At 67.9% G+C, this 112,873-nt stretch carries 107 protein-coding genes and 1 pseudogene (1 of these 108 cut by a window edge); 51 read left to right on the top strand and 57 right to left on the bottom strand.

The genetic code is table 11. The features are described 5' to 3' along the window. From ACV22V_RS12130 to ACV22V_RS12115, 4 genes are all read right to left on the bottom strand, one after another. A protein-coding gene (locus tag ACV22V_RS12130; protein ID WP_059528324.1) for a sugar-binding transcriptional regulator crosses the window boundary here: on the bottom strand, positions 1–91 show its beginning. It extends 866 nt beyond the left edge of the window; only the first 91 of its 957 coding nucleotides appear in the window; its start codon is at positions 89–91; the stop codon falls past the left edge of the window. Positions 92–198: 107 nt separating this feature from the next. After that, positions 199–1,680 (bottom strand): xylulokinase, encoded by a 1,482-nt coding sequence (gene xylB / locus ACV22V_RS12125; protein WP_448013999.1) that lies wholly within the window; start codon positions 1,678–1,680, stop codon positions 199–201. A 126-nt stretch (positions 1,681–1,806) separates the two neighbouring features. Continuing rightward, entirely contained in the window at positions 1,807–3,201 is a 1,395-nt protein-coding gene (gene dalD / locus ACV22V_RS12120; protein WP_059701801.1) for a D-arabinitol 4-dehydrogenase, read from the bottom strand. A 170-nt stretch (positions 3,202–3,371) separates the two neighbouring features. Next, positions 3,372–4,283 (bottom strand): LysR family transcriptional regulator, encoded by a 912-nt coding sequence (locus tag ACV22V_RS12115; RefSeq protein WP_448013997.1) that lies wholly within the window; start codon positions 4,281–4,283, stop codon positions 3,372–3,374. Between the two features lie 99 nt (positions 4,284–4,382). Between ACV22V_RS12115 and mdlC the strand changes: the two genes are divergently transcribed. The 4 genes from mdlC to ACV22V_RS12095 all read left to right on the top strand — a co-directional run bounded on the left by mdlC (position 4,383) and on the right by ACV22V_RS12095 (position 10,097). Then, positions 4,383–5,999, top strand: coding sequence for a benzoylformate decarboxylase (gene mdlC, locus ACV22V_RS12110; protein ID WP_448013996.1), 1,617 nt, complete (start codon positions 4,383–4,385; stop codon positions 5,997–5,999). A gap of 29 nt (positions 6,000–6,028) precedes the next feature. After that, positions 6,029–7,480 (top strand): aldehyde dehydrogenase family protein, encoded by a 1,452-nt coding sequence (locus ACV22V_RS12105; protein ID WP_059690590.1) that lies wholly within the window; start codon positions 6,029–6,031, stop codon positions 7,478–7,480. A 13-nt stretch (positions 7,481–7,493) separates the two neighbouring features. Continuing rightward, positions 7,494–8,438, top strand: a complete 945-nt coding sequence (locus ACV22V_RS12100) for a ketopantoate reductase family protein (protein WP_448013994.1) — start codon at positions 7,494–7,496, stop codon at positions 8,436–8,438. A gap of 261 nt (positions 8,439–8,699) precedes the next feature. Then, positions 8,700–10,097: an MFS transporter gene (locus ACV22V_RS12095; RefSeq protein WP_448013992.1), complete on the top strand. Its 1,398-nt coding sequence runs from the start codon at positions 8,700–8,702 to the stop codon at positions 10,095–10,097. A 27-nt stretch (positions 10,098–10,124) separates the two neighbouring features. Here the strand turns inward: ACV22V_RS12095 and kynA are convergent, their stop codons facing one another. From kynA to kynB, 3 genes are all read right to left on the bottom strand, one after another. Further along, entirely contained in the window at positions 10,125–11,051 is a 927-nt protein-coding gene (kynA, locus tag ACV22V_RS12090) for a tryptophan 2,3-dioxygenase (RefSeq protein ID WP_448014093.1), read from the bottom strand. Positions 11,052–11,145: 94 nt separating this feature from the next. Then, complete coding sequence (gene kynU / locus ACV22V_RS12085) at positions 11,146–12,399, bottom strand: kynureninase (RefSeq protein ID WP_059527860.1); 1,254 nt, start codon at positions 12,397–12,399, stop codon at positions 11,146–11,148. 40 nt (positions 12,400–12,439) lie between these two features. Continuing rightward, positions 12,440–13,081, bottom strand: coding sequence for an arylformamidase (gene kynB, locus ACV22V_RS12080; RefSeq protein ID WP_059820320.1), 642 nt, complete (start codon positions 13,079–13,081; stop codon positions 12,440–12,442). A 130-nt stretch (positions 13,082–13,211) separates the two neighbouring features. On the opposite strand from kynB, the gene ACV22V_RS12075 reads away from it, so the two are divergent. Then, complete coding sequence (locus tag ACV22V_RS12075) at positions 13,212–13,712, top strand: Lrp/AsnC family transcriptional regulator (RefSeq protein WP_044844460.1); 501 nt, start codon at positions 13,212–13,214, stop codon at positions 13,710–13,712. Here the strand turns inward: ACV22V_RS12075 and ACV22V_RS12070 are convergent. The 3 genes from ACV22V_RS12070 to ACV22V_RS12060 all read right to left on the bottom strand — a co-directional run bounded on the left by ACV22V_RS12070 (position 13,699) and on the right by ACV22V_RS12060 (position 16,551). Continuing rightward, positions 13,699–14,208 (bottom strand): flavin reductase family protein, encoded by a 510-nt coding sequence (locus ACV22V_RS12070; protein WP_059465659.1) that lies wholly within the window; start codon positions 14,206–14,208, stop codon positions 13,699–13,701. The genes ACV22V_RS12075 and ACV22V_RS12070 overlap by 14 nt on opposite strands. Positions 14,209–14,482: 274 nt before the next feature. Further along, positions 14,483–15,148, bottom strand: coding sequence for a hypothetical protein (locus ACV22V_RS12065; protein ID WP_059690586.1), 666 nt, complete (start codon positions 15,146–15,148; stop codon positions 14,483–14,485). After that, the gene (locus ACV22V_RS12060) at positions 15,145–16,551 is read right to left on the bottom strand and encodes a selenium-binding protein SBP56-related protein (protein WP_448013989.1); all 1,407 of its coding nucleotides are present in this window, start codon (positions 16,549–16,551) and stop codon (positions 15,145–15,147) included. Before ACV22V_RS12060 ends, ACV22V_RS12065 begins: the two co-directional genes overlap by 4 nt. A gap of 559 nt (positions 16,552–17,110) precedes the next feature. Here ACV22V_RS12060 and msrA point away from each other — a divergent pair. Further along, positions 17,111–17,671 (top strand): peptide-methionine (S)-S-oxide reductase MsrA, encoded by a 561-nt coding sequence (msrA, locus tag ACV22V_RS12055; RefSeq protein WP_448013987.1) that lies wholly within the window; start codon positions 17,111–17,113, stop codon positions 17,669–17,671. 67 nt (positions 17,672–17,738) lie between these two features. Here the strand turns inward: msrA and ACV22V_RS12050 are convergent, their stop codons facing one another. The 3 genes from ACV22V_RS12050 to pdxH form a co-directional block, all read right to left on the bottom strand. Next, positions 17,739–19,055, bottom strand: a complete 1,317-nt coding sequence (locus tag ACV22V_RS12050; RefSeq protein ID WP_448013985.1) for a DUF72 domain-containing protein — start codon at positions 19,053–19,055, stop codon at positions 17,739–17,741. Positions 19,056–19,078: 23 nt separating this feature from the next. Further along, the gene (locus ACV22V_RS12045) at positions 19,079–20,299 is read right to left on the bottom strand and encodes an SAM-dependent methyltransferase (protein WP_059527843.1); all 1,221 of its coding nucleotides are present in this window, start codon (positions 20,297–20,299) and stop codon (positions 19,079–19,081) included. A 130-nt stretch (positions 20,300–20,429) separates the two neighbouring features. Continuing rightward, positions 20,430–21,074 carry a pyridoxamine 5'-phosphate oxidase gene (pdxH, locus tag ACV22V_RS12040; protein WP_059527840.1) on the bottom strand — a complete coding sequence of 215 codons (645 nt, stop codon included), beginning with the start codon at positions 21,072–21,074 and terminating at the stop codon, positions 20,430–20,432. A gap of 128 nt (positions 21,075–21,202) precedes the next feature. Here pdxH and tcdA point away from each other — a divergent pair, with 128 nt between their 5' ends. Then, entirely contained in the window at positions 21,203–22,060 is an 858-nt protein-coding gene (tcdA, locus tag ACV22V_RS12035; protein WP_059527837.1) for a tRNA cyclic N6-threonylcarbamoyladenosine(37) synthase TcdA, read from the top strand. A 103-nt stretch (positions 22,061–22,163) separates the two neighbouring features. Here the strand turns inward: tcdA and trxA are convergent, their stop codons facing one another. After that, positions 22,164–23,012, bottom strand: coding sequence for a thioredoxin (trxA, locus tag ACV22V_RS12030; RefSeq protein ID WP_448013983.1), 849 nt, complete (start codon positions 23,010–23,012; stop codon positions 22,164–22,166). 52 nt (positions 23,013–23,064) lie between these two features. After that, entirely contained in the window at positions 23,065–23,946 is an 882-nt protein-coding gene (locus tag ACV22V_RS12025; RefSeq protein ID WP_448013982.1) for a pirin family protein, read from the bottom strand. Between ACV22V_RS12025 and ACV22V_RS12020 the strand changes: the two genes are divergently transcribed. Continuing rightward, on the top strand, positions 23,945–24,181 hold the full coding sequence (locus tag ACV22V_RS12020) for a hypothetical protein (protein ID WP_448013980.1): 237 nt from the start codon (positions 23,945–23,947) through the stop codon (positions 24,179–24,181). The genes ACV22V_RS12025 and ACV22V_RS12020 overlap by 2 nt on opposite strands. 13 nt (positions 24,182–24,194) lie before the next feature. Then, positions 24,195–25,073: an EamA family transporter gene (locus ACV22V_RS12015; RefSeq protein WP_179949149.1), complete on the top strand. Its 879-nt coding sequence runs from the start codon at positions 24,195–24,197 to the stop codon at positions 25,071–25,073. Positions 25,074–25,118: 45 nt separating this feature from the next. Here the strand turns inward: ACV22V_RS12015 and ACV22V_RS12010 are convergent, their stop codons facing one another. Next, positions 25,119–26,645, bottom strand: coding sequence for an N-acetylmuramoyl-L-alanine amidase (locus ACV22V_RS12010; RefSeq protein WP_448013978.1), 1,527 nt, complete (start codon positions 26,643–26,645; stop codon positions 25,119–25,121). Then, on the bottom strand, positions 26,627–27,178 hold the full coding sequence (gene tsaE, locus ACV22V_RS12005; protein ID WP_059820312.1) for a tRNA (adenosine(37)-N6)-threonylcarbamoyltransferase complex ATPase subunit type 1 TsaE: 552 nt from the start codon (positions 27,176–27,178) through the stop codon (positions 26,627–26,629). The genes ACV22V_RS12010 and tsaE overlap by 19 nt, the downstream gene beginning before the upstream one ends. Positions 27,179–27,195: 17 nt before the next feature. On the opposite strand from tsaE, the gene queG reads away from it, so the two are divergent. From queG to xerD, 3 genes are all read left to right on the top strand, one after another. Continuing rightward, positions 27,196–28,431 (top strand): tRNA epoxyqueuosine(34) reductase QueG, encoded by a 1,236-nt coding sequence (queG, locus tag ACV22V_RS12000; RefSeq protein WP_448013976.1) that lies wholly within the window; start codon positions 27,196–27,198, stop codon positions 28,429–28,431. Positions 28,432–28,494: 63 nt separating this feature from the next. Beyond that, positions 28,495–28,962, top strand: coding sequence for a methylated-DNA--[protein]-cysteine S-methyltransferase (locus tag ACV22V_RS11995; protein WP_059701962.1), 468 nt, complete (start codon positions 28,495–28,497; stop codon positions 28,960–28,962). Further along, positions 28,962–29,930: a site-specific tyrosine recombinase XerD gene (gene xerD, locus ACV22V_RS11990; RefSeq protein ID WP_059701822.1), complete on the top strand. Its 969-nt coding sequence runs from the start codon at positions 28,962–28,964 to the stop codon at positions 29,928–29,930. The genes ACV22V_RS11995 and xerD overlap by 1 nt, the downstream gene beginning before the upstream one ends. Positions 29,931–29,976: 46 nt before the next feature. Here xerD and ACV22V_RS11985 read toward each other — a convergent pair whose 3' ends face one another. Further along, positions 29,977–31,539 carry a class I adenylate-forming enzyme family protein gene (locus ACV22V_RS11985; RefSeq protein ID WP_448013974.1) on the bottom strand — a complete coding sequence of 521 codons (1,563 nt, stop codon included), beginning with the start codon at positions 31,537–31,539 and terminating at the stop codon, positions 29,977–29,979. 279 nt (positions 31,540–31,818) lie between these two features. Between ACV22V_RS11985 and ACV22V_RS11980 the strand changes: the two genes are divergently transcribed. Together ACV22V_RS11980 and plsY are read left to right on the top strand one after the other, a co-directional pair. Beyond that, positions 31,819–32,310, top strand: a complete 492-nt coding sequence (locus ACV22V_RS11980; RefSeq protein ID WP_448013973.1) for an aminoacyl-tRNA deacylase — start codon at positions 31,819–31,821, stop codon at positions 32,308–32,310. 167 nt (positions 32,311–32,477) lie between these two features. Next, the gene (gene plsY, locus ACV22V_RS11975) at positions 32,478–33,116 is read left to right on the top strand and encodes a glycerol-3-phosphate 1-O-acyltransferase PlsY (RefSeq protein WP_448013972.1); all 639 of its coding nucleotides are present in this window, start codon (positions 32,478–32,480) and stop codon (positions 33,114–33,116) included. An 82-nt stretch (positions 33,117–33,198) separates the two neighbouring features. Here plsY and ACV22V_RS11970 read toward each other — a convergent pair whose 3' ends face one another. Further along, positions 33,199–33,684: a YajQ family cyclic di-GMP-binding protein gene (locus ACV22V_RS11970; RefSeq protein WP_006762345.1), complete on the bottom strand. Its 486-nt coding sequence runs from the start codon at positions 33,682–33,684 to the stop codon at positions 33,199–33,201. 136 nt (positions 33,685–33,820) lie between these two features. Between ACV22V_RS11970 and murB the strand changes: the two genes are divergently transcribed. Next, positions 33,821–34,870 (top strand): UDP-N-acetylmuramate dehydrogenase, encoded by a 1,050-nt coding sequence (gene murB / locus ACV22V_RS11965; RefSeq protein WP_448013971.1) that lies wholly within the window; start codon positions 33,821–33,823, stop codon positions 34,868–34,870. A gap of 119 nt (positions 34,871–34,989) precedes the next feature. On the opposite strand, the gene argF is transcribed toward murB, so the two are convergent. Then, a complete protein-coding gene (gene argF / locus ACV22V_RS11960; protein ID WP_059511839.1) occupies positions 34,990–35,919 on the bottom strand; it encodes an ornithine carbamoyltransferase in 930 nt (309 codons plus the stop codon). 414 nt (positions 35,920–36,333) lie between these two features. Here argF and ACV22V_RS11955 point away from each other — a divergent pair, with 414 nt between their 5' ends. After that, entirely contained in the window at positions 36,334–36,654 is a 321-nt protein-coding gene (locus ACV22V_RS11955) for a DUF3579 domain-containing protein (RefSeq protein ID WP_006762342.1), read from the top strand. 147 nt (positions 36,655–36,801) lie between these two features. Here ACV22V_RS11955 and rpsT read toward each other — a convergent pair whose 3' ends face one another. Continuing rightward, positions 36,802–37,074 carry a 30S ribosomal protein S20 gene (gene rpsT / locus ACV22V_RS11950; protein ID WP_006482211.1) on the bottom strand — a complete coding sequence of 91 codons (273 nt, stop codon included), beginning with the start codon at positions 37,072–37,074 and terminating at the stop codon, positions 36,802–36,804. 304 nt (positions 37,075–37,378) lie between these two features. On the opposite strand from rpsT, the gene murJ reads away from it, so the two are divergent. Then, on the top strand, positions 37,379–38,929 hold the full coding sequence (gene murJ, locus ACV22V_RS11945) for a murein biosynthesis integral membrane protein MurJ (RefSeq protein ID WP_059527801.1): 1,551 nt from the start codon (positions 37,379–37,381) through the stop codon (positions 38,927–38,929). 8 nt (positions 38,930–38,937) lie between these two features. Further along, positions 38,938–39,780: a SirB1 family protein gene (locus tag ACV22V_RS11940; RefSeq protein ID WP_059528320.1), complete on the top strand. Its 843-nt coding sequence runs from the start codon at positions 38,938–38,940 to the stop codon at positions 39,778–39,780. Between the two features lie 78 nt (positions 39,781–39,858). Here the strand turns inward: ACV22V_RS11940 and ACV22V_RS11935 are convergent, their stop codons facing one another. From ACV22V_RS11935 to lpxK, 5 genes are all read right to left on the bottom strand, one after another. Continuing rightward, complete coding sequence (locus tag ACV22V_RS11935) at positions 39,859–40,617, bottom strand: SDR family NAD(P)-dependent oxidoreductase (protein ID WP_448013968.1); 759 nt, start codon at positions 40,615–40,617, stop codon at positions 39,859–39,861. Positions 40,618–40,829: 212 nt separating this feature from the next. Beyond that, positions 40,830–41,492: an adenylate kinase gene (gene adk, locus ACV22V_RS11930; protein WP_059690572.1), complete on the bottom strand. Its 663-nt coding sequence runs from the start codon at positions 41,490–41,492 to the stop codon at positions 40,830–40,832. A 208-nt stretch (positions 41,493–41,700) separates the two neighbouring features. Beyond that, on the bottom strand, positions 41,701–42,492 hold the full coding sequence (gene kdsB, locus ACV22V_RS11925; protein WP_059527793.1) for a 3-deoxy-manno-octulosonate cytidylyltransferase: 792 nt from the start codon (positions 42,490–42,492) through the stop codon (positions 41,701–41,703). A gap of 118 nt (positions 42,493–42,610) precedes the next feature. Beyond that, entirely contained in the window at positions 42,611–42,814 is a 204-nt protein-coding gene (locus ACV22V_RS11920) for a Trm112 family protein (protein WP_006750935.1), read from the bottom strand. Next, positions 42,795–43,823: a tetraacyldisaccharide 4'-kinase gene (lpxK, locus tag ACV22V_RS11915; protein ID WP_059527790.1), complete on the bottom strand. Its 1,029-nt coding sequence runs from the start codon at positions 43,821–43,823 to the stop codon at positions 42,795–42,797. The genes ACV22V_RS11920 and lpxK overlap by 20 nt, the downstream gene beginning before the upstream one ends. Positions 43,824–44,273: 450 nt before the next feature. Between lpxK and xseA the strand changes: the two genes are divergently transcribed. After that, entirely contained in the window at positions 44,274–45,656 is a 1,383-nt protein-coding gene (gene xseA / locus ACV22V_RS11910; RefSeq protein ID WP_448013966.1) for an exodeoxyribonuclease VII large subunit, read from the top strand. A gap of 240 nt (positions 45,657–45,896) precedes the next feature. After that, a complete protein-coding gene (gene sodB / locus ACV22V_RS11905) occupies positions 45,897–46,475 on the top strand; it encodes a superoxide dismutase [Fe] (RefSeq protein ID WP_044848579.1) in 579 nt (192 codons plus the stop codon). 112 nt (positions 46,476–46,587) lie between these two features. Here sodB and chrA read toward each other — a convergent pair whose 3' ends face one another. Continuing rightward, a complete protein-coding gene (gene chrA, locus ACV22V_RS11900) occupies positions 46,588–47,799 on the bottom strand; it encodes a chromate efflux transporter (protein WP_448013964.1) in 1,212 nt (403 codons plus the stop codon). Between the two features lie 100 nt (positions 47,800–47,899). Next, positions 47,900–48,607 carry a Crp/Fnr family transcriptional regulator gene (locus ACV22V_RS11895; RefSeq protein WP_059527781.1) on the bottom strand — a complete coding sequence of 236 codons (708 nt, stop codon included), beginning with the start codon at positions 48,605–48,607 and terminating at the stop codon, positions 47,900–47,902. 81 nt (positions 48,608–48,688) lie between these two features. Here ACV22V_RS11895 and ACV22V_RS11890 point away from each other — a divergent pair, with 81 nt between their 5' ends. Together ACV22V_RS11890 and ACV22V_RS11885 are read left to right on the top strand one after the other, a co-directional pair. Further along, positions 48,689–49,213, top strand: a complete 525-nt coding sequence (locus tag ACV22V_RS11890) for an Mpo1 family 2-hydroxy fatty acid dioxygenase (protein ID WP_448013963.1) — start codon at positions 48,689–48,691, stop codon at positions 49,211–49,213. Between the two features lie 183 nt (positions 49,214–49,396). After that, the gene (locus tag ACV22V_RS11885) at positions 49,397–50,011 is read left to right on the top strand and encodes a class I SAM-dependent methyltransferase (RefSeq protein WP_059690566.1); all 615 of its coding nucleotides are present in this window, start codon (positions 49,397–49,399) and stop codon (positions 50,009–50,011) included. A 15-nt stretch (positions 50,012–50,026) separates the two neighbouring features. Here the strand turns inward: ACV22V_RS11885 and ACV22V_RS11880 are convergent, their stop codons facing one another. Both ACV22V_RS11880 and mdtD read right to left on the bottom strand, forming a co-directional pair. Beyond that, the gene (locus tag ACV22V_RS11880) at positions 50,027–51,301 is read right to left on the bottom strand and encodes an EAL domain-containing protein (protein ID WP_059527773.1); all 1,275 of its coding nucleotides are present in this window, start codon (positions 51,299–51,301) and stop codon (positions 50,027–50,029) included. A gap of 184 nt (positions 51,302–51,485) precedes the next feature. Then, positions 51,486–52,925 (bottom strand): multidrug transporter subunit MdtD, encoded by a 1,440-nt coding sequence (gene mdtD / locus ACV22V_RS11875; RefSeq protein ID WP_059527770.1) that lies wholly within the window; start codon positions 52,923–52,925, stop codon positions 51,486–51,488. A 201-nt stretch (positions 52,926–53,126) separates the two neighbouring features. Here mdtD and ACV22V_RS11870 point away from each other — a divergent pair, with 201 nt between their 5' ends. Next, positions 53,127–53,453 carry a DUF2917 domain-containing protein gene (locus ACV22V_RS11870; RefSeq protein ID WP_448013960.1) on the top strand — a complete coding sequence of 109 codons (327 nt, stop codon included), beginning with the start codon at positions 53,127–53,129 and terminating at the stop codon, positions 53,451–53,453. Here ACV22V_RS11870 and ACV22V_RS11865 read toward each other — a convergent pair. Next, a complete protein-coding gene (locus ACV22V_RS11865) occupies positions 53,426–54,658 on the bottom strand; it encodes a citrate/2-methylcitrate synthase (protein WP_448013958.1) in 1,233 nt (410 codons plus the stop codon). The genes ACV22V_RS11870 and ACV22V_RS11865 overlap by 28 nt on opposite strands. A gap of 139 nt (positions 54,659–54,797) precedes the next feature. Between ACV22V_RS11865 and ACV22V_RS11860 the strand changes: the two genes are divergently transcribed. After that, a complete protein-coding gene (locus tag ACV22V_RS11860; protein WP_448013956.1) occupies positions 54,798–56,189 on the top strand; it encodes a CoA transferase in 1,392 nt (463 codons plus the stop codon). A gap of 21 nt (positions 56,190–56,210) precedes the next feature. Here the strand turns inward: ACV22V_RS11860 and ACV22V_RS11855 are convergent, their stop codons facing one another. Then, positions 56,211–56,957: a GntR family transcriptional regulator gene (locus ACV22V_RS11855; protein WP_059528318.1), complete on the bottom strand. Its 747-nt coding sequence runs from the start codon at positions 56,955–56,957 to the stop codon at positions 56,211–56,213. Positions 56,958–57,125: 168 nt separating this feature from the next. Between ACV22V_RS11855 and ACV22V_RS11850 the strand changes: the two genes are divergently transcribed. Further along, positions 57,126–57,971 (top strand): aldo/keto reductase, encoded by an 846-nt coding sequence (locus ACV22V_RS11850; protein WP_448013954.1) that lies wholly within the window; start codon positions 57,126–57,128, stop codon positions 57,969–57,971. A 26-nt stretch (positions 57,972–57,997) separates the two neighbouring features. Here the strand turns inward: ACV22V_RS11850 and ACV22V_RS11845 are convergent, their stop codons facing one another. The 6 genes from ACV22V_RS11845 to ACV22V_RS11820 all read right to left on the bottom strand — a co-directional run bounded on the left by ACV22V_RS11845 (position 57,998) and on the right by ACV22V_RS11820 (position 65,117). Next, positions 57,998–59,554 carry a hypothetical protein gene (locus ACV22V_RS11845; protein ID WP_448013953.1) on the bottom strand — a complete coding sequence of 519 codons (1,557 nt, stop codon included), beginning with the start codon at positions 59,552–59,554 and terminating at the stop codon, positions 57,998–58,000. 290 nt (positions 59,555–59,844) lie between these two features. After that, positions 59,845–60,855, bottom strand: a complete 1,011-nt coding sequence (locus ACV22V_RS11840) for a HoxN/HupN/NixA family nickel/cobalt transporter (RefSeq protein ID WP_448013951.1) — start codon at positions 60,853–60,855, stop codon at positions 59,845–59,847. A 185-nt stretch (positions 60,856–61,040) separates the two neighbouring features. Further along, on the bottom strand, positions 61,041–63,152 hold the full coding sequence (fusA, locus tag ACV22V_RS11835) for an elongation factor G (protein WP_448013949.1): 2,112 nt from the start codon (positions 63,150–63,152) through the stop codon (positions 61,041–61,043). Positions 63,153–63,377: 225 nt separating this feature from the next. Further along, on the bottom strand, positions 63,378–63,878 hold the full coding sequence (locus ACV22V_RS11830) for a DUF192 domain-containing protein (protein ID WP_059465624.1): 501 nt from the start codon (positions 63,876–63,878) through the stop codon (positions 63,378–63,380). Between the two features lie 160 nt (positions 63,879–64,038). Beyond that, complete coding sequence (locus ACV22V_RS11825; RefSeq protein ID WP_072444916.1) at positions 64,039–64,257, bottom strand: hypothetical protein; 219 nt, start codon at positions 64,255–64,257, stop codon at positions 64,039–64,041. Between the two features lie 281 nt (positions 64,258–64,538). After that, positions 64,539–65,117 (bottom strand): pseudouridine synthase, encoded by a 579-nt coding sequence (locus ACV22V_RS11820; protein ID WP_059527744.1) that lies wholly within the window; start codon positions 65,115–65,117, stop codon positions 64,539–64,541. A gap of 273 nt (positions 65,118–65,390) precedes the next feature. Between ACV22V_RS11820 and icd the strand changes: the two genes are divergently transcribed. After that, on the top strand, positions 65,391–66,647 hold the full coding sequence (gene icd, locus ACV22V_RS11815) for an NADP-dependent isocitrate dehydrogenase (RefSeq protein WP_044845581.1): 1,257 nt from the start codon (positions 65,391–65,393) through the stop codon (positions 66,645–66,647). A 280-nt stretch (positions 66,648–66,927) separates the two neighbouring features. After that, a complete protein-coding gene (locus ACV22V_RS11810) occupies positions 66,928–69,156 on the top strand; it encodes an NADP-dependent isocitrate dehydrogenase (protein WP_448013947.1) in 2,229 nt (742 codons plus the stop codon). Between the two features lie 134 nt (positions 69,157–69,290). Here the strand turns inward: ACV22V_RS11810 and ACV22V_RS11805 are convergent, their stop codons facing one another. Continuing rightward, a complete protein-coding gene (locus tag ACV22V_RS11805; protein ID WP_223964990.1) occupies positions 69,291–69,515 on the bottom strand; it encodes a hypothetical protein in 225 nt (74 codons plus the stop codon). Positions 69,516–70,207: 692 nt separating this feature from the next. Here ACV22V_RS11805 and ACV22V_RS11800 point away from each other — a divergent pair. Beyond that, positions 70,208–71,815, top strand: a complete 1,608-nt coding sequence (locus ACV22V_RS11800; RefSeq protein ID WP_448013945.1) for a multicopper oxidase family protein — start codon at positions 70,208–70,210, stop codon at positions 71,813–71,815. A gap of 179 nt (positions 71,816–71,994) precedes the next feature. Here the strand turns inward: ACV22V_RS11800 and ACV22V_RS11795 are convergent, their stop codons facing one another. Further along, a complete protein-coding gene (locus tag ACV22V_RS11795) occupies positions 71,995–72,198 on the bottom strand; it encodes a cold-shock protein (RefSeq protein ID WP_004196460.1) in 204 nt (67 codons plus the stop codon). A 548-nt stretch (positions 72,199–72,746) separates the two neighbouring features. Here ACV22V_RS11795 and clpS point away from each other — a divergent pair. The 4 genes from clpS (at position 72,747) to ACV22V_RS11775 (ending at position 77,753) form a co-directional block, all read left to right on the top strand. Then, positions 72,747–73,061 (top strand): ATP-dependent Clp protease adapter ClpS, encoded by a 315-nt coding sequence (clpS, locus tag ACV22V_RS11790; RefSeq protein ID WP_006398529.1) that lies wholly within the window; start codon positions 72,747–72,749, stop codon positions 73,059–73,061. Continuing rightward, positions 73,058–75,358, top strand: a complete 2,301-nt coding sequence (gene clpA, locus ACV22V_RS11785) for an ATP-dependent Clp protease ATP-binding subunit ClpA (protein ID WP_448013944.1) — start codon at positions 73,058–73,060, stop codon at positions 75,356–75,358. The genes clpS and clpA overlap by 4 nt, the downstream gene beginning before the upstream one ends. Positions 75,359–75,461: 103 nt before the next feature. Beyond that, the gene (locus tag ACV22V_RS11780; RefSeq protein WP_448013943.1) at positions 75,462–76,841 is read left to right on the top strand and encodes an amino acid permease; all 1,380 of its coding nucleotides are present in this window, start codon (positions 75,462–75,464) and stop codon (positions 76,839–76,841) included. Positions 76,842–76,982: 141 nt separating this feature from the next. Continuing rightward, entirely contained in the window at positions 76,983–77,753 is a 771-nt protein-coding gene (locus ACV22V_RS11775) for a COG4705 family protein (protein ID WP_059701856.1), read from the top strand. A gap of 54 nt (positions 77,754–77,807) precedes the next feature. Here the strand turns inward: ACV22V_RS11775 and dut are convergent, their stop codons facing one another. The 5 genes from dut to ACV22V_RS11750 all read right to left on the bottom strand — a co-directional run bounded on the left by dut (position 77,808) and on the right by ACV22V_RS11750 (position 84,024). Next, positions 77,808–78,254: a dUTP diphosphatase gene (gene dut, locus ACV22V_RS11770; RefSeq protein WP_059468295.1), complete on the bottom strand. Its 447-nt coding sequence runs from the start codon at positions 78,252–78,254 to the stop codon at positions 77,808–77,810. A gap of 55 nt (positions 78,255–78,309) precedes the next feature. Further along, positions 78,310–79,521 (bottom strand): bifunctional phosphopantothenoylcysteine decarboxylase/phosphopantothenate--cysteine ligase CoaBC, encoded by a 1,212-nt coding sequence (gene coaBC, locus ACV22V_RS11765; protein WP_059527730.1) that lies wholly within the window; start codon positions 79,519–79,521, stop codon positions 78,310–78,312. 67 nt (positions 79,522–79,588) lie between these two features. Then, positions 79,589–80,089, bottom strand: a complete 501-nt coding sequence (gene lspA, locus ACV22V_RS11760; RefSeq protein ID WP_059527727.1) for a signal peptidase II — start codon at positions 80,087–80,089, stop codon at positions 79,589–79,591. A gap of 2 nt (positions 80,090–80,091) precedes the next feature. Next, a complete protein-coding gene (ileS, locus tag ACV22V_RS11755; protein WP_448013940.1) occupies positions 80,092–82,929 on the bottom strand; it encodes an isoleucine--tRNA ligase in 2,838 nt (945 codons plus the stop codon). A gap of 102 nt (positions 82,930–83,031) precedes the next feature. Then, on the bottom strand, positions 83,032–84,024 hold the full coding sequence (locus ACV22V_RS11750; protein WP_059527721.1) for a bifunctional riboflavin kinase/FAD synthetase: 993 nt from the start codon (positions 84,022–84,024) through the stop codon (positions 83,032–83,034). Between the two features lie 123 nt (positions 84,025–84,147). On the opposite strand from ACV22V_RS11750, the gene purN reads away from it, so the two are divergent. From purN to nadC, 6 genes are all read left to right on the top strand, one after another. Continuing rightward, positions 84,148–84,810: a phosphoribosylglycinamide formyltransferase gene (gene purN, locus ACV22V_RS11745; protein ID WP_059527718.1), complete on the top strand. Its 663-nt coding sequence runs from the start codon at positions 84,148–84,150 to the stop codon at positions 84,808–84,810. After that, positions 84,807–86,069 carry an RsmB/NOP family class I SAM-dependent RNA methyltransferase gene (locus ACV22V_RS11740; RefSeq protein WP_223964995.1) on the top strand — a complete coding sequence of 421 codons (1,263 nt, stop codon included), beginning with the start codon at positions 84,807–84,809 and terminating at the stop codon, positions 86,067–86,069. Before purN ends, ACV22V_RS11740 begins: the two co-directional genes overlap by 4 nt. Positions 86,070–86,084: 15 nt before the next feature. Further along, entirely contained in the window at positions 86,085–87,464 is a 1,380-nt protein-coding gene (locus tag ACV22V_RS11735) for a mechanosensitive ion channel family protein (RefSeq protein ID WP_448013939.1), read from the top strand. 219 nt (positions 87,465–87,683) lie between these two features. After that, the gene (locus ACV22V_RS11730; protein WP_059527709.1) at positions 87,684–88,880 is read left to right on the top strand and encodes a DesA family fatty acid desaturase; all 1,197 of its coding nucleotides are present in this window, start codon (positions 87,684–87,686) and stop codon (positions 88,878–88,880) included. A 257-nt stretch (positions 88,881–89,137) separates the two neighbouring features. Further along, positions 89,138–90,274: a quinolinate synthase NadA gene (gene nadA, locus ACV22V_RS11725; protein ID WP_059692268.1), complete on the top strand. Its 1,137-nt coding sequence runs from the start codon at positions 89,138–89,140 to the stop codon at positions 90,272–90,274. Continuing rightward, the gene (nadC, locus tag ACV22V_RS11720; protein WP_059701864.1) at positions 90,271–91,152 is read left to right on the top strand and encodes a carboxylating nicotinate-nucleotide diphosphorylase; all 882 of its coding nucleotides are present in this window, start codon (positions 90,271–90,273) and stop codon (positions 91,150–91,152) included. The genes nadA and nadC overlap by 4 nt, the downstream gene beginning before the upstream one ends. An 89-nt stretch (positions 91,153–91,241) precedes the next feature. Here nadC and nadB read toward each other — a convergent pair whose 3' ends face one another. From nadB to radC, 4 genes are all read right to left on the bottom strand, one after another. Beyond that, positions 91,242–92,828: an L-aspartate oxidase gene (gene nadB, locus ACV22V_RS11715; protein ID WP_059527704.1), complete on the bottom strand. Its 1,587-nt coding sequence runs from the start codon at positions 92,826–92,828 to the stop codon at positions 91,242–91,244. Positions 92,829–92,988: 160 nt separating this feature from the next. After that, complete coding sequence (gene rpmG, locus ACV22V_RS11710) at positions 92,989–93,156, bottom strand: 50S ribosomal protein L33 (RefSeq protein WP_006478046.1); 168 nt, start codon at positions 93,154–93,156, stop codon at positions 92,989–92,991. Positions 93,157–93,173: 17 nt separating this feature from the next. Further along, entirely contained in the window at positions 93,174–93,407 is a 234-nt protein-coding gene (rpmB, locus tag ACV22V_RS11705) for a 50S ribosomal protein L28 (RefSeq protein ID WP_004186391.1), read from the bottom strand. A 238-nt stretch (positions 93,408–93,645) separates the two neighbouring features. Continuing rightward, complete coding sequence (radC, locus tag ACV22V_RS11700) at positions 93,646–94,425, bottom strand: RadC family protein (protein ID WP_059692221.1); 780 nt, start codon at positions 94,423–94,425, stop codon at positions 93,646–93,648. A gap of 135 nt (positions 94,426–94,560) precedes the next feature. Between radC and ACV22V_RS11695 the strand changes: the two genes are divergently transcribed. The 8 genes and pseudogenes from ACV22V_RS11695 to ACV22V_RS11660 all read left to right on the top strand — a co-directional run bounded on the left by ACV22V_RS11695 (position 94,561) and on the right by ACV22V_RS11660 (position 101,909). Continuing rightward, on the top strand, positions 94,561–95,016 hold the full coding sequence (locus ACV22V_RS11695) for an FKBP-type peptidyl-prolyl cis-trans isomerase (RefSeq protein ID WP_059468284.1): 456 nt from the start codon (positions 94,561–94,563) through the stop codon (positions 95,014–95,016). 2 nt (positions 95,017–95,018) lie between these two features. Then, entirely contained in the window at positions 95,019–95,999 is a 981-nt protein-coding gene (gene ispH, locus ACV22V_RS11690) for a 4-hydroxy-3-methylbut-2-enyl diphosphate reductase (RefSeq protein WP_006488968.1), read from the top strand. A gap of 271 nt (positions 96,000–96,270) precedes the next feature. Beyond that, positions 96,271–97,106 (top strand): annotated as a pseudogene (locus tag ACV22V_RS11685) (branched-chain amino acid ABC transporter). Between the two features lie 211 nt (positions 97,107–97,317). Then, positions 97,318–98,268: a branched-chain amino acid ABC transporter permease gene (locus ACV22V_RS11680; protein ID WP_059468282.1), complete on the top strand. Its 951-nt coding sequence runs from the start codon at positions 97,318–97,320 to the stop codon at positions 98,266–98,268. A 19-nt stretch (positions 98,269–98,287) separates the two neighbouring features. Next, on the top strand, positions 98,288–99,457 hold the full coding sequence (locus tag ACV22V_RS11675) for an ABC transporter permease subunit (protein WP_059538404.1): 1,170 nt from the start codon (positions 98,288–98,290) through the stop codon (positions 99,455–99,457). A 24-nt stretch (positions 99,458–99,481) separates the two neighbouring features. Beyond that, on the top strand, positions 99,482–100,258 hold the full coding sequence (locus ACV22V_RS11670) for an ABC transporter ATP-binding protein (RefSeq protein ID WP_011352945.1): 777 nt from the start codon (positions 99,482–99,484) through the stop codon (positions 100,256–100,258). Beyond that, entirely contained in the window at positions 100,258–100,974 is a 717-nt protein-coding gene (locus ACV22V_RS11665; protein WP_027785191.1) for an ABC transporter ATP-binding protein, read from the top strand. Before ACV22V_RS11670 ends, ACV22V_RS11665 begins: the two co-directional genes overlap by 1 nt. A 263-nt stretch (positions 100,975–101,237) precedes the next feature. Further along, positions 101,238–101,909: a DUF2278 family protein gene (locus ACV22V_RS11660; protein WP_059527695.1), complete on the top strand. Its 672-nt coding sequence runs from the start codon at positions 101,238–101,240 to the stop codon at positions 101,907–101,909. A gap of 16 nt (positions 101,910–101,925) precedes the next feature. Here ACV22V_RS11660 and ACV22V_RS11655 read toward each other — a convergent pair whose 3' ends face one another. The 3 genes from ACV22V_RS11655 to ACV22V_RS11645 form a co-directional block, all read right to left on the bottom strand. Beyond that, entirely contained in the window at positions 101,926–102,381 is a 456-nt protein-coding gene (locus ACV22V_RS11655; RefSeq protein ID WP_021160763.1) for a GNAT family acetyltransferase, read from the bottom strand. A gap of 13 nt (positions 102,382–102,394) precedes the next feature. After that, positions 102,395–103,579 (bottom strand): acetylornithine transaminase, encoded by a 1,185-nt coding sequence (locus tag ACV22V_RS11650; RefSeq protein ID WP_448013935.1) that lies wholly within the window; start codon positions 103,577–103,579, stop codon positions 102,395–102,397. A gap of 294 nt (positions 103,580–103,873) precedes the next feature. Further along, positions 103,874–104,905, bottom strand: coding sequence for a CDP-6-deoxy-delta-3,4-glucoseen reductase (locus ACV22V_RS11645; protein ID WP_059527685.1), 1,032 nt, complete (start codon positions 104,903–104,905; stop codon positions 103,874–103,876). A 105-nt stretch (positions 104,906–105,010) separates the two neighbouring features. On the opposite strand from ACV22V_RS11645, the gene ACV22V_RS11640 reads away from it, so the two are divergent. Further along, positions 105,011–106,048 carry an NAD-dependent epimerase/dehydratase family protein gene (locus ACV22V_RS11640; RefSeq protein ID WP_059692223.1) on the top strand — a complete coding sequence of 346 codons (1,038 nt, stop codon included), beginning with the start codon at positions 105,011–105,013 and terminating at the stop codon, positions 106,046–106,048. Here the strand turns inward: ACV22V_RS11640 and ACV22V_RS11635 are convergent. Together ACV22V_RS11635 and ACV22V_RS11630 are read right to left on the bottom strand one after the other, a co-directional pair. Then, positions 106,031–106,219, bottom strand: a complete 189-nt coding sequence (locus tag ACV22V_RS11635; protein ID WP_059527680.1) for a hypothetical protein — start codon at positions 106,217–106,219, stop codon at positions 106,031–106,033. The genes ACV22V_RS11640 and ACV22V_RS11635 overlap by 18 nt on opposite strands. A 105-nt stretch (positions 106,220–106,324) precedes the next feature. After that, the gene (locus tag ACV22V_RS11630; protein WP_059701872.1) at positions 106,325–107,041 is read right to left on the bottom strand and encodes a pseudouridine synthase; all 717 of its coding nucleotides are present in this window, start codon (positions 107,039–107,041) and stop codon (positions 106,325–106,327) included. Positions 107,042–107,259: 218 nt separating this feature from the next. On the opposite strand from ACV22V_RS11630, the gene ACV22V_RS11625 reads away from it, so the two are divergent. From ACV22V_RS11625 to ACV22V_RS11615, 3 genes are all read left to right on the top strand, one after another. Beyond that, entirely contained in the window at positions 107,260–107,760 is a 501-nt protein-coding gene (locus tag ACV22V_RS11625) for a DinB family protein (RefSeq protein ID WP_059692225.1), read from the top strand. 199 nt (positions 107,761–107,959) lie between these two features. Next, positions 107,960–108,733: an SDR family oxidoreductase gene (locus ACV22V_RS11620; RefSeq protein WP_059450952.1), complete on the top strand. Its 774-nt coding sequence runs from the start codon at positions 107,960–107,962 to the stop codon at positions 108,731–108,733. Positions 108,734–108,912: 179 nt separating this feature from the next. Further along, positions 108,913–109,842: a LysR family transcriptional regulator gene (locus tag ACV22V_RS11615; RefSeq protein ID WP_448013933.1), complete on the top strand. Its 930-nt coding sequence runs from the start codon at positions 108,913–108,915 to the stop codon at positions 109,840–109,842. A 16-nt stretch (positions 109,843–109,858) separates the two neighbouring features. On the opposite strand, the gene ACV22V_RS11610 is transcribed toward ACV22V_RS11615, so the two are convergent. Then, positions 109,859–110,755: a LysR family transcriptional regulator gene (locus tag ACV22V_RS11610; protein WP_448013932.1), complete on the bottom strand. Its 897-nt coding sequence runs from the start codon at positions 110,753–110,755 to the stop codon at positions 109,859–109,861. Positions 110,756–110,859: 104 nt separating this feature from the next. Between ACV22V_RS11610 and ACV22V_RS11605 the strand changes: the two genes are divergently transcribed. Next, positions 110,860–111,750, top strand: coding sequence for an alpha/beta fold hydrolase (locus ACV22V_RS11605; protein WP_448013930.1), 891 nt, complete (start codon positions 110,860–110,862; stop codon positions 111,748–111,750). 40 nt (positions 111,751–111,790) lie between these two features. Here the strand turns inward: ACV22V_RS11605 and ACV22V_RS11600 are convergent, their stop codons facing one another. Together ACV22V_RS11600 and ACV22V_RS11595 are read right to left on the bottom strand one after the other, a co-directional pair. Further along, on the bottom strand, positions 111,791–111,961 hold the full coding sequence (locus ACV22V_RS11600) for a hypothetical protein (protein ID WP_448013928.1): 171 nt from the start codon (positions 111,959–111,961) through the stop codon (positions 111,791–111,793). A gap of 333 nt (positions 111,962–112,294) precedes the next feature. Next, positions 112,295–112,873, bottom strand: a 579-nt coding sequence (locus ACV22V_RS11595; protein ID WP_448013927.1) for a hypothetical protein, incomplete at its 5' end; no start/stop codon positions are given.

Raw genomic sequence — 112,873 nt, 5'->3', positions numbered from 1 at the left:
TCTCGGCGATTTCGTTCTGCGTGTCGCCCGCGACGTAGTAGAGCCACGCGGCGCGCGTGGCGAGATCGAGTTTTTCTGAGGACTTGGACACGATAGCGGTTCGGTTCGGTTCGGATCGGGGTCGGCCGTCGGGCGGCGCAACGGCATCCACTGTAACGCATGCCGGATGCGCGGCCGCCGGCCGCTGCGCGTCGCCGCTTACGCGAGCCGCGCGCGCGACGGTTCGTAAAGCGGGCGCACGTGGCGATACAGCGCGCGGAATGCGTCGAGGCGCTCGCGCAGCAGCGCATGACGGTCGGCGTCCGGCGCGTATTCGGCGCGCACCGGCGGCTTGGTCAGCACGGCATGCGGATCGCCGCCGACGGCGAGCCAGCCCAGGCGCGCGGCGCCGAGCGCCGCACCGGTTTCGCCGCCGCCGTGCTGGCACGTGCGCACGTTCAGCGCATCGGCGATCAGCTGCGCCCAGAACGCGCTGCGCGCGCCGCCGCCGATCAGCGACAGGCGGTCGGTTTCGACGCCGGCCGCATGCAGCGCGTCGAGGCCGTCCGCGAGGCCGAGCGTCACGCCTTCGAGCACCGCGTAGCCGAGGTGCGCGCGTTCGGTCGCGTGCGTCATCCCGAAGAACACGCCCTGCGCGTAAGGATCGTTGTGCGGCGTGCGTTCGCCGGACAGGTAGGGCAGGAACAGCGGCGCCGTCGCGAGCGCGTCCGCGTCGAGCGCCTCGATTTCGGCGAGCAGCGCCGGCTCGTCCGTGCCCGTCAACTTGCAGACCCAGCGCAGGCAGCTCGCGGCCGACAGCACGACGCTCATCAGTTGCCAGCGATCGGGAATCGCATGGCAGAACGCATGCACGGCCGATGCGGAGTTCGGCATGAAGCGGTCGCCGACCACGCTCAGCACGCCCGACGTGCCGAGCGACACGAAGCCGTCGCCCGCGTGGATCGCGCCGATGCCGAGCGCGCTGGTCGCGTTGTCGCCGCCGCCGCCCGCCACCACGACGGCCTCCGACAGCCCGAGCTCGCGCGCGAGATCCGCGCGCAGCGTGCCGGACGGCGCGTTGCCTTCGACGATGCGCGGCATCTGCGCCCGCGTCATGTCGCACGCGGCGAGCAGCGCGTCGGACCAGTCGCGGCGCGCGACGTCGAGCCACAGCGTGCCGGCCGCGTCGGACGGGTCGGACACCTTCGCGCCGGTAAGACGGAAACGCAGGTAGTCCTTCGGCATCAGCACGCACGCGGTTGCCGCGAACACGTCGGGCTCGTGCTTCGCGACCCACAGCAGTTTCGGCGCGGTGAAGCCGGGCATCGCCAGGTTGCCGGCGAGCGCGTGCAGATCGGGGGCGCGTTCGGTGAGCAGCGCGCATTCGTCGGCGCTGCGCATGTCGTTCCACAGGATCGCGGGGCGCAGCACGCGGTCGTCGCGGCCGAGCAGCACCGCGCCGTGCATCTGGCCCGACAGGCCGATCCCGCGCACCTGCGCGAATGCGTGCGGATGCCGCTCGCGCAGCGCCGCGAGCGCGGCGAGCGTGCCGCGCCACCAGTCGTCCGGATGCTGTTCCGCCCAGCGCGGGTGCGGCCGCGACACGCTGAACGGCGTGCCCGCGGTGCCGACCACCGTGCCGTCCGGGGCAAGCAGCAGCACCTTCACTTCCGAGGTGCCGAGGTCGATGCCGAGATACATGAGCGATCCGTTCCGTCAGTGAGGAGCCGCTACTTTAGCCGCACGCGCGCGCACCTGCCAACGCAGGTTCGCCCGGATGCGCGGCCGCTCGCGGCGGCCGGTTGCGGGGCTGCCGGCCGTCGCGCGTCAGCGCTGCGCGAGCCATGCGTCGACGCGTGCGAGCCCGGCGCGCAGCGCGTCGAACAGCGCCGCGTTGCCGGCGAGCGAGCCCCACAGCGCGCGGCTCGCGCACAGCGCGACGACCGGGTCGTCGGCTTCGACGATCGCGCGCGCGGCGCCGTCGTCCATCACGCCGTCCTGGTACGCATACGGCAGCAAGCCGCGCGCCCAGCGTTCGAGAAAGCGCAGGAACAGCGCCGGCAACACGGCGGTGGCGACCGGCGCCGCGCCGCGTGTGAGCGATTCGGCGAGCGTCGGCGCGATGAAGCCGGGAATCTTCGAGAAGCCGTCGGCCGCGACGCGCTGGTTCGTGTCGAGCACGTACGGGTTGCCGAAGCGTTCGAGCACGACGTCGCGGTAGCGCTCGAGATCGAGCGGGCTCGGGCTGAGACACGGGATCACGTCCTGCGTCACGTAGTCGTGCGCGAACCGGCGGATCGCCGCGTCGTGCGTGCCCTCGTGGATGTACGTGTAGCCCGCGAGCGTGCCGGCCCACGCGATGCAGCTGTGCGTTGCATTGAGGATGCGGATCTTCGCTTCCTCGTACGGGTGCACGTCGTCGACCAGCTCCGCGCCGGCCAGTTCCCAGCGCGGCCGGCCGGCCGCGAAGCGGTCCTCGATCACCCACTGGATGAACGATTCGCCCATCACCGGGCATGCGTCGTCGACGCCGGTGGCCGCGCGCACGCGTTCGCGCACGTCGGCGGTCGGGCGCGGCGTGATGCGGTCGACCATCGCGCTCGGCGTCGCGACGTTCGCATCGAACCACGCGAGCAGGCCGTCCTCGCCTCGCCGTTCGAGAAATTCGCGCATGCCCGCGCGAAAGCGCGCGCCGTTGTTGCGCAGGTTGTCGCAGCTCTGCAGCGTGAGCGGGCCCGCGCCGCGCTTCACGCGCTCGGCGAGCAGCGCCGCGAGCGCGCCGTACAGCGTCGTGCGCGCGCCCTGCAGGTCGGCCGCGAGATCGGCGTTCGCGAGGTCGAGCCGGTTGTGTTCGTCGAGGTAGTAGCCGCCTTCGGTCACGGTGAACGACACGATCCGGCAGGCCGGGTCGGCGCCGGCGTCGATCAGCGCGGCGAGGTCGATCGACCACGGCAGCACGCGCGAGATCGCGCGGACCGTCTCGTATGCGCGCTCGCCCTGCGGCGTGACGGTTTCGAGCGTGTACGCGCCGTGCTGCGCGGCGAGCGCGTCCATCGTCGCGCGCATGTCGTCGCGGATGTTGCCGACGGTCAGCGACCAGCGTTCGTCGGCCGGCACGGCCGCGTTCACGCGATGCAGATACCACGCCTGGTGCGCGCGGTGGAACGAGCCCGCGCCGATGTGCAGCAGCACGGGCGCGCGGGCGGAGGACGATTCGCTCATCCGGTGTCTCCTGTTCGTGGCAGTCTTTCCTGTCGAATACGATCATTTGCTCTTTGTGTGAGCGAATGATCGTATTCGGGCGAACGAAAGTCAAGGCGGGGACACGGCATTTCGATGGTGCGCTGCGGCGGCGCGCGCGGCGCGAGTGCGGGGCGCGAAGGGGGGCGGTGTCAGCGACCTTCGCGCGTGAGCGCGACGAGTTCGTCGAGCAGCTTGCCGGCCGGCCCCGGCAGGATCCCGTGGCGGCGCCGGAACGCGGTGAGCGTGCGCACCGCGACGACCTCGCGCACCGGCAGCGTGTCGATCGTGCCGGCGCGCTGTTCGGCGCCGTACATCGGTTCGGCCATCCAGCTCAGGAAGCCGGCATGCGCGACGAGGCTCTTCAGCGTCGTGACCGAGCGCGTCTCGACCGCGATGTCGGGAAGGGCAAGCCCGTGCGCGTCGAAGGTCGCGCGCATGTGGTTGAACGGCGCGGTGCCGCGCGGCGGAATCGCCCAGCGCGCGAGCAGCGTGTCGGCGAGCGTCGGTGCGCGGCCGAGCGCGCGCAGCGGATGGTGCGGCGCCGCAACGATATGGCTGCGATCTTCCCAGCGGCACTCCGGAATCGCGACGATCTCGTCGGTGTCGGGCCCGTGCGCGGACAGCGCGAGATCGATCTCGTGCTTGTTCAGCCCTTCCGCGAGCCGGTCCCACACGCCTTCGAGAATCTCGACACGCAGGTTCGGCCAGCGGTCGAGCACGCGGCCGACCGCGACCGGCAGCACGAGGCTCGCGATGCTGCCCACCGTGCCGACCTTGATCGTGCCCTTCGCGAAGCCGCGCATCGCGTCCAGTTCCTCGCGCGCGTGCTCGGCCTCGTGCTGCAGCAGCGTCGCGTGCGGCAGCAGCGTCTCGCCGAATGCCGTCAACTGCACGCCTTTCGAATGACGCTCGAACAGCGGCGCGCCGACCTGGTCCTCGAGCCGCTTCAGGATCCGGCTCAGCGCCGGCTGGGTCACGTGCAGCGCGTCGGCCGCGCGGCCGAGGCTGCCGCACGCGACGATGGTCGTGAATGCCCGCAATTGCCGGAGATCGAAAGTCATGCCGAACCGTAATGGCTTTTCGCAAAAAATACAGTATCCGTGAATGACTCGCGCTTCGATACTGTGGAAACCGCCAAGCCACCAAGGAGACGCCCGAGCATGTCCTGCACCCCGTCCCATTCCGCCGCACCGGCCGCCCCGATCACCGTTCGCGATGCCGTCATCGACCTGTTTCGCCAGTTCGGCATCGATCGCGTGTTCGGCAATCCCGGCTCGACCGAGCTGCCGATGTTCCGCGATTTCCCCGCCGATTTCCGCTACGTGCTCGGCCTGCAGGAGGCCGTCGTGGTCGGCATGGCGGACGGTCATGCGCAGGCCACCGGCAACGCGGCGGTCGTCAACCTGCATTCGGCGGCCGGCGTCGGCAACGCGATGGGCAACCTGTTCACCGCGTTCAGGAACCGCACGCCGCTGATCGTCACCGCGGGCCAGCAGGCGCGCGCGATCCTGCCGTTCGATCCGTTTCTCGGCGCGACGCAGGCCGCCGAGCTGCCGAAGCCGTACGTGAAATGGAGCATCGAACCGGCGCGCGCGCAGGACGTGCCGGCCGCGATCGCGCGGGCGTACCGGATCGCGATGCAGGAGCCGCGCGGGCCGGTGTTCGTGTCGATCCCGGTCGACGACTGGGACCAGCCGGCCGAGCTGCTGCCGCGCCGCGACGTGAGCAGCGTCGTGCGGCCCGATCCCGATGCGCTCGCGCGGCTCGGCGACGCGCTCGATGCGGCGCGGCGTCCCGCGCTGGTGGTCGGCGCGGCCGTCGATCGGGCCGGTGCGTGGGACGACGTCGTGCGGCTCGCCGAGCGGCACCGGGCCAGCGTGTACGTCGCGCCGATGTCGGGGCGCTGCAGCTTTCCCGAGGATCATCCGCTGTTCGCCGGCTTCCTGCCCGCGATCCGCGAGAAGATCGTCGCGCGGCTCGACGGGCACGACCTCGTGTTCGCGTTCGGCGCGCCCGCGTTCACCTATCACATCGAGGGCAGCGGCCCGCACGTGCCGCCGGGCGCCACGCTCGTGCAGCTCGTCGACGATCCCGGCACCGCCGCATGGACGCCGTCGGGCGACGCGGTCGTCGGCAACCTGCGGCTCGCGGCACGCGACCTGCTGGCGCGGCCGGCGCCGCCCGAGCGGCCGATGCCCGCGCCGCGGCCGCCGCGCCCGCGCGCCGAAGCGCCGGCCGCCGGCGAGCGGATGTCGGTGGCATTCGCGCTGCAGACGCTCGCCGACGTGCGCGACGCGCACGACATCGTCGTCGAGGAAGCGCCGAGCGCGCGGCCGGTGATGCAGGCGCACCTGCCGTTCACGCGCAGCGGCACGTTCTACACGATGGACAGCGGCGGGCTCGGCTACGGGATGCCGGCCGCGGTCGGTGTTGCGCTCGCGCGGCCGGGGCGGCGCGTGATCGGGCTGATCGGCGACGGGTCGAGCCTCTATTCGATCCAGGCATTGTGGAGCGCCGCGCAGCTGAAGTTGCCGATCACGTTCGTGATCCTGAACAATCGGCGCTACGCGGCGCTGCAGGATTTCGCGCCCGTGTTCGGCTTCGGCCCCGACGATCCGGTGCAGGGCACCGATCTGCCCGACCTGGATTTCGTCGCGCTCGCGCAGGGGATGGGGTGCCGCGGCATCCGCGTCGCCGATGCCGTGCGCCTGCACGACACGCTGACCGATGCGCTGCGGGCCGATACGCCCGTCGTCATCGACGTCGAGGTTGCCTGACGCGCGTTGCGCGTCGTTCCGGAGAATCCATGCAAACCGTATCGATGCTGATCGGCGGCGAACGCCGCCATTCGTCCAGCGGCGCGACCTTCGTGCGCCGCAACCCGCTCGACGGCGAAGTCGCGTCGGCCGCGCCCGCGGGCACGGTCGACGACGCGCGCGCGGCGGCCGACGCGGCCGCTCGCGCGTTTCCCGAATGGGCCGCGCTCGGCCCCGGCGCGCGCCGCGCGCTCCTGCTGAAGGCTGCCGCCGCGCTCGAAGCGAAGCACGAGCAGTTCGTCGCCGCGATGGCGGCCGAAACCGGCGCGTCGGCGCTGTGGGCAGGCTTCAACGTGCACCTTGCCGCCAGCGGGCTCGTCGAGGCCGCGTCGCTGACCACGCAGGTCGGCGGCGAGCTGATCCCGTCCGACGTGCCCGGTTCGCTCGCGATGGGCGTACGGCAGCCGGCCGGCGTGGTGCTCGGCATCGCGCCGTGGAACGCGCCGGTGATCCTCGCGACGCGTGCGCTCGCGCTGCCGCTCGCTTGCGGCAACACGGTCGTGCTGAAGGGCTCCGAGCTGTGCCCCGTCACGCACGGGCTGATCGTCGAGGCCCTGCAGGAGGCCGGGCTGCCGCCGGGCGTCGTCAACTTCGTGACGAACGCGCCCGAGGATGCGGGCGCCGTCGTCGACGCGTTGATCGCCCATCCGGCCGTGCGCCGCGTGAATTTCACCGGCTCGACGCGCGTCGGGCGCATCGTCGCCGAAGCGTGCGCGCGTCATCTGAAGCCGTCGGTGCTCGAACTCGGCGGCAAGGCGCCGTTCGTCGTGCTCGACGATGCGGATCTCGATGCGGCGGTCGCGGCGGCCGCATTCGGCGCATTCGCGAATTCCGGGCAGATCTGCATGTCGACCGAGCGGATCGTCGTCGATGCGTCGATCGCCGATGCATTCGTCGCGAAGCTTGCCGCCAAGGCCGCGTCGCTGCCGCTCGGCGATCCGCGCCAAGGGCCGGTCGTGCTCGGTTCGCTGATCGACATGAAGGCCGTCGAGCGCTGCAACGCGCTGATCGACGATGCGCTCGCGCACGGCGCGACGCTGTTGTGCGGCGGCAAGTCGGACAGCACGCTGTTCCCGGCGACGCTGCTCGATCACGTGACGCCCGCGATGCGGATCTACGCGGAGGAATCGTTCGGGCCGGTGAAGGGCATCGTGCGGGTCGATGGCGAGGCGGCCGCGATCCGCTGCGCGAACGACAACGCGTTCGGGCTGGCGTCGGCCGTGTTCAGCCGCGACGTCGCCCGCGCGATGCGGGTCGCGGCGAGCATCGAATCGGGCATCTGCCACGTGAACGGCCCGACCGTGCACGACGAGGCGCAAATGCCGTTCGGCGGCGTGAAGGACAGCGGCTTCGGCCACTTCGGCGGCAAGGCCGGCATCGCCGCGTTCACGGACCTGCGCTGGATCACGGTGCAGACCGCGCCGCGCCAGTATCCGTTCTGAGAGGCCGCCGACGATGAAGATTGCGATTCTCGGCGCCGGTGCGATGGGCTCGCTGTTCGGCGCGCTGCTGGCCGAGCACGGCGAGGCGGTCACGCTGATCGACGTGAACGATGCGCATCTCGATGCGATCCGCCGCGACGGGCTGCGCATCGACGACGATCGCGGCGAACGCCGCATCCGCGCGCTGCAGGCCGTCCGGCCGGAAACGGCGAATGCGCAAGCAAGCGCGTCGCCCGACGCCCCGTTCGATCTGCTGATCGTTTTCACGAAATCGCTGCACACGCGTGCGGCGCTCGACGGCGTGCGCGCATTGCTGACGTCGCGTACGTACGTGCTGACGCTGCAGAACGGCCTCGGCAACGTCGAGACGCTGAACGCGTTCGTGCCGCTCGAACGGATTCTGGTCGGCGTCACGACGTGGCCGGCCGACTTCGCCGGCGCCGGGCACGTGCGCTCGCACGGTGCCGGCGCGATCCGCATGATGACGGCCGATGGCGTGGCGCGCCCGTTCGCGGCGGCCGTGGCCGACGCGCTGTCGCGTGCCGGGCTCGCGTGTTCGCTCGATGCCGACGTGTGGGCCGCGATCTGGGAAAAGGTCGCGTTCAACGCGGCGCTCAACACGCTGTGCGCGGCGACGGGCTGCACGGTCGACCAGCTCGGCCGTGAACCCGACGGCCCACGGCTCGCGCTGGCGATCGCGGCGGAGACGGCCGCCGTCGCGCGCGCGAAAGGCATCGCGGTGGACGGCGAGCGCATCGCGCGCAACGTCGAGCATGCGATTTACGCGCATCGCGGCCATCGGCCGTCGATGCTGCAGGACGTGCTCGCGGGTCGTCGTACCGAGATCGACGCGATCAACGGCAAGGTCGTCGCGGCCGCGCGCGAGACGGGTATCGCGGTGCCGCATACCGATACGCTGCTCGCGCTCGTCAGGCTGATCGACGCGCGGCGCGACTGAGCAACACGCCGGCGGCGGGCTCGCGCCGCATGACGATACGGGCGTGCCGCATGCAGGCGATGTCGCCGGATCGGATTGGATTGGACGAGACGGGGGCCGGCGCCGATGCACGGATGCCGACCGCCCGTGCAACACGAGATCCGGGCACGCGCAAGCGCCAGCCCGGGCAACTGGAGACGCCATGAAAGTCATCGAATGCCGTTGTCTTGCCGCGCGCCGTGCGCGCACGTTGCCGCCGACGCGTGGCGCACGGGAGGTCGCATGAGCACGCGCGACGGATTGCAGCCGCCCCCGGTCGACATCGGCGCGACGCTCGACGACGGACCGTTCACGACGATGCAGCGCTGCGTGGTGCTGCTCGCCGCACTCGCGATCGTGCTCGACGGCTTCGACGGGCAGTTGATCGGTTTCGCGATTCCCGTGCTGATCCGCGAATGGGGGATCACGCGCGGCGCGTTCGCGCCGGCGGTGGCCGCCGGGCTGATCGGGATGGGCATCGGCAGCGCGTGCGCGGGCATCGTCGCGGACCGTTTCGGGCGCCGCCAGGCCGTGATCGGCAGCGTGTTCCTGTTCGGCATCGCGACCTGCGTGATCGGCTTCGCGCCGGATGTCGCGACGATCGCGATGCTGCGCTTCTGCGCGGGGCTCGGGATCGGTGGCGCGCTGCCGACGGCCACGACGATGACGGCCGAATACACGCCCGCGCGGCGCCGCACGATGATGGTGACGGCGACGATCGTCTGCGTGCCGCTCGGCGGCATGCTGGCCGGGCTGTTCGCGCACGAAGTGCTGCCGCGCTACGGCTGGCGCGGGCTGTTCTTCGCCGGCGGCGCGCTGCCGCTCGTGCTCGGCTTCGTGCTCGTGCGCGCGTTGCCCGAATCGCCGCGTTTCCTGGCGCGTCGCCCCGCGCGCTGGCCGGAACTCGGCGCGCTGCTCGCGCGCATGCAGCGGCCGGTCGCGCCCGGCACCGCGTTCACCGATCTGCGCGATGCACGCGCGCCCGGTGCACGCGGCGGGTTCGGCGCGCTGTTCGCCGGCGGCCAGGCGCGCGACACGATCGCGCTGTGGTGCGCGTTCTTCATGTGCCTGCTCGCCGTGTATGCGGCGTTCAGCTGGCTGCCGACGATGCTCGCCGCGAGCGGGCTGAGCGTGTCGGTCGCGGGCGCCGGGCTCACCGCGTACAACCTCGGCGGCGTGATCGGCGCGCTGCTGTGCGCGTGGGCGATCGCGCATGCGGGTTCGCGCTGGCCGCTCGCGCTGTGCAGCATCGGCGGCGCGGCGAGCGCGGTGTGGCTGATGGGTGTCGATGCCGGGCGCCACACGGGCTGGCTGATCGTCGGGCTCGGCGTGCACGGGCTGTTCGTCAACGCGGTGCAGTCGACGATGTATGCGCTGTGCGCGTACATCTATCCGACGGCGGTGCGCGCGACCGGCACCGCGAGCGCGCTCGCGTTCGGCCGGCTCGGCGCGATCCTCAGCGCGTTCGCGGGCGCGATGGTGATCACCGCGGGCGGCGCGACGGCGTACCTGACGATGCTGGCCGCGGCGATGAGTGTGGTGTGCGTCGCGCTGCTCGCGATGCGGCGGCACATTCCGCGACTCACGCGCGAACGCGCGTTGCCGCGCGACGGGGAGGAACTGGCCCGCACGTCGTCGTGACGCGCGGGCGCATGATGCACGAGCGCGTTACAGCGTGGTGCGCACGTGCCAGAGCTCGGGGAACAGCACGACGTCGAGCATCTTGCGCAGATACGGCGCGCCGCTCGTGCCGCCGGTGCCCTGCTTGAAGCCGATGATGCGCTCGACGGTCGTCACGTGACGGAAGCGCCACTGGCGGAACGCGTCCTCGAGATCGACGAGCTCCTCGGCCATTTCGTAGAGCTCCCAGTGCTGCTGCGGGTGGCGGTAGACCTCGAGCCACGCGGCTTCGACGGTTTCGTCGTGCCGCATCGGCTGCGTCCAGTCGCGCTCGAGCCGCTCGGGTGCGATCGGGAAACCGCGCCGCGCGAGCAGGCGCACGACCTCGTCATAGAACGACGGCGCCTCGAGCGTCGCGCGCACCTGTTCGAGGATGTCGGGCCGGTGCGCGTGCGGCTGCAGCATCTGCACGTTCTTGTTGCCGAGCAGGAATTCCAGCTGCCGGTACTGATACGACTGGAAGCCCGACGACTGGCCGAGGTACGGCCGCATCGCCGAATACTCGGACGGCGTCATCGTCGACAGCACGTTCCACGCCTGCACGAGCTGCTCGAGAATGCGCGACACGCGCGCGAGCATCTTGAACGCGGGCGGCAGCGCGTCGCCGCGCACCGCGTCGAGCGCGCCGCGCAATTCGAACAGCGCGAGCTTCATCCACAGCTCGCTCGTCTGATGCTGGATGATGAACAGCATCTCGTTGTGATCGGGCGACAGCGGATGCTGCGCGTCGAGGATCGAATTCAGCGACAGGTAATCGCCGTAGCTCATCGACTTCGAGAAATCGAGCTGCGCGTTGTGCCAGCCGGCTTCGTCCGAGGCATCGCCTGGCACGTGCGGTGCTTCGTGTGCCGGTTGGGTCGCGCGTGCGCCCGAGAATGGACAGCCCGCCGGCGCATCGTCGCCGGGTGGCTGCATATGACCAGAATTCACGACTCTCTCCAGAATTGAATGACGGGGGCGCGGCGCGCAATCCACATGTCATCGCGGCGCGCGCCGGGCAAAAAGCCGGTCAGGTCACCGCGCCGCGCTCGGCGAACTCGGGTGCTTTCCACGCATCGGTGGCCAGGATGTCGCGCAGCGTCTCGACGGCATCCCACACGTCGACGAAGCGCGTATAGAGCGGCGTGAAGCCGAAGCGCAGCACATACGGCTCGCGGTAGTCGCCGATCACGCCGCGCGCGATCAGCGCCTGCATCACCTCGTAGCCGTGCGGATGCTCGAAGCTCGCCTGCGAGCCGCGCTGGTGATGCGCGCGCGGCGTGACGAGCTTCAGCGACAGGCCCGCGCAGCGTGCCTCGACGAGCGCGATGAACGCATCGGTCAGCGCGAGCGACTTGCGGCGGATCGCGTGCATGTCGGTCTGCAGGAACACGTCGAGCCCGCATTCGACCATCGACATCGACACCATCGGCTGCGTGCCGCAGAGGAAGCGCGCGATGCCCGGATCGGGCGCGAAGTCTGGCTGCATCGCGAACGGCGCGCGATGGCCCCACCAGCCCGACAGCGGCTGCGAGAAGTGCGCGTGATGACGGTGCGGCACCCACACGAACGCCGGCGAACCGGGGCCGCCGTTCAGATACTTGTACGTGCAGCCGACCGCGCCGTCCGCACGCGCGCCGTTCAGGTCGACCGGCACCGCGCCGGCCGAATGCGCGAGATCCCACAGCATCAGCGCGCCCGCGTCGTGCACGAGCTGCGTGACGGCCGGCATGTCGTGCATGTAGCCGGTGCGGTAGTTCACGTGCGTGATCATCGCGACGGCCGTGTCCGCGCCGAGCGCGTCGGGCAGGTCCGCCGGATCGTCGATCAGGCGCAGTTCATAGCCGCCGCCGAGCTGTTCGATCAGCCCTTGCGCGATGTACAGGTCGGTCGGGAAGTTCGAGCGCTCCGACACGATCACGCGGCGTTCCGGCGCGCGCTCGGCCTGGTGGCGCAGCATCGCCGACAGCAGCTTGAACAGGTTGATCGAGATGGTGTCGGTCACGACGGTCTCGCCGGGCGCGCCGCCGATCAGCGTCGCGAGCTTGTCGCCGAGGCGGCGCGGCAGCGCGAACCAGCCGGCGGTGTTCCAGCTGCGGATCAGGCCTTCGCCCCATTCGGCGCCGATCACCTGTTGCGCGCGGGCGGCCGACGCGCGCGGCTGCGCGCCGAGCGAGTTGCCGTCGAGATAGATCACGCCGTCGGGCAGCGCGAACTGGTCGCGCAGCGGGGCGAGCGGGTCGTCGCGGTCGAGGGCGAGCGCGTCTTCACGGGTCTTGATCATGATGTCGGGTCAGTGGTTCTCGGGTCAGTGGTTCGGTGAATCAGGAGGATCGGCCGGGCAGCGCGCGCAGCACCGCACGCACGGGGCTCGCGTCGAGCGTCGCGAACTTCAGCGGCAGCGCGATCAGTTCGTAGTCGCCGGGCGGCACGTCGTCGAGCACGATCCCTTCGAGGATCGCCATCCGGTGCGCGCGCACGCGGTGATGCGCATCCATGGTCTTCGATTCCTGCGGGTCGAGCGACGGCGTGTCGATGCCGATCAGCTTCACGCCGCGCGCGGCGAGCAGGTCGACGGTTTCGGGCGCGACCGCGCAGAAGCCGCTGTCCCATTGCTCGACGCTGGCGCGCGCATAGGTGCGCAGCAGCACGCGCGGCGGCACGCCGTCCAGCGCGGCGTCGATGTCGGCCGGGCGTACGACCGGCGACGCGCCGATGCAGTGGATCACGCGGCACGGGCCGAGATAGGTGTCGAGCGGCACCGCGCCGATCGGTGCGCCGTCGGCGTCGTAGTGGAGCGGCGCGTCGCAGTGCGCGCCCGTGTGCGGCGACAGCGTCAGGCGCGCGACGTTGACCGGCGAGCCGGCCTCCATCCGCCAGACGCGTTCGACGGAAACCGGCGTGTCGCCCGGCCACACGGGGGTGGCGGGGCTGACGGGCGGCGAGATGTCCCAGAGTGTGTCCATGGCATGACGAATCGGTGAATCGATGCTTCGAATGATAGGTGGACGCTCGCAGAAAGTGCTTGCGAAATAAACATGGACAATCCGCCCGATTGGCAGATAATTCGACTCAGAGGGAAAACGGGGACCAAAAATGCACGCGATCACGCTCGATGCCACCGACTGCCGGATTCTGGCGGTACTGCAGGAGGAGGGCAGAATCAGCAATCTCGACCTGGCGGAACGGATCTCGCTTTCGCCGTCCGCCTGTCTGCGCCGGATGCGCCTGCTCGAGGAGCAGGGCGTGATCGAGCACTATCGCGCGTGCCTGAGCCGCGAGAAGCTCGGCTTCGAGCTCGAGGCGTTCGTGCAGGTGTCGATGCGCAACGAAGAGAATCAATGGCACGAGCGCTTCGCGGAAGCGCTGCGCGAATGGCCGGAGGTGGTCGGCGCGTTCGTCGTGACGGGCGAGAGCCACTATCTGCTGCGGGTGCTCGCGCACAACCTCAAGCACTACTCGGATTTCGTGCTGAACCGGCTCTACAAGGCGCCGGGCGTGATGGACATCCGTTCGAACATCGTGCTGCAGACGCTGAAGGACGAAGCGGGCGCGCCGGTCGGGCTGGCGCGCATGGGGGCGATCAAAGCGGTGTGAGGCCGTGGAAGCCGCCGCCGTGGAACACGAGCGGCGCCGCGGCATCCGACGCGGCCCGCACGCCGCAGCGTTCCACTTCGCCGACGAAGATCACGTGGTCGCCTTCGTCGTAGCGGCTGCGGTTGTGGCATTCGAACCACGCGAGCGCGCCGTCGAGCACCGGCATGCCCGAGTTGCCGGCCGCGTGCGCGATCCCTTCGAAGCGGTCGCCCTTGTAGGTCGAGAAGCGCTTGCACAGGTCGAGTTGCGACGCCGCGAGCACGTTCACCACGTAATGGCTGTTGTTGCGGAACACCGGGGTCGACGCCGATTTGTGCGCGAGGCTCCACAGCACGAGCGGCGGGTCGAGCGACACCGAGTTGAACGAGCTCGCGGTGATGCCGATCAGCTGCCCGGACGGCGCACGCGTCGTGATGACCGTGACGCCGGTCGCGAACTGCCCGAGCGCCTGGCGAAAGGCGGCCGAGTCGAAATCCGGCGGGGTGGCGTGGTTCATCGGGCGGCCATCCGGAACGAAACGGACGGGCGCGGCGCGCGGCGGATGCAACGGGCGCGGCGGACGAAAGGCGACAAGGCCAGGGCGGTCGGTTGGGAAGTGGTGCGCATGGCCCGATTTTAGCGGAATCGCGACCGCCGGATCCGTGCGGACGGCGCATCGCGGGGCGAGCGTGAGGTAGCGAACACTGTCGCGCGACGCCGACGCCGTGCTGGACCGGTCGTTTTCGCGTCTTTCGTTGCGCGTCACACGAGGCCGCTCCCCGAGCCGGGCGCTAGGCCGTCGCTGCCAGCCCGAGCGACAGCGCACCCGTCAGGATCAGGCTGGACGCCCACACCGCATCGAGATTGAACCAGCTCCGCGCGACGAACTTCAGCCCGAGATAGCGGTACACGAGCCACGCGAGCACGCCGCCTGCGCCGATCATCGCGGCCGCGTGCACGGCCGCGACGACGAGTGCCATCCCGAGATGCGCATCGACGAGCGTGGCCGCCGCGCGATGGCCGGCGTCCCGGTCGAGCCCGCAGAGCCCGAGGTAAATCGGCACCAGCATCAGCCCCGCGCCGTGCGCGAGCGCAACCGCGAACGACCACAGGCCGAGCCGCGCGGGCGGAATCCGCGCGAGCGCACGCGGATGCCGCCGCCGGATCAGCAGCACCACGCCGAAGCCGATCACGAGCGCGCTCGCGCCGATCCGGATCGCCGACTGCCACGCAAGCAGCGCGGCAAGCAGCCCGAACGGCAGCATCACCATGAATACCGCGAGCGCGTGGCCGAGCGCGAGATAGCCGAGCGCGGCGACGAGCGCGCCGTCGCGGCGCGTCATCAGCGCGTTCGACACCGCGAGCGGCCAGCCCATCGCCGGATTGAGCCCGTGATAGACGCCGCTCGCGAGCACGGCCGCCCACAGCGCGAGCGGCGCGGAGAGGCCTGCGCTCAACGCTTGACCGACGGATAGCAGAACGAGTCGGTCGAGCAGTCGCCGCCTTCGAGCCGGATCTGGTGCGCGCGATAGCCGTCGGGGAACTCGACCCAATAGTCGTCGGCGAGCGTCAGCCCGCCGTCCGGCCCCGCATGCGCGAGCACTTGCGCGGCCGGCACGCCGTCCGGATAGAACTGGTCGTCCCACGTCGAGTAGAGCGAGTTGGTCCAGTACACGCGGCGGCCGTCGCGGCTGATTTCCACCATCTGCGGGCCGCCGGCGAACGCGCGGCCGTTCGTGTGCGGCGCGCGGCGCACGATCCCGCCGATACGCACCGACCCCGCGAGCACCGGGTGATGCGGATCCGACACGTCGTACTGGCGCATCTCGCCGGTGCCCCAGCACGACACGTACAGGAAGCGGTCGTCGAGCGACAGGTCGATGTCGGTCACGAGTGGCGGCACCGCGCCGAAACTCTTGAGCAGCGGCGGCAGTTCGTCGGCCGCGGCCGGTTCGGGCGGAATCGTCGCGGTCTTCTTCACATGAAACTGGCCGTCCTCGCGCCACCAGGTCCAGATCGATCCTTCGAGAGTGGTCGTGTCGACCACGACGCCGACGAAACCGTATTCGCGTACCGGATCGTGCGCGGGCCGCACCTCGAGCGCCATCTGGTGATGCGCGCCGAGATCGATCGTCTGCACGTTGCGCCGCGCGCGCAGGTCCCAGAAATGCAGCCGGTGGCCGTAGCGGTTCGCGAGCAGGTCTTCCGGCACGATACCGTTCTCGAATTGCGGCGGCAGCGCCCATTCGCTCGACACCATGTAGTCGCGCGGCAGGTTCCACCAGAAGTCGTAATGCTTGTCCTGCGGGCCACGGTCGATCTCCCAGCGGCCGAGCACGTCGAACGTCTCGCAGTCCATGATGAAGATGCCGGGCGCGCCGTCGGTGCCGTCCTTGCCCGCACCGCCGAGCGTGCTCACGTAGATGCCTTCGGGGCCGCAATGAACCGTATGCGGCCGCGAATAGCCGGTCTTCGCGAACACCTCGTCGGGCTCGATGATCTTGTGGATGCGCGCCTGCGTCGGGTGCGGCTTCGTGTCGATCACGTAGATCCGCGACGAACGCAGGCCCGGGATGATCAGGAAGCGGCGCTCGAGGAACGCGTGGCCGGTCAGCGGCGACAGCGACGACGAACACGCATTCCAGCCGAAGTGGTGGAATTCGTCGCCGCTGTTCGGCATCGTCACCGTGTGCACGATCTTGCCGTAGGTCGCCGAGCCGGGTTTCACGTCGATCACGGCGAGTGCGTCGGGTCTGGAAAAGTCGGGGCTCAGCAACAACGTATAGGCGAATTCCTCCGCCGGCGCCTGCATCGCAAGTTCCGGCGAAGCGTGAAATGTTGGGTCAGGCCGCATGCTCATCGTAGTGCCTCTTTCGGTCGAATCGGATCACGGGCGCACGGACGTTCGCTGCGAACGTGCGGGTCGAACGGGTTGCGTGACGGGAACGCACTGGCGGCCTCGCGCGATTGGAGGGCGCGCCGCGCGGTACATCAGGTCGGGAAAGGTGGGAAAGGCGGTGCGCCGGAACGCCGCGCACGCAGCGCAACGGGCGCACGGCGGCGCGAGGGCGCGGTGAAAGCGCCGGCGGTCGGGCCCGCGATGCGGGCGAATTCTGCTGAGGCGTGCATATCGATGTTCCGGCGGATGATGTTGGCATCAGGACGGGCATGCATCGGACGCTGCGCGCAGCCGGACGGTGTGCCGTCACGGCGAAGCGTGCCTAAGTGTAGACGAGAAACGCGCGGCCGGTGGTGCGCGGCACGCATGCGGTTCTGCCGGATTCGCGCACGAGTGAGATACTTGAACGCTGCCGCTGCGCACCGGGCAACCGGGCCGCAGCCGGGCAGTGGCGACAAGGACCGGCGATGCCGGCGCGCGCCCGCGTGCCGGCCGTCGTCATCAACGAGGTGATGATTTCATGGTGAACGAGATGCTTGAAACCGCGACTGTTGGCGGCGGGTGCTTCTGGTGCACGGAGGCCGTGTTTCTCGACGTCGACGGCGTGACGGCCGTCCAGTCGGGCTATGCGGGCGGCCATACGCGCAATCCCGGCTATCGCGACGTATGCGATGGCGATACCGGTCACGCGGAGGTCGTGAACGTGACGTTCGATCCGGCGCGCATCGGTTATCGCGAGATCCTCGAGATCTTCTTCGCGACGCACGATCCGACCCAGCTGAACCGCCAGGGCAACGACGTCGGCACGCAATACCGTTCGGTCGTGTTCACGCATTCGGACGCGCAGCGCGACGTCGCGCTCGACGTGATCCGCGAACTGGAGCGCGAGCAGGTGTTCGGGCAGCCGATCGTCACGCAGGTCGTGCCGCTCGACGACAACTACTGGCCGGCCGAGGACTATCACCAGAACTATTACGCGCGCAATCCGGAGCAGGGCTACTGCTCGGTCGTGATCGGGCCGAAGCTCGCGAAATTCCGCCAGAAGTTCTCGCACCGGCTGAAGTCGCTGCGCGGCGCGTAATCGGTTTGCCGGCGCGGTTTGCCGGCGCGGTTTGCCGGCGCGCAAACGGCGCCCGCGCCCGCGATGCTTACGCCGCCTCGCTGCGCCAGTGCGCGCACGCGGTGGCGATCTCGCGCGCGAGCGCGAGGCACGACAGCGGCGCGGAGCCTTCCGCCTTGTTGTTGATCGTGATGATCACGGGCTGTCCGGCCAGCGCGTAGCGCGCGGCCAGCTCGGCGAGCGCCGAGCGTGTGGCCGGATCCTCGTCGACGAGCTTGTCGAACGGCTCGTATTTCGCTTTGGCCTGTTCGTACTTGAAGCCGCCATGCAGGCTCCAGCGCACGATCAGCGGGCCCGGCGCGTCGCCGTCGAGCAGCGCGAGCGCGGCCGCCTGGCGCAGCGGGTCGGGCATCCGCGCATGCAGACCGACGCAATAGCGCACGCCGAGCGCCGCGAGCGCGCGGATGAAGCGCGGCGTGAGCAGGCTCGCGTCGCGGATCTCGATCGCGTAGCGCGTGCCGTCGGCGTCCGGCGGCAGCGTCGGCAGCGCCGCGAAGAACGCCGACAGCCGGTCGATCAGCGCGGCCGGTTCGGCGAGCAGTTGATCGGGCATCGGAGAAAACTGGAACACCAGCACGCCGGCCTTCCTGCCGAGCCCTTCGAGGCACGGCTGCACGAATTCGCGCGTGGCGAGCTGCGCGTCGAGAAAGGTCGGATTCGGGCCCGACGGCTCGCCGCGCCGCCCGCGCACGACCGCATCGGTGACGGACGCCGGCGCCTTCACGACGAAGCGGAAGTCGTCCGGCACCTGTTGCGCGTAGCGCAGGTAGTCGGCCACCGACAGCGGCCCGTAGAACGACCGGTCGAGGCTCACGCTCTTCAGCAGCGGATGTGCGCCGTACGCCTCGAGCCCCTCGCGAGACAGCTTCGTCTGCGCGAAATCGCCGTCGTAGACGATGCCGTCCCAGCCGGGGAAATACCACGACGACGTGCCGAGCCGCACGTTCGGCGGCAGCGCGGCCGCGGCGGCGGCGACTTCCGCGGAAACCGGTGCGGGCGGCACGCCGCGCCGACGCCGGGCCTTTTTCGGCGGCGCGGCCGGCGGCGGTTCGTCCCACAGCATGCCGGAGGCGGGCGGCGGTTCCGGTTCCTGGTCGGCGGGAAGGCGGGGCGATGCACGGCCGGCGCGTGCGGGCGACTTTGCCGGTCGCGCGGTGTCGTGTTCGTCAGGCGTCGCGCGATCGCCGGCGCCTGCGGGGTTGCCGTCGTCCGCGGGCGCGGACGCGCGTGCGTCGTCGGGCGACGCGCCGAACAGGTCGAACTGCCCGTCGGCGTGCGACTCGTCCGGTTCGTCGCGCTGCTGTCGTTGCGGCGGCGTGCCGCGCCGCGTCCTGCCGTCACCCATGCATGCCCAACGTGAAGTGCCGCCTAGCGCGGCAGCGTGTGTTCGTACATGTAGCGCCGCGACCACGGCAGCGTTTTCGCGCTGCGTCCGGCCTTGCGGCACACGATCTGGAAGATCGACACGTCGTCGTGCTCGAACGCATACGCGCAACCGGCGAGATACACGCGCCAGATGCGGAACTTTTCGTCGTCGACGAGCGTGCGCGCCTCTTCCGCCTTCGCCTCGAAGTTCTCGGTCCAGATTTCGAGCGTGCGCGCATAGTGCCGCCGCAGGCTTTCGACGTCAATCGCCTCGAGCCCGCCGCGCTGCGCCGCTTCGAGCGCGAGGCTGATGTGCGGCAGCTCGCCGTCCGGGAACACGTAGCGATCGATGAATTCGCCGCCGCCGAGCGCCGTTTCGCCGCTTTCCGCGTCGGTCGACGTGATTCCGTGGTTCATCGCGATGCCGTCGTCGGTGAGCAGATCGTGCACGCGCGAGAAATAGAGCGGCAGGTTCTTGCGGCCGACGTGCTCGAACATCCCGACGCTCGTGATGCGGTCGAACTGTCCCTCGATCTCGCGGTAGTCCTGCAGACGGATCTCGATCTTGTCCTCGAGCCCGGCGGCTTTCACGCGCGCGGTCGCGAGATCGAACTGGTTCTGCGACAGCGTCACGCCCAGGCACGTCGCGCCGAACTTCTGCGCGGCGCGCAGCACGAGCGCGCCCCAGCCGCAGCCGATGTCGAGCAGGCGCTGGCCGGGCTCGAGCTGGATCTTGGTCAGGATATGGTCGATCTTCTTGATCTGGGCGGTCGAGAGATCCTCGTCGCCGTTCTCGAAGTACGCGCACGAGTACACCATGTTCTCGTCCAGCCACAGCTGGTAGAACGCGTTCGAGACGTCGTAGTGATACTGGATCGCCTTCCTGTCGGTGTTTTTCGTGTGATTGAAGTAGCGCTTCACGCGAGCGAGCTTGCTTGCGCTGGTGACCGTGCTGCGCGCGAGCGAGTAGCTGATGTTGATGATGTCCGACAGCCTGCCCTCGATGTCGATCTTGCCCTTCACGTATGCTTCGCCGAGATTGTCGAGACTCGGTTCGAGCAGCAGCGGCAACGCCGACGCGCTGTTGACCTTCAGCGTGACCTGCGGCGCGCTGAAGGTGCCGAAATCGAGTTGATCGCCGTTCCACAGCACGAGTCGCGCCGGTATGTTCGCTTTCGCCCGTACTTCGTCCGCCCACTGTGCCAGCTTCTTTTCCCAGAACATTTGGATTCTCCGTTTGTTCGTTGAATCGAATACAGCCAAGTATCTTGACCGGCGCCCATGCCTTGCGACGTGGGCGCCCGGATGCAACACGAGACACGGCCGGCGCGCGCCGGCACTGCGGCAGCCGCGCTTACGGTGACAGGCGCGAGATCGTCCAGCCCGACCCTGCCGCGGCGTCGCGCGTATAGAGCAGGCGGTCGTGCAGCCGCGACGGGCGGCCCTGCCAGAATTCGATCGCGTCGGGCACGACGCGGTAACCGCCCCAGTGCGGCGGGCGCGGCGGGTTCTCGCCGTAGCGTTCGGTCACGGCCTTTTCGCGCGCTTCGAGCGTCGCGCGGCTGTCGATCACGGCACTCTGCTCGGACGCCCACGCGCCGATGCGCGAGCCGAGCGGGCGCGACGCGAAATAACGGTCGCTTTCGTCGGCGCTGGTTTTCTCGATCCGGCCTTCGATGCGCACCTGACGCTCGAGCTCGATCCAGTAAAACAGCAGCGCCGCATGCGGATTGGCGGCGAGATCGCGGCCCTTGCGGCTTTCGTAATTGGTAAAGAAGACGAACCCGCGTTCGTCGACACCCTTGATGAGCACGATTCGGGCCGACGGCCGGCCGTCGTCGCCGACGGTGGCGAGCGTCATCGTGTTGGGCTCGGGGAGCTTGGCGGCGAGCGCCTCCTTGAACCAGCGATCGAACTGGGCGAAGGGGTTGGGGGCGGCATCGGCTTCGTCGAGCGAAGCACGCGAATAATTGATGCGGAGATCGGCGAGAGTCGTCATGTTATGCAAACGCTTCAATCTGGGGCCAGTATAGCGAACGCGCGAGAATCGTGCGTGCACAGGGACGCGTGTCGGCGGGGAGTTCAGGCAAAATAGAGGGCTGCACGACTTACGTTTTCCTTGCTGCCATGTCCGCTGCCGACACCGCCCCGCACAGTTCCTCTGATCTTACCCCGAGCCCGACAATCCAGCTTGACGTGGATCGCGAGCGCCGCTTCGGCGGCATCGCGCGCTTGTACGGCGCCCCCGCGCTCGCCGCGTTCGAACGCGCGCACGTCGCCGTGATCGGCATCGGCGGCGTCGGGTCGTGGACGGCCGAGGCGCTCGCGCGCAGCGCGATCGGCACGCTGACGCTGATCGACCTCGACAACGTCGCGGAAAGCAATACGAACCGGCAGATCCATGCGCTCGACGGCAATTACGGCAAGCCGAAGGTCGACGCGATGGCCGAGCGGATCGCGCTGATCGATCCCGCGTGCCGTGTGAACCGGATCGAGGATTTCGCGGAACCCGACAACTTCGACGCGCTGCTCGGCGGCGGCTTCGACTACGTGGTCGACGCGATCGACAGCGTGCGCACGAAGGTCGCGCTGATCGCGTGGTGCGTCGCAAAAGGGCAGCCGCTCGTCACGGTCGGCGGCGCGGGCGGGCAACTCGACCCGACGCGCATCCGCATCGACGATCTCGCGCTGACGATCCAGGATCCGCTGCTGTCGAAGGTGCGCGCGCAGTTGCGCAAGCAGCACGGCTTTCCGCGCGGGCCGAAGGCGCGTTTCAAGGTGAGCGCCGTGTATTCGGACGAGCCGCTGATCTATCCGGAAGCGGCCGCGTGCGACATCGAGGACGGCGCGGAGCCGTCCGCCGCCGCGCATGTCGCGGGGCTCAACTGCGCGGGGTTCGGTTCGAGCGTATGCGTGACCGCGAGCTTCGGCTTCGCGGCCGCCGCGCATGCGCTGCGGGCAGTCGCGGCGCGCGCCGCGGGCTGATCGGCGAGCAGATCGACACGCGGAAGAATGTCGCGGCGCGGCAGATCCGCCGTGCCGCGACAAGGCGAGTCGGCCAGGCCATCGCGGCCCGGCCGGTCGTTCGTCAGTTGAGCGCCATGCTCAGCTTGCGCCGCCATGCGGCGACGAGTTCGGGGCGATCGCCCGCCAGCTCGAACACCGAGATCATCGTGCGGCGGCCGAGGTCGTCGCCATACGCGCGGTCGCGCAACACGATTTCCAGCAACTGCTCGAGCGCGCCTTCGTATGCGCGTCGCGCGATCAGGCTCTGCGCGAGGTCGAAGCGTGCGTCGAGATCGGCCGGATTCGCCGCGATGCGCGCTTCGAGCGCGTCGGTCGGCGGCAGGTCGGCCGTCGCGTCGAGCGCATCGAAACGGGTCTTGATCGCCTGGTAGCGCGGATCGCCGCTCTGTATGGTCTGCGGCGACAGGCGCTCGGCCTCGGCGCGCGCGGCGTCCACCTGGTTGTTCGCGAGCAGCAGTTCGATCAGGTCGAGCCGTGCCTCGTCGAAGCCGGGGTTCAGCGCGAGCGCCGCTTCGAGGTGGGTCAGCGCATCGTCGTAGCGCGATTCGGCGATCGCGTCTTGCGCGGCGCGGCGCTCGGCTTCGTCGGGCGCCGGCAGCAGCCGGTCGAGGAACGCGCGCAACTGGCCTTCCGGCAGCACGCCGATGAACTGGTCGACGGGACGCCCGTCGGCGAACGCGATCACGTGCGGGATGCTGCGCGTCTGGAAGTGCGCGGCGAGTTCCTGGTTCTCGTCGACGTTCACCTTCACGAGCTTCCAGCGGCCTTCGTAGTCGGCTTCGAGCTTTTCGAGCAGCGGACCGAGCGTCTTGCAGGGGCCGCACCACGGCGCCCAGAAGTCGACCAGCACGGGCGTGTCCAGCGACGCCTCGATGACGTCTTTCTCGAAAGTGGCAAGCGTGGTGTCCATGTCGTTCTCTTCCGTTCGAATGTCGTCAGGATGGGGGCAGCGTGCCCCTTTTTCAACGCGGCTTCGATTCGGGCAGCGGAATCCACTCGGTTTCGCCGGGCACCTTGCCCATTTCCTGGTTCGTCCACGCCTGTTTCGCGCGCTCGATCGCGTCGCGGCTGCTGGCGACGAAGTTCCATTCGATGAAGCGCTCGCCGTCGATCTTCGCGCCGCCCAGCAGCATCGCGCGCGCGCCGCCGCCGCTCGCGAGCGTGACGGTGGCGCCGGGCGCGAGCACGGCCATCTGTTCGGCCGGCACCGGCGTGCCGTCGATCGAGAGGTCGCCGTCGACCACGTAGACCGCGCGCTCCTCGTGCGACGCGTCGAGTTCGAGGCGGCCGCCGGCCGCGAATTCGGCGGCCACGTAAAGCGTGCGCGAGAACGTCGTGACGGGCGAGCGCAGGCCGAACGCGTCGCCGGCGATCACCGTCAGCGATACGCCGTTCTCGTCGCGCTTGGGCAGCGTGTCGGCCGCATGGTGCTCGAACGACGGCTCGGCGGTCTCGTGGGCGACGGGGAGCGCGACCCAGGTCTGGATCCCGTGCACCGTGTGGCCGCTCGCGCGCTGAGCGTCGGGCGTGCGCTCCGAATGGACGATGCCGCGACCGGCCGTCATCCAGTTCACGTCGCCCGGCACGATCTCCTGCAGCGAGCCGAGGCTGTCGCGGTGCAGGATCGCGCCGTCGAACAGATAGGTGACGGTGGCGAGCCCGATGTGCGGGTGCGGGCGCACGTCGAGCCCGGTGCCGGCCGGCAGCGTCGCGGGCCCCATGTGATCGAAGAAGATGAACGGACCGACGAGGCGCGCGGCGAGCGCGGGCAGCGTGCGGCGCACCTGCAGGTTGCCGATGTCGCGAACATGCGGCTTGAGCAGGGCTTTGATCGAATCGGTCATGACGGGCCTCGTGGGCAACGGCTGGAATGCCGGTCATTGTACTGGCGGCGCGGTGGCGACGTGCGTGGCGGGGCGCGGGCGCAATGCCTTCCCCCGCGATGCGGACGTGCGGGCACGCGTCGTGCGGCCGCCATGTGCGTTGCCCGTCGCCGATTCCATGCGCGCCGCGCGGGTATCGGGCCGCACGGCGAAATTGGGTAGACTGAGCGGCTTCAGGAAACCATCCGACAATTGAGGAGACGCCGATGATGGCCCCGAAGGACTTGCTGCTCGCGCTGGTCGTGATCCTGGCGTGGGGCGTGAACTTCGTCGTGATCAAGGTCGGCCTGCACGGCATGCCGCCGATGCTGCTCGGCGCGCTGCGCTTCACGCTCGCGGCGGTGCCCGCGGTGTTCTTCGTGCGCCGGCCGCAGATTCCGTGGCGGATGCTGATCCTGTACGGCGCGACGATCCAGCTCGGCCAGTTCGCGTTCCTGTTCACCGGCATGTACGTCGGCATGCCGGCCGGCCTCGCGTCGCTCGTGCTGCAGTCGCAGGCATTCTTCACGCTCGTGTTCGCGATGGTGTTTCTGGGCGAGCGGCTGCGCGTGCAGAACCTGATCGGGCTCGCGATCGCCGCGGGCGGGCTCGTGGTGATCGCGGCGCAGGGCGGCCGCGCGATGACGCTCGCGGGCTTCCTGCTGACCATCTGCTCGGCCGCGATGTGGGCGTTCGGCAATATCGTCACGAAGAAGGTCGGCAAGGCCAATCTGGTGTCGCTCGTCGTGTGGGCGAGCCTCGTGCCGCCCGTGCCGTTCTTCCTGCTGTCGCTCTGGTTCGAGGGGCCGCAGCGGATCGGTGCCGCGCTGGCCGGGCTCGACGGCGCGTCGATCTTCGCGGTCGTCTATCTCGCGTTCGTCGCGACGCTCGTCGGCTACGGCCTGTGGAGCCGCCTGATGTCGCGCTATCCGGCCGCGCAGGTCGCGCAGTTCTCGCTGCTGGTGCCGGTCGTCGGGCTGGCGTCGTCGGCGCTGCTGCTCGACGAGCATCTGACGGACGCGCAACTGATCGGCGCCGCGCTCGTGATGGGCGGGCTCGCGGTGAACGTGTTCGGCGGAAAGCTGGTGCGCCGCTTCGCGACGTCGTGACGCGCCGGCACGCAGCGCGTGCCGGCGGCGGGGAGGGGCGGCCGGTCAGGCCATCCGGTTCTTCGCGAGCGGCGGATTCGCGGCGAAGTAACGCTTGATGCCGCGGAAGATCGCGTCGGCCATCTCGTCGCGATAGCTGTCGTCGTTGAGCCGGCGTTCTTCGTCAGGGTTGCTGATGAACGCGGTCTCGACGAGGATCGATGGAATGTCGGGCGCCTTCAGCACCGCGAACCCGGCCTGCTCGACCGAGCCCTTGTGCAACTTGTTGATGCCGCCGACTTCCTTCAGCACGTAGTTGCCGTAGCGCAGCGAATCGCGGATCTGCGCGGTCGTCGACATGTCGAACAGCGCGCGGCTGACTGCCGCGTCCTGTGTCTTGATGTTGATGCCGCCGATCAGGTCGGACGAGTTCTCCTTGTTCGCGAGCCAGCGTGCCGCGGCGCTCGACGCGCCGTGATCGGACAGCGCAAACACCGACGAGCCGCGCGCGGACGGTGTCGTGAATGCATCGGCGTGGATCGACACGAACAGGTCGGCGCCGACGCGGCGCGCCTTCTGCACGCGCACGTTCAGCGGCACGAAGAAATCCGCGTCGCGCGTCATCATCGCGCGCATGTTCGGCGCGCCGTCGATCTTCGCGCGCAGCTTCTTCGCGATGTCGAGCGCGATGTGTTTTTCGTACGTGCCGCCGCCGCCGATCGCACCCGGATCCTCGCCGCCGTGGCCCGGATCGATCGCGACCGTCAGCAGGCGCACGGTGCCGCCCTTGCCCGATTTCGGCGCGGTGAACTTGTAGGTGTCGCCGTCGTCTTCGCTGTCGTCGCGGCGTGCGATGACGGGCGGCGGCTTGACGGCCGGCTTCGCGGGCGCCGAAGGTGTCGCGGCGGCCGGCGGCGTGCGCGGTGTGGTCGGCGTGTTCTGCGCGAAGCGCTGGAAGAATGCGTCGCTGTTGTCGCCCGCGGCGGGCGGCGGCGCGGCGGGGCCCGCGAGCGCGGTCGGCGGCTGCACCTGCTGCGCGCGCGCGCTGTCGTTGAGCGCCTGCTCCTTGCGCTCCGTCTGCGCGATCAGGTCGGTCAGCGGATCGGGCGCGACGGCCGGATACAGGTCGAACACGAGTCGGTACTTGTAGGTGCCGACCGGCGGCAGCGTGAACACCTGCGGCTTCACCGAGCCTTTCAGGTCGAACACCATCCGCACGACGTGCGGTTGATACTGGCCGACGCGCACCGACTGGATCTGCGGATCGTTCGGCGCGATCTTCGACACGAGGTCGCGCAGCGCCTGGTCGAGATCGAGTCCGTTCAGGTCGACGACGAGCCGGTCGGGACCCTGCAACAGCTGTTGGCTATTCTGCAGCGGCTGGTCGGATTCGATCGTGACGCGCGTGTAATCGCGCGCGGGCCACACGCGCACGCCGAGCACCGACGATGCGTGCGCGAGCCGCGGCGCGGCGAGACCGAGCACCAGCGTCGACGCGCCCGCGCACAGGATCTGACGGCGCCGCCAGTTGTGCGTCGCGGTGGCCGCCGATTCGATCGAGCGGAACGGTTTGATCAACATCTTTCGAGACATGCCTTTCCTGAAGCGCTGAACGCCCGGACGGTGAGGGCGCGGCCGTCGCCATCCACGTCGAGCGAGAAAACCAGATCGGGCACGCCGAGCAGGGTGCCCGCCTGTTGCGGCCATTCGACGAGGCAGATCGCGCTGGAATTGAAATATTCGCGAAAGCCGGCGTCGGACCATTCGGCCGGATCGTTGAATCGATACAGATCGAAGTGATAGACCTCAAGTTCCCCATCGTCGCGTGCGAACGCGTATGGTTCGACGAGCGTGTAGGTCGGGCTGCGCACGCGCCCCGGGTGGCCGAGGCCGCGCAGGATCGCGCGCACGAGGGTCGTTTTGCCCGCGCCGAGGTCGCCGATCAGCTGGATCTGCAACCCGTCGAACGCGTGTGCATGGGCGAGTTCGCTGCGTGCCGCGTCGAGCGCGTGCGCGAAGCGGGTGCCGAAGGCCTCGGTCGCCGCTTCGTCGGCGAGTGCGATCACGCGCTCCGCGAGCGGGACGGGCAGCGTGTCGGCATGAGGCGTATGGGGCGTGGCTGGCATTCTCGTAAAATAGTGCGATGAACCGATTACCGGAACTCGCCGCATCCGACAGACCTTCGACACGTGCCGAAGGCGCGGCGCCATGCGCGCTCGATGATGCGACGTTGACAGCGCTCGCCGCGCGCATCAGGGCGTGGGGGCGCGAATTGGGTTTCGGGGCGATCGGCATCAGCGATACCGATCTCTCGGATGCCGAAGCGGGCCTCGCCGCCTGGCTGGAAGCCGGGTACCACGGCGAAATGGATTATATGGCGAAACACGGGATGAAACGCGCGCGGCCGGCCGAACTTGTGGCCGGTACGCGACGCGTGATCTCGGCGCGACTCGCCTATCTGCCGGCCGAAACGCTCGCCGCCGACACCCCCGACGCGTCATCCGGCGCGCTCGTGCCGCACGACTGGCGCGCACGCGAGCGCGCGCGTCTCGACGATCCGCAGGCGGCCGTCGTGTCGATCTACGCGCGCGGCCGCGACTATCACAAGGTGCTGCGCAACCGGCTTCAGACGCTCGCGGAGCGCATCGAGCGCGAGATCGGCGCATTCGGCTACCGCGTGTTCACCGATTCGGCGCCGGTGCTCGAGGTCGAGCTCGCGCAGAAGGCCGGCGTCGGCTGGCGCGGCAAGCACACGTTGTTGCTGCAGCGCGACGCGGGTTCGCTGTTCTTCCTCGGCGAGATCTACGTCGACGTGCCGTTGCCGACCGACGCGCAAACCGCGCCCGACGTCGCGCCCGAGACGCCCGGCGCGCATTGCGGCAGTTGCACGCGCTGCATCGGCGCGTGCCCGACCGGCGCGATCGTCGAACCGTATCGCGTCGACGCGCGTCGTTGCATTTCCTACCTGACGATCGAACTGAAAGGCAGCATTCCGGAGCCGCTGCGGCCGATGATCGGCAACCGCGTATACGGCTGCGACGACTGCCAGCTCGTGTGCCCGTGGAACAAGTTCGCGCAGGCCGCGCCCGTCGCCGATTTCGACGTGCGGCACGGGCTCGACCGCGCGACGCTCGTCGAGCTGTTCGGCTGGGATGCCGACGCGTTCGACACGCGCATGCAGGGCAGCGCGATCCGGCGCATCGGATACGAAAGCTGGCTGCGCAATCTGGCGGTCGGCCTCGGCAATGCGTTGCGCGCACCGGCCGGCCGGCTCGCGCCCGATGCGCGCGACGCGATCGTCGCCGCGTTGCGTGCACGGGCCGACGATCCGTCGCCGGTCGTGCGCGAGCATGTCGAATGGGCGCTGCGTGCCGCATGAAGGCGGCGTAAAGTGTCGTCGGCGCGCGGGGGCGCCGCGCGTTTCACCGGTGAGGAGAAGCTCATGTTCAACGCAGTCATCGACGCACCGTTCGGCAAGGTCGGCATTCGCACCGATGCCGCGGTGGTGCGCGAGATCGTCTATCTGCCCGAGTCGGTCAAATCGGTCGATCCGGACTCGCCGCTCGCGCAGCGCGCGGTCGAGCAGATCGAACGTTATTTCGAGCGCGCGTCGGCGCGTTTCGACCTGCCGCTCGCCGACGTCGGCAGTGCTTTCCAGCATCGCGTGTGGAACGTGATCAGCGACATTCCGCCGGGCACGGTGCTGACCTACGGGCAAGTCGCGAAGCGGATCGGCAGCGCGCCGCGCGCGGTCGGCCAGGCGTGCGGCGCGAACTATTTCCCGCTCGTGATTCCGTGCCATCGCGTCGTGGCGGCAGGCGGCCTCGGCGGCTTCGCGAACCACGACGACAATGGCTATTACCAGAAAGTGAAGCGCTGGCTGCTGGCGCACGAAGGCGTGCCGTACTGATGAGTGAACCCTTGCTTTCCCCCGATTCCGACTCCGCGCCCGACGCCAATGGCGACGAGGCCGCGGCTTCGCCCGCGCTGCTCGCGAGCCGCGCGTCGATCGACGTGTTCTGCGACGCGCTGTGGCTCGAACACGGGCTCGCGCGCAACACGCTCGATGCGTACCGGCGCGATCTGATGCTGTTTTCGCACTGGCTGGCCGCGACGCACGACGCGTCGCTCGACTCGGTCGACGAAGCGATGGTGACCGGCTACATCGCCGCGCGCAGCGACGGCAAGGCGACGTCGTCGAACCGGCGGCTGTCGGTGTTCCGTCGCTATTACGGCTGGGCCGTACGCGAGCATCGCGCGAGCGCGGACCCGACGCTGCGGATCACGTCGGCGAAACAGGCCGCGCGGTTTCCGTCGACGCTGTCCGAGGCGCAGGTCGAAGCGCTGCTCGGCGCACCCGACATCGGCACGCCGCTCGGCCTGCGCGATCGCACGATGCTGGAGCTGATGTACGCGAGCGGGCTGCGCGTGAGCGAACTCGTCACGCTGAAGACCGTCGAGGTCGGGCTCAACGAGGGCGTCGTGCGGGTGATGGGCAAGGGCTCGAAGGAACGGCTCGTGCCGTTCGGCGAAGTCGCGCACGGCTGGATCGAGCGCTACCTGCGCGACGCGCGGCCCGCGCTGCTCGGCGCGCGCGCGGCCGACGCGCTGTTCGTGACCGGACGCGGCGACGGGATGACGCGCCAGCAGTTCTGGAACATCATCAAGCGCCACGCGCAGCAGGCCGACGTGCGCGCGCATCTGTCGCCGCATACGCTGCGGCACGCATTCGCGACGCATCTGCTGAACCACGGCGCCGACCTGCGCGTCGTGCAGTTGCTGCTCGGCCACAGCGACATCTCGACCACGCAGATCTACACGCACGTCGCGCGCGAGCGGCTGAAGACGCTGCACGCGCAGCACCACCCGCGCGGCTAGCGCGGCGCGCGTCGGCCACACGCGGGATGGGGCCCGCGCCCGCGCGTCACGCGAGTTCGCGCAGCTTGTGCTTCAGCACCTTGCCCGTCGATGCGGCGGGCAGCGCATCGAGCACGCGGATGCGCGCGGGGCGCTTGTAAGGCGCGAGCCGTTCCGCGCACCACGCCTGCAGCGCGGCCTCGGTCGCGGTCGCGCCCGGCACCAGTTCGACGAATGCGAGCACTTCCTCGTTGCCCTCGACCGCGCGGCCGACGACGGCCGCCTGCACGACGTCCGGGTGCGCGTTCAGCACCTGTTCGACTTCGACCGGATACACGTTGAAGCCCGAGCGGATGATCAGCTCCTTGCTGCGGCCCGCGATCGTCACCGAGCCGTCGGCTTCCTGGCGCGCGAGATCGCCGGTGCTCAGCCAGCCGTCGGGCGACACGGCCGCGCGCGTGGCCTCCGCGTTGCGGTAGTAGCCGAGCATCACGTTCGGCCCGCGCACGCGGATTTCACCCACTTCGCCCTGCGGCACGTCGGCGCCGTCCGGCGCGACGATCCGCATCTCGACACCCGGGATCGGCATGCCGACCGAGCAGTCGGCACGCGGCGCGTCGAGCGGCGTCTGCGTGATCGTCGGGCTGCTCTCGGTCATTCCGTAGCCGTTGTGCAGCGGCACGCCGTACACGCGCTCGACGCGCGCCTTCAGGTCGGCGTCGAGCGGCGAGCCGCCCGAATACGCGAAACGCAGCCGTGGCGCGCGCCACGCGTGCGCATGCGTGTGCAGGTGCTCGAGCAGCTTCGCGTGCATCGCGGGCACGCCCTGGAAGATCGTCACGCCTTCGTCGGCAAGCGCGACGCGCACGGCTTCCGGCGAGAAGCGCGGCGCGAGCCGCAGCGTCGCGCCCGCGTACAGGCTGCCGAGGCAGACCGACGCGAGCCCGTATACGTGCGACACGGGCAGCACCGTGTAGACGAGGTCGTCCGGCGACACGCGGCGCAGCGCGCTCGACGTCGCCGCGATGAACAGCAGGTTGCGGTGCGACAGCATCACGCCTTTCGGCGAACCCGTCGTGCCGGTCGTGTAGATCAGCGCCGCGCATTGCGCGGCGCCATCGGCCGCCACCGGTTCGTCGGGCGCGCTCGGGTCGATGCGGTACGACCACGCGCCGATGTCGACCGGCAGCGCGTCGGCCGGCGTCGCGTCGTGGCGCGCCGCGTGTGCGCGCGCATCGGGCGATGCCTCCGTCGCGAACGCGATCAGCTTCGGCCGCGCATGCGCGGCGATCGCGTCGAGTTCGCCGGCCGACAGCCGCGCGTTCGACACGAGCGCCCATGCGTCGACGCGCGCCGCTGCGAACAGCAGCACGATCTGCGCGATGCTGTTTTCCGCGACGATCATCACGCGATCGCCGCCGTGCACGCCGAGGCGCGCGAGCCGCTCGGCAGTCGCATCGACCGCGCGCGACAGCTCGCCGTACGACAGGCGGCGCGCGTCCTCGATCAGCGCCGGATGCGCGGGCGCTTGCGCGGCCCAGCGGGCGGGCACGTCGGCGATGCGCTCGGGCAAGGCGGCGAGCAGCGCCGGAACGTCGAGCAGCGCGGATGAACGGACAGGCGAGGACATGGCGTCTCCAGAAGAAGGGCCGGGCGGCGGCGCGGCAAGTTTTGCGAACGATCGTGCCATGACGGCGGGCGCGCCACAATCGGCCAATCGGGCAATAGCACTTCGCGATGTGCGCAATGATGATGGACGGGCGCACCGCGGCGACGGGTGCTCGCCCGGGACACCGGTGCAAAAGGGCCGCGAGTATACCGCCGGTGCGCGGCATGCCGCCCCGAACACGGGACGGTGCGATCGCGTGTCGACGCCCGCCCGCCGGTCGTTCGCCATTAAAATGGCGCCATGAGCAAATCCAGACACGTGTCCGAGACACCCGCGACCCAGCTGCTGCGCCGCCACGGCGCCGCCTTCGGCGAGCATCCGTACGATTACGTCGAGCACGGCGGCACCGGCGAGTCGGCGCGCCAGCTCGGCGTCGACGAACACAGCGTCGTGAAGACGCTCGTGATGGAGGACGAGCACGCGAAGCCGCTGATCGTGCTGATGCACGGCGACCGCACGGTGTCGACCAAGAACCTCGCGCGGCAGATCGGCGCGAAGCGCGTCGAGCCGTGCAAGCCCGACGTCGCGAACCGCCATTCCGGCTATCTGGTCGGCGGCACGTCGCCGTTCGGTACGCGCAAGACGATGCCCGTGTACGTCGAGTCGACCATCCTCGAATTGCCGACGATCTACCTGAACGGCGGCCGCCGCGGCTATCTCGTCAGCCTCGCGCCGACGGTGCTCACGACGCTGCTCGGCGCGACGCCCGTGCAGTGCGCGAGCGTCGACTGAGGGTTTCACCTTCGTGGCAGGCCGTGCTCGTTCGGTAGAATGAGCGCCGTTTCGGCCGGTCGGCCCGCACGGCCGGCCGCCACGGCCTGCCGGCGGTTCGCCGCAACCGGCCGGCATGCCGTGCCCGGCCGCCCCTTCACCGATACGTTGAAAGAAGAGTTCTCCGCATGCAGATCCTGCTCGCCGCACTTGTTGCCTACCTGATCGGTTCGGTGTCGTTCGCCGTCGTCGTCAGCGCCGCGATGGGCCTGGCCGATCCCCGTTCGTACGGGTCGAAGAATCCCGGCGCGACCAATGTGCTGCGCAGCGGCAACAAGAAGGCCGCGATCCTGACGCTCGTCGGCGATGCGTTCAAGGGCTGGCTCGCCGTCTGGCTCGGGCGGCACTTCGGGCTGTCCGACGTCGCCGTCGCGTGGGTTGCGATCGCCGTGTTCATCGGCCACCTGTATCCGGTGTTCTTCCGCTTCCAGGGCGGCAAGGGCGTCGCGACCGCGGCCGGCGTGCTGCTCGCCGTGCATCCGGTGCTCGGCCTGGCGACCGCGCTGACCTGGTTGATCGTCGCGTTCTTCTTCCGCTATTCGTCGCTCGCGGCGCTGGTGGCGGCCGTGTTCGCGCCGGTGTTCGACGTGTTCCTGTTCGGCACCGGCCACAACCCGGTCGCGTGGGCCGTGCTCGCGATGAGCGTGCTGCTCGTGTGGCGCCACCGCGGCAACATCTCGAAGCTGCTGGCGGGGCAGGAAAGCCGGATCGGCGACAAGAAGAAAGCAGCGTCCGACGGCGGCGCGCAGGACGGCGGGAAGGTCTGAGGAAGGGGATGACTGCTGCCGCCCGCCGGGGCGCCCTGCGTGCGGGGCCCGGCGGCGCGGCATGACCGGTCGACGGCGTCGATCAGTCGCGGAAGTTGTTGAAGTCGAGCGGGGTGTCGGTCACGTCCTTGCGCAGCATCGCGATCACGCTCTGCAGGTCGTCGCGCTTCGTGCCGGCCACGCGCACCGCGTCGCCCTGGATGCTCGCCTGCACCTTGATCTTGCTGTCTTTCACGAGCCTGACGATCTTCTTCGCGAGGTCGCCCGTCACGCCCTTCTTCACGGTGACGATCTGCTTGACCTTGTCGCCGCCGATCTTCTCGACCTTGCCGTAGTCGAGGAAGCGCACGTCGACGTTGCGCTTCGCGAGCTTGTTGATCAGCACGTCCTTGACCTGGCCGAGCTTGAAATCGTCGTCGGCGAACAGCGTCAGCTCGCGCTCCTTCTGCTCGACGCGCGCGTCGGAGCCCTTGAAGTCGAAGCGCGTCGAAATTTCCTTGTTCGACTGCTCGATGGCGTTCTTCACTTCGATCATGTTCGCTTCGGAAACGACGTCGAACGATGGCATGGCATTCTCCCTTGAGATGCGGGCGCCCGGCTCGCGCGCGGGCACTCGCTATAATTGCGGACTGTTTGCCATTTTACCGATGCCCCTCCGTTTGCCCAAGGCCGGCCATAAGGCCGCCCGGCGGACGTGACCGCGAATGCCGATGCCTCCTGACGATTCCGCCCTGTCGCTGCTCCCCGACCATCCGCTTGCCGCGCACAATACGTTCGGCATCGCCGCGAAGGCGCGCTTTGCCGCGCGCATCACGCAGGCGGCGCAGTTCGAGGCGCTGCACCGCGACCCGCGCGTCGCGTCGCTGCCGCAGCTCGTGCTCGGCGGCGGCAGCAACGTCGTGTTCACGCGCGATTTCGACGGCGTCGTGCTGCTCGACGAGATCGCCGGCCGCCGCGTCGTGCGCGAGGACGACGACGCATGGTACGTCGAGGCCGGCGGCGGCGAGATCTGGCACGCGTTCGTCGCGTGGACGCTCGAGCACGGGATGCCTGGCCTCGAGAACCTTGCGCTGATTCCGGGCACCGTCGGCGCCGCGCCGATCCAGAACATCGGCGCGTACGGCCTCGAGATGAAGACGTATTTCGACTCGCTGGTCGCCGTCGAGCTCGCGACGGGGCGCAGCGAGCACTTCGACGCCGCGCGCTGCGCGTTCGGCTATCGCGACAGCTTCTTCAAGCGGGAAGGGCGCGGCCGCTTCGCAATCGTGGCGGTGACGTTCCGGCTGCCCAAGCGCTGGACGCCGCGGCTCGGCTACGCCGATGTCACGCGCGAGCTCGACGCGCGCGGCATCGCGCCGGACGCGGCGACGCCGCGCGACGTGTTCGACGCGGTCGTCGCGATCCGCCGCGCGAAGCTGCCCGATCCGCTCGTGCTCGGCAACGCGGGCAGCTTCTTCAAGAATCCGGTGATCGACGCCGCGCAGTTCGACGCGCTGCGCGCGCGCGTGCCGGACGTGGTGTCGTATCCGCAGCCGGACGGGCACGTGAAGCTCGCGGCCGGCTGGCTGATCGACCGCTGCGGCTGGAAGGGGCGCGCGCTCGGCGCGGCGGCCGTGCACGACCGGCAGGCGCTCGTGCTGGTGAATCGCGGCGGCGCGACGGGCGCCGAGGTCCTGGCGCTGGCGCGCGCGATCCAGGACGACGTGCGTGAGCGGTTCGGCGTCGAGCTCGAACCCGAGCCGGTGTGCCTGTAACGCGGCGCTTCGTACCGCGCATTTCATTCGCTTTCGCCCCGTACAAACAAAAAGCGCCGATCGTCGATCGGCGCTTTTTTCGCATGCCGCCCGATGCCGGCGGCGCGCGGGTGCTGCGATCAGTGCTTGAGGCGGCCGAGCAGCAGGAACTCCATCAGCGCCTTCTGCACGTGCAGGCGGTTTTCCGCCTCGTCCCACACGACGCTCTGCGGGCCGTCGATCACGCCGGCCGTCACTTCCTCGCCGCGGTGCGCGGGCAGGCAGTGCATGAAGAGCGCGTCCGCGTTCGCGTGGCCCATCATTTCCTCGTCGACGCACCAGTCGGCAAATGCCTGCTTGCGCGCTTCGTTCTCGGCTTCGAAGCCCATGCTCGTCCACACGTCGGTCGTCACGAGATCGGCGCCCTTGCACGCTTCGTTCGGATCGTCGAACACCTCGTAGAACGGCGCGCTGTCCGGCGACACGAGCTTCATGTCGAGCGCGTAGCCCGGCGGCGTCGACAGGCGCAGCTTGAAGCCGAGGATCTGCGCGGCTTCGATCCACGTGTACAGCATGTTGTTCGCATCGCCGACCCAAGCGACCGTCTTGCCGGCGATCGGGCCTCGGTGCTCGTAGTACGTGAAGATGTCGGCGAGCACCTGGCACGGGTGGTATTCGTTGGTCAGGCCGTTGATCACCGGCACGCGGGAGTTTTCCGCGAAGCGCGTGATCACGTCCTGCTCGAACGTGCGGATCATGATGATGTCGACCATCCGCGAGATGACCTGCGCGGAATCCTCGACCGGCTCGCCGCGGCCGAGCTGCGTGTCGCGCGTGCTCATGAACACCGCGTGGCCGCCGAGCTGGAAGATGCCGGCTTCGAACGACAGGCGCGTGCGCGTCGAGCTCTTCTCGAAGATCATCGCGAGCGTGCGGTCGTGGAGCGGGTGATAGGTCTCGTAGTTCTTGAACTTGCGCTTCAGGATACCCGTGCGTTCGAGCACGTACTCGTAGTCTTCCAGCGAGAAATCCTTGAACTGCAGGTAGTGACGAATGGTTTTGGCGGTCATGAAACGAAATACGGCGGGTCTGGACCGGCAGCGGGGCCGGACGGCGCCGCCGGTCGGGTGTGGATAACTCAAAGCAGCATAAAGGATTTTCTGTGCTTTGACGAGCCGCGCCGAAAACCGGGGCGGGATCGTCGCGCGCACGGGAGGATGCCGGAAGAGGGGCCGCGAGACGACGCGCGATGTCGCGCTGCGGTATAATCAAAAAGTTTTCTCCAGCCCGGCAGGCAAGGCTCTTCGCGCTCTGCCGGACACAAGCCATGCGCTGCACAAATCCGGTGCGGCGCGCCGGCGGCACGCAGCGACGTCCTGTTTTCGGGATATCGGAGCGCATGTGTCGCCGTCCACTCCAGCTTTGTGTTCGCGTATCCAGGCGCCGTCGCCTGGACATCGCCGGGCCGTCACTTGGGTAACCACATGGCTGAAACCCCTCCGACCGAATTCTTCATCCAGGGCATCACGAAAGACGGGAAAAAGTTTCGCCCGAGCGACTGGTCGGAGCGTCTGGCCGGCGTGATGGCCTGTTTCGGGCCGGGTGCGAGCGGGCCGAACGCGCGCCTGAAATATTCGCTGTACGTGCGCCCGACGATGCTCGGCGATCTGAAGTGCGTGATCCTCGATTCCCGGCTGCGCGACATCGAGCCAATGGCGTTCGATTTCGTGCTGAACTTCGCGAAGGACAACAACCTCGTCGTCACCGAGGCGTGCGAATTGCCGGACTACAACGAGAAGAAGTGAGTTGGGCGGGCGAGGGGAGCATCCCGCGCCTGCATTTGATGGTCGCCCGGCGCGATGCGCAGGCGACGCACGACAAAAAGCCCGCCTAGGCGGGCTTTTTTGCGATCGCAGGAAACAGGAACGCCCGCGAGAGCGGGCGCACCGGATTTACGCTGCTGCCTGCAGACCCTTGACGGCTGCGGCGAGGCGGCTCTTGCTGCGAGCGGCCTTGTTCTTGTGAACGATCTTCTTGTCGGCGATCGTGTCGATCGTCTTCACGGCAGCCTTGAACAGCTCGGCAGCCTTTGCCTGGTCGCCGGCTTCAACAGCCTTGCGAACCGACTTGATCGCGGTACGGAATTTCGAGCGCAGCGCCGAGTTGTGCGAATTTGCCTTCGCGGCTTGGCGGGCGCGCTTGCGTGCTTGTGCGGAGTTAGCCATGACGGTTCCTTATCCTGTCCTGTTTCCAGAGCTTGGAGCCTGACGGCCAAGCGCTGCTTTTCGATCCGTCCCCTGAGAACGATTGCCCAGGGGCGCATAAAAAACGGTGATTTTAACCGAGGCCGAGACATGAAAACGACAGGCGCCGTGCATGTAACAGGCTCAGAAACCGGCGATTATAGCAACAAAATCAAGCGCGTGGCAAGGTCAACGTGACGTCGGCCGGACGGGGGCGCCGGCGACGTGGGCCCTTTTCGGCATCCGCCCGTGCCGGGACACGCAACGTCCGTATAATAAGCGCCCCATGAATCTATTCCGAGCCCTGCTGACGGTCAGCGGCTTCACGCTGCTGTCGCGCGTGACCGGACTGGCCCGCGAGACGCTGATCGCCCGTGCGTTCGGCGCCAGTCAATACACCGACGCGTTCTACGTCGCTTTCCGCATCCCGAACCTGCTGCGCCGCTTGTCCGCCGAAGGCGCGTTCTCGCAGGCGTTCGTGCCGATCCTGGCCGAGTTCAAGAACCAGCAGGGGCACGATGCGACCAAGGCGCTCGTCGACGCGATGTCGACCGTGCTCGCCTGGGCGCTCGCCGTACTGTCGGTCCTCGGGATCGCCGGCGCGTCGTGGGTCGTGTTCGCGGTCGCGTCCGGCCTGCATACCGACGGGCAGGCGTTCCCGCTCGCGGTCACGATGACGCGGATCATGTTCCCGTACATCGTGTTCATCTCGCTGACGACGCTCGCGTCCGGCGTGCTGAATACCTACAAGAGCTTCTCGCTGCCGGCGTTCGCGCCGGTGCTGCTCAACGTCGCGTTCATCGCCGCGGCCGTGTTCGTCGCGCCGCACCTGAAGGTGCCGGTCTACGCGCTCGCATGGGCCGTCATCGTCGGTGGCGTGCTGCAGTTCATCGTGCAGCTGCCGGGGCTGAAGAAGATCGACATGGTGCCGCTGATCGGCCTCAACCCGGTGCGCGCGCTGCGTCATCCCGGCGTGAAGCGCGTGCTCGCGAAGATGGTGCCCGCGACGTTCGCGGTGTCGGTCGCGCAACTGTCGCTGATCATCAACACCAACATCGCGTCGCGGCTCGGGCAGGGCGCCGTGTCGTGGATCAACTACGCCGACCGCCTGATGGAATTCCCGACCGCGCTGCTCGGGGTCGCGCTCGGCACGATCCTGTTGCCGAGCCTGTCGAAGGCGCACGTCGACGCCGATTCGCACGAGTATTCGGCACTGCTCGACTGGGGGCTGCGCGTCACGTTCCTGCTCGCGGCGCCGAGCGCGCTCGCGCTGTTCTTCTTCGCGACGCCGCTCACCGCGACGCTGTTCAACTACGGCAAGTTCGACGCGCATACGGTCACGATGGTCGCACGCGCACTCGCGACCTACGGGATCGGCCTCGTCGGCATCATCCTGATCAAGATTCTCGCGCCGGGCTTCTACGCGAAGCAGGACATCAAGACGCCCGTGAAGATCGCGATCGGCGTGCTGATCGTCACGCAGATCTCGAACTACGTGTTCGTGCCGCTGATCGGCCATGCGGGCCTCACGCTGAGCATCGGCGTCGGCGCATGCCTGAACTCGCTGCTGCTGTTCCTCGGGCTGCGCAAGCGCGGCATCTACCAGCCGTCGCCGGGCTGGCTGCGCTTCTTCATGCAACTGATCGGCGCGGCGCTCGTGCTCGCGGGCCTGATGCACTGGTGCGCGATCAGCTTCGACTGGACCGGCATGCGCGCGCAGCCGCTCGATCGCATCGCGCTGATGGCGGCGTGCCTGGTGCTGTTCGCTGCACTATATTTCGGTATGTTGTGGGTGATGGGCTTCAAATACGCTTACTTCAGAAGGCGCGCCAAGTGACGACCGCAATGACCCGCGTCCTCGACTACTTCAGCACGCTCGTGGCGGACGACGACAGTCTGCCCGTCACGGAAACCGCGCTGTCGCTCGCACAGGACGCGTATCCCGACCTCGACCTGCAGGGCACGCTGGCCGAAATCGACATGCTGGCCGCGCGGCTGCGCCGCCGGCTCGCCGACGATGCGGACCTGAAGGACCGCGTCGCCGCGCTGAACGAGTTCTTCTTCCGCGAACTCGGCTTCGCGTGCAATCACAACGATTACTACGACCCCGATAACAGCCACCTGAACGCGGTGCTGAAGCGGCGGCGCGGGATTCCGATCTCGCTGTCGGTGCTGTACCTGGAGCTCGCCGAGCAGATCGGCGTGCCGGCGCGCGGCGTGTCGTTTCCCGGCCACTTCCTGCTGCGCGTGACGCTGCCGGACGGCGACCTGATCATCGATCCGACCAACGGTCATTCGCTGTCCGAAGCCGAGATGGTCGAGATGCTCGAGCCGTACGTCGCGCGTGCGGCGGGCGCGGTCGACAGCGCATTGCGCGCGCTGCTGCAGCCGGCCACGAGCCGCGAGATCATCGCGCGGATGCTGCGCAACCTGAAGACGATCTACCTGCAGACGGAACGCTGGCAGCGGCTGCTTGCCGTGCAGCAGCGGCTCGTGATCCTGCTGCCGGAACAGCTCGACGAGGTGCGCGACCGCGGCTTCGCCTATGCGCGGCTCGACTATCTGCGCCCGGCGCTCGAGGATCTCGAGCAGTATCTCGGCGAGCGGCCCGATGCGGACGACGCGACCGTCGTCGAATCGCAGGTGACCGAGTTGCGGCAGCGGATGCAGCGCGACGACGAGGACTGAGCCGTCGCGGTAGCGCCGAAACGCCGAACGTGAAAACGCCCGCATCGCGGGCGTTTTTCATTTGCAATTGCGAGGCCCTTACTTCGGCTGCATCCGGATCGCGCCGTCGAGGCGGATCACTTCGCCGTTGAGCATCGGGTTTTCGACGATCTGGCGCACCAGCATCGCGTATTCGTCCGGTTTGCCGAGCCGCGGCGGGAACGGCACCATCGCGCCGAGCGCGTCCTGCACGTCCTTCGGCATGCCGAGCAGCATCGGCGTCTCGAACAGCCCGGGCGCGATCGTCATCACGCGGATGCCGCTGCGCGACAGGTCGCGTGCGATCGGCAACGTCATGCCCGCGACGCCGGCCTTCGACGCCGCGTACGCGGCCTGGCCGATCTGTCCGTCGTAGGCCGCGACCGACGCGGTGTTGACGATCACGCCGCGCTCGCCGCCGTCGTTCGGCGCGGTCGCCGCCATCGCAGCGGCCGAAAGCCGGATCATGTTGAAGGTGCCGACCAGGTTCACGTTGATCGTTTTCGCGAATACGTCGAGCGGATGCGCGCCGTCCTTGCCGACAGTTTTCGCGGCGGGCGCGATGCCCGCGCAGTTCACGAGGCCGCGCAGCGTGCCCGCGCGCGTCGCGGCGTCGACGGCCGCCTGCGCATCGGCCTCGCTCGACACGTCGCAGCGCACGAACAGGCCGCCCAGCTCGGTCGCGAGCGCCGTGCCGGCCGCCTCGTTCAGGTCGGCGAGCACGACCTTGCCGCCGGCCTGCGCGAGCATGCGGGCCGTTCCGGCGCCGAGGCCCGATGCGCCGCCCGTGATCAGAAAGACGTTGCCGCGAATCTCCATCACTGTCTCCTTGGTTTTGGGTCCGATGCCGGTCGATCGGAGGAAGGGCCGGTGCGCCGGTCCACACGGCGCACGCGTTCGATCGATTGTACGGGGCGCCGTTGCGCACCGGCCATTGCGGCACGGTCGTGCGAACCCAGGTCAGACGAAACGGCTGCAGCAGACGAAAAAAAGCCGCCCGGAAGGGCGGCTTGCGGTGCACGACGCTGTGCTTACTTCAGTGCGTCGAACGCACGCTCGCGGATTTCGTCGACGCTGCCGAGGCCCGAGATCTTGCGATACTGCGGGGCCTTCAGGCCGTTTTCCTCGCCGCGCTGCGCCCAGTCGCCGTAGTACTTGATGAGCGGCTTGGTCTGCGCTTCGTACACTTCGAGACGCTTCTTGACGGTTTCTTCCTTGTCGTCGTCGCGCTGGATCAGCGGTTCGCCCGTCACGTCGTCCACGCCCTCGACCTTCGGCGGATTGAACTTGACGTGGTACGTGCGGCCCGACGCCGGGTGCGTGCGGCGGCCGCTCATGCGCTCGACGATCTCCGAGAACGGGACGTCGATTTCGAGCACGTAATCGATCGCGACGCCGGCGTCCTTCATCGCGTCAGCCTGCGCGATCGTGCGCGGGAAGCCATCGAACAGATAGCCGTTCGCACAATCGGCTTCCTTCAGGCGCTCCTTCACGAGACCGATGATCAGGTCGTCCGTCACGAGCTTGCCTTCGTCCATGAAGCGCTTCGCCTCGATGCCGAGCGGCGTGCCGGCCTTGACGGCCGCGCGCAGCATGTCGCCCGTCGAGATTTGCGGGATGCCGAACTTTTCCTTGATGAAGTTTGCCTGGGTGCCCTTTCCCGCGCCGGGCGCGCCCAACAGGATCAAACGCATGGTGATATCTCCAGTATGTAGATTCGTATGGCGAGACGTAAAAGCGTCGGCGACAGCGTGCGCGGGGCTTGCCTTGCGCGCGGCGGACCGGTCTGATGCGGCGCGTCGGCGAAAAGCGACGCGCGGCTGCCGGGGCGGGCCGTGGCGGGGTCAAGCGAGGACGCGCGGGTCGCGGACGGCTCGCACAATCGCCTGATTATGCCACGGGTTATTTTGAACCCGGCCGAAAAAGGGCCTGCACGCGTGCGAGATCGGCCGGCGTGTCGATGCCGGCTTCGGGCGCATGCTCGGTGATCAGCACCGCGATGCGCTCGCCGTGCCACATCGCGCGCAGCTGTTCGAGCTGCTCGGCCTGCTCGATCGGCGCCTGTGCGAGCGACGGATAGGTGCGCAGAAAACGCGCGCGATACGCGTAGAGGCCGATGTGACGATGGACCGGAAAGGCCGGTGCCGGCATGGCCGCGACGTCGGGCCAGTGCGGCTGGTACGCATCGCGGCTCCACGGAATCGGCGCGCGCGAGAAGTACATCGCGACGTTGCGCGCGTCGAGCGCGACCTTCACGATGTTCGGGTTGAACACGTCGGCGGCGGCGTGGATCGGGTGCGCCGCGGTCGCGATCGCGCAGTCCGGATGCGCGGCGAGGTGCGACGCTACGTCGCGCACGAGCGCCGGGTCGATCAGCGGTTCGTCGCCCTGCACGTTGACGACGACGGTGTCGTCGCTCCACCCGAACGTCGCGGCGACTTCGGCGAGCCGGTCGGTGCCCGACGGATGGTCGGCGCGCGTCAGCACCGCTTCGAAACCGTGCTCGCGGGCCGCGTCGAGCACGCTCTGCGCGTCGGACGCGACGAGCACCTGCTGCGCGCCCGCTTCGCGCGCACGCTCGGCGACGCGGACGACCATCGGCTTGCCGCCGAGATCGGCGAGCGGCTTGTTCGGCAGACGCGTCGACGCGAGCCGGGCAGGAATGACGGCGATGAAGGGCTGCGGATGAGTCATCGGGGCTGGGCGGTGAGAAGAGCGGGGCGGGCGGCGCGTCGAAGGCGGGCCGCCCGGGGCAGGGGCCGGCACGCGGCCGCGGCGAACCGCGGCCAGGCGTCGGTGCGGCGCTGCGGCGTCAGCTGCCGGCCGGGCCGGCGGGGTCGACCGGCGTGCCTTCGACGGTCTGGCGTGCTTCGTCGACGAGCATCACGGGGATGCCGTCGCGGATCGGGTAGGCGAGCTTGTCCGCGTTGCAGATCAGCTCCTGCGCGGCGCGGTCATAGTGGAGCGGGCCTTTGCAGATAGGGCACACAAGGATTTCAAGCAGGCGAGCGTCCACGGAGTTTCTCCACAACGAGGGCAATGAGGCGAGGATCGAGCGCGGCTTCGACGGGGACGACCCACAGCCGAGCGTCGCGCCAGGAAGCGCCCAATTTTACTGCATCCTTCTCGGTGATCAGGATCGCATCGACCGCGTCGTCGACGAACGGATTGTCGGCGAACGCGTAGTGATCGGGCAGCGCGCGCGTCGCCGGTGCGAGGCCGGCCGCGCGCAGCGTCGCGAAGAAGCGTTCCGGCGCGCCGATGCCGGCCGCGGCGAGCACGCGCTCGTTCGCGAATTGAGACAGCGGGCGGCGCAGCGCCGGCTGGTCGAGGTGCCACGCGGCGCCCGGCGTGAGCGCGAGCGCATAGGTGTCGGGCCACGGCGGCAGCGCGCCGCTGTACGGATCGTTGACGAGCGTCGCGTCGCGGTGGCGCGACAGCGGCTCGCGCAGCGGCCCGGCCGGCAGCAGGAAGCCGTTGCCGCCGAGCCGGTGGTCGAACACGACGAGCTCGACCGTGCGGGCGAGGCGATAGTGCTGGAGGCCGTCGTCGCTGACGATCACGTCGACGTCCGGGTGCGCGGCGCGCAGCGCCTGCGCGGCCGCGACGCGGTCGGGGCATACCCACACCGGCGCGCCGGTGCGGCGCGCGATCAGCAGCGGCTCGTCGCCGGCCGCGCTCGCGCGCGATGCCGGCGTGACCGCGGTGGGGGCCTTCACGTTCGCGCCGTAGCCGCGCGACACGATGCCCGGCGTGAACCCGGCCGCGCGCAACGCGTCGACGAGCGCGATCACGGTCGGCGTCTTGCCGGTGCCGCCGACGGTCACGTTGCCGACCACGACGACGGGCACGCCGACGTCGACCGGTTGCTTCCAGCCCTGCGCGTAGGCCGTGCGGCGCAGCGCCGCGCACAGGCCGAACACGCACGCGAACGGCGTGAGCGCCCAGGCGAGGGCGCCGCGTCGCTGCCATTCGCGCGTGAGCCGTGCTTCGAGCCGCGCGAGCGGGCCGCCGGGCGCGCTCATCGGACCGGATGCGGCGCGTCGTGCACCGCGGCGTGGGACGGATTCATCAAGACGGATTCTCCGTTGGGCGGCGCGTGCCGCAAGGTCTTCGGAAGGCGGCACTCTAGCGCGCCGCACGCGGGCGCGGCAAGCGCGGCCGGGCGACGCATCCGATGGGGTCAGATCGGAGTGGGTTGTGGATAACTCTGTGAAAAACTCCCCGCCCATCCGCGTCAAACGCCCGCCGGATGGACTTCGAATCGGCGTCGAACAAAATTGTAAGGTTTAAAAATATATAAAAATCAACGCGTTACGCGGAATTGTCTGGTTTTTTTCGCGGTTTTCAAGCGTTTTTGGCGGACGATTGCCAGAGTGTGGACACCTTCCGTGTGTTGCAGTGCGCGCGGCCGGCGCTGGACGCCGCGCGCGTGTCGGACTATCGTGTCGCCGCCAGCATTCATCCGACCGCCCATGCTTTCCGACTCCCCTTTTTCCGCTCCCGGCGCCGCGCGTGGCGGCGACGAAGTGATTCCCGTTTCGGCGCTCAATCGCGCGATTTCGACGATGCTCGAGCGCTCGTTTCCGCTGCTGTGGATTTCGGGCGAAGTGTCGAATTTCACGCGTGCCGCGAGCGGCCACTGGTATTTCTCGATCAAGGACCAGCAGGCGCAGATGCGCTGCGTGATGTTCCGCGGTCGCGCGCAGTACGCGGAATTCACGCCGCGCGAAGGCGACCGGATCGAGGTGCGCGCGGTCGTCACGATGTACGAGCCGCGCGGCGAAGTGCAGCTCAACGTCGAGGCCGTGCGGCGCACGGGCCAAGGGCGCTTGTACGAGGCGTTCCTGCGGCTGAAGGCGCAGCTCGAGGCGGAAGGGCTGTTCGCAGCCGAGCGCAAGCGGCCGCTGCCGGCGCACCCGCGCGCGATCGGCATCGTCACGTCGCTGCAGGCCGCCGCGCTGCGCGACGTGCTGACCACGCTCGCGCGCCGCGCGCCGCACATTCCGGTGATCGTCTATCCGGCGCCCGTGCAGGGTGCCGGTTCCGCCGAAAAGCTCGTCGCGGCCGTGCAGACCGCGAATGCGCGGCGCGAGGTCGACGTGCTGCTCGTCTGTCGCGGAGGCGGGTCGATCGAGGATCTGTGGTCGTTCAACGACGAAGCGCTCGCACGAGCGATCGCGGCGAGCGAACTGCCGGTCGTCAGCGGCGTCGGCCACGAAACCGATTTCACGATCGCGGACTTCGCGGCCGACCTGCGCGCGCCGACGCCGACCGGCGCGGCCGAGCTCGCGAGTCCGCAGCGCGCGTTGCTGTTGCGCGAGGTTGCCGACCGTCAGCGCGCGCTTGCGCGCAGCCTGGAACGCGGGCTCGAGCAGCGTGCGCAGCAGCTCGACTGGCTCGCGCGCCGGCTGGTCAGCCCGGCCGAACGGCTGCAGCGGCAACGCACGCACGTCGAACAGCTGGCGGTGCGGCTCGCGTCGGCGGCGTCGCGGCCGGTGCGCGACGCGCGCGCGCGTTTCGCGCTCGCGCAATTGCGCTGGCAGCGCGCGCGGCCCGATCCGGCGCAGGCGCGTCAGGCGCTCGCCGGGCTGTCGCAACGTCTCGCGGTGGCGCTGCAGCGCCGTCACGAGCGCGATACCGCGCGCGTGTCGGCCTGCGCGGCGCGGCTCGAGGTGCTGAGCCCGCAGCGCACGCTCGAGCGCGGCTATGCGGCGCTGATCGACACGCAGACCGGTCGCGCGGTGCGCGCGCCGAGCGCGCTGAAGCCGCAGCGCCGACTCACCGTGCATCTTGCGGAAGGCTCGGCCGACGTGTCGCTCGCCGACGTGCAGCCGCGGCTGACCGACACGATGTGACGACGGCGGCGTAAGCGAAACGAAGGTCGCGCGCCCGGCGGTCCGGATATACCGGTCGCCGGACGCGGGAACGGATGCTGCGCATCGTCGTCTCGTCCTGCCGGATGAAGCGCCAGCGGCGATTTTCTGCATACCGCGGATAAATGCCCGTGAGTTTGCGGGGATATTCGGACTCGCCTACAATCGGACGCTCGGCAGCATTCAACACAGCCTCCCTACATACTCAACGAAGGAATCGCCATGGCTCATACGCTCCCGCCGCTCCCGTACGCTGAAGACGCACTCGCGCCGACCATCTCGAAAGAGACGATCGAGTACCACTACGGCAAGCATCACCAGGCATATGTGACGAACCTGAACAATCTGATCCCGGGCACGGAATTCGAAAACCTGTCGCTGGAAGAGATCGTGAAGAAGTCGTCGGGCGGCATCTTCAACAACGCCGCGCAAATCTGGAACCACACGTTCTTCTGGAACAGCCTGTCGCCGAACGGCGGCGGCGCACCGTCGGGCGCGCTGGGCGACGCGATCAACGCGAAGTGGGGTTCGTACGACGCATTCAAGGAAGCGTTCACGAAGGCCGCGGTCGGCACGTTCGGTTCGGGCTGGGCATGGCTCGTGAAGAAGGCCGACGGTTCGCTCGACATCGTGTCGACGAGCAACGCCGCCACGCCGCTGACGACGGCCGACAAGCCGCTGCTGACGATCGACGTGTGGGAACACGCGTACTACATCGACTATCGCAACGCACGTCCGAAGTTCGTCGAAGCGTTCTGGAACATCGTGAACTGGGACTTCGCAGCGAAGAACTTCGCGTAAGTCCGGGCATCCTGCGCGCCTCCGCGGCGCGCGGCACACCCCAAAAAAAGCCCTCGTCAAGAGGGCTTTTTTGCTTTCGTCGGGCGTGAGTCGACGCGCGTCATTCACCCGATCAAACGATCATCCCCGACAACCAGCCGAGCGCCGCGCTCGCGATCACGACGGCCCACGGCGGCACGCGCCAGAACACGAGCGCGACGAATGCGACGAGCGCGGCCGCGAAGTCGCGCGGCGACACGATCGTGTCGCTCCACACCGGGTGATAGAGCGCGGCGAGCAGCAGCCCGACGACCGCCGCGTTCACGCCCGCGAGCGCGGCCTGCATGCGCGTGCTGCGGCGCAGGCGTTCCCAGAACGGCGCCGTGCCCGCGACGAGCAGGAACGACGGCGCGAAGATCGACACCAGCGCGATCGTCCCGCCGAGCCAGCCGTTCGGCGCGTCGCGCAGCGATGCACCGAGGAAGGCCGAGAACGTGAAGAGCGGCCCCGGCACGGCCTGCGCGACGCCATAGCCGGCGAGAAATGCCGAATCGCCGACCCAGCCCGGCGCGACGACGGCCGCTTGCAGCAGCGGCAGCACCACGTGGCCGCCGCCGAACACCAGCGCGCCGGTGCGGAAGAATGCGTCGACGACGGCGAGCGTGTGCGAGCGCAGCGCGCTCGCCGCCACCGGCAGCGCGACGATCAGCGCGGCGAACAGCACGAGCCACAGCACGCCCGCGCGGTGCGACACGTGCAGCGGCAACGGATCGTGGGCGCCGCGCTCGGGCTGCGGCAACAGCATGAGACCGGCGGCGCCTGCCGCGACGATCACGACCACCTGCAGCCACGCGGCCGGGACGAGCAGCGCGATGCAGGCCGCGATCGCCATCAGCGTGACGCGGCGCGCATCCGGACACAGCGTGCGCGCCATGCCCCACACCGCCTGCGCGATCACCGCGACCGACACGATGCGCAACCCGTGCAACGCGCCTGCCGCGACCGGCATGCCCGTCGCGTGGACGCCGAGCGCGAACAGCATCATCAGCAGCGCGGACGGCAGCGTGAAGCCGAGCCATGCGGCGAACATCCCCGCGTAGCCCGCGCGCGACAGGCCGATCGCCATCCCGACCTGGCTGCTCGCCGGCCCCGGCAGGAACTGGCACAGGCCGACGAGATCCGCATAGGCGCGCTCGGTCAGCCAGCCGCGCCGCGTGACGAACGCGTCGCGGAAGTAGCCGAGATGCGCGACGGGGCCGCCGAACGACGTGAGGCCGAGCCGCAGGAACGCGACGAATACGGGCCACGCATGGCGGGACGGAGTGGTGACGGTGGACGTGTTCAAGAGCGGATGCGGGGAGGGCGAACGAGCCGCCACGATAGCGCAATGCGATGACGGCGGGAATGCGGCGTGGCGGCGATTGCGCGGCGTCGTCGGGGTGCGGTCAGTGCGTACCGTCGGACAGGCCGCTCGCGCGGCGCAGCGCGTCGACGTCGACGAGTTCGATTTCGCCGACATGCAGCCGCACGATGCCGTCGGCCTGCAGCGCCTTCAACAGCTGGTTGGTGGTTTGCCGCGTGAGCGACAGCATCGCCGCGAGCTTTTCCTGCGACAGCCGGATGCGCGTGCGGCCGGCGCTGATTCCGCCGTAGCCGTCGGCGATCATCAGCAGCCGCGCGGCAAGCCGCTGCGCGGCCGGCATCACGCTCATCGATTCGACGGTCAGGAAGCTCAGCCGGAGCTTTTGCGCCATCAACAGCGCGAGCTGCCGCCAGTATTGCGGCGTCGCGTCGAGCATCGCGAGCAGCGCGGCCTGCGGGACGTGCAGCAGCAGCGTGTCGTCGAGCGCGATTGCGTCGTGCGTGCGCGGCTGGCCGTCGAACAGCGCGATCTCGCCGAACCATGTGACGGGTTCGGCGACCGTCAGCAGCGCTTCCTTGCCCTGCGGATCGACCGCGCCTATGGTGAGGGAACCGGCCAGCACCGCATACAGCCCGCACGGCGGGTCGCCGCGGCGGAACAGCGCCTGGCCGGCCGGCAGGTGCCGCAACGCGGCGCGGGCGAGCAACGCCTCGCGCAACGCGGGCGGCAGCGCGGCGAACCACGGGTGCGCTTCGAGCTGCGGCAGGTACGGGGCGAGCGGCGAGGGCATGGACACGCGATGTCGGGTAGCTGACAGAGGTTGTCGGGCGTGACGCGCATCATAGCGCCCAATGATCGTTCAGGAGACACCATGAAGACGCTCGAGGATCACCTTTCCCAGTATGCGGCCTACCATCGCGACGCGCGCAACATCGCGACGCATCTGGTCGGCATTCCGATGATCGTGTTTGCGGTCGAGGTGCTGCTGTCACGGCCGGCGATCGGTGTGCTGGTGGGCGTCGCGCTGTCGCCGGCGCTGCTGCTTGCGGTGGCGTTCGCGGTGTTCTACCTGCGTCTCGACCTGCGCTTCGGCTTGGTGATGACCGCGCTGTTCGCGCTCGGCCTGTGGGCCGCGCAGACGCTCGCGGTGCTGCCGACCGCGCAATGGCTCGGGATCGGCATCGGCGCGTTCGTGGTCGGCTGGATCGTGCAGTTCGTCGGGCACTGGTTCGAGGGGCGCAAGCCCGCGTTCGTCGACGACCTGGTCGGCCTGATGGTCGGGCCGCTGTTCGTCGTCGCCGAAGTCGCGTTCTTCGCGGGCCTGCGCGGCGACGTGCGCCGCGAAGTCGAGCGGCGCGCGGGCCCGGTTCACGGCGGCGTGCACTCGCATGTCTGACACGCCGGCCGCGCCGGTCTGCGGGTTCGGCGCATGCTCGACCGATCCGGCCGCCAGGGCCGCCGCGGCCGCCGCGTGGCTCGTGCTCGCCGCATAGGACCCCCGCGCCACACCACGCGCGATGCGCAACGGCTAAGATGCGGGATGCGTCGCACGACAGGACGCGTACGCGGAGCAATCGCCATGGTGGATCGCCCGACTCTCGATGCCTACGAAGCCCATGCCGCGCAATACGCGCAGGACTGGCTCGACCAGGCCGCCCCCGACGACATGTATGCGCTGCTCGAGCAGTATTTCTCGCCGGGGCCGACCGCCGACGTCGGCTGCGGCGCGGGGCGCGACACTGCGTGGCTCGCGTCGCAAGGATTCGACGTGCGCGGCTACGATGCGAGCGCGGCGCTGCTCGCCGAGGCACGCTTGCGTCACCCGTCGCTGACGTTCGAACTGGCCGCGCTGCCGGCGCTCGCGGGCGTGCCGTCCGGCGCGTTTCGAAACGTGTTGTGCGAGACGGTCGTCATGCATCTCGAGCAGGCCGATGCCGCCGCGGCGGCCGCGCGGCTGGCCGCGCTGCTGATGCCCGGCGGCACGTTGTACCTGAGCTGGCGGGTGGCCGGCAACGGCGCGTTGCGCGACGAGCGCGGCCGCTTGTACACACCGCTCGATTCGGCGCGCATGCACGCGGCGCTCGGCCCCGGCATGCACGTGATCGACGAGCACGAGGTGGTCAGCGCGTCGTCGGGCAAGCGCGTGCATCGGCTGATCGCGCGCCGGGACGACGCCATCGATGGCGCCGCATGAGCGCGGCGCGCGAACTCATTCGCGGTTGAGCGCCGCTTCCCAGTTGATGTCGACGCACAGCACCTGCATGCCGGTCGCGGCTGGCGCGGCGATCGATGCGGTCACGCACAGGTGCGCTTCGTTGATCGACAGGTACGGCGGCGTCAGATGCACGCGGCCCGGCGCGCGCATCGCGTGGATGAAGTAGGGGCGGCGCTCCCAGCTCGCGCCTTCCGAATGCAGCAGCGGCCGGAAGCGTTTCGCCCGCTGCGATACGCTGCCGCGCGCGAGCACGTTGTCGCCGATCTGGCGGCCCGATGCGTCGAGCAGGAAGCAGCGCGCGGTTTCCGGCAATCCGAGCACGGCGCCGGCGGCGTCGATCAGCGATTCGCCCGCGACGAGCTTCCGGCTCGCTTCCTCAAGCGCGGCGACATACGGCGCGAGGCGTTCGGCCTGCGTGCGCTCGCGTTGCGCGACGCGCAGCCGCAACGCGGCCGACAGCGTATCCATGCAGCCCGCGGCGGCTTGCGGTTGCACGGGGTCGACGCTCGGCCCCGCGAAGTACTGCCCTTGCACGAAATCGACATCGCATTCGAGCGCGATCAGCGCGTCGCGCTCGGTCGAGAGCCCGCCCATCAGCACGAGCTGGCCGGATTCGTGCAGCAGCGACACGAGCCCCGGCAGCACGCGCTCGAGATGCGAGTGTTCGCTCGCCTGGGCGAGGATCCCGCGGTCGAGCGTGACGATGTCGGGATGCAGGTGCCACACGCGGTCGATGTTCGAATGTTTCGCGCCGAAGCCGCCGAGCGCGATCAGGAAGCCGGCCTTGCGCAGGCCGTCGACGATCGCCGCATAGCGCGGCGTCTCGCCGCCTGCCTGCTCGGGCACTTCGAGCACCACGCGATGCGGCGGCAGGCCGAGCGCCTTCAGGTTCGCGAGCAGCGCGTCGCCGTAGACGGTGTCCATCAGCGCGGCCGGATGCAGGCTCAGGAAGAGCCACTCGTCGTGACTGTCGAACGCGTGGAAGTTGCCGAGATGCAGCGATTCGGCGAGCCGGCCGAGCTCGAGCAGGTCGCCGCGCCGCGCCGCCTGCGTGAACACCTCGTGCGACGCGACCTGGCGGCTGTCCTCGTCGTGCGCGCGCAGCGACGCGTGGTAGCCGATCGCGCGGCGGTGCGACACCGAGAAAACGGGCTGGAACACGCTGAACACGGTGTACGCACCGTACAGCACGGTGCGCCGCTTGCCGTCGTCGCCGGCGACGGGGCGGGGCGGCTGAAAGCCGGGTGGATCGATGTCGATCATGCTCATGATGTCGGCCGAAGGAAGACTGCCAGTTTACCTACAGAATAGGCGAGCAAGAAGCATGCACGGCATCGGGCCCCGTGCGGACGCACCGTCGCGGTCGCCGGGCGCCGCGCGGCGCAGCCATGCTGCACCGACATGGTGCGCGGCGCGCCGTCGTGGGGTTTCCCGGCCCGGCGCGCGTCGTGCGTCACGCGCGCTCGGACGGATCGGTCTTGTGCTGCGCGCGGGCGCGGATCTCGGGCGCGAGCTGCGCGAAGATCCACGCGGACGCGGCCGTGATGATCCCGACGCAGATGAAGGTCGCGTGGAACGCCGGCAGCGTGTTGCTCGGCGTCACGGTGCGCAGCATCCCGGTGAAGGTGGCGAGCAGCGCGCCCGCGACCGTGACGCCGAGGCTCATCGACAGCATCTGCACGAGCGAGAACAGGCTGTTGCCGCTGCTCGCGCCGCCGGTGCCGAGATCCTTCAGCGTCAGCGTGTTCATCGCGGTGAACTGCATCGAGTTGAAACCGCCGAACAGCGCGAGATGGACGACCTTCACCCACACGGGCACCGTGTCGCGCATCAGCGCGAAGCTCGCCATCATCACGCCGACCATGATCGTGTTCACGAGCAGTACCTTGCGGTAGCCGTGCTGCGTGATCAGCCGCGTGATGATCCGCTTCGAGAACATCCCGGCCGCCGCGACCGGCAGCATCATCAGCCCGGCCTCGAATGCCGAATAGCCGAGGCTCACCTGCAGCAGCAGCGGGATCAGGTACGGCATCGCGCCGCTGCCGATCCGCGCGAACAGGTTGCCGAGCAGGCCCACGCTGAACGTGTGGATCTTGAACAGTTCGAGCGAGAAGATCGGCTGCGGCGCGCGCACCGCGTACAGCCCATACGCGACGAAGCACGCGAGGCTCAGGATCAGCAGCACGAGCACGGCCGCGTGCTGCATGCCGAGATCGGCGAGCCCGTCGAGCGACAGCGAGATCGCGACCATCCCGATCGTCAGCAGCAGATAGCCCTTCAGGTCGAAGCGGCCGACGGCCGGGTTGCGCGCGTCGGGCATCGAGTAAAAGGTCGCGACGCAGCCGGCGACGCCGACCGGCACGTTGATCAGGAAGATCCAGTGCCACGACGCGATCTTCACGAGCCAGCCGCCGAGCGTCGGCCCGATCAGCGGACCGATCAGCCCGGGGACCGCGACGAACGACAGCGCGGCCAGGTAGCGTTCGGCCGGGAACGTGCGCAGCACGGCGAGCCGTCCGACCGGTAACAGCATCGCACCGCCCACCCCCTGCACGACGCGGAACACGACGAGCTGCGACAGCGTATGCGCGTTCGCGCACAGCAACGAACCGAGCGAGAACACCAGGATCGCGCTGAAGAACACGCGCCGCGTGCCGAACGTGTCGGCGAGCCAGCCCGAGACGGGAATCATCACCGCCATCGTCAGCGAGTATGCGATCACGACCGACTGCATCCGCAACGGCGATTCGCCGAGGCTCGCGGCCATCGACGGCAGCGCCGTGTTGACGATCGTCGCATCGAGCGTCTGCATGAAGAAGCCCGTCGCAACGAGCCAGAGCATCACGGTGAGGTTCTTTTCGCCGGGAGCGGCGGCGGGCGGGCGTTGGAACATGGGGACGGACCGAGGGCGCGGGACAGCCGCCATTGTAGGCAAAGCCGCCGTCATACGCAGGATGGGCAACGCGTGCGCCGGACGCCCGTCCGTGAACCGGCCGGTACAGTTCAGCCGAAAGTGTCCGCAGGCGTATCTGTCCGTGTGTTGCCGCTGTCCGAAATACTGGTGTCATCGAACCCACGCGACCCGGAGGCAGCCATGCGAGAACTGCGACTCTACGAGATGGACGGCAACGAGCCGGCCGCGCGGTGGCGGATCGTCGATCGCACCGCGCTGCAGGTCGCGGACGGCGATCTGTGGGTGACGATCGAGGGCCGGCCCGACGATCACTGGCTGCGCGCCGGCGAGACGCTGGCGCTGCTGCCCGGCATGCGCGTATGGATCAGCGCGGCGGCGGGCGGCGCGGTGTTCGCGTTCGGCCCGCAGGCGGCGCCGGCCCCGCAGGCCGTGCCAATCGCGTGGCGACGGTTCGCCGCCGCGTGGCGCGGCGGCCGTGGTCAGGCAGCCGCGTCGCTGCCGATGTAGCGCGCGCGGGGCCGGATCAGCTTGCCCTCCGCATATTGTTCGAGCGCGTGTGCGATCCAGCCCGCGGTGCGGCCGGCCGCGAACAGCGTGAACGCGGCGCCGTCCGGCAGCGCGAGCGTGCGTTCCAGCACCGCGAGCGCGAAATCGATCGACGGTCGCAGGCCGGTCGCGGCCTCGACACGCGCGGCGAGCGCACGGGCCATGCGCAGCGGCGTCCGGTCGGGCAGCATCGCGTGCAGCGCATCGAGCAACGCGCGGGCGCGCGGGTCACCGTCGGGATAGAGCGGGTGCGCGAAACCGGACAGCGCGGTGCGCGCACCGTCCGCCCGTTCGTCGTGCGCGACGCGCAGCGCGAGGTAGCGGTCGAGGTCGGCGGCGCGCGCCGCTTCGTCGAGCAGCGCGCCCGCGCGGAACGTCTCGCCGCCGTGGCGCGGGCCCGACAGCGCCGCGAGCCCGCCCGCGATCGCACCGAACAGGTGAGTGCCGGTCGACGCGATGCAGCGTACCGCAAAGGTCGACGGGTTCAGTTCATGATCGGCGCACAGCACGAGCGCGCGGCGCAGCAGGTCGGCTTCGTCGCGTCGCCGCAGCCGCCATGCCGCGGCGAGCTGCCGATGCACGGGGGCGTCGCCCGGCGCGATGCCGGCCAGCGCGGCCGTCGTCACGCGCAGCAGCAGCGTGGCCGCGTCGAACTGCGCGTCGCGCCCCTGCGCCCACAGGCGCGGCAGCGACGCGGCCGCGGCGGGGAGCAACACCAGCGTGCGCTCGAGCGGCGCGAGATGTGCCCAGCGGCGAGCCCAGTCGTCCCACTGCGCGGTGTCGAATCCGGTCGACGCGAGCGATGCCGCGCCAAGCCGCGCGGGCGGACAATCCCACAGCAGCGCGGCCGTTTTCTCGAGCGTCGCGTCGTTCGCGAGTGCGATCGCATCGGTGCCGCGATAGTGCAGGCGGCCGTCGGCGATCTGCGTGATCCGCGATTCGAGCACGGGCACGCCCCAGTCGAGCGAGCGTTCGGCGACGCCGCCCGCGCGTTTCGCGTCGGCGCGGCGGCGTGCGAGCAGGCGCACCTCGTCCGCGTCGTAGCGGCGGCGCTTGCTCGCGCCGTCGGGCAGCGAGTGCAGCAGGCCGCGGCTCACATACGCGTAAAGGGTGCTCACGCTGACACAGAGGATGTCGGCGGCTTCCGGCGCGCTGAGGGACGTCATGCCGATCGCTCCTGTCGGGGCGCATGAAGCGCGGCCCGGCTACAACTATTCGTTATGCATTGATTCGCGCAATCAAGATTGATCGCGCCCGTCGCGAATTCTAGACTCGAATCCGTCTCCTCAACGGTTCGCTTCCACCATGACACCCGAACTCGCATTGACCCGCTTGTGGCAACTCGCGCACGGCGAACCCGGCGCGCTGGCCCGCGCGGCCGTGACGGGGCAGGACCCGACGCTGCCGTCGACGTTTCACGTCGGCACGCTCGCCGCGGCGACGATCGCGGCAGCAGGGCTCGCGGCGGCGGAATGCCACCGGCTGCGCACGGGCATCGCGCAGCGCGTCGACGTATCGATGCGCGACGCGCTCGTCGCCTTTCGCAGCGAACGCTATTTGCGCGTGGACGACGGCCTGCCGCCCGAGCCGCGCCATCCGGTGACGGGCTTCTACGACACGCGCGACGGACGCTGGATCCAGCTGCATGCGAACTTTCCGCATCACCTGCACGGGATTCTCGACGTGCTCGGCTGCGGCCCGCAGCGTGACGACGTTGCGGCCGCGATCCGCACATGGGACGGCGCGGCGCTCGATACCGCGCTGGCCGAGGCCGGCCTGTGCGCGGCATTGATCAGAACCCCTGACGAATGGGCGGCGCACGACCAGGCACGCGCGCTCGCGTCGCTGCCGTTGTTCGAGATCGAGCGGATCGGCGACGCGCCCGTCGAGGCGATCGGCCGCGGCGAGCCCGACCAGCCGCTCGCGGGCGTGCGCGTGCTCGATCTCACGCGCATCATCGCGGGGCCGGTCGCGGGCCGCACGCTGGCATCGCACGGTGCGCAGACGCTGCTCGTCAACGGTCCGCACCTGCCGAACATCGCATCGCTCGTGATCGACAACGGGCGCGGCAAGCATTCGACGTGGATCGACCTGCGCGAGGCGGCCGGCGTTGCCACGCTGCGCGAACTCGCACGCGACGCCGATGTATTCCTGCAGGCCTATCGCCCCGGCGCGCTCGCGGCGCGCGGGTTCTCTCCGCAGGCGCTGGCGGAATTGCGGCCCGGCATCGTGTGCGTGTCGGTATCCGCGTACGGGCATGCGGGGCCGTGGTCGATGCGGCGCGGCTTCGACAGCCTCGTGCAGTCGGCGAGCGGTATCGCCTGGCACGAGCAGCATGCCGCGCACGCGGACGGCCCGCGCCATCTGCCGTGCCAGGCGCTCGATCATGCGACGGGTTATCTCGCGGCGTTCGGCGCGATGATCGCGCTCGCGCGCCGTGCGACGGAAGGCGGGAGCTGGCACGTGCGGCTGTCGCTCGCGCAGACGGGGCGCTGGCTGCAATCGTTCGGCACGGTGCCGGACGGCCTGCATGCACCGGATTTCACGTTCGACGACGTGCGCGACCGGATCGACCGGACCGCTTCGCCGTTCGGCGTGATCGATGCCGTGCGTCCGGCCGAACGCCTGTCGGCGACGCCGCCGCGATTCACGCGGCCGCCCGTGCCGCTCGGCACGGACGAAGCGCGCTGGCGATGAGCGCGGGCGGCGCCGCGCGCATTACTTGCGCAGCTCGACGACGAAGTCGTAGTAGTCGTTGCGGCAGTAGGTATCGGTGAGCTCGATCGCGCGCTGGTCGGCCGTATAGCCGATTCGCGTGATCAGCAGCAGCGCGTCGTGCGGCGCGATGCCCATCTGCTGCGCGATCTCGTCGGTCGCGTTGACCGCGCGGAAATGCTGCAGCGCGCGCACGATCGGCGTGCCGCGTGCTTCGAGATAGCTGTACAGCGACCCGCCGATCGCTTGCGGATCGGGAATCAGCGTGGCGGGAAACGTCGAGTTCTCGACGGCCATCACGATGCCGTCGGCGAGGCGCAGACGTTTCAGCCGTGTAACCGACGCGGCCGGCGACAGGCCGAGCTGGATGACTTCGTCGCGGTTCGCCGGCTGAATCTCGCGTTCGAGCCACTGCGAGCTCGGCTTGAAGCCACGGCGCTCGAGCATCTCGCTGAAGCTCGACAGCCGCGACAGCGGATCCTCGTAGCGCGGCTGGATGAAGTTGCCGGCGCCTTGCGTGCGGCGGATCAAGCCCTGCTCGACGAGCAGCGCGATCGCCTTGCGCGCGGTGATGCGCGACACGCCGAGCGCTTCGGACAGCACGCGTTCGGACGGCAGCGCCTCGCCGGCCGCCCAGCGATTGTCGTGGATCGCGTCGCCGAGCTTGCGGGCGAGCTGCAGGTAGAGCGGCGTATCGTTCTCGGGGTCGGGGCGCAGGTCCTGCCAGCGGTCGTCCGTGGGTGCCTTCATGGAATGGGTATCGATCAGATTGCCGGCCATTCTAAGTCATCATGCGGCGCCGTTATATCCGGTTTTTGCCGTGCAGCAGGTGGACGCCGCACCGATTGACTACACTGATGCGTCGTATTCGATGCTACGGCCGCGGGTGCGCGGCCACCAATCCGCAGCGAGGAGCGCATGACAGACACGATCGCCACGGTCGTCCTGCCGGACGGCGAGACCATTCCGAAGCTCGGCCTGGGCACATGGGAAATGGGCGAGCGGCCCGCGCGTCGCGCGGACGAGATCGCCGCATTGCGCGAAGGTATCGCGCTCGGGATGACGCTGGTCGATACCGCAGAGATGTACGGCGACGGCGCGACCGAGGTGCTCGTCGGGGAGGCGCTGACCGGATTGCGCGACGGCGTGTTCCTTGTCAGCAAGGTGTATCCGCATCATGCGAGCCGGCGGGGCGTCGTCGCCGCGTGCGAAGCGAGCCTCAAGCGTTTGCGTACCGACCGTCTCGACCTGTACCTGCTGCACTGGCGTGGTTCGGTGCCGCTCGAGGAGACGGTCGAAGGATTCGAGGCGCTGCGGCGCTCGGGCAAGATCCGCCATTGGGGTGTCAGCAACTTCGATACGGCCGACATGGCGGAACTCGTCGACGAGGCGGGCGGCGGCGCGTGCGCGACCAACCAGATCCTCTACAACATCGCGCGGCGCGGCCCGGAATTCGATCTGCTGCCATGGCTTGCCAAGCATCGGATGCCGGCGATGGCATACAGCCCGGTCGATCACGGGCGGCTGCCGAAGCGTTCGCCGCTTGACGAGATCGCGCGGCAACGCGGTGTGTCGGTGATGCGCGTCGCGCTTGCCTGGGTGCTCGCGCGGCCGGGTGTATTCGCGATCCCGAAGGCATCGCGGATCGAACATGTCCGCGACAATCGCGCGGCGCTCGATCTCGTGTTGAGCGATGACGAGCGCGCGCAGCTCGACGGCTATTTCCGTCCGCCGCGCAGCAAGCGCGCGCTCGAAATGCTCTGACCGTAGCGGGTCAGGCGATGCGTCGATCAGTGGCCATGGCCACCGGCCGATCCGCCGTTGCCGCCGGCGCCGCCATTGCCGTTCCCGACACCGTTGGCACCGCCGTTGCCGGCGCCGCCGCTCCCGTTGCCATTACCGTTGCCGCCGCCGTTGCCGTGGCCACCGTTGCCGCTGCCGCCGCCGGTGCCGCTGCCGCCGCCGGTGCCGCTGCCGCCGCCGGTGCCGCTGCCGCCGCCGGTGCCGCTGCCGCCGCCGGTGCCGCTGCCGCCGCCGTTGCCGCTGCCGCTGCCGCTGCCGCCGCCGTTGCCGTTGCCGCTGCCGCTGCCGCTGCCGCCGCCGTTGCCGCTGCCGCCGCCGTTGCCGCTGCCGCCGCCGTTGCCGTTGCCGTTGCCGCTGCCGCTGCCGCCACCGTTGCCGCTGCCGCCACCATTACCGTGACCGCCGTTGCCGCCGTTGCCGCCGTTGCCGCCGGTACCGCCGCTGCCGCCACCACCGTTGCCACCGCCGCTGCCACCGCCGGTACCGCCACCATTGCCGTGACCGCCGTTGCCACCGCCGGTACCGCCGCTGCCGCCGCCACCGTTGCCACCGCCGCTGCCACCGCCGGTACCGCCACCATTGCCGTGACCGCCGTTGCCACCGCCGGTACCGCCACCGCTGCCGCCGCCGTTGCCGCTGCCGCCACCATTACCGTGACCGCCGTTGCCGCCGCCGCTGCCGCCACCATTACCGTGACCGCCGTTGCCGCCGCCGGTACCGCCGCCGCTGCCGCCACCATTACCGTGACCACCACCGCCGCCGCCGCTACCGCCGCTGCCGCCGCCGTTACCACCGCCCCCATGCCCACCCGAGGAGCCGCCGCCCGAGGAGCCGCCGCCCGAGGAGCCGCCGCCCGAGGAGCCGCCGCCCGAGGAGCCGCCGCCCGCGGAGCCGCCGCCCGAGGAGCCGCCGCCCGAGGAGCCACCGCCCGAGGAGCCGCCGCCCGAGGAGCCGCCGCCCGAGGAGCCGCCGCCCGAGGAGCCGCCGCCCGAGGAGCCGCCGCCCGAGGAGCCACCACCCGAGGAGCCGCCACCCGAGGAGCCGCCACCCGAGGAGCCACCACCCGAGGAGCCACCACCCGAGGTACCACCACCCGAGGTACCACCACCCGAAGTGCCGTTACCCGAGGTCCCGCCGCCTTTACCCCCGTTGCCCGATGCACCGCCGCTACGACCTGTTCCGCTCGTACCACCGGATGTCGCCCCGATCGATCCACCGACGCCCGCAGGCCCGACGGCGCCGCTTCCGCCATTCCCGCTGTTCCCCGGACTGCTACCGCCAGAGGTACTTCCGGCACCGCTGCCCACAGCGCCGCGGCCGGCATATATGTGTACCGCGCAAGCAGCCGGACCGGCGGCGCAGGACGCCGAGTCCTCGGCGAGCATCATGACGGGGTCTGCGCTGGTGGTCGGGTCGGACGCGACGTCGGGCATCGAGTCCTGAGCAATCGCGTAGGAACAGCAGCACGCAAACGCGGCTGCGGCCAGCAGGGTCGTGCGATAGCACCGTCCCGCCGTGCGGGACCATTGATTCGTTCTGCTCATTATTGATCTCCCCGATGCGCGCGATGCCTCGTCACGCGCGACCATCAACGTGTGATGCAGGGGACCAGCAACGATGCATTGTCGTATCGGCGGCCGATGCGTGTCGGACTGGCGTCGGAGGCCAGCCGGGAACACGAATCGGCCCGCGGGCCCGCCGTGCGAATCTCTAACTGCGAGATTCGTGCCAACGGCCGGCCATGTCCGTGGCGCAAGGCGCGCACGTATCGCGTGACAGCGCGTGATACGCCGTCGTGAGCTTTTTGTTTCCGAAATGAAACGTCTGACTAGTTCTATCGCGCCGTCGTGTCGGCAGCGCGCGGCCAGCGGTGGCAGAGGATCGACGCGATCCAGGCGACGAGAAACAGCGCGACGATGCCGTAACCGATCGCGCCGAAGCGCGCGCCAAGCGCGTCGAGCACATCGCGTACGGGGCCCGTCAGCGACAGCTTGTCGGCGAGCAGGCCGGCGGCTTCGATCCCGCCGACCGCCAGTGCGACGGCCGCCGACAGCAGCGTGATGCTCGCGTTATAGAGCAGCTTGCGCCGCGGATCGTCCATCGCCCAGCCGTACGCATGGATCATCAGCACATTGTCGGTCGAGTCGATCAGCGTCATGCCGGCCGCGAACAGCGCGGGAAACAGCATGATCGAATGGATCGGCAGCGCGTGGCTCGCCTGCGTGGCCGCGATCGCGAGCAATGCGATTTCTGTTGCAGTATCGAAACCGAGGCCGAACAGCACGCCGACCGGATACATGTGCCAGCTTCTCGACACGAACCGGAACAGCGGGCGCAGCAGCCGCGATACGATGCCGCTCGCGCGATGCGTGTGCGCGGCGCCGTGAGCCGCGTCCGGTGCGCCGCGATAGCGCCGCCACACGTCGCGCAGGATCGCCAGGTTCATGCACGCGAGCACGAGCAGGAAGGTCGCGGACACCGCCGTGCCGATCGTGCCGCCGATCTCGCGGAATGCGTCGAAGCGGTCGCGCAGCGCGAACGCGCTCAGCGCGATGCCGAGCGTCGCGACGACCACGATCGTCGAGTGGCCGAGCGAGAAGAACAGGCCGACCGTCACCGGACGCTGGCCGTCCTGCATCAGCTTGCGCGTCGCGACGTCGATCGCGGCGATGTGATCGGCGTCGACCGCATGACGCAGCCCGAGGCCGTACGCGATCGCGGCGGTGCCCAGCAGCAGCGGATGGTCGTGCAGCACCGCGAGCGCCCACAGCCAGACGGCGACATTTGCGGCGATGAGGCCGGCATACAGCATCAGCAGTCGGCGCAGGGCAGGGGTGGGCGGCATCGGGGTGGTTCCATCGGACGAATCGCGATGCATTGTGGCATGCGCAAAAATGGCCTGGCGTGCCGATCAAAAACGGCGTCGGGGCGTCGGCCACCCAGCCGTGCCGCGTTGGACGGATGAAAAAAAGGCCCGTCCGGAACCGGACGGGCCTGAGGTCTGCGCGCAGCAGGGCGCGCACCCCGCGCTTACTTCACTTTCGCGTTGATCACGCCTTCCGACACGTTCGCCGGCGTTTCCGCGTACTGCTTGAACTCCATCGTGTACGTCGCACGACCTTGCGTCGCCGAGCGCAGCGACGTCGAATAGCCGAACATCTCGGCAAGCGGCACCTCGGCACGCACCAGCTTGCCGCCGCCGCCCGCGATGTCCTCCATCCCCTGCACGATGCCGCGCCGGCTCGACAGGTCGCCCATCACGTTGCCCATGAAGTCCTCGGGCGTTTCGACCTCGACCGCCATCATCGGCTCGAGCAGCACCGGCTTCGCGCGGCGCATCGCTTCCTTGAATGCCATCGAGCCGGCCATCCGGAACGCGTTTTCGTTCGAGTCGACGTCGTGGTACGAGCCGAACGTCAGGTGCACCTTCACGTCGACGACCGGGTAGCCCGCGAGCACGCCGCTCTTCAGCGTTTCGATGATGCCCTTGTCGACGGCCGGGATGAATTCGCGCGGAATCACGCCGCCCTTGATCTCGTCGAGGAACTCGTAGCCCTTGCCGGGGTTCGGCTCCAGCGTGATCACCGCATGCCCGTACTGGCCGCGCCCGCCCGACTGCTTGACGAACTTGCCTTCGACATCGGCCGCCGTCGTGCGCACCGTCTCGCGATACGCGACCTGCGGCTTGCCGACCGTCGCCTCGACGCCGAACTCGCGCTTCATCCGGTCGACCAGGATTTCGAGGTGCAGCTCGCCCATCCCCGAGATGATCGTCTGGCCGGATTCCTCGTCGGTCTGCACGCGGAACGACGGATCTTCCTGCGCGAGACGGTTCAGCGCGAGGCCCATCTTTTCCTGGTCGGCCTTCGTCTTCGGCTCGACCGCCTGCGAGATCACCGGCTCCGGGAATTCCATCTTCTCGAGGATGATCGGCTTGGCCGGATCGCACAGCGTGTCGCCCGTCGTCGCTTCCTTCAGGCCGACCGCTGCCGCGATGTCGCCCGCGCGCACTTCCTTGATTTCCTTGCGCTCGTTCGCGTGCATCTGCAGGATCCGGCCGAGCCGCTCCTTCTTGTCCTTCGTCGCGTTCAGGACCGTGTCGCCCGATTCGACGACGCCCGAATACACGCGGAAGAAGATCAGCTGGCCGACGAACGGGTCGGTCATGATCTTGAACGCGAGCGACGAGAACGGCTCGTCGTCGCTCGGATGACGTTCCGCCGGCTTCTCCGGATCGTGGAAGTCGTGGCCGAGGATCGCGGGCACGTCGACCGGCGACGGCAGATAGTCGATCACCGCGTCGAGCATCGCCTGCACGCCCTTGTTCTTGAACGCGCTGCCGCACAGCATCGGCACGATCTCGTTCGCGATCGTGCGCTGGCGCAGCGCGGCCTTGATCTCGTCCTCGGTCAGCGATTCATGGTCGTGCAGGTACTTCTCGAGCAGTTCCTCGCTGGCTTCCGCGGCGGCTTCGACCATCTTCTCGCGCCATTCGTGCGCGAGCTCGACGAGATTCGCCGGGATGTCCTCGTACGTGAATTTCACGCCCTGGCTTTCGTCGTCCCAGACGATCGCCTTCATCTTCACGAGATCGACGACGCCCTGGAAATGATCTTCCGCGCCGATCGGAATCTGGATCGGCACGGCGACGCCCTTCAGGCGCTCGCCGATCTGGCGCTGCACGCGGAAGAAGTCCGCGCCGATGCGGTCCATTTTGTTGACGAACGCGATGCGCGGCACCTTGTACTTGTTCGCCTGGCGCCACACGGTCTCGGATTGCGGCTGCACGCCGCCGACCGAGTCGTAGACCATGCACGCACCGTCGAGCACGCGCATCGAGCGCTCGACCTCGATCGTGAAGTCGACGTGCCCGGGGGTGTCGATGATGTTGATCCGGTGTTCCGGATAGTTGCCGGCCATGCCCTTCCAGAAGGCCGTGGTCGCGGCCGACGTGATCGTGATGCCGCGTTCCTGCTCCTGCTCCATCCAGTCCATCGTGGCCGCGCCGTCGTGCACTTCACCGATCTTGTGGCTCACGCCGGTGTAAAACAGGATGCGCTCGGTCGTCGTGGTCTTGCCGGCATCGATGTGAGCACTGATCCCGATATTGCGATAGCGCTCGATGGGGGTTTTGCGGGGCACGTGAACCTCCTGGTGGTTCGGATCGTAAGCGGGCCGGTTGCACCGGCCCGGGCTGGAACTAGCGAGATTTAAAGCATAGCGCTTGTCCGTGGCTTTTGCAGATGCGGGCACCATTGGCCGAATCAAGGCGCGCGTCGGCGTCGGCCGGCGAAAAAAAACCGGCGCCCAACACAAGAATGGGCGGCCGGCTTCGGTCGACGTGCGGCGGCGCCGCGGCAATGGCCGTTACTGGGCCTTGGGCAGGCCTTCGAGCTTCATGCCCGGCTTGATGCCCTTCGCCGCGAACCAGCCCTTGCTCATTTCGAGCGCATAGACGCCGTTGTTGCGCGGGCAGTGGTTGTCGGTCGTCTCGGCCTTCATCTCGTCGATGTCGGTAATCGTGCCGTCCGCGCGAATGAACGCGATCGACAGCGGGATCAGCGTGTTCTTCATCCAGAAGCAGTGCACGGCGTTCTCGTTGAACACGAACAGCATGCCTTCGTTCGGCGCGAGCTGCGACCGGTACATCAGCCCCTGTTCGCGGTCAGCGTCGTTCGCGGCGACGGCCGCGTCGATCACGTACATGCCGGCGCGCAGCTTCGCGCGCGGGAACTCGCTCGGCTGCTTGGCGCCGGGCGGCATCTGCGCGTGGGCGGTCTGCATGCCGAGCGCGAGGACGGCGAGCGCGGCGGGAAACACGGCGGCGCGCGCAAGGCGGCCGAGCGACGAGCGCAGGGAGAATCGCACAGCAGGGCTCCTATCGGGAAAACGAGACCCGCATGGTACGCGAAGCGCGCCGGCGGGCACAAAAAAGAAAAAGGCAGATCGCCTCGCGGTGATCTGCCTTTCAACGCCGTAAGAACGGCAAGACTGCGTGTTCTTGACTGCGTTATTACAGCTTGCTTACTTAGTTCGAAGCAGCTGCCGGTGCTTCGGCTTCGCTAGCTGCCTTCTTGGCTGCGTGGTGCTTCTTGGCAGCGTGGTGCTTCTTGTGCGTTGCCTTCTTAGCCGGTGCCGAAGCAGCTTCTGCCGGAGCAGCAGCAGCCGGAGCAGCCGGAGCCGAAGCTTGTGCGAAAGCAGCCGTTGCGAAGAGGCCAGCGACCAGAGCAGCGATCAGTTTGTTCATGTTGTGTTCCTCAGCTTTAGTTAATTAACCAAATGACCCGGCAATAGGAGTCATGTCGTCTAACGGTGCCATCCACCTTTCGGTTGACAGACGCTTCGAGAAATTTCTCATTGCGCTGCGGGCGCCGAATCGTATTCGATGAAAACGTCGCTTTCGTGACGCAAACACGGATTCGGCTGCCAATGCCGGATAGCTAAGGTTGGCATCTGCGTGGTTTAACGCGCGATCTTCGCAGGCGGTTGACGAAAAAGATGACGAAAAATTCGCGCGGCCGGAATGCGTCATTCAGCGCGTGCGAAACCATCCCACGGGGCGCGCGGCGGCAGCGCGATTGTTTCGCCCGGTGCAATGCCGAGCGCGAATATGTCGAGCGCGCCAATGCCGACGCGCACGAGACGCAACGTCGGGAAACCGATCGCGGCGGTCATGCGCCGCACCTGCCGATTCTTGCCTTCGGTGATCGCGAGTTCGATCCACGTGGTCGGGATCGCGGCGCGATAGCGGATCGGCGGATTGCGCGGCCACAGCGTGTCGGGCGGTTCGATGAATTCGGCGCGGCACGGGCGCGTCACGTAGTCGCCGAGATCGACGCCGCGCGCGAGCGCCTTCAGGTCGGCCGGGCCCGGCGCGCCGTCGACCTGCGCCCAGTAGCGCTTGACGAGCTTGTGGCGCGGCTCGGCGATGCGCGCCTGCAGCGCGCCGTCGTCGGTGAGCAGCAGCAGGCCCTCGCTGTCCGCGTCGAGCCGGCCGGCCGGGTAGACGCCGGGTGCTTTCACCCAGTCGCCGAGCGACGGCCGCGTCTCGTGCGCGGAAAACTGGCAAATCGTGCCGAACGGCTTGTTGAGGGCGATCAGGGTCATGTCGAGGCGCCCGCCCGACGTGCCGCGGGAAGCGGGACGGGCGGTCTATGGCAAATGGCGGAATCTTAATGCATAATACGGAACGGCAAGTCCTCTGTCTTATATAAGACATAAGGGAAGACTTGATACGCAGCGTCGCGCTTCGTGCCGCCGGCCCCGGTTGGGGCGCTAGAATAGCGCTCGCTGTTGCCGTCACGAGGGTGGCAGGGCCACCTCGCCGCGCGCGCAGTTTCGACCAGCATCACCTGCTCAGCCACGTCACTGGAGTCGATCATGCCGTATCAGCACATCAAGGTTCCGGAGGGCGGTGACAAGATCACCGTCAACAAGGACTTCTCGCTCAACGTTTCCGATCAGCCGATCATTCCCTATATCGAAGGCGACGGTACGGGCTTCGACATCACGCCGGTGATGATCAAGGTCGTCGACGCGGCGGTCGCGCATGCCTACAAGGGCAAGCGCAAGATCCACTGGATGGAGATCTTCGCGGGCGAGAAGGCGACGAAGGTGTACGGTCCGGACGTGTGGCTGCCGGACGAAACGCTGCAGGTGCTGAAGGAATACGTGGTGTCGATCAAGGGGCCGCTCACGACCCCGGTCGGCGGCGGCATCCGTTCGCTGAACGTCGCGCTGCGCCAGGAACTCGACCTCTACGTGTGCCTGCGCCCGGTCCAGTATTTCAAGGGCGTGCCGTCGCCGGTGCGCGAGCCGCAAAAGATCGACATGGTGATCTTCCGCGAGAACTCGGAAGACATCTACGCGGGCATCGAATGGGCCGCGGGCTCCGAGCAGGCGAAGAAGGTCATCAAGTTCCTGCAGGAAGAAATGGGCGTGAAGAAGATCCGCTTCCCGGAAACCTCGGGGATCGGCGTCAAGCCCGTGTCGACGGAAGGCACCGAGCGTCTCGTGCGCAAGGCGATCCAGTATGCGATCGACAACGATCGCAAGTCGGTCACGCTGGTGCACAAGGGCAACATCATGAAGTTCACGGAAGGCCTGTTCCGTGACGCCGGCTACGCGCTCGCGCAGAAGGAATTCGGCGGCGAGCTGATCGACGGCGGCCCGTGGATGCGCGTGAAGAACCCGAAGACGGGCAACGAGATCGTCATCAAGGATTCGATCGCCGACGCGTTCCTGCAGCAGATCCTGCTGCGCCCGGCCGAATACGACGTGATCGCGACGCTGAACCTGAACGGCGACTACATCTCCGACGCGCTGGCCGCTCAGGTCGGCGGCATCGGGATCGCGCCGGGCGCGAACCTGTCGGATTCGGTCGCGATGTTCGAGGCGACCCACGGCACGGCGCCGAAGTACGCGGGCAAGGATTACGTGAACCCCGGTTCCGAGATCCTGTCGGCGGAAATGATGCTGCGCCACCTCGGCTGGACGGAAGCGGCCGATACGATCATCGCCGCGATGGAGAAGTCGATCCTGCAGAAGCGCGTCACGTACGACTTCGCGCGCCTGATGGAAGGCGCGACGCAGGTGTCGTGCTCCGGCTTCGGCGAAGTGCTGATCGAGAACATGTAAGTCCCTTTCCGGGGCAGGCCGGCGGACCGCCGGCAGCCCCGGCGCCTACTGCCGGCGCCGGGGCATTTCATGAACGGCAGGTTTGTTGGCAGGGCGGTCCGGCATGCGGGCCGCGGCGCCGCGATGCGGCTCGCACGCCCTGCAAGGTAGAACATGACGGCCCTCGCAACACCACTGTCCGGCTAGCCGGCACGCCCCTTTCGCGATCGACCCGGTCGCTCCCCGCCGATTACCGTCGGCGCTCCTCAGTCCCAAATTTTCACGTAGCAACGCATCGACCATGTCCACTTCGCCCAAGATCATCTACACCCTCACCGACGAAGCGCCGGCGCTCGCGACCTATTCGCTGCTGCCGATCGTCAAGGCCTTCACGCGCTCGTCGGGCGTCGCCGTCGAAACGCGCGACATCTCGCTCGCCGGCCGCATCATCGCGGCATTCGCCGACGTCCTGCCGCCGGAGCAGAAGGGTTCCGACGATCTGGCCGAACTGGGCCAGCTCACGCTGAAGCCGGAAGCGAACATCATCAAGCTGCCGAACATCAGCGCATCGGTGCCGCAGCTCAAGGCCGCGATCGCCGAATTGCAGGCGCAGGGCTACAAGCTGCCGGCGTACCCGGAAGAGCCGTCGACCGACGAAGAGAAGGCCGTCAAGGCCCGCTACGACAAGATCAAGGGCAGCGCGGTGAACCCGGTGCTGCGCGAAGGCAACTCCGACCGTCGCGCGCCGCTGTCGGTCAAGAACTACGCACGCAAGCACCCGCACAAGATGGGCGCATGGAAGGCGACGTCGAAGGCGCACGTCGCGCACATGAGCGAAGGCGACTTCTACGGCAGCGAGAAGTCGGCGCTGATCGCCGATGCCGGCAGCGTGAAGATCGAACTCACGACGGCCGACGGCGTCAAGAAGGTGCTGAAGGAAAAGACGGCCGTGAAGGCCGGTGAAGTCATCGATGCATCGGTGATGAGCCGCAAGGCGCTGCGCAGCTTCATCGAAGCGCAGATCGCCGACGCGAAGGCGCAGGACGTGCTGTTCTCGGTGCACCTGAAGGCGACCATGATGAAGGTCTCGGACCCGATCCTGTTCGGTCACTTCGTGTCGGTGTTCTACCGCGACGCGCTCGCGAAGCACGCGGACGTGCTGGCGCAGGCCGGCTTCAACCCGAACAACGGCATCGGCGACCTGTACGCGCGCCTGAAGGACCTGCCGGCCGACACGCGCGAAGCGATCGAAGCCGACGTCAAGGCCGAATACGCAGCGCGTCCGCGCCTCGCGATGGTCAACTCGGACAAGGGCATCACGAACCTGCACGTGCCGAGCGACGTGATCGTCGACGCATCGATGCCGGCGATGATCCGCGAGTCGGGCTGCATGTGGGGCCCGGACGGCGAACTGTACGACGCGAAGGCCGTGATTCCGGACCGCTGCTACGCGGGTGTCTACCAGGCCGTGATCGAGGACTGCAAGCAACACGGCGCATTCGATCCGGTCACGATGGGCAGCGTGCCGAACGTCGGCCTGATGGCGCAGGCAGCCGAGGAATACGGTTCGCACGACAAGACGTTCCAGATCCCGGCCGACGGCGTCGTGCGCGTCACGGACGACGCCGGCAACGTGCTGCTCGAGCACGCGGTCGAGTCGGGCGACATCTGGCGCATGTGCCAGACGAAGGACGCGCCGGTGCAGGACTGGGTCAAGCTCGCGGTGAACCGTGCCCGCGCGACCGGCGCGCCGGCCGTGTTCTGGCTCGATCCGGCACGGGCGCACGACGCGCAGATCATCGCGAAGGTCGAACGCTACCTGAAGGATCACGACACGAACGGCCTCGACATCCGCATCATGACGCCGGAAGACGCCACGCGCTTCTCGCTCGAGCGCATCCGCGCGGGCAAGGACACGATCTCGGTCACGGGCAACGTGCTGCGCGACTACCTGACCGACCTGTTCCCGATCATGGAACTCGGCACCAGCGCGAAGATGCTGTCGATCGTGCCGCTGATGGCCGGCGGCGGGATGTTCGAAACGGGCGCGGGCGGTTCGGCTCCGAAGCACGTGCAGCAGTTCGTCGAGGAAGGCTTCCTGCGCTGGGATTCGCTCGGCGAATTCCTCGCGCTGGCCGCGTCGCTCGAACATCTCGGCAACGCGTATCAGAACCCGAAGGCGCTCGTGCTCGCGAAGACGCTCGACCAGGCGACCGGCAAGTTCCTGGACGAGAACAAATCGCCGGCGCGCAAGGTCGGCGGCCTCGACAACCGCGGCAGCCACTTCTATCTGTGCCTCTACTGGGCGCAGGCGCTGGCCGAGCAGACCGAGGACGCCGCGCTGAAGGCGCAGTTCGAAGGCGTCGCGAAGGTGCTGTCCGACAACGAGGCGCGCATCCTCGAAGAACTGTCGGCGGCGCAGGGCAGCGCGCAGGCGATCGGCGGCTACTACCGTCCGAACGTCGAGCTGACGAGCCGGGCGATGCGTCCGAGCGCAACGCTGAACGGCATCGTCGACGCAGTCGCCTGACGCGGGCGCGCTCCCGCGCGCGCCACGGCAGCGGCGGCGGCACCAGCCGATGCGGCGGGCCTGGCGGCTCGCCGTTCCGCCGAACATGAAAACGCCCCGGTCACCTGGGGCGTTTTTCGTTGCCGGCGTGCCATTCAGATGTGCACGATTTCCCACTCGGCGATTTCGTGCGGCACTTCGAGCGTGGCCGTATCCAGTTCGGACAGTTGCTCGCAGTCGCCGCGGGAGATGTGGTCGGCCGCCACTTCCGGGCACGAGAACGCGCCGAGCAGGGCGTTGCCGAACGTCGCTTCCCAGCCGCCGTTACCCGGCAGGATGTAGAACGACCCGAGCGCTGAACCAAAGCGAAATCCCTTCATTTCCGTTCTCCCTTTCTGATCACAAGCGATTCTGTTGTGCCGCCCGCCGGTTCGTCCGGCTGTGGCCCGACTGGCTGCTTGCGCCGGATTCCGTATCGACCGTCGTGGCGAAGCGTCAGTGCATGGAACAAAGTCTACGTCCGGGGCCGCGCCCGATGGCGCGCGTAGAGTGGTTTCTCGAAACAAAAATTCTTCCGTAAAAACAGTGGTTTATTTCGCACGTTTTGTATTGCGGAACGTTTTTTGGCATCGCGAAACAACGAATTTGTGCCGTGCACCACGAATTTTTATAACGCAGGGACTTGTTCCGCATCGTGAAAAATTGGCGGGTTCGCATATGAGTGGCGCCCGGCAAGCCGATCGCGGGATGAGCGGCAGGGGCGAATCGTCTCGACGGGGCGTGGCGAAAGCGGGCGGCGAAGGCCGCCCGTCGGTGCCGATTGCAGTGAGGCGCCGCAGCACCCGGCGACGATCGAAAACGCTCGACGATCCCGGTCTCCGGTCCGTTCGTCCGACCGGCCGCGCGCTGCGTCGTATCGACGCTCGCTCGCCGTCGCGGCGCCTCGGCCGGGGGCTGCGGTTATGATGACGCGGGCATCAGGATTCGCGTCGCGCACGAGCGCTTCTCCGTGCCGGCCGGCGCGAGCGTCGCGACGGCCGCGCGACGCAGCACGAATAACGAGGAACGATTGATGATACGGAGAACCTTCCTGTCGCACGCCATCGGCGTTGCGGCGGCATCGCTGTTTGCGCGCACCGCCTGGGCGCAGCATGCCGGTCATACGGGCATGGCCGGCATGGATCAGATGGACGACATGCCGGGGATGTCGGGCATGTCAGGGATGGCAGACCACGCGCAGCACGCGAAACCGGCGCCGGCCGCGCTCGCGGCGGCCGATGCGCTGCCGTCCGGCGCGCCGCTCGCGTCGCTGCGCACGCTCGCGAACGAAAGCCGCGAGCCCGGCACGTTCCGCGCGACGCTGGTCGCCCAGCCGGTCGTGCGTCCGATGCTGCGCGGTGCGCGTCCGACGACGTTCTGGCAATTCGGCGCGGGCACGCAAGGGCCGGTGGTCGGGCCGCTGATCGACGTGCGCGAGGGCGACACGGTCGAAATCCGCTTCGTGAACAAGCTGCCGCAGCCGTCGACGATCCACTGGCACGGCCTGCCGGTGCCGCCCGACCAGGACGGCAACCCGTCCGATCCCGTCGCGCCGGGCGCGTCGCGCGTGTATCGCTTCACGCTGCCGAAGGGGTGCGCCGGCACCTACTGGTATCACCCGCATCCGCACATGATGACCGCCGAGCAGGTGTTCCGCGGGCTGGCGGGCCCGTTCGTCGTGCGTGCCGCCGACGATCCGCTCGCCGGCTGGCCCGAGCGCAACCTGTTCGTGTCCGACCTGAAGCTCGCGCGCGACGGCACGATTCCGCCGAACGACATGATGGACTGGATGAACGGCCGCGAAGGTCAGTTCGTGCTGGTCAACGGTGCGCGCCGGCCGCGGATCGACGTCGCGGGCGACGAGCGCTGGCGCGTGTGGAACGCGTGCAGCGCGCGCTACCTGCGCGTTGCGTTCGACGACGGCCGAGCGTTCGAGCAGGTCGGCACCGACGGCGGGCTGTTCGATGCGCCGCGCCGCGTGACGTCGCTGGTGCTCGCGCCGGGCGAGCGCGCGGAACTGCTGGTGCGCGCGGGCGATCGCGCGTCACGCGCGGTGCTGCAGGCGGCCGAATACGACCGCCGCAAGATGGCGATGTCGCACGACGGCGGCCACGGCAGTCTGCCGCCCGATCCGGCGCTGCCGCTTGCCGACGTCACGTTCGCACCGGCCGCCGCCCGTGCGCTGCCGGCCACGCTGCGCGCGGTGCCCGCCCTGGGCGAACCGGTTACGCACAAGGAGGTCGCGTTCGGCGAGGAGATGGACATGGACGCGATGATGAACGGCCCGGCGCATGGCCGCCCGGCCGGGATGCGCTTCACGATCAACGGCGCGACCTACGCGCCGCACCGTGCGACGCTGACGAGCCGCCGCGGCGACGTCGAGCGCTGGGCGATTCGCAATGCCACCGACATGGATCATCCGTTCCATTTGCACGGCACGCAATTCCAGGTGATCGAGCGCGCATCGGACGGCACGCGCACGAGCGAACCGTTCCGCGCGTGGCGCGACACCGTGAACGTGCGCAGCGGCGAGACCGTGACGATGCTCGTCAGGCAGGACATGCCCGGCGAGCGCATGTTTCACTGCCATATTCTCGAACACGAGGATCTCGGCATGATGGGCACGCTGAAGGTCGTGTAACGAGTATTGAATATGTTTCACGCGTATGACGGCATTCGATCTGCGCGTGCGACAAGACAATACATGTTCAATTATCGGGATTGAACGAAAAGGCCGGCCAATCGAATTAACGCGTGGCCGGCCTGAAAAAAAAGAAACCCGGCGCAATGCCGGGTTTCTTCGTCTGATATCCGGTGCCTTTACGCGGCCTGGATGTTCGACGCTTGCTTGCCCTTCGGCCCTTGAACGACCTCGAAGCTAACCTTCTGGCCTTCCTTCAGGGTCTTGAAGCCCTGCATGTTGATGGCCGAGAAGTGCGCAAACAGATCTTCACCGCCCTCGTCGGGAGTGATGAAACCGAAGCCCTTCGCGTCGTTGAACCACTTAACGATACCAGTTGCCATTTTCCTACTTCCCCTGTCACACAGTCGCTGCTACTTACCACGAGCACGCTCGAAAAGCTAAACGACCGGAAAATACAGCCGTTCCCCCCTCACAAGCTCACCTTCGGCCTCTTTCATTTCGCCAACCGACGAGTTGAAAAAAGTGCCAGCTTGATTGTTGGCGCTCTTTATTTGAGTGTCAAGCGGAATTTTTAGACGGTTAGAGGGCCGTTGTAAAGAACCCATTTTCAGGGTTTTTCCGGCTTTGCTTTGCAGCATGCCGCCGAGCGCGCGGACTTGAAAAGTCGCATAATCGGCTCATATACCAGGCTCGAGTGACACGCGATCGAGTCGTCCCGGCTTGTGGGATACTGGATGCGGATGCGACGGTCCGGTGCGGTTTCCCCCTGACGGTTCGTGTTCCGCGCCACGCGTGAAAGCCGGCACCGCAGCCGGCTTTCGTATGGCACGAAGACGATCGCGAGTCGTCGGGAACCAGGGAGGGCGCCGGCCGGTCGGTCGGGTAATGGCAGGATTGCGGGCCTGTCCGAGTTGTTTAGAATGGGTGTATGGCGATTATCCCGGACAAGCAGGACAGCACCGTCCTGGAACGCAAGCAGCAGAAGCTCAAGCCGCCTTCGATGTACAAGGTGGTGCTGCTGAACGACGACTTCACGCCGATGGAGTTCGTCGTGATGGTCGTACAGGAGTATTTCAAGAAGGATCGCGAGACGGCCACGCAGATCATGCTGAAGGTCCATCGTGAAGGGCGAGGGGTTTGTGGGGTCTATACGCGGGACATCGCGTCGACCAAGGTTGAGCAAGTCGTTACCCATGCGCGGCAGGCCGGGCATCCGCTGCAGTGCGTGATGGAGGAAGCATGATTGCCCAGGAATTGGAAGTCAGCCTGCACATGGCGTTCATGGAAGCACGCCAGGCGCGCCATGAGTTCATTACGGTCGAGCATCTGCTGCTGGCCCTGCTGGATAATCCGACGGCAGCCGAGGTGTTGCGCGCGTGTGCGGCCAACATCGAGGACTTGCGTCAGAACCTGCGCAATTTCATCCACGACAACACACCTACCGTCCCGGGCACCGACGATGTCGATACCCAGCCGACGCTCGGTTTCCAGCGCGTGATCCAGCGCGCGATCATGCACGTCCAGTCGACGTCGAACGGCAAGAAGGAAGTCACCGGCGCGAACGTGCTGGTCGCGATCTTCGGCGAGAAAGACTCGCACGCCGTCTATTACCTGCAGCAGCAGGGCGTCACGCGCCTGGACGTGGTGAACTTCATTTCGCACGGCATCGCGAAGACGAACGGCGGCGAAGCCGCGAAGTCGGCCGACGCGAACGCGGAAAGCGAAGACGCGAACACGCAAAAGGAAACCCCGCTCGCGCAGTTCACGCAGAACCTGAACCAGATGGCGAAGGACGGCCGCATCGATCCGCTGATCGGTCGCGAGCCGGAAGTCGAGCGCGTCGTGCAGGTGCTGTGCCGCCGCCGCAAGAACAATCCGCTGCTCGTCGGCGAAGCCGGCGTCGGCAAGACCGCGATCGCGGAAGGGCTCGCCTATCGCATCACGCGCGGCGAAGTGCCGGACATCCTCGCGAACGCACAGGTGTATTCGCTCGACATGGGCGCGCTGCTCGCGGGCACCAAGTATCGCGGCGACTTCGAGCAGCGTCTGAAGACGGTGCTGAAGGAGCTGAAGGAACGGCCGCACGCGATCCTGTTCATCGACGAAATTCACACGCTGATCGGCGCGGGCGCCGCTTCGGGCGGCACGCTCGACGCATCGAACCTGCTGAAGCCGGCGCTGTCGTCGGGCACGCTCAAGTGCATCGGCGCGACCACGTTCACCGAATATCGCGGCATCTTCGAAAAGGACGCGGCGCTGTCGCGGCGCTTCCAGAAGGTCGACGTGACGGAGCCGACCGTCGAGCAGACGGTCGCGATCCTGCGCGGGCTGAAGTCGCGCTTCGAGGAGCATCACGGCGTCAAGTATTCGTCGGGTGCGCTGTCGGCCGCGGCCGAGTTGTCGGCACGCTTCATCACCGACCGTCACCTGCCCGACAAGGCGATCGACGTGATCGACGAAGCGGGCGCCGCGCAGCGCATCCTGCCGAAGTCGAAGCAGAAGAAGACGATCGGCAAGAGCGAGATCGAGGAAATCATCTCGAAGATCGCGCGCGTGCCGGCGCAGAGCGTGTCGCAGGACGATCGCAGCAAGCTGCAGACGCTCGATCGCGACCTGAAGAGCGTCGTGTTCGGCCAGGATCCGGCGATCGACGCGCTCGCGGCGTCGATCAAGATGGCGCGTGCGGGCCTCGGCAAGATGGACAAGCCGATCGGCGCGTTCCTGTTTTCCGGCCCGACGGGCGTCGGCAAGACCGAAGTGGCGCGCCAGCTCGCGTTCACGCTCGGCATCGAGCTGATCCGCTTCGACATGTCGGAATACATGGAGCGTCACGCGGTGAGCCGCCTGATCGGCGCGCCGCCGGGCTACGTCGGGTTCGACCAGGGCGGCCTCCTGACCGAAGCCGTCACGAAGAAGCCGCACTGCGTGCTGCTGCTCGACGAAATCGAGAAGGCGCATCCGGACATCTTCAACGTGCTGCTGCAGGTGATGGACCACGGCACGCTGACGGACAACAACGGCCGCAAGGCGGATTTCCGCAACGTCATCATCATCATGACGACGAATGCGGGCGCCGAGTCGATGCAGAAGGCGACGATCGGCTTCACGACGCGCCGCGAGACGGGCGACGAGATGACCGACATCAAGCGCCTGTTCACGCCGGAGTTCCGCAACCGTCTGGATGCGATCATCAGCTTCCGCTCGCTCGATGAGGAAATCATCATGCGCGTGGTCGACAAGTTCCTGATCCAGCTCGAGGAGCAGCTGCACGAGAAGAAGGTCGACGCGCTCTTCACCGACGCGTTGCGCAAGCATCTCGCGAAGCATGGCTTCGACCCGCTGATGGGCGCGCGGCCGATGCAGCGGCTGATCCAGGACACGATCCGTCGCGCGCTCGCCGATGAACTGCTGTTCGGCAAGCTCGTCAATGGCGGTCACGTGACGGTCGACGTCGACGAAAACGACAAGGTGCAGTTGTCGTTCGACAAGCTGGCGAATCCGCCGCACAAGCCGAACGAAGAGACGGTCGAAGTCGAGTAAGCGATAATTCGTTGTTCATGCGAACGGCGCGGGAAGTTTTCCGCGCCGTTTCGCTTTATCTGGCGCCGGTGGCGCGATGGTGGTGCAGGGGAGTGGTAACGCGGTGACACAACAACAACGGTCGTTCGACAACATCGTCGCGCGCGAACAAGGATTGCGCCATGCGCTGACGTCGGGGCAGATGGCGATGATCGCGATCGGCGGCGCGATCGGCACGGGGCTGTTCCTCGGCAGCGGGTTCGCGATCGGGCTCGCGGGCCCGAGCGTGCTGGTTTCGTACGCGATTGGCGCGCTGATCGCGCTGCTGCTGATGGGCGCGCTCGCGGAAATGACGGTCGCGCATCCGACGGCCGGCTCGTTCGGTGCGTACGCCGAGCATTACGTCGGCCCGCTCGCGGGCTTTCTCGTGCGCTATGCGTACTGGTTCGCGGTCGTGTTCGCGATCGGCACCGAGATCAGCGCGATCGCCGTCTTCATGAAGTACTGGTTCCCCGCCGTGCCCGGCTGGTACTGGGTGATCGGCTTCTCCGCGCTGCTGATCGCGGTGAACCTCGCGAGCGTCACGCTGTACGGGTCGGTCGAATATGCGTTCTCGTTGCTGAAGATCGCGGCGATCGTCGTGTTCATCGCGCTCGGCGCGTATCTCGTGTGGGCGGCGCCGGCGGCCTCGGGCATCGGCTTCGCGAACTACACCGCGCACGACGGCTTCATGCCGAAAGGGCCGTGGGGCACGTGGGTCGCGGTGATCGTCGCGATCTTCAGCTACATGAGCATCGAGGCGGTCGCGATCGCGGCCGGCGAGGCGCGCGATCCGCAGCATGCGGTCACGCGCGCGTTCCGCTCGACGGTGTTCCGGCTCGTGCTGTTCTACCTGCTCACGCTGTCGCTGATGCTCGCGATCGTGCCCTGGACGCAGGCCGGCACCGACGAAAGCCCGTTCGTGAAGGTGATGGCCGCGACGCACGTGCCGTTTGCGGCCGGCGTGATCAACTTCGTGTTGCTGATCGCGGCGCTGTCGGCGATGAACAGCCAGCTCTACGTGACGACGCGGATGATGTTCAGCCTGTCGCGCGCGCGGCTCGCGCCGGCCGTGTTCGGCCGGCTCGGCAACAACGGCGTGCCGCGTGCGGCGCTGTGGATCTCGACCAGCGGCGTCGCGGTCGCGGCGGTGCTGGTCGCGCTGTCGCCGGATACCGCGTTCACCGTGATGATGGCGATCGCGATGTTCGGCGCACTGTTCACATGGCTGATGATCTTCGTCACGCACCTGCGTTTTCGCGCGCAATATCGCGGCCCGGCGCTCGCGTTCCGGATGTGGGGGCACCCGTTCGGCAGCCTGCTCGGTGCGGGGCTCGTCGGCGCGATCCTGCTGACGACCGCTTTCACGCGCGAATTCCGGATGACGATGGTGGTCGGCGTCGTGTTCGTCGTGCTGCTGACGCTCGCGTACGCACTGCACTACCGGCACCGGCACGCGCGTTGACGCGTGGCTGCGCGCGCCGTGGGCCGCGCGGCGCTGCCACACCGCTAAGGTTCCGTTAAGCCGGCGGCGACTACATTCGAACCTGTCCGCGATCCGGGCTGGCGCACGCCAGTCCGTCGCCATCTGTATAAAGGGGTTCGAATGAACAAACTTCCTGAAATCACGCTCGCGTTCTGGATCATGAAGATCTGCGCGACGACGCTCGGCGAGACCGGCGGCGACCTGCTGTCGATGACGCTGAACGTCGGCTATGCGGTGAGCTCGATCCTGCTGTTCGGCTTCTTTCTCGTGACGCTGGGCGCCCAGCTCAGAACGACGCAGTATCGCCCGGCGATCTACTGGGCGGTGATCGTCGCGACGAGCACCGCCGGCACGACGATGTCCGATTTCATGGACCGGACGCTCGGCCTCGGCTATGCCGCCGGCTCGTCGATTCTCGTCGCGATCCTGCTGGCGATCTTCGCGGTATGGCGGCTGAGCGGCGAATCGCTGTCGGTCGACCTGATCCGCACGCGCAAGGTCGAACTGCTGTACTGGATCGCGATCCTGTTCTCGAACACGCTCGGCACCGCACTCGGCGATTTTCTCGCGGACAGCTCGGGCCTCGGCTTCGGCGGCGGCGCGCTGCTGATCGGCGGGCTGCTCGCACTGATCGTGCTGGCCCACTATTTCACGCGCATTTCGGGCGTGCTGCTGTTCTGGGCCGCGTTCGTGCTCACGCGTCCGTTCGGGGCGACGGTCGGCGACCTGCTGACGAAACCGGTTGCCAAGGGCGGGCTCGCGCTCGGCACCGTCGGATCGTCGGCGGTGCTGCTCGGCGTACTCGTCGCGATGGTGATCTACGCGATCATCGTGCAGGCGCGGCGACGCGAGCTCGTACCCGCGCGGATTGCGCAGACGGCCGATCGGTGAACGGTCGCGGAAAAAGGAAAGGGGCCGCGAGGCCCCTTTTTTGCATGGCGTCGTTCAGTGTCGGCCGGTGCTGCCGAAGCCGCCTTCGCCGCGATCGCTTTGCGCGAAGTCGTCGACGATGTTGAATTGCGCCTGCACGACCGGCACGATCACGAGCTGCGCGAGCCGCTCGAACGGGTTCAGCACGAACTCGGTCTGGCCGCGGTTCCACGTCGAGATCATCAGCTGGCCCTGGTAGTCGGAATCGATCAGGCCGACGAGGTTGCCGAGCACGATGCCGTGCTTGTGGCCGAGGCCCGAGCGCGGCAGGATCAGCGCCGCGTAGCCGGGATCCGCGAGGTGAATCGCGAGGCCGGTCGGCACGAGCGTCGTTTCGCCAGGCTGCAGCGTGACGGGCGCGTCGAGACACGCGCGCAGGTCGAGGCCCGCGCTGCCCGTGGTGGCGTAGGCGGGCAGGTAGTCGCGCATGCGCGCGTCGAGAATCTTCAGATCGAGTTTCATGCGGTCGTCGAATCGGTCGGGAAGGGCGCGGCGGCGCGGGCCGCCGCGCGGGTGATCAGATCAGGCGGTTGTCCGGCAGGCGCTTCGCGATTTCCGCGACGAGCACGTGCGCGAGTTCGTCCTTCGGGGCGCGCGGCAGGCGCGTGAGGCCGGCCGCCTCGAACAGCACGACTTCGTTGTCGTCGCGGCCGAACGTCAACGGGCCGAGATTGCCGACCAGGAGCGGCACGTTCTTGCGCTTGCGCTTCTCGTCGCCGTGCACGTCGAGGTCGCCGCTTTCGGCCGCGAACCCGACGCAATACGGCGGATCGGGCAGCGCCGCGACCGACGCGAGGATGTCCGGGTTCTCGACGAACGCGAGCGCCGGCATCTTGCGGTCGGCCGTCTTCTTCATCTTGTGCTCGGCCGGATGATCGACGCGCCAGTCGGCAACCGCGGCCACCGCGATGAAGATGTCGGCGTCGGACACGGCTTGCATCACCGCGTCGTACATCTGCTGTGCCGTCTGCACGTCCTGGCGGTATACGCCCCACGGCGTGTCGAGCGCAACCGGCCCCGCGACGAGATGCACGTCGGCGCCGGCCTGCTGCGCGGCGCGCGCGAGCGCGAAGCCCATCTTGCCGCTCGAGCGGTTCGTGAGGCCGCGCACCGGATCGAGCGGCTCGAACGTCGGGCCGGCCGTGATCAGCACGCGACGGTGCGCGAGCACCTTCGGCGCGAAGTGCGCGACGATCGCTTCGTAGATCGCCTCGGGTTCGAGCATGCGTCCGTCGCCGACTTCGCCGCACGCCTGCGCGCCCGAATCGGGGCCGAGCACCGTCACGCCGTCGGCGCGCAGTTGCGCGGCGTTGCGCTGCGTGGCCGGGTTCTGCCACATCTGGCGGTTCATCGCGGGCACGACGAGCAGCGGGCAGTCGCGCGCGATGCACAGCGTCGACAGCAGGTCGTCAGCGAATCCGTGCGCGAGCTTCGCGAGGAAATCCGTCGACGCGGGCGCGATCACGATCGCGTCGGCTTCGCGCGACAGGTCGATGTGCGCCATGTTGTTGTCGATGCGCGCATCCCACTGGCTCGTGTAGACGGGCCGGCCGGACAGCGCCTGCATCGTCACGGGCGTGATGAACTGCGTGGCGGCTTCGGTCATCGCGACCTGCACGGTCGCGCCCGCCTTCGTCAGCAGCCGGGTGAGCTCGGCGATCTTGTAGCAGGCGATGCCGCCCGTCAGGCCGAGAACGAGGTGTTTTCCTGCGAGTTCTGCGTGTGCCAACTCAGGCCTCCAAGGGTCAAACGGAACGGCCGGCGCAAAGCCGGCCGTCGACACCGAGTATGCGCGCTCAGCGCGAGCCGCGCACGCGACGCAGTTCGTCGTAGATCAGCAGCACCGCACCGATCGTGATCGCGGAATCGGCGAGGTTGAACGCCGGGAAGTGCCAGGCGCCGAGGTGGAAATCGAGAAAGTCGATCACGTGGCCGTAGATCAGCCGGTCGATCACGTTGCCGAGCGCGCCGCCGAGGATCAGCGCGAGCGACAGGCTGAACAGCCGCTGCTGGCCGTGACGGCGCAGCAGGAAGCAGATCACGAGCGTCGCGCCGATGCCGAGCGCGGTGAACGCCCAGCGCTGCCAGCCGCTCGCGGTCGACAGGAAGCCGAACGCGGCGCCGCGGTTGTACACCAGCACGAGGTTGAAGAACGACGTCAGCGCATGCTGCGCGCCGTACGCGAACGTTTTCAGGATCGCGATCTTCGACAGCTGGTCGAACAGAATCACGATCAGCGAAATGCCGAGCCAGGGCGCGAGCGCGCCGCTGGCCGGTTTCGACACAGTCTTCGCCATATTCAAGCAGCGCTCCGGTTTTCGCCGTTTTCAAACAGGTTCGAGAAGCAGCGGCCGCACAGCGTCGGATGATCGGCGTGCGCGCCGACGTCCTCGCGGTAGTGCCAGCAGCGTTCGCACTTCTGGTACTTCGACGCCGCGACGTCGACGCTTTCCTGCGCTTCGTCGTCGACCTTCACGACCGTCGCCGCCGACGTGATCAGCACGAACTTCAGATCTTCGCCGAGGCTCGCGAGGGCGTCGTAGCGCGCGCCGCTCGCATGCACGGCCACTTCCGCCTGCAGCGACGAACCGATGCGGTTCGCGGTGCGTGCCTCCTCGAGCGCCTTCGTCACGTTGCCGCGCACGTCGCGCAGCAGCGCCCACTTCTCGATCAGCGCGGCCGCCCCGGCGACTTCCGGATACGTGTAGTAGGTTTCCGTGAACACGGTGTCGCTGGCCGGCTGGAACACCTTCCACGCTTCTTCCGCGGTGAACGACAGGAACGGCGCGAGCACGCGCAGCAGCCCGTGCGTCAGGTGGTACAGCGCGGTCTGCGCGGAGCGACGGGCGCGCGAATCGGGCGCGCTCGTGTACAGGCGGTCCTTGAGCACGTCGAGGTAGAAGCCGCCGAGGTCTTCCGAGCAGTACGTCTGCAGCTTCGCGACGACCGGATGGAACTCGTACTTCTCGTAGTGGCCGAGCAGTTCCGTCTGCAGTTGCGCGGAGAACGCGACCGCGTAGCGGTCGATCTCGAGCCATTCGCCGACCGGCACCGCGTGCTGCGCGAAGTCGAAGTCCGACAGGTTCGCGAGCAGGAAGCGCAGCGTGTTGCGGATGCGGCGATAGCCTTCCGTCACGCGCTTCAGGATTTCCTCGGAGATCGCGAGCTCGCCCGAATAGTCGGTCGATGCGATCCACAGGCGGATGATTTCCGCGCCGAGACGGTTCGCGACTTCATGCGGATCGATGCCGTTGCCGAGCGACTTGCTCATCTTGCGGCCTTCGCCGTCGACCGTGAAGCCGTGCGTGAGCAGGCCCTTGTACGGCGCGCGGCCGTCGATCATCGACGCGGTCAGCAGCGACGAGTGGAACCAGCCGCGGTGCTGGTCCGAGCCTTCGAGGTACAGGTCGGCCGGGAACTGCAGCTGATCCTTGTGCGAGCCGCGCAGCACGTGCCAGTGCGTCGTGCCCGAGTCGAACCACACGTCGAGCGTGTCGCGGTTCTTTTCGTACAGGTTCGCGTCGTCGCCGATCAGCTCGCGCGGGTCGAGCGTCTGCCACGCCTCGATGCCCGACTGCTCGACGCGTTTCGCGACTTCCTCGAGCAGCTCGAGCGTGCGCGGGTGCAGCTCGCCGGTTTCCTTGTGCACGAAGAACGCCATCGGCACGCCCCATTGGCGCTGGCGCGACAGCGTCCAGTCGGGACGGTTCGCGATCATGCTGAACAGGCGCTGCTTGCCCCACGACGGATAGAACGCGGTCGCCTCGACGCCTTCGAGCGCGGTTTCGCGCAGCGTCTTGCCGTCGTCGCGCGGCTTGACGTCCATGCCGGCGAACCACTGCGACGTCGCGCGGTAGATGATCGGCGTCTTGTGGCGCCAGCAGTGCATGTAGCTGTGCGTGTACTTCTCGCTGCGCAGCAGCGAGCCGGCTGCGTTCAGCGCGTCGACGATCTTCGGGTTCGCGTCCCAGATCGACAGGCCGCCGAACAGCGGCAGCGATTCGATGTAGCGGCCGTCGCCCATCACCGGGTTGATGAAGTCCGAATCGGTCATCCCGTGCGCCTTGCACGACTGGAAGTCCTCGATGCCGTAAGCCGGCGACGAGTGCACGACGCCGGTACCCGTGTCGGTCGTCACGTAGTCGCCGAGGTAGACGGGCGCGGTGCGCTTGTAGCCGGGGTGGGCCGATGCGAGCGGGTGGTGGAAGCGCAGGTTCGCGAGCTTCACGCCGGGCGTGGTCGCGACGACGCGGCCCGTCAGCTTGAAGTCGGCCATGCAGGCTTCGACGCGTTCTTCCGCGATGATCAGCAGCCCGCGCTCGGTGTCGACCAGCGCGTAGACGATTTCCGGATGGAGGTTGAGCGCCTGGTTGGCGGGGATCGTCCACGGCGTGGTGGTCCAGATCACGATGCCGCCCTCGGCGCGCGGCAGCGCCGGCAGGCCGAACGCCTGCGCGGTCTTTTCCGGTTCCGCGAACGCGAACATCACGTCGATCGTCGGGTCGGTGCGGTCCTTGTACTCGACTTCCGCCTCGGCGAGTGCCGAGCCGCAGTCGAAGCACCAGTTCACCGGCTTCAGCCCGCGATACACGTAGCCCTTCTCGATGATCTTGCCGAGCGCGCGGATCTCTTCCGCCTCGTTGACGAAGTTCATCGTCTTGTACGGGTTCGACCAGTCGCCGAGCACGCCGAGGCGCTTGAAGCCGACCTTCTGCTTCTCGATCTGCTCGGTCGCGTACGCGCGCGCCTTGCTCATCACTTCGGCCGCCGGCAGCGACTTGCCGAACTGCTTCTCGATCTGGATCTCGATCGGCATCCCGTGGCAATCCCAGCCCGGCACGTACGGCGCGTCGAAGCCGGCCATGTTGCGCGACTTCACGACGATGTCCTTCAGGATCTTGTTGACCGCGTGACCGAGGTGGATGTCGCCGTTCGCATACGGAGGGCCGTCGTGCAGGATGAACTTCGGCCGGCCCTGGCTGGCCGCGCGGATCTTGTCGTAGATGCCGCGCTCTTCCCATTCCTTGACCCACTGCGGTTCGCGCTTGGGCAGGTCGCCGCGCATCGGGAACGGCGTGTCGAGCAGGTTGACCGGATACTTGGCCTGCGGTTTCGAATCGGCTTTCTTGTTGCTCATGATGGGATCGCTATCTAAATCGGGGGACGCTCGTGCGTCGTGAATCGGGGATGCGCGCGTGTCGGCGGCGCGAGGGTGCGGCGCGGGGCGCCGCCGGCCGGATCAGCTAATTCGGTCGGTCGCCGATGTCGCGAAGCCGGTCGCGCGGCTGCCCGGCGCGCGGTCGCGCTCGATGAAGTACGCGCGCGCGTTCGCGACGTCCAGCGCGATCGCGCGTGACAGCGCCTCGAGATCGTCGAACTTCGCCTCGTCGCGCAGCTTCTTCAGGAATTCGACGCGGATGAGCTTGCCGTACGCGTCGCCGTGCCAGTCGAGCAGGTGGACTTCGAGCAGCACGCGGCCGGAATCGTCGACGGTCGGGCGCAGCCCGAGGCTCGCGACGCCCGGCAGCGGGGCGGGGCCCAGGCCGTGCACCTGCACGACGAAGATGCCCGCGAGCGCCGGCCGCTTGTGTGCGATCGGCAGGTTCAGGGTCGGGAAGCCGAGGTCGCGGCCGAGCTTCAGCCCGTGCGCGACGTGGCCGCTGATCGCGTAGCCGTGGCCGAGCGCCTGCGCGGCCGCGTCGAGATCGCCCGCGGCGAGCGCGGCGCGCACGCCCGAGCTGGAGATGCGCGTGCCGTCGCTGCCGGCGACCGTGCCCATCTGCTCGACCTCGAAGCCGTACTGCTCGCCGGCCGCCTTCAGCGTGTCGAAGGTGCCCGCACGCTTCGCGCCGTAGCAGAAATCGTCGCCGACCATCATCCAGCGCGTGTGCAGCCCGCCGACCAGCGTGCGTTCGACGAACGCCTGCGGCGACTGGCTCGCGAACGTATGGTTGAAGTGCTCGACGACGACGCGGTCGACCCCGTGTTCGCGCAGCGCTTCCAGCTTGTCGCGCAGCATCGCGATGCGCGGCGGCGCGCCGGCCGGGTTGAAGAATTCGCGCGGATGCGGCTCGAAGGTCATCACGCACACGGGCAGGCCGCGCGCGTCCGCTGCCGCGCGCACGCGCGCGAGCAGGGCCTGGTGGCCGCGATGGACACCGTCGAAGTTGCCGATCGTCAGCGCGCACGGCGCGCGGCTCTCGGCGTTGGGCAGGCCGCGGAAGACTTTCACGATAGCGGATGCAGCGTCGGGGGAATGGGCGGTGGGATGCCGCAAAGCAGAAGATTATAAACGTTCGGGCGACCCGGCGGCCGAGAAGGGGGGGAACGCGGGGGCGAATGGTAAAATTCGCGGATGAAAAAACTCGTGATCCTGATTTCCGGTCGCGGCAGCAACATGGAGGCCATCGTCCGCGCGTGCGCGCAGGAGCGCTGGCCGGCCGAGGTCGCCGCCGTGATCGCCAACCGGCCCGACGCGGCCGGCCTGGCTTTTGCCGCGTCGCACGGGGTGGCGACCGCGGTGGTCGACCACCGGTCGTTCGACAGCCGCGACAGCTTCGACGCGGCGCTCGCCGCCGAAATCGACCGCTTTGCGCCCGATCTCGTCGTGCTCGCCGGCTTCATGCGCATCCTCACGCCCGATTTCGTCAGACGATATGAAGGCCGGCTGCTGAACATCCACCCGTCGCTGCTGCCGAGCTTCAAGGGCATCCACACGCACCAGCAGGCGCTGGATGCCGGCGTCGCGCTGCATGGCGCGAGCGTGCATTTCGTGATTCCCGAACTCGACAGCGGCGCGATCGTCGCGCAGGGCGCGGTGCCCGTGCGCGCCGGCGACGACGCGGCCGCGCTCGCGCAGCGCGTGCTGACGGTCGAGCACGTGCTGTATCCGCGTGCGGTGCGCTGGTTCGTCGAGGGGCGCCTGCGCCTCGAGAACGGCCGGGCAGTGGTGGCGCCGGAAGAGGCGCGCTGGATTTTCGCGGATCAACCGCATACCGAAACGAGCGAGGGCGTATGAAGCTGCACGGATTCCTGATTGGCCAGACCGAGACCTTGCTGGCCGAGGTGCTGAAGTTCACCGGCCCCGCCGACGCGACCACGAGCCGGTTCTTCCGCGCGCACCCGAAGCTCGGCCACGCCGAGCGCGGCGTGATCGCCGAGGCGGTGTTCGCGGTGCTGCGCCGGAAGATGGAGTTTTCGCACCTGGCCGAGAGCGGCACGGGCAGCCCCGCGCGGCGCCTGACGTTGCTCGGCCTGATGCAGACGCTCGGCCGCAATGCGCTCAAGCCGTTCGTGTCCGACACCGAGGCCGCGTGGCTCGAGCACGTGTCGAAGATCGATCCGGCGAGCCTGCCGGTGCGCGTGCGCACGAACCTGCCGGACTGGATCTACCAGGCGCTGTCGGCCCGTTTCGACGCCGAGGAGCTCGCGCAGCTCGCCGCGGCGCTGAACTACCCGGCGCCGCTGGACCTGCGCGCCAACGCGCAGAAGGCGACGCGCGAACAGGTGATCGACGCGCTGCGCGCGAACGGCATCGACGCGGGCGAGACGCCGTTCGCGCCGCAGGGCGTGCGCGTCGTCGGCAAGCCGGCGCTCACGCGCCTGAAGCTGTTCGAGGAAGGCCAGATCGAGGTGCAGGACGAGGGCAGCCAGCTGCTGTGCTCGCTGGTCGCGCCGCGCCGCGGCGAGATGGTCGTCGATTTCTGCGCGGGCGCCGGCGGCAAGACGCTCGCGCTCGGCGCGATGATGCGCTCGACCGGGCGCCTGTATGCGTTCGACGTGTCGGAAAAGCGCCTCACGAAGCTGAAGCCGCGCCTCGCGCGCAGCGGGCTGTCGAACGTGAATCCGGTGCTGATCGACAGCGAGCACGACGCGAAGATCAAGCGGCTCGCCGGCAAGATCGACCGCGTGCTGGTCGACGCGCCGTGCAGCGGCCTCGGCACGCTGCGCCGCAACCCCGACCTCAAGTGGCGCCAGACGCGCACGTCGATCGAGGAGCTCACGCCGAAGCAGGCGTCGATCCTCGCGAGCGCGGCGCGTCTCGTGAAGAAGGGCGGCCGGCTCGTCTATGCGACCTGCAGCGTGCTCGACGCGGAGAACGAAGCGATCGTCGAGCAGTTCCTCGCCGATCATCCGGACTTCGTGCTGGTGCCCGCGCAGAAGGTGCTGGCCGACCAGCGCATCGCGCTCGAGACCGGCGACTACCTGTCGCTGTGGCCGCACCGCCATGCGACCGACGGCTTCTTCGCCGCGGTCCTCGAACGACGCGCGCAGTAACGGCAGGACCCACGGATGATGCAGAACCGCCTGCTGTCGCACCGGCTCGCGTCGGTGATCCGCGACTTCAACCAGCCCGTGATGATCTGGCAGGCGGCGATCCTCGTCGGCGCGCTGTGTTTCGCGTGGGTCGCCGCGCGCTTCGTGCACGGCCGCATCGACGCGCGCCGGCGCGCGGCCGGCCGGACGCCGGGCGCCGGTGCGCAAAGCCTGAAGCGCGCGCTGTTCCCGCTGTTCGGCGGCCTGTTCGTGCTGGCCGCGCAGCTTGGGTTCGACCCGTTCATGTCGACGTCGCTGCTGTCGCTCGCGCTCGTGCCGCTGTTCGGCATCGGGCTCATCTACGTGCTGTTCTTCTTTGCGCGGCGCGTGTTCGCGCGCGACGGCCACACGCATGCGTGGCTGTCGATCGTCGAGAAGATCGTGTCGGTGATCGTGTGGGCGGCGATGGTGCTGACCGTGCTCGGGATCCAGCGCGACGTGATCGCGTGGCTCGACAGCGTGCAGTTCCGCGTCGCGAATGCGCACCTGACGCTGCTGTCGGTGATTTCCGGCGCGTTGTGGGTATGCGTGACGCTGATGGTCGCGATGTGGCTCGGCTCGGTGCTGGAGGAGCGCCTCGCGCGCGCCACCACGCTCGACGCGAACCTGAAGGTCGTGATGTCGCGGGTTGGCCGCGCGCTGCTCGTGTTCGCGGCGATCCTGATCGGGCTGTCGCTCGTCGGCATCGACGTGACGGTGCTCGGCGTGTTCGGCGGCGCGGTGGGCGTCGGCCTCGGCTTCGGGCTGCAGAAGATCGCCAGCAATTACGTGTCGGGCTTCATCATTCTGCTCGACCGCTCGCTGCGGCTCGGCGACGCGATCAGCGTCGGCGGGCTGCAGGGCGTCGTCACGCAGATCCGCACGCGTTATACGGTCGTGCGCGGCCTCGACGGCAACGAGACGCTGATCCCGAACGAGAAGCTGATCACCGACGTCGTGCAGAACCAGTCGTCATACCTGACGCGCGGCTACGCGAAGGTCGCCGTGCAGGTTGCCTATACCTGCGACGTCGAGCAGGCGCTCGCGGTGCTCGCGGAGGCCGCGAAGGACGTGCCGCGCGTGCTCGCGGACCCGGCGCCGGCCCCGTATCTGGTCAGCTTCGGCGCGGACGGGATCGATCTGGAGCTCGGCTTCTGGATCGAGGATGCGGCGAAAGGCACGTCGGGCGTGCGTTCGTCCGTGAACCGCAACATCTGGCGGCTTTTCGGCGAGCACGGAATCTCGATTCCGTTCCCGCAGCGCGAAGTGCGCGTGGTCGGCCTGCCGGACGGTCTATCCGCGACCGGCGCCGTAGCGGACGGGATGCCTGTGGCGGTGGTCGGCGGTGCGGCGGACGGGCGGGCGTCGGCGGCCTAGGCGCGAATCGGGCGAATCGGGCGAATCGGGCGGTCAGAACCGGATCGTGGCGCTTTCCCGGTCCGCCGATGGACTGTTTGCGTTGCGTCAAGACAAGAAAATATTCATTTTTTACAAAGACTTGGAACGGTTGAAGTAAAATTCCGGTCTACACGCGGTATGCTTTCATTTTTATGACGTCGGCTTGCGCCGGCATCGCTCTCACCACAGGTAACTGCCTTGTTGAATTCCCTGCTCGATTTTCTTTCCCACGGGCTCCTGCGCTTTTCGTGGTGGCAGGTCGCGTTGTTCGCGCTCGCCGTCACGCACGTCACGATCATCGGTGTGACGGTCTACCTGCACCGCTGCCAGGCGCACCGCGCGCTGGAGCTGCACCCGATCGCGAGTCACTTCTTCCGTGCCTGGCTGTGGATGACGACCGGCATGCTGACGGGCCAGTGGGCCGCGATCCATCGCAAGCACCACGCGAAGTGCGAAACCGAGGAAGATCCGCACAGCCCGCAGACGCGCGGCATCTGGAAGGTGTTCCTCGAAGGCGCCGAGCTGTATCGCGCGGAAGCGAAGAACGAAGAAACGATGCGCAAGTTCAGCCACGGCACGCCGAATGACTGGATCGAGCGCAATCTGTACTCGAAGTACCCGATCCTCGGCGTGAGCCTGATGATGGTGATCGACATCGCGCTGTTCGGCGTGCTCGGCCTGACCGTGTGGGCCGTGCAGATGGTCTGGATCCCGTTCTGGGCCGCGGGTGTCGTGAACGGCTTCGGCCACTTCTGGGGCTACCGCAACTTCAACTCGGCCGATGCGAGCACGAACCTGTTCCCGTGGGGCATCGTGATCGGCGGCGAAGAGCTGCACAACAACCACCACACGTTCGCGACGTCGGCGAAGCTGTCGAACAAGTGGTACGAGTTCGACATCGGCTGGATGTACATCCGCATCATGTCGGCATTCGGTCTCGCGAAGGTGAAGAAGGTTGCACCGACGCCGCGTCTGAACAAGCCGAAGACGGTGCTCGACCAGGAAACGCTGCAGGCCGTGCTGTCGAACCGGTACGAAGTGATGGCGCGCTACGGCAAGGCCGTGAAGCGTGCGTACCGCCAGGAGCTCGCGCATCTGAAGGAACTCGGTTCGAGCGAGAAGTACCAGCTGATGCGCGGCGCGCGCAAGTGGTTCCACAAGGACGCCGACGGCCTCGACGAGCCGCAGAAGAAGCTGCTGCCGGAGATTTTCGCGAACAGCCAGAAGCTGCATACGTACTTCCAGCTGCGCCAGGATCTGGCCGCGATCTGGGATCGCTCGACCGCCTCGCGCGAACAACTGCTCGCGCAATTGCAGGATTGGTGCCATCGCGCGGAACAAAGCGGCATCAAGGCGCTGCAGGAATTTGCGACGCGCCTGCGTCGCTACGCCTGATTCGAAATCGATTAGAATCTCAGGACGTCACAAACCCCGCGTTGGCGGGGTTTTTTCATTTGGGCGGCCGGTTTTCGAAGGGCGACCCGACGTGCCGGAATTCGCATGAGGCTCGGGGCCGCGCCGACGTGGCGCCCCGGGGCAAGCGTAGAGGATGGGGCCAGAGCAGGTGCTCACGCACTAACTCTGGTCGACCGCGAAGCATGGGACCCGAGTAAGTGCTGTAGCACTAACTCGGGTCGACAGGAGATATGGAGATGCAATCGACGATCAAACCCGTCGAGTACGACCGGCCGGTCTCAGCAGGGACCGTCTGCGGCGTGGGCCAGGCGTGGGCCAAGGTGCCCGAGGCACCGTCCGCCGAAGAACGCACCGCACTGAAGGCGCGCATCAAGGCGCTGCTCGCGCGTGAAAAGGCCGTGCTCGTCGCTCACTACTACGTGGATGCCGAGCTGCAGGAGCTGGCCGACGAAACCGGCGGCTGCGTCGCCGATTCGCTCGAAATGGCCCGCTTCGGCCGCGACCACGACGCACAGACGCTCGTCGTCGCCGGCGTGCGCTTCATGGGCGAAACCGCGAAGATCCTGAGCCCCGGCAAGCGCGTACTGATGCCCGACCTCGACGCGACCTGCTCGCTCGATCTCGGCTGCCCGGTCGACGAATTCTCCGCGTTCTGCGATGCGCATCCCGACCGCACCGTCGTCGTCTACGCGAATACCAGCGCCGCCGTGAAGGCGCGCGCCGACTGGATGGTCACGTCGTCGATCGGCCTCGAGATCGTCGCCGACCTGCACGCACGGGGCGAGAAGATCATCTGGGCACCCGATCGCCATCTCGGCAGCTACATCCAGAAGAAAACCGGCGCGGACATGCTGTTGTGGCAGGGTTCGTGCCTCGTCCACGACGAATTCAAGGGCATCGAGCTCGACCTGCTGCGCGCCGAGTATCCGGACGCGAAGGTGCTCGTGCATCCCGAGTCGCCGGAAAACGTCGTCGCGCAGGCGGACGTCGTCGGCTCGACGACGCAGCTGATCGACGCTGCCGTGAAGTTCGACGCGACGCACTTCATCGTCGCGACCGACCTCGGCATCCTGCACAAGATGCAGCTCGCGGCGCCCGGCAAGACCTTCATCGCCGCGCCGACGGCCGGCAACAGCGCGACCTGCAAGAGCTGCGCCCATTGCCCGTGGATGGCGATGAACGGCCTCGCGAACCTCGCCGACGTGCTCGAGCGCGGTCACAACGAGATCTTCGTCGATCCCGCGATCGGCGCGCGCGCGCGTCTGCCGATCGACCGGATGCTCGATTTCGCAGCGGCGCACAAGAAGCGCGTGCAGGCGAGCGGCGATCTGCAGCGCGATCAGCAACTGTTTGCGAACGTGGGGGCTGCATGACCAGCGCAGTCTCTCCGTTGTTCGAAGCCGTGCGCGCCCAATACGGCACGGCATTCGACGAAGCGATCGCGCGCAACGTCGCCGATGCGATCGCCGAAGACGTCGGCACCGGCGACCAGACCGGGCGGCTCGTGCCGGCAGGCGAGCGGCGCCGTGCGCGCATCATCGTGCGCGAGGAGGCGGTGTTGTGCGGCGTGCCGTGGTTCGAGGCCGTCGTCGCGCGGATCGATCCGTCGATCGTCGTGCAGTGGCGGTATCGCGAAGGCGACCGGATGACGCCGGATTCGACGGTCTGCGAACTCGAAGGGCCGGCGCGCGCGCTGTTGACGGCCGAGCGCAACGGGCTGAACTTCCTGCAACTGCTGTCGGGCGTCGCGAGCGCGACGCGTCGTTACGTCGATCGCGTCGAAGGCACGCGCGCGAAGATCCTCGATACGCGCAAGACCCTGCCGGGCCTGCGGCTCGCGCAGAAGTACGCGGTGCGCGTCGGCGGCGGCGAGAACCAGCGTCTCGCGCTGTACGACGGCATCCTGATCAAGGAAAACCATATCGCGGCGGCCGGCGGTGTCGGCGAGGCGCTCGATGCGGCGTTCGCACTCGATGCCGGCGTGCCGGTGCAGGTCGAAGTCGAGACGCTCGCGCAGCTCGACACGGCGCTCGCGCATGGCGCGCAGTCGGTGCTGCTCGACAACTTCACGCTCGACATGATGCGCGAGGCGGTGCGCGTCGCGTCCGGCAAGGCCGTGCTCGAGGTGTCGGGCGGTGTCAATTTCGATACGGTGCGCACGTTCGCGGAGACGGGCGTCGACCGCATCTCGATCGGCGCGCTGACGAAGGACGTGCACGCGACCGACTATTCGATGCGGATCGTCGACTGACCGCACGACATACCGTCTGACGAAAAAAGCCGCTGGCGCGCAAACGCCAGCGGCTTTTTCGTGGGCCGCAAGCCGGAAGGGCGTGCCGCTCAGCGGCGCGAGCGGGGCGTGAGCACGCTCGGCAGCGCCTTCGGCAACGTGTGCGGCCAGTCGCGGCTGTAGTGCAGCCCGCGGCTTTCGCGGCGCGAATACGCGCTCTTCACGATCAGCGTCGCGACGTCGACGAGATTGCGCAGTTCGAGCAGGTCGCGCGTGACGCGGAAGTTCGCGTAGTACTCGTGGATCTCGTCGCGCAGCAGCGACAACCGGTGCTTCGCGCGCTCGAGACGCTTGTCGGTACGCACGATGCCGACGTAGTTCCACATCAGCCGGCGCAGTTCGTCCCAGTTGTGCGCGACGACGACTTCCTCGTCCGCATCCGACACGCGGCTTTCGTCCCATGCGGGCAGCGTGCCCGGCGTGTCGGCGTCGAAGCCGGCCGCCTCGATTGCCTCGGCCGCCGCGCGGCCGATCACGAGACATTCGAGCAGCGAATTGCTCGCAAGCCGGTTCGCACCGTGCAGCCCCGTGTACGACGTTTCACCGACCGCATACAGGCCCGCGAGATCGGTGCGTCCCGCGAGGTCGGTGACGACGCCGCCGCACGTGTAGTGCGCGGCCGGCACGACCGGAATCGGCTGCTTCGCGATGTCGATGCCGAATTCGAGGCAGCGCGCGTGGATCGTCGGGAAGTGTTCGCGCAGGAAGGCTTCCGGCTGGTGGCTGATGTCGAGGTACACGCAGTCGATCCCGCGCTTCTTGATCTCGAAGTCGATCGCGCGCGCGACGATGTCGCGCGGCGCGAGTTCCGCGCGCGGATCGTGCGCGGGCATGAAGCGCGTGCCGTCCGGCAGCTTCAGCAGGCCGCCTTCGCCGCGCACGGCTTCCGAAATCAGGAACGATTTCGCGTACGGATGGAACAGGCAGGTCGGGTGGAACTGGATGAATTCCATGTTCGACACGCGGCAGCCCGCGCGCCACGCCATCGCGATGCCGTCGCCGGTCGCGGTGTCGGGGTTCGTCGTGTACAGGTAGACCTTGCCGGCGCCGCCGGTCGCGAGCACCGTGTGCGGCGCCTCGATCGTGATCGTGCGATCGTTGTCGACGTCGAGCGCATACAGCCCGTGACAGCGGCGGCCGGGCAGCCCGAGCCGGTCCGACGTGATCAGGTCGATCGCATGGTGGTTTTCGAAGAACGTGATGTTCGGATGCTGGCGCGCGCGGTCGGACAGCGTCGCGAGCACCGCATGGCCGGTCGCGTCGGCCGCGTGGATGATTCGACGGTGGCTGTGGCCGCCTTCGCGCGTCAGATGGAAACCGAGTTCGGCCGCATCGTCCTTCGTGAACGGCACGCCCTGCGAGATCAGCCACTCGATCGCTTCGCGGCCGTGCTCGACGATGTAGCGCGTCGCGCCTTCGTCGCACAGGCCGCCGCCGGCGACCAGCGTGTCGTCGACGTGGTTCTCGATGCTGTCCGCCGAATCGAGGACGGCCGCGATGCCGCCTTGCGCGTTATCGCTTGCCCCCTCCATCATCGAACGTTTCGCGATCAGCGCGACACGTCGCGTGCTGGCCAGGTTGAGTGCGACCGACAGCCCTGCCAGGCCGCTGCCGACGATCGCCACGTCGAATTTCATGCTGCATCTCCATCGTTACGCTTTAGCTCTTGTGCGTTCCGTCGGCCGTGGCCGCGGAAAGGGGAGAGCATACCGCGTCGGGCCCGCGCGTGCGCGCAAAACAAAAAGCCCCGCATGTGCGGGGCTTTTTGGTCGCCGTCAGGCTGGCAGAAACCGGAGATTACTTGATCTTGGTTTCTTTGTATTCCACATGCTTGCGGACGACGGGATCGAACTTCTTGATCGCCATCTTTTCCGGCATGTTGCGCTTGTTCTTCGTGGTCGTGTAGAAGTGACCCGTACCAGCGGTCGACTCGAGCTTGATCTTGTCGCGTGCGCCTTTTGCCATGATTGTGCTCCTTGGGCTTAGGCTTCGCCGCGTGCGCGCAGGTCAGCGAGCACGGAATCGATGCCGTTCTTGTCGATCAGGCGCAGGCCGGCGTTCGAGACGCGCAGGCGCACCCAGCGGTTTTCGCTCTCCACCCAGAACCGGCGGTTTTGCAGGTTCGGCAGGAAGCGGCGCTTCGTCTTGTTGTTTGCGTGGGAAACGTTGTTGCCGCTCATCGGCGCTTTCCCAGTTACTTGGCATACGCGTGCCATGAGAGCACTCCTAATACGCTAAATTCGGGGTTCGATCGCCGATGAAGGTTCCATCGTACCGCCACGTGATCCATGGCTGCACTCAGAACGCCGAAGCCTTTACAGACAAGGCCCTTCGATGGCTAGAACTGGTTGGAAAAAAGACAGACGACGATTCTAGCAGAAAAAGTTCAGAAAAATCAAACCCAATTTCGCTTCGTCGTTGCGGCCACCCCGGGGCGGGTCGCCGGGCCACAGTCTACAGCCAACCGGCGCGTGCGAACGAAAATGTATCGGCGGTGCCGACGACCACGTGATCGAGCAGCTTCGCGTCGACGAGCGTGAGCGCTTCGTGCAGCATCCGCGTCAGGCGGCGATCCTCCGCGCTCGGCTGCACCGCGCCGGACGGGTGATTGTGCGCGATGATCAGCGCGGCGGCATTCAGCATGAGCGCGCGCCGCACGATCTCGCGCGGATAGACGACCATTCGCGTCAGCGAGCCGCGGGCGCTCTCCTCCACGTCGATGAGGCCGTGACGGGCGTCCAGGTACAGCGTGACGAACACCTCGTGCGGACGCGTGCCGATCCTGAGCCGCAGATAATCCTCGACCGCGCCTGGCGAGCCGATCTGCATCCGCTCGCGGGCTTTCTCGGCCAGCGCGCGCCGCACGATCTCGGTCACCGCGATCAGCACCGCCGAGCGCGCGGGGCCGATGCCGGGGTGCATGGCGAACGCGCCGGGCTCCGCGTCGAGCATGTCGCGCAGCGAATCGTCGAAACGTGCGAGCAGCGCGCGGGCGCTGGCGAACACGTCGTGGCCGCCGCCGCCCGTGCCGAGCAGCAGCGCGATCAGCTCCGCGTCGGTCAGCGCGGCCGGCCCGCGTTCCAGCAAGCGCTCGCGCGGCAGATGGGGTTTCCAGTTTCGCGGGCGGCGCTTGCCCGGCGGCCTGGCTGCATCGATGAGGCGGGCCGGAGCGACGGGGGCATCGGCGGTGTCGCGACATTCGGTCGCCGGGGCGGCGGGACAGGGTGACAGCATGATCGAAACTCCATTGGCGGCGGGCGCGGGCGCGATGTCGTCGCACTTTCAGCCTTGCGCGCTCAGGTGACTTACAATATTGGCTTTGCGCCGGGCCTTTCGGCCAGTTCGGGCGCCGACGAACACGAGTCATTCATGAGCATCATCGATCTATCCGAAGTGAAGCCCGGTTCCCATGTCACGCTGCATTACCGGCTTGCATTGGCCGACGGCGCCGACATCGTCAACACCTTCTCCGACAAGCCCGCCACGCTGCTGCTCGGCGCGGGGCAACTGGCGCCCTCGCTGGAACAGATTCTGATCGGGCTCAGGGTGGGCGACCATTCGACTTATCAGCTAACGCCTGAGCAGGGGTTCGGTCCCCGCAATCCCGACATGCTCCAGCGCGTGACGCTGTCGACGCTGCGCGAGAACGGGATGGTCGGCGACGATTTCACGCCGGGCGACCTCATCGAGTTCAACGCGCCGGACGGCGGCCGCTATGCAGGGGTGCTGAAGGAAGTCAGCGAAACCTCGGCGCTGTTCGACTTCAATCATCCGCTCGCGGGCCAAGCGCTCACGTTCGAAGTGAAAATCATCGGAATCCTGTAATCATGAGCACCACCGATACGCTGTCCGGGCAGACCGTCGCCGCCGATGCCGAAATCCTGCTGGCCCAGCCGCGTGGCTTCTGCGCGGGCGTCGATCGCGCGATCGAGATCGTCGAGCGCGCGATCGCGATGCACGGTGCGCCGATCTACGTCCGTCACGAAATCGTCCACAACAAGTACGTGGTCGAGGATCTGAAGAAGAAAGGCGCGATCTTCGTCGAGGAACTCGAGGAAGTGCCGGCCGGCAATACCGTGATCTTCAGCGCGCACGGCGTGTCGAAGGCCGTGCGCGACGAGGCGGACGTGCGCGGGTTGCGCATTTACGACGCAACCTGCCCGCTCGTCACGAAGGTGCACGTCGAAGTGGCGAAGATGCGCCAGGACGGGGTCGACATCGTGATGATCGGCCACAAGGGCCACCCGGAAGTCGAAGGCACGATGGGGCAGGTCGAGCGCGGCATGCATCTCGTCGAAAGCGTCGAGGACGTGCAGAAGCTCGAGCTCGCCGATCCCGAGCGCATCGCGCTCGTCACGCAGACGACATTGTCCGTGGACGACGCCGCCGAGATCATCGGCGCGCTGAAGGCGAAGTATCCGAAGATTCGCGAACCGAAGAAGCAGGACATCTGCTACGCGACGCAGAACCGCCAGGATGCGGTGAAGTTCATGGCGCCGCAGTGCGACGTCGTGATCGTCGTCGGCAGCCCGAACAGCTCGAATTCGAGCCGCCTGCGTGAAGTGGCCGAGAAGCGCGGCGTGGCCGCGTACATGGTCGACGCACCCGATCAGATCGATCCGGCATGGGTCGCCGGCAAGCGCCGCATCGGCGTGACGGCCGGCGCATCGGCGCCGGAAGTGCTCGCCCAGGCCGTGATCGCGCGGCTGCGCGAGCTCGGCGTGCGCAACGTCCGCGCACTCGACGGCATCGAGGAAAACGTGTCGTTTCCGCTGCCGCGCGGGCTGAACCTGCCGCCTGCCGCCTGATTGCCGCATCGCACCCGTGGTACCCCGAAGCGCGCCGTTTGGCGCGCTTTTTTTTTGCGTTGCGAAAATGCGATCGCAACCATTATTCACACCAATGGTGCAACCCGGTTGCTATCGCTGCGCTTAACCGTCTCTCAAAAATGGTTGCAATGCAGGAAAACCCCATCGAATCAGGATTATTGGCGTCCTATAAATGGAGTTACAATGCGCCCGTTTTCAGGCCGGAATGGCTTTGAAATCGGGTTTTGGCAAGGCGCGGGAGACCTACTCGATGCATGTGAAGTTGGCTTACGCCATGTCCGTCGCCGCACCGGTTGCAATGCTTGCCGGCTGCAGCAAAAAGAGCGACGACGAGGCGGGCAGGGACGCTGCGGCACGCGCAGTACCGGCTGCCAGCGACGTGCGCGCTGCCGGAACCGGTCGTGCGGTGCCGTCGGCGTGCCGCGTTGCGCAATCGGACAGTGACAAGGACAACGGGGCACGTTTGGCGATCGAGGAAATCAACGCGCAGGGCTCGAAGATCGGCATGCATTCGGCACGGCGGGCAGCACGCGCCGGCGGCGCTGCCATCGACCGGGCGACGGGCATGCAGATTGTCCGACAACGAGCCGCGGACCGTGATGCGGCAACAGCAGGGCGCGTCGAACGACGGACGCCCGGGTTTCGGGGCAACGCAGGCGACGTGCGGATGTCACTGATCCCCTTTCATTTCGATTCGACGAAACGGCGTGTCGCCGCGACCCATCGCGTCGCGGCGGGCGGGCTGCTTCGTTTCACGGATTCCGACGCAGTCCTGACGAAAGTCGGGCGCCACCTTTGCGATGCCGGTTCGGGCGCCGCGCGGGCGGCGGCGGACGGCCCGCTTGCAGCGCAGGCGACGGCGTCCGGCATCGGAGCGCAAACCCTTGGCGACAACGGCATGTGCGCCGCCAAGGTGGTCGAGCCCGCGGGCGACGCGGCGCGGAACCTGATCTGCCCGGATGCAGGGTTCGCCCCGGCCCGGACGGAAAAAGGCACGGCGTTCGGGCAACCGGACACCGTTGCGGCACGCTGCCCTACGACTTCAAGGAGGCCAAGTACACCGTCCTCGATGTCGTGACGATTTAGCGACGGGACTCACGATGGCACCGGAACAGTGCGGTGCCGTTTCTGTATCCGCTCCGGCGGCAGGTCCGGCCGTACAGGCCGGGCGGCGCGCGCCGGGACGATCCACCCTTACCGGTATCGACTAGTACCCGCAGTGTCGCCGAGAAGGCGCGATTCCTCGCTTACCCGCGGGGCGCAACGTCCTCCGGCAGCATGGGCCAAGGAGCTTTAAATGGATATTTTCATCCAGCAGATCCTCAACGGGCTGGTGCTCGGCAGTGTGTACGCCATCATCGCGTTGGGTTACACGATGGTGTACGGCATTCTCGGCATCATCAACTTCGCGCACGGCGACGTGCTGATGATCGGCGCGATGGTCGCCCTGTCGGCGATCACCGTGCTGCAGAACCATTTCCCCGGACTCGGCAACGTCGCGACGCTGACGATCGGCCTTGGCATCGCCGCCGTCGTCTGCGCGTGCGTGGGCTACACGATCGAACGTGTCGCGTACCGGCCGCTGCGCCGTGCGCCGCGTCTCGCCCCGCTGATCACCGCGATCGGCGTGTCGATCCTGCTGCAGACGGCCGCGATGATCATCTGGTCGCGCAACCCGCTGCCGTTCCCGCAATTGCTGCCGACCGATCCGATCAACGTGATCAAGGCGACCGACACGACGCCCGGCGCCGTGATCTCGGTGACTGAAATCGTGATCATCGCGGTGGCGTTCATCGTGATGGCGGGCCTCCTGCTGCTCGTGCACAAGACCAAGCTCGGCCGCGCGATGCGTGCGATCGCCGAAAGCCCGAACACCGCGAGCCTGATGGGCGTGAACCCGAACTTCGTGATTTCGGCGACGTTCATGATCGGCTCCGCGCTCGCCGCGCTGGCCGGCGTGATGATCGCGTCCGAATACGGCAACGTGCACTTCTACATGGGCTTCATCCCCGGCATGAAGGCATTCACGGCGGCGGTGCTCGGCGGGATCGGCAACCTCGGCGGCGCGATGGTCGGCGGCGTGGTGCTCGGCCTGATCGAGCAGCTCGGCGCGGGTTACATCGGCAACCTCACGGGCGGCGTATTCGGCAGTAACTACCAGGACGTGTTCGCATTCATCGTGCTGATCATCGTGCTGGTGTTCCGTCCGTCGGGCCTGCTGGGTGAACGTGTCGCGGACCGCGCGTAACGGAAGGGGAGCAAACAACATGACATCCATTCAACCGATCGAATCCTCGACGTCGCTCGTCGAAGAGCGCAACACGGCCAAGACCGTCATCATCGGCATCCTGACCGCGGCCTTCGTGATCGCGGCGCCGATCATCATCGGCTCGGCAGGCGGCAACTACTGGGTCCGCGTGCTCGACTTCGCGATGCTGTACGTGATGCTCGCGCTGGGTCTGAACGTGGTGGTCGGCTTCGCCGGCCTGCTCGACCTGGGCTACATCGCGTTCTACGCGGTGGGCGCGTACACGGCGGCGCTGCTGAGCTCGCCGCACCTGACCTCGCAGTTCGAGTGGATCGCGGCGCTCGCGCCGAACGGCCTGCACATCCCGTTCCTGATCATCGTGCCGATCGCGATGGCGCTGGCGGCGACCTTCGGGATCCTGCTCGGCGCGCCGACGCTGCGCCTGCGCGGCGACTACCTGGCGATCGTGACGCTCGGCTTCGGTGAAATCGTCCGGATCTTCATGAACAACCTCGACCGTCCGGTGAACATCACCAACGGCCCGAAGGGGATCACGGGCATCGATCCGGTGCACGTCGGCGGCTTCAACCTGTCGCAGACGCACTCGATCTTCGGCTTCCAGCTGCCGTCGGTCTACATGTACTACTACCTGTTCGTGCTCTGCGCGCTGCTGGTGATCTGGGTCTGTACGCGCCTGCAGCACTCGCGTATCGGCCGTGCATGGGCCGCGATCCGCGAAGACGAAATCGCCGCGAAGGCAATGGGCATCAATACCCGTAACGTGAAGCTGCTCGCGTTCGCGATGGGCGCGTCGTTCGGCGGCCTGTCGGGCGCGATGTTCGGTGCGTTCCAGGGCTTCGTGTCGCCCGAGTCGTTCACGTTCTGGGAATCGATCGTCGTGCTCGCCTGCGTGGTGCTCGGCGGCATGGGCCACATCCCCGGCGTGATCCTGGGCGCGGTGCTGCTCGCGATCTTCCCGGAATTCCTGCGTTCGACGATGAGCCCGCTGCAGCATGCGATCTTCGGTCACGACATCGTCGATACCGAAGTGATCCGTCAGGCGCTGTACGGCCTCGCGATGGTGATCATCATGCTGTATCGCTCGGAAGGCCTGTGGCCGGCGCCGAAGCATGAGGACAAGATCGCGAAACTGGCGAAGCGCAACAGCAAGAAGCCGGTGCGCGCTTAACCAACGGACAAGGGGATATCACACATGAGCGACAAGCAAATCCGACTGTCCGTCAAAGGCGTGAACAAGCGCTTCGGCGGCTTGCAGGCACTGTCCGACGTCGGCCTCGAGATCAAGGAAGGCGAGATCTACGGCCTGATCGGCCCGAACGGCGCCGGCAAGACCACGTTCTTCAACGTGATCACGGGCCTCTACACGCCGGACTCCGGCGAGTTCAAGCTCGACGGCACGGAATACAAGCCGACCGCGGTGCATCAGGTCGCGAAGACGGGCATCGCGCGCACGTTCCAGAACATTCGCCTGTTCGGCGGGATGACCGCGCTGGAGAACGTGATGGTGGGCCGCCACGTGCGCACCAAGCACGGGCTGCTCGGCGCGGTGTTCCAGACGCCGGCCGAACGCCAGGAAGAGCGCGAGATCAAGGAACGCGCGATCGAGCTGCTCGAATACGTCGGCGTGCTGCAGTACGCGGACTACACGTCGCGCAACCTGTCGTACGGCCACCAGCGCCGGCTGGAAATCGCCCGCGCGCTGGCGACCGACCCGAAGCTGCTCGCGCTCGACGAGCCGGCGGCCGGGATGAACGCGACCGAGAAGGTCGAACTCACGCGCCTGCTCGACAAGATCCGCTCGGACGGCCGCACGATTCTGCTGATCGAGCACGACGTGAAGCTCGTGATGGGACTGTGCAACCGGATGACGGTGCTCGATTACGGCAAGGTGATCGCCGAGGGTCTGCCGCAGGACGTGCAGAAGAATCCGAAGGTGATTGAGGCATATCTCGGCGCAGGGGTGCACTGATGGCAGCGGCAATGTTGAAAATCAAGGGCTTGCAGGTCAACTACGGCGGTATCCAGGCCGTCAAGGGCGTTGACATGGAAGTCCGCCAGGGCGAGCTCGTGACGCTGATCGGCGCGAACGGTGCCGGCAAGACCACGACGATGAAGGCGATCACGGGTCTCAAGCCGTACTCGGCGGGCGACATCGAGTACGACGGCAAGTCGATCAAGGGCGTGCCGTCGCACGAACTGCTCAAGCGCGGCCTCGCGATGGTGCCGGAAGGCCGCGGGATCTTCGCGCGGATGTCGATCATCGAGAACATGCAGATGGGCGCGTATCTGCGCAACGACAAGGAGCAGATCAAGAAGGACGTCGACCGGATGTTCGGCTTCTTCCCGCGTCTGAAGGAGCGTGCGACGCAGCTCGCGGGCACGCTGTCGGGCGGCGAGCAGCAGATGCTGGCGATGTCGCGCGCGATCCTGTCGAAGCCGAAGCTGCTGCTGCTCGACGAGCCGTCGATGGGCTTGTCGCCGATCATGGTCGAGAAGATCTTCGAAGTGGTGCGCGAGATCTCGAAGGAGGGCATCACGGTGCTGCTGGTCGAGCAGAACGCCCGCCTCGCGCTGCAGGCGGCCGACCGCGGTTATGTGATGGACTCGGGCACGGTCACGATGGAAGGCGACGCGAAGCAGATGCTCGACGATCCGAAGGTGCGGGCCGCGTATCTGGGTGAATGAGCGAGGCCGGTGCGGCGCGGCGGCGGATGCCGGCGTGCCGCGCAAGGGCTTTCGAAAAGCTGTCACGGGATGCCGTGGCAGCTTTTTTTTCGTGCGGCGCGCCCGGTGGCGAACTTGTGCATGCGGAGGCGACTCCATTCATTCGGCGGTGACGCCGACCATGCGGCGCGGGACGCGGCAACCGGCCGTCCGCAACCGGCCGTCCGCAAACCGACACGCGGGCTGCGTAGCATGGTCGATCCATCGGGACACGGAGAGCGCGCATGAGTCTGGACTACGGTTTCGTGAAGGCGAAGGTGACGTCGGTGGCGCAGCTGAAGGGCTCGCCGCACGGCAGCGAGATCCAGTATCACATCCATCTGACACTCGCACTGCCGACGGGCGACTGGGACGTCGCGATCAACGTCGGCACCAACGACGCGGACGACTTGCTGAACTACAAGCTCGTCTACGATTTCCATCATCCGGTCACGGCGACGCTCGCGGCCGCGGCCGAAGGCTACACCGATCTCACCGGGCAAACCGCGCTGCCGGCGCTCGACTATCTGCGCAGCGACATCCTGAACGAGACTGGCGCATGGCGCGCCAGCGCGGTGATGGACGGTACCGAGAACGCGGAGCCGATCCCGTCGCTGCTGCGGCTCGTCAACGCCGCGCAGTCGCAGGGGCTCGACGTCGTCGTGTTCGGCCGCACGTATTCGGAAGGCAACGGCATTCACGACACGCACATGAACCAGGGGTCGACGGGCTCGCACTATCTGCACCGCGCGGGCGACGACCACAACGATCACAACGACGTCTGGCAGGACGGCGCGCTGATCGTGCGCGTGAGCGAGTCGCAGTGGGCCGCGTATTTCGCGGCGTTCGAGCAGCAGGCCGTGCCGACCGACGCGCTCGGCAATCCGCTGCCGGACGCGGGGCCGATCACGCGCTGATGGGGGGCTGCCGGCGTCAGGCGGCCGGCAGCGTCTTGCCGAACGAAATGCGTTCCTCGACGCGATAGCCGAGCGCCGCATAGAAGCGGCACGCATCGTCGTTGCCGGGCAGCACCTGCAGATTGATCTTCAGGCAGCCGCGCGCGGCGAGCGCGCGTTCCGCATGCGCGATCAGCGCGCGGCCGATGCCGAGTCGCCGTGCATCGTTCGACACGCCGAACGAGTAGAGCCAGCCGCGATGTCCGTCGAAACCCGCCATCAGCGTGCCGACGACCCGCGCGCCGCTGGTCGCGACGAAGAACAGTTCCGGCTGCGTCGCGAGCTTCAGCTCGATCGATCGCAGCGGATCGCGGTGCGGCGGCGCGCCGGCTTCGTCGTACTGCGGGAACGCGTCGCGCCAGACCGCGAGCACGGCGTCGGTGTCGGCGCGTTCGAACGGGCGGATAGCGACAGCATCGGCGGCGGCATCCATCGCGGCGGTCTCCTCAGAGCGTGTCGAGGATCGACCGCAGCATCGACATCATCTGGTCGATTTCTTCGGTCGTGACGTTCAGCGCGGGCATGAAGCGCAGCAGGTTCGGGCGCGCCGCGTTCAGCAGCAGGCCGTCGGGCTGCATGTCGCGGGCCTTCTCGACGATCTGCGGGCCGATGTCCTTGCCGAGCAGCAGCGCGCGCAGCAGGCCTTCGCCGCGTTCGCCCTCGAAACCGCGCTCCTCCGACAGCTCGAGCAGCTTGCGCTTCAGGTATTCGCCGCGCGCGCGCACGCCTTCGAGGAAGCCGGGCGCGACGAGTTGCGAGATCACCGAATGGCCGACCGCCGTCATCAGCGGGTTGCCGTTGTACGTGCCGCCCTGGTCGCCGGCCTCGAACACCGCGACGTCGGCCTTCGACAGCAGCGCGCCGAGCGGTGCGCCGCCGCCGATGCCCTTCGCGAGCGTCATGATGTCCGGCTCGATGCCGGACAGCTCGTACGCGAACAGCGTGCCCGCGCGGCCGCAGCCGCTCTGCACTTCGTCGACGATCAGCAGCAGGTCGTGCTGCTTCGTCAGCGCACGCAGCGCCTGCATGAATTCACGCGTCGCCGGAATCACGCCGCCTTCGCCCTGGATCGGCTCGAGCATCACCGCGACGGTCTTGTCGGTGATCAGCTTCTCGACCGAGTTGATGTCGTTCAGCTCGGCCTTCGGGAAGCCCGGCACCTGCGGTGCGTAGATCGTGTCCCAGCCCGGCTTGCCGCTGGCCGACATCGTCGCGAGCGTGCGGCCGTGGAAGCTGTGATCGAACGTGATGATCTCGTACGCACCGTTCTTGAACTTGCGGCCCCATTTGCGCGCGAGCTTGATCGCGCCTTCGTTCGCTTCCGCGCCGCTGTTCGTGAAGAACACCTTGTCGAACACGCTGTGCTGCGTCAGCAGCCCCGCGAGCTTCGCCATCGGTTCGTTGTAGAACGCGGGCGACGGGTTCAGCAGCTTCTCGGCCTGCGTCTTCAGCGCTTCGACGATGCCGTCGTTGCAGTGGCCGAGACTGTTGACGGCCCAGCCCTGAATGAAGTCCAGATAGCGCTTGCCGGTGTGATCGTAGAGCCACGAACCCTTGCCGTGCGTAAACACGATGTCGGGGCGGTTCGTGATGTACATCAGCGAGTCGATCGGGTAATCGTTCAGGGACATGACAGCAGACTCCAGCGGACGTTGAAAGGGAAACGGGCAATAAAAAAGCCACGGAAGGCCGTGGCTGGTAGGTCGAACAGCTTGTGCGTAACCGGTGAAGCGGAGGGAGGGTTACGCGCGAGTCCGTGACGAGCCGGCGGCATCCGGGCGGAGCGGCGAGCGGCGACGTCGGAGAGCGGACAGGAAGCGGTTCATGTGCGCAAGCATAAGGCATCCCGCGCCCCACTGTAAACCGCCGCGATGCCACGGATGTGACACGGCGGCGCCCAGCGGGGACGCGGGCGCGCCCAGTGCTCAGACCGGGTGCGCGAGATCGGCGGCGCTCGTGAACGAGTCCGCGTAGAACTCGTCGGCCGGCAGCGCGTGGTGCTGCGTGAAGTCGCGCTGCGCGGATTCGACCATCACCGGCGCGCCGCACGCGTACACCTGGTGGCCCGACAGATCGGGCAGGTCCTCGATCACCGCGCGGTGGACGAAGCCGGTGCGGCCCGTCCACTGGTCGGCGTCGTCCGGCTCGGACAGCACCGGCACGTACTTGAAGTTCGGGATCTCGCGCGCCCATTGCTCGGCGAGCTCGCCGAGGTAGATGTCCTTCTTGCGGCGTGCGCCCCAATAGAGCGTCATCGGGCGCGTGATGCCGGAATGCCTGACGTGCTCGATGATCGCCTTGATCGGCGCGAAGCCGGTGCCCGACGCGAGCAGCACGATCGGCTTGTCGGAATCCTCGCGCAGGAAGAACGTGCCGAGCGGGCCTTCGAAGCGCAGGATGTCGCGCTCCTTCATCGCGCCGAACACATGGTCGGTGAACTTGCCGCCCGGCATGTGGCGGATGTGCAGCTCGATCGGGCCTTCCTCGTGCGGCGCATTCGCCATCGAGTAGCTGCGGCGCGAGCCGTCCTTCAGGATGAACTCGACGTACTGGCCCGCGAGGTATTGCAGGCGCTCGTTGGCGGGCAACTGCAGCTTCACGACCATCACGTCGTCGGCGCGGCGCTCGAGCGCGGCGATCCGGCACGGCAGCTTCTTCACCTGCACGCCGTCGACGCCGGCGATTTCACGCACGTCGATCTCGAGGTCGCATTGCGCCTTCGAACAGCAGAGCAGCGCGAGGCCGCGCGTGCGTTCGTCGTTGGACAGCGCCGACGCGGCGTGCGGGCCCTGTTCGATCTGGCCCGACACGATCTGGCCCTTGCAGGAGCCGCACGCGCCGTTCTTGCATCCGTACGGCAGGTGGACGTTCTGGCGCAGCGCCGCCGCCAGCACGGTTTCGTCCGACTCGACCTGGAACTGCCGGCCGCTTTGCTTGAGAGTAACGTTGAATGCCATAGAACCAAATAGAACAAAATGTGGGGACCGTGCATGTCGGCACGGCAGCTACAATGCAAACCCGTTGCGCGCCGCGCAACGGTGGCTACTGATTTCGCAACCATCATGATCGCGACTCGAATCCTGCGCCGGCCGCGCGCACTGATCGTCGGCTGCGGCGACGTCGGCCTGCGTTGCGTCGCGCAATGGCGCGCCGCGCGCCGCAACCTGCGCATCGTCGCGCTGACGAGCCATCCGGGCCGCTGCGACGAATTGCGCGCGGCAGGCGCGACGCCGATCGTCGGCGACCTCGATCGCCGCGCGACGCTCGGACGTATCGCGGGGCTCGCCCGCACGATCCTGCATCTCGCGCCGCCGCAATCCGACGGCCGCGACGATCGCCGCACCCGCGCGCTGATCGCCGCATTGTCCGTGCCTGCACGGCGGCCATCCGCACCGCCGGTGTCGCCGGTCGGCCGGCTCCGCACGCTGCGTGCCGCGACCCGGCAGGCCGGCGTGCCGGCGCGGGCAGCGCGTATTGTACCCGACGCCCTTCGCGCGCCGACGCTCGTCTACGCCAGCACGACGGGCGTATACGGCGATTGCGGCGGGGCGCGAATCGACGAGACGCAGCCGCTGCGCCCCGCGAATCCGCGCGCGTTCCGGCGCGTGTCGGCCGAGCGTCAGTTGCGCGCGGCGACGGTGCGCGGCGTGCTGTCCGCGCGCATCGTGCGCATTCCCGGCATCTACGCGGCGAACCGGCTGCCGCTCGCGCGGCTCGAGCGCGGCACGCCGGCGCTCGACGCGGCCGACGACGTCTACACGAACCATATCCACGCGGACGATCTCGCGGCGATCCTGCGGCGCGCGGCCGTGCGCGGCAAGCCGGCGCGCGCCGTGCACGCGTCGGACGACAGCGAACTGCGGATGGGAGAGTATTTCGACCGGGTCGCGCAGGTGTTCGGCCTGCCGCTGCCGCCGCGGATCAGTCGCGCGGACGCCGAACATCGGCTCGAACCGACGCTTCTGTCGTTCATGCGCGAGTCGCGGCGCCTGTCGAATGCGCGGCTCAAGGCCGAATTGTGCGTGACGTTGCGCTATCCGACCGTAGACGAATTCCTTCAAACGCTCGCGCCGCGCGGCGCGTCAGGTGAGCGCCGGTAACGCCTCGATCAGCAGGAAGCACAGCAACGCGCCGATCAGCGCGCCGATCAGGTTCGGATGATATTTGTGCTTCATGTGCATCGTGGCCAGCAGCCCGCCGATCACGATGGCACCCACGACCGCGAAGGCGATCGTCACGTACGACAGTTCGAAAGAATGGTTGATGTTCATGATGTCTCCCCTGCATTGCTGCTCGTACAGCTTGTGATTTCAGTATAGCGGGGGATCGTGCGGCCGCGACGCGGCCGGACACCGAACGATCGTGCGGATTTTCCCTTACAGGGTTTTGACGGAATTGCGCAGGGCTGAAAGGTCGTCTTCCCCGAGCCAGCGCCATGCGCCCGGCGCCAGGTCGTCCGGCAGCGTGAAACCGCCGATGCTTTCGCGGTGCAGCGCCTCGACGCGGTTGCTGGCCGCGGCGACCATGCGTTTCACTTGATGATATTTGCCTTCGAGGACGGTCAGCGCGAGCGCGTGCGTGTCGCGCGCGTCGGCGGCGACCGCCGCGATCGGCTTCGGCTCGCCGTGGAGCTGCACGCCGGCGCGCAGCGCATCCAGTTGGGCATCGTCGAGCGGGTGGCGCACGGTCGCGACGTAGGTCTTCGGCACCTTGCGCTTCGGAGACGTGTACGCATGCACGAACTGGCCGTCGTCGGACAGCAGCAGCAGGCCCGTCGTGTCCTGGTCGAGGCGGCCGACGCACTGCACGCCACGTGCGACGAGCGGCGCGGGTAGCAGGCTGAACACGCTGGCGTGGTGTTGCGGGTCGCGCGAACATTCGTAGCCGGCCGGCTTGTTGAGCGCGAGATACGCGCGGGCGTGGAACGGCCAGGCGGTGTCGTCGACCGTGAACACGAGGCCGTCGGTGTCGAACGACGCGTCGGGATCGGTCGCGCTCGCGCCCGCGACGGTGACGCGGCCCGTTTCGATCAGGCCGCGGCACTGGCGGCGCGAGCCGAAGCCCTGCGTGTAGAGAATGCTTTCGAGATCCATAGCGCGCGCATTCTATCAAGCGGCGCGCCGGCGCCGGCACGAACTCGCCCGCGCTGGTAAGCTGCGGAGCGCTGGGCGCGACGCGGGGCACGTTCCTTCTTCATGGAAAGTGGACATCGCACGCAAGGTACGTACGGCTCCAGCGTGAAGCAGTGCCACCGCGGCGGCGGGTCCGTGACAGGGCTGTTGCCGTCTTCACCCGACACGGAGTTTGCCGCATGAATCCGACGACGCTCGATGCACTCGCCGATTTTCCCCGCCAGCTCGAAGCCCATTTTGCCGCCGTGCCGGACGGCTATGCACGCTGGACCCCCGACGACTGGAACGGCATCCCGAGCGAGCACTTCTCGCCGCTCGGGCAACTCTGCCACGTGCGCGACATCGAGATCGACGGCTACCACGTGCGGTTGAGGCGGATGCTCGATGAGGATCATCCGCTGCTCGTGTCGGTCGACGGCGACGCGCTCGCGATCGAGCGCCGCTACGACGCCGCGAACGCGTCCGACGTGCTCGCGGCGATCCGCGACGCGCGGCGCGAGACGCTCGACGTCGTGTCGCGCCTGACGCCCGGGCAGCTTGCACGCACCGGCGAGTTCGACGGTTACGGCGCGCTCACCGTGCGCGGCCTCGTTCATTATCTGTGCAGCCACGACCAGCAGCATCTGGCCGGGATGCAGTGGCTGCTCGGCAAGATCGACGCGGCGCTTTACGCACGCTGACTCACGCGTGCGCGGTGGCCGTGCGACGTGTCGCGCCAAGGCCAGGCAGATTTCGCCGCCCGCGTCGGTGGGGCAGCCCGCCATTTCGGATGCCTGATTGGATCGTTTTTCTGGATAATTCATCCAGCCATGCCCGGCTGACCGGCGCGTCGTGCGTGCCTACACTCCTAGCTTCACCCAACGCAAAAAGGAGTCAACCGTGGCTACTCACACGCTCGCAGACAAGGTCGTCCTGATCGCAGGCGGCGCCAAGAATCTCGGCGGCCTGATCGCCCGGGATCTGGCCGGCCACGGCGCGAAGGCGGTGGCGATTCACTACAACAGCGCGGCATCGCAGGCGCAGGCCGAAGAAACGGCCGCCGCCGTGCGCGCGGCCGGCGCGCAAGCCGCGACGTTCCAGGCCGATCTGACGACGGCCGCCGCGGTCGAGAAGCTGTTCGGCGACGCGAAGCAGCGCTTCGGCAAGATCGACATCGCGATCAACACCGTCGGCAAGGTGCTGAAGAAGCCGTTCACCGAAATCTCCGAGGCCGAATACGACGAAATGTTCGCGGTGAACAGCAAGTCCGCGTTCTTCTTCATCAAGGAAGCGGGGCGGCACCTCGAGGATCACGGCAAGCTCGTCACGCTCGTGACGTCGCTGCTCGGCGCGTTCACGCCGTTCTATGCGGCCTATGAAGGATCGAAGGCGCCCGTCGAGCACTTCACGCGCGCCGCGTCGAAGGAATACGGCGCGCGCGGCATCTCGGTGACGGCGGTCGGGCCGGGCCCGATGGACACGCCATTCTTCTATCCGGCCGAAGGTGCCGACGCCGTCGCGTATCACAAGACGGCGGCCGCGCTGTCGCCGTTCAGCAAGACGGGCCTCACCGACATCGAGGACGTCGTGCCGTTCATCCGCCATCTCGTGACCGATGGCTGGTGGATCACCGGTCAGACGATCCTGATCAACGGCGGCTATACGACCAAGTAACGGGCCGTGCCGGCGGTCGTCGCGTGCGCGCGGCGACCCGCAATGGACCGTTTGCATGGACAATGGACGGGCGCGCGGGCACGAGGCCGCGCGCCCGTTTCTTCTGTGCCGCCGGGATCGGCCGCGAGGCGCGGCGCTTGCCGGTGACGGTCGTCCGAACCCACGTTTTCCGCCCGCCGATGGACAAGCTGGACCAGGTCAGAATCTTCCTTCAGGTTGCCGAGATGGGCAGCTTCATCAAGGCCGCGCATGCGCTCGACGTGCCGCGCGCGACGGTGTCGGCCGCCGTCCAGCAGCTCGAGACCGCGCTCGGCACGCGCCTGTTGCACCGTACGACGCGGCAGGTGCAGCTGACGGCCGACGGCGCGCTGCTGCTGGAGCGTGGCCGGCGCCTGCTCGCGGAAGCCGATGAGCTCGACCGGCTGTTCCGGCGCCGCGATCGCGACGTGATCGGGCGACTGAACGTCGATGCGCCGAGCCGGATCGCGCGCCGCGTGATCGCGCCCGCGCTGCCGTCGCTGTTTCGCCGCTATCCGAAGCTGCAACTGTCGCTCGGCTCGACGGACCGCTCGATCGATCTCGTGCAGGAGGGCGTCGACTGCGCGATCCGGGTCGGGCGGCTCGCGGACAGCAGCCTCGTGGTACGGCCGCTCGGCCAGTTCGCGCTGATCAACTGCGCGAGCCCCGACTACCTGCGCGAATGCGGCGTGCCCGAGCACCCCGATGCGCTCGCGCACGGGCACTGGGCGATCGGCTATGCGTCGCCGACGACCGGCCGCGAGCTCGGCTGGGAATACTCCGTGGACGGCGAGCACCGCACACTGGCGCTGCCGAGCCGCGTGATCGTCAACAATGCCGAAACCTATATCGCGAGCTGCATCGCCGGGATGGGGCTGATCCAGATTCCGCGCTTCGACGTCGTGCATCTGCTCGACAGCGGGGCGCTGGTCGAGGTGATGCCCGGCCATCGGGCCGCGCCGATGGACGTGTCGGCCGTCTATCCGCATCGCCGGCACCGGTCGAGACGGCTCAACGCGTTCGTCGAATGGTTCGCGGAGTTGATGACGGATGCGCTGAACGACACGGGCGCGGCTGCGGCCGGCGACTGAAAAGGGCGCCGCGCATTCAGTCGGCGTGTGCCGAGAACTGCCGCGTGCGTCCGGTGGCCCGCACCGCGTCGATCAGCGCGGTGCCGGCACCGCCGGGCTTCGATGCGAACGCGTAAAAGCGTGCGGCCGGCAACGTCGGCAGGCCATCGTCCGGCCCGCATGCGCGCAGGCCGTCGCGCAATTGGCTGCGCGCGAGCGCCGTGACCGCGAAGCCGGCGAGCGCGGCCGACACGCAGCCGGCCATGCTCGCGCTTTCGAACTGCACGCGAAAGCGCCGCAGTGCGGCCGCGAGCGCGGATACCGCGGCTTCCCGGTACACGCATGGCTCCGGAAACAGCGCGAGCGGCACGTCGCTTTCGGCGTCGAGCGGCGTATCCGACGCGAACGCCCATACCAGCGGCTCTTCCCACAGCAGTTCGCCCGGCGCATCGACCTGCCGGCATTGCTTGCCGAACACGACGTCGAGCCGGCCCAACGTCTGCTCGCGCAGCAGCGCCGCGGTGATGCCGACCTTCAGTTCGATCGACGTGCGCGGATGGCTGTCGCGGAACGTGCGCAACACCTGCGGCAGCCACGTACCCGCGAAGTCTTCCGACGCGCCCACGCGCAGCCGGCCATACGCCGACGCGCCGCGCAACCGGGCGCGCACTTCGCGCTCCATGTCGACGATGTTGCGCGCGTACGCGTACAGCGTATCGCCGGCCGGCGTGAGCGCGATGCGGCGCGTGGTGCGCGCGAGCAGCACCGTGCCGGCCGCCTGCTCGAGCCGCTTGATGTGGCCGCTGACCGCGGACGGCGTCAGCGCGAGGCGTTCCGCGGCCAGCGCGAAGCCGCGGCTGTCGACGACTTCGAGGAAGGTGCGCAACAACGCGATGTCGAGCGCGGTCGACGCGGGATCGGTCAGCGGTTCCATGGGTAATTCAACGCGATATTCGAAGAATGAATGATGATACGCCGCGAATCGTGATGAAAGGCGGGTCTACCATGGGCTATTCAGGCTGATTCCCCGGAGTGCACATGACCGCTTATCGATATGCGACCACCGCGTCGCTCGAACTTGCCTATCTCGAATGGAATCCGCGCGGCGAACACGTGGCCGTGCTGCTGCATGGCTGGCCGGACAGCCCGGTCGGCTGGGAAGCCGTGGCCGAAACGCTGGCCGCGCACGGCTACCGCGTGCTCGCACCCGCGCTGCGCGGCTTCGCACCGACCCGCTTTCGGGATCCCGCGACGCCGCGCAGCGGCCAGCTCGCGGCGCTTGGCCGCGACCTGCTCGAATTCATCGACGTGCTCGGCATCGAACGGCCGGTCCTGGCCGGGCACGACTGGGGTGCCCGCGCGGTTGCGAACGCGTGCGGATTGCGCGACGGCGCGGCCTCGCATCTGGTGATGCTGTCGGTGGGATACGGCACGAACGACCCGGCCCAGCCGCTGTCGCTGCCGCAGGCGCGCAATTACTGGTACCACTGGTTCATGGCGACGCCGCGCGGCGAGCAGGCGCTGCGCGACGATCGCCGTGCGTTCGCGCGCCTGATGTGGGACACGTGGTCGCCGGCCGGCTGGTACGACGCGCGCGACTTCGACGCGGCGGCGACTGCCTTCGACGGGCCGGACTGGATCGACGTGGTGCTGCATTCGTACCGTTATCGCTGGGGATTCGTCGACGGCGGGGCCGCCTATGCGGAAGACGAAGCGCAATTGACGCCCGCGCCCGTGCTGTCGGTGCCGACGCTGGTGCTGCACGGCGGCGCGGATACCTGCAACGGGCCGGAGACTTCGGCCGGGCGCGAGCGGTTCTTCACGGGCCGCTATGAGCGAACCGTGCTCGATGGTGTCGGGCACTTTCCGCAGCGCGAGGCGCCGGCGGCCGTCGCGGACGCGATCCTGCGGTTCTGCGAGCAGGGTTGAACGTGCGGCGCGCGCCTTGGGGCGAGGTCGGTCGAGCCGGTCACTCGGTGCGGTGCGGAATGTTGTCCGGGAACGGGTAGGGCGCATGCGGCCCAGGCCAGTCGGGCACGGGCGGCTCGCGGAGCAGATCGCATCCGCCCAGCACGATCGACAGCAGCGCGACGAGCATGCTGCGGCCAATCCGGCTCGAAAAGACGACGCGCGTGGACATGAGCGGCCTCCGTGCTTGCGTGTCCTGATGCTTGGACTGTCGGCGGAGGGTGCGCGTTGCGGCGTGCGATGCGCGCGGGAAAAACGCACGGCAAAAACAAAAAACCCGCGAAGCGGCGAGCTTGCGCGGGTTTCGACAGGTGCAGCGCATGACGCTGCGAAATACTGGTGCCCAGGGCCGGACTCTAGGAATCGAACCGTGGGCCTCAAAGCCTTATCTGGCAGGCGTGTTTCTGCGGTGGGTTTAAAGAGTTACCACAGAGGTTACCACACGTTCTGCCAAGAAATCCGAACATGCAATTCACGCCAGTTTGTGCTCCGGACATGTTCATTTCTAACCCGGATTCGGGAGGTCGCCCCAGTCGTCCCAGTCGAAGAACGTATGTGTCAGCCTCGTGTCTGCCTCAATGACGGTTAAGTCCTCAGACCGGGGGCCGACATGCCGGGAGTCGATAATGTGCGTTATCGCTTCTTCCTTCCACGCGATGCCAAGCTGGGCTTCGAATGGCTCGCGACCTATGCTGCCCGAATAGCACCCCATGAACTGGAAGGTGCTCCCAAAGGTGGCTTCTCCAAAGTCAGCAACAGGGTCGGCACCCTCGGGAAAGCTCATCCCCTCTACGTGAGCAAATACTGGTGAGCCGGACATTCCGCGACGCGTAGAGGCATCCACGAGCATCTTCGGGAGTCGGTCCACATTAGCAGTGGGTTCCGAGGCAATGCTGCCGCGCTTCCATACCGGGAAGTGAGCGCCTCCGGAGATTCCATGCGGATATCCGAGAATAAAGGCGTCTGTCCCAGCTCCAACCGTAGCATTGCGAAAGTTCACGGTCTCGTCATTGACAGCTAGCACCGCGCTATTCTCTGCGAGCGGTTCAATTGGAATTACGGCAACGTCTATCTTGGAGCCAAG

It is taken from the genome of Burkholderia sp. AW33-5 (genome assembly GCF_053427615.1).
This window is presented reverse-complemented; position numbering and strand designations above follow the sequence as displayed.

Coding starts and splice junctions, on each gene's coding strand:
- xylB (WP_448013999.1), bottom strand. CDS start 1,680: ATGTATCTCGGCATCGACCTCGGCACCTCGGAAGTGAAGGTGCTGCTG.
- dalD (WP_059701801.1), bottom strand. CDS start 3,201: ATGAGCGAATCGTCCTCCGCCCGCGCGCCCGTGCTGCTGCACATCGGC.
- ACV22V_RS12115 (WP_448013997.1), bottom strand. CDS start 4,283: ATGACTTTCGATCTCCGGCAATTGCGGGCATTCACGACCATCGTCGCG.
- mdlC (WP_448013996.1), top strand. CDS start 4,383: ATGTCCTGCACCCCGTCCCATTCCGCCGCACCGGCCGCCCCGATCACC.
- ACV22V_RS12105 (WP_059690590.1), top strand. CDS start 6,029: ATGCAAACCGTATCGATGCTGATCGGCGGCGAACGCCGCCATTCGTCC.
- ACV22V_RS12100 (WP_448013994.1), top strand. CDS start 7,494: ATGAAGATTGCGATTCTCGGCGCCGGTGCGATGGGCTCGCTGTTCGGC.
- ACV22V_RS12095 (WP_448013992.1), top strand. CDS start 8,700: ATGAGCACGCGCGACGGATTGCAGCCGCCCCCGGTCGACATCGGCGCG.
- kynA (WP_448014093.1), bottom strand. CDS start 11,051: ATGCAGCCACCCGGCGACGATGCGCCGGCGGGCTGTCCATTCTCGGGC.
- kynU (WP_059527860.1), bottom strand. CDS start 12,399: ATGATCAAGACCCGTGAAGACGCGCTCGCCCTCGACCGCGACGACCCG.
- kynB (WP_059820320.1), bottom strand. CDS start 13,081: ATGGACACACTCTGGGACATCTCGCCGCCCGTCAGCCCCGCCACCCCC.
- ACV22V_RS12075 (WP_044844460.1), top strand. CDS start 13,212: ATGCACGCGATCACGCTCGATGCCACCGACTGCCGGATTCTGGCGGTA.
- ACV22V_RS12070 (WP_059465659.1), bottom strand. CDS start 14,208: ATGAACCACGCCACCCCGCCGGATTTCGACTCGGCCGCCTTTCGCCAG.
- ACV22V_RS12060 (WP_448013989.1), bottom strand. CDS start 16,551: ATGAGCATGCGGCCTGACCCAACATTTCACGCTTCGCCGGAACTTGCG.
- msrA (WP_448013987.1), top strand. CDS start 17,111: ATGGTGAACGAGATGCTTGAAACCGCGACTGTTGGCGGCGGGTGCTTC.
- ACV22V_RS12050 (WP_448013985.1), bottom strand. CDS start 19,055: ATGGGTGACGGCAGGACGCGGCGCGGCACGCCGCCGCAACGACAGCAG.
- ACV22V_RS12045 (WP_059527843.1), bottom strand. CDS start 20,299: ATGTTCTGGGAAAAGAAGCTGGCACAGTGGGCGGACGAAGTACGGGCG.
- pdxH (WP_059527840.1), bottom strand. CDS start 21,074: ATGACGACTCTCGCCGATCTCCGCATCAATTATTCGCGTGCTTCGCTC.
- tcdA (WP_059527837.1), top strand. CDS start 21,203: ATGTCCGCTGCCGACACCGCCCCGCACAGTTCCTCTGATCTTACCCCG.
- trxA (WP_448013983.1), bottom strand. CDS start 23,012: ATGGACACCACGCTTGCCACTTTCGAGAAAGACGTCATCGAGGCGTCG.
- ACV22V_RS12020 (WP_448013980.1), top strand. CDS start 23,945: ATGACGGGCCTCGTGGGCAACGGCTGGAATGCCGGTCATTGTACTGGC.
- ACV22V_RS12025 (WP_448013982.1), bottom strand. CDS start 23,946: ATGACCGATTCGATCAAAGCCCTGCTCAAGCCGCATGTTCGCGACATC.
- ACV22V_RS12015 (WP_179949149.1), top strand. CDS start 24,195: ATGGCCCCGAAGGACTTGCTGCTCGCGCTGGTCGTGATCCTGGCGTGG.
- ACV22V_RS12010 (WP_448013978.1), bottom strand. CDS start 26,645: ATGTCTCGAAAGATGTTGATCAAACCGTTCCGCTCGATCGAATCGGCG.
- tsaE (WP_059820312.1), bottom strand. CDS start 27,178: ATGCCAGCCACGCCCCATACGCCTCATGCCGACACGCTGCCCGTCCCG.
- queG (WP_448013976.1), top strand. CDS start 27,196: ATGAACCGATTACCGGAACTCGCCGCATCCGACAGACCTTCGACACGT.
- ACV22V_RS11995 (WP_059701962.1), top strand. CDS start 28,495: ATGTTCAACGCAGTCATCGACGCACCGTTCGGCAAGGTCGGCATTCGC.
- xerD (WP_059701822.1), top strand. CDS start 28,962: ATGAGTGAACCCTTGCTTTCCCCCGATTCCGACTCCGCGCCCGACGCC.
- ACV22V_RS11985 (WP_448013974.1), bottom strand. CDS start 31,539: ATGTCCTCGCCTGTCCGTTCATCCGCGCTGCTCGACGTTCCGGCGCTG.
- ACV22V_RS11980 (WP_448013973.1), top strand. CDS start 31,819: ATGAGCAAATCCAGACACGTGTCCGAGACACCCGCGACCCAGCTGCTG.
- plsY (WP_448013972.1), top strand. CDS start 32,478: ATGCAGATCCTGCTCGCCGCACTTGTTGCCTACCTGATCGGTTCGGTG.
- ACV22V_RS11970 (WP_006762345.1), bottom strand. CDS start 33,684: ATGCCATCGTTCGACGTCGTTTCCGAAGCGAACATGATCGAAGTGAAG.
- murB (WP_448013971.1), top strand. CDS start 33,821: ATGCCGATGCCTCCTGACGATTCCGCCCTGTCGCTGCTCCCCGACCAT.
- argF (WP_059511839.1), bottom strand. CDS start 35,919: ATGACCGCCAAAACCATTCGTCACTACCTGCAGTTCAAGGATTTCTCG.
- ACV22V_RS11955 (WP_006762342.1), top strand. CDS start 36,334: ATGGCTGAAACCCCTCCGACCGAATTCTTCATCCAGGGCATCACGAAA.
- rpsT (WP_006482211.1), bottom strand. CDS start 37,074: ATGGCTAACTCCGCACAAGCACGCAAGCGCGCCCGCCAAGCCGCGAAG.
- murJ (WP_059527801.1), top strand. CDS start 37,379: ATGAATCTATTCCGAGCCCTGCTGACGGTCAGCGGCTTCACGCTGCTG.
- ACV22V_RS11940 (WP_059528320.1), top strand. CDS start 38,938: ATGACCCGCGTCCTCGACTACTTCAGCACGCTCGTGGCGGACGACGAC.
- ACV22V_RS11935 (WP_448013968.1), bottom strand. CDS start 40,617: ATGGAGATTCGCGGCAACGTCTTTCTGATCACGGGCGGCGCATCGGGC.
- adk (WP_059690572.1), bottom strand. CDS start 41,492: ATGCGTTTGATCCTGTTGGGCGCGCCCGGCGCGGGAAAGGGCACCCAG.
- kdsB (WP_059527793.1), bottom strand. CDS start 42,492: ATGACTCATCCGCAGCCCTTCATCGCCGTCATTCCTGCCCGGCTCGCG.
- lpxK (WP_059527790.1), bottom strand. CDS start 43,823: ATGAGCGCGCCCGGCGGCCCGCTCGCGCGGCTCGAAGCACGGCTCACG.
- xseA (WP_448013966.1), top strand. CDS start 44,274: ATGCTTTCCGACTCCCCTTTTTCCGCTCCCGGCGCCGCGCGTGGCGGC.
- sodB (WP_044848579.1), top strand. CDS start 45,897: ATGGCTCATACGCTCCCGCCGCTCCCGTACGCTGAAGACGCACTCGCG.
- ACV22V_RS11895 (WP_059527781.1), bottom strand. CDS start 48,607: ATGCCCTCGCCGCTCGCCCCGTACCTGCCGCAGCTCGAAGCGCACCCG.
- ACV22V_RS11890 (WP_448013963.1), top strand. CDS start 48,689: ATGAAGACGCTCGAGGATCACCTTTCCCAGTATGCGGCCTACCATCGC.
- ACV22V_RS11885 (WP_059690566.1), top strand. CDS start 49,397: ATGGTGGATCGCCCGACTCTCGATGCCTACGAAGCCCATGCCGCGCAA.
- ACV22V_RS11880 (WP_059527773.1), bottom strand. CDS start 51,301: ATGAGCATGATCGACATCGATCCACCCGGCTTTCAGCCGCCCCGCCCC.
- mdtD (WP_059527770.1), bottom strand. CDS start 52,925: ATGTTCCAACGCCCGCCCGCCGCCGCTCCCGGCGAAAAGAACCTCACC.
- ACV22V_RS11870 (WP_448013960.1), top strand. CDS start 53,127: ATGCGAGAACTGCGACTCTACGAGATGGACGGCAACGAGCCGGCCGCG.
- ACV22V_RS11865 (WP_448013958.1), bottom strand. CDS start 54,658: ATGACGTCCCTCAGCGCGCCGGAAGCCGCCGACATCCTCTGTGTCAGC.
- ACV22V_RS11860 (WP_448013956.1), top strand. CDS start 54,798: ATGACACCCGAACTCGCATTGACCCGCTTGTGGCAACTCGCGCACGGC.
- ACV22V_RS11855 (WP_059528318.1), bottom strand. CDS start 56,957: ATGAAGGCACCCACGGACGACCGCTGGCAGGACCTGCGCCCCGACCCC.
- ACV22V_RS11850 (WP_448013954.1), top strand. CDS start 57,126: ATGACAGACACGATCGCCACGGTCGTCCTGCCGGACGGCGAGACCATT.
- ACV22V_RS11845 (WP_448013953.1), bottom strand. CDS start 59,554: ATGAGCAGAACGAATCAATGGTCCCGCACGGCGGGACGGTGCTATCGC.
- ACV22V_RS11840 (WP_448013951.1), bottom strand. CDS start 60,855: ATGCCGCCCACCCCTGCCCTGCGCCGACTGCTGATGCTGTATGCCGGC.
- ACV22V_RS11825 (WP_072444916.1), bottom strand. CDS start 64,257: ATGAACAAACTGATCGCTGCTCTGGTCGCTGGCCTCTTCGCAACGGCT.
- ACV22V_RS11820 (WP_059527744.1), bottom strand. CDS start 65,117: ATGACCCTGATCGCCCTCAACAAGCCGTTCGGCACGATTTGCCAGTTT.
- icd (WP_044845581.1), top strand. CDS start 65,391: ATGCCGTATCAGCACATCAAGGTTCCGGAGGGCGGTGACAAGATCACC.
- ACV22V_RS11810 (WP_448013947.1), top strand. CDS start 66,928: ATGTCCACTTCGCCCAAGATCATCTACACCCTCACCGACGAAGCGCCG.
- ACV22V_RS11805 (WP_223964990.1), bottom strand. CDS start 69,515: ATGAAGGGATTTCGCTTTGGTTCAGCGCTCGGGTCGTTCTACATCCTG.
- ACV22V_RS11800 (WP_448013945.1), top strand. CDS start 70,208: ATGATACGGAGAACCTTCCTGTCGCACGCCATCGGCGTTGCGGCGGCA.
- ACV22V_RS11795 (WP_004196460.1), bottom strand. CDS start 72,198: ATGGCAACTGGTATCGTTAAGTGGTTCAACGACGCGAAGGGCTTCGGT.
- clpS (WP_006398529.1), top strand. CDS start 72,747: ATGGCGATTATCCCGGACAAGCAGGACAGCACCGTCCTGGAACGCAAG.
- clpA (WP_448013944.1), top strand. CDS start 73,058: ATGATTGCCCAGGAATTGGAAGTCAGCCTGCACATGGCGTTCATGGAA.
- ACV22V_RS11775 (WP_059701856.1), top strand. CDS start 76,983: ATGAACAAACTTCCTGAAATCACGCTCGCGTTCTGGATCATGAAGATC.
- dut (WP_059468295.1), bottom strand. CDS start 78,254: ATGAAACTCGATCTGAAGATTCTCGACGCGCGCATGCGCGACTACCTG.
- lspA (WP_059527727.1), bottom strand. CDS start 80,089: ATGGCGAAGACTGTGTCGAAACCGGCCAGCGGCGCGCTCGCGCCCTGG.
- ileS (WP_448013940.1), bottom strand. CDS start 82,929: ATGAGCAACAAGAAAGCCGATTCGAAACCGCAGGCCAAGTATCCGGTC.
- purN (WP_059527718.1), top strand. CDS start 84,148: ATGAAAAAACTCGTGATCCTGATTTCCGGTCGCGGCAGCAACATGGAG.
- ACV22V_RS11740 (WP_223964995.1), top strand. CDS start 84,807: ATGAAGCTGCACGGATTCCTGATTGGCCAGACCGAGACCTTGCTGGCC.
- ACV22V_RS11735 (WP_448013939.1), top strand. CDS start 86,085: ATGATGCAGAACCGCCTGCTGTCGCACCGGCTCGCGTCGGTGATCCGC.
- nadA (WP_059692268.1), top strand. CDS start 89,138: ATGCAATCGACGATCAAACCCGTCGAGTACGACCGGCCGGTCTCAGCA.
- nadC (WP_059701864.1), top strand. CDS start 90,271: ATGACCAGCGCAGTCTCTCCGTTGTTCGAAGCCGTGCGCGCCCAATAC.
- nadB (WP_059527704.1), bottom strand. CDS start 92,828: ATGAAATTCGACGTGGCGATCGTCGGCAGCGGCCTGGCAGGGCTGTCG.
- rpmG (WP_006478046.1), bottom strand. CDS start 93,156: ATGGCAAAAGGCGCACGCGACAAGATCAAGCTCGAGTCGACCGCTGGT.
- rpmB (WP_004186391.1), bottom strand. CDS start 93,407: ATGGCACGCGTATGCCAAGTAACTGGGAAAGCGCCGATGAGCGGCAAC.
- radC (WP_059692221.1), bottom strand. CDS start 94,425: ATGCTGTCACCCTGTCCCGCCGCCCCGGCGACCGAATGTCGCGACACC.
- ACV22V_RS11695 (WP_059468284.1), top strand. CDS start 94,561: ATGAGCATCATCGATCTATCCGAAGTGAAGCCCGGTTCCCATGTCACG.
- ispH (WP_006488968.1), top strand. CDS start 95,019: ATGAGCACCACCGATACGCTGTCCGGGCAGACCGTCGCCGCCGATGCC.
- ACV22V_RS11680 (WP_059468282.1), top strand. CDS start 97,318: ATGGATATTTTCATCCAGCAGATCCTCAACGGGCTGGTGCTCGGCAGT.
- ACV22V_RS11675 (WP_059538404.1), top strand. CDS start 98,288: ATGACATCCATTCAACCGATCGAATCCTCGACGTCGCTCGTCGAAGAG.
- ACV22V_RS11670 (WP_011352945.1), top strand. CDS start 99,482: ATGAGCGACAAGCAAATCCGACTGTCCGTCAAAGGCGTGAACAAGCGC.
- ACV22V_RS11665 (WP_027785191.1), top strand. CDS start 100,258: ATGGCAGCGGCAATGTTGAAAATCAAGGGCTTGCAGGTCAACTACGGC.
- ACV22V_RS11660 (WP_059527695.1), top strand. CDS start 101,238: ATGAGTCTGGACTACGGTTTCGTGAAGGCGAAGGTGACGTCGGTGGCG.
- ACV22V_RS11655 (WP_021160763.1), bottom strand. CDS start 102,381: ATGGATGCCGCCGCCGATGCTGTCGCTATCCGCCCGTTCGAACGCGCC.
- ACV22V_RS11650 (WP_448013935.1), bottom strand. CDS start 103,579: ATGTCCCTGAACGATTACCCGATCGACTCGCTGATGTACATCACGAAC.
- ACV22V_RS11645 (WP_059527685.1), bottom strand. CDS start 104,905: ATGGCATTCAACGTTACTCTCAAGCAAAGCGGCCGGCAGTTCCAGGTC.
- ACV22V_RS11640 (WP_059692223.1), top strand. CDS start 105,011: ATGATCGCGACTCGAATCCTGCGCCGGCCGCGCGCACTGATCGTCGGC.
- ACV22V_RS11635 (WP_059527680.1), bottom strand. CDS start 106,219: ATGAACATCAACCATTCTTTCGAACTGTCGTACGTGACGATCGCCTTC.
- ACV22V_RS11630 (WP_059701872.1), bottom strand. CDS start 107,041: ATGGATCTCGAAAGCATTCTCTACACGCAGGGCTTCGGCTCGCGCCGC.
- ACV22V_RS11625 (WP_059692225.1), top strand. CDS start 107,260: ATGAATCCGACGACGCTCGATGCACTCGCCGATTTTCCCCGCCAGCTC.
- ACV22V_RS11615 (WP_448013933.1), top strand. CDS start 108,913: ATGGACAAGCTGGACCAGGTCAGAATCTTCCTTCAGGTTGCCGAGATG.
- ACV22V_RS11610 (WP_448013932.1), bottom strand. CDS start 110,755: ATGGAACCGCTGACCGATCCCGCGTCGACCGCGCTCGACATCGCGTTG.
- ACV22V_RS11605 (WP_448013930.1), top strand. CDS start 110,860: ATGACCGCTTATCGATATGCGACCACCGCGTCGCTCGAACTTGCCTAT.
- ACV22V_RS11600 (WP_448013928.1), bottom strand. CDS start 111,961: ATGTCCACGCGCGTCGTCTTTTCGAGCCGGATTGGCCGCAGCATGCTC.